Here is a 110,981-nt window from a genome sequence, read left to right on the forward strand (position 1 = left end):
CGGCGCGTGCCCATCAACCTTGGGAAAGTACGGCCCGTCCTGATAGAACACACTGTCCAGCTTGCCATCCCACACCACCCGCACCGCCGCATCCTCAATGCCCGCCACTTCAAACCCTGGCCGCCCGGCTTCGGAGTCCAAGTCCTGGGGTATCAACCCAAAGTTGCTGTTGTCCGCCAGATAAGCGCCCATGCATAACCCCAGGTAGCGCCCACCCTTGGCCACGTATTCACGAATGGCATCCACGCGTGCATCACCGAAGCTGTCGAGCGCGGCGGGAATATCCTGTCCGCCGCCCGGCTGAACATAGAGGTCGTAGCGCGCGAGGTTTTGCGGGGTGATGTCGATGGCTTCGTCCGCGCCGACAAAGTCGATCTGGTAGTTCGGGCTGAGCCGCAGCAGGGCGTTTTTGATGTTCTCGGAACAGTCGTCACACCCCGCCGGGCCACGGTAGATGGCGACATGGGTGATGGGCGTCGCGCCTTGCGCCCATGGCGATTGCAAGGTGGCGAGTGCAAAAAACGCGACAGCGATAGCAGGCAGTTTCACGGCGGCTGGCTCAGCGAACAGTGGGTCGGGGCTGTTCAAAGCCTATATCGAAGGTTTCTTTGAATACGTAAACAGTTGTAAATCGGCTAGTGTCGCCTGAACCCACATCCGCCAGAGGGCATGCAATGGAGCTGACATTCAGCCACGTCGATGTATTGGTCGAGGACCTCGAACAGGCGTGCGCGTACTACGCCAACATTTTCAACGCCAACATCTCCACCACTCAAGTCTGGAATCGCGGCGGCTTTCATGTGCGGTATGCGGTTGTGCTGATGGGCCAGGAGCGTTTTATGCTGGTGCAGCCGCTGGCGGGTAACTTGCGCGAGCTGTTGGACGCACACGGCGAAGGGATGATTTACCGGCACTGCTACACCACGCCGGACATCGAGGTGGCGTATGCCGAGTTGGTCGCCAAGGGCGTGCAACCGGAGGATGAGAACGGCCGGCCATTGGCCCTGGAGGATCTGCAGTCGCCATCCGGCACGCGCATCATTTGGTTGCCCAAGCGCTTTGGGCATTTCTCCATCGAGATTCTGGAAGAAAAAGGCTTGCAAGCCTTTATGCTGGCGGCGTTTGCTTGAGCGGCGTTGCATTACCCCTTTACATGAGGATTACTGTAGGCCGTGCCTGACTCAGAGATCGCCGCCATGTTTGAACTCGCCTCCCTCGTCACCTACGTCGCCGTGGTGATCGGTCTTTTCCTGATCCCCGGCCCTTCGGTGCTGTTGGTGCTCACGCGTACGATTCAAGGCGGGCGCAAGGTGGGCATCGCCACCGGGCTGGGGGTGGCTTGCGGCGACTTGATTCACACACTGTGCGCGGCACTGGGCCTGTCAGCGATTTTGATGACCTCGGCGGCGGCGTTCAACGCGGTGAAGTGGGCCGGTGCGGCGTATCTGATCTACCTGGGCGTGCGGGCTTTCATGGCCAAAACCAGCACGCACGCTCGCCTTGAGTTGCCGGCGGTGACGCCGCGCCAGGCGTTTTTCCAGGCGATCGGGGCCGAGGTGTTGAACCCGAAAACTGCGATCTTTTTTCTGGCCTTTTTGCCGCAATTTGTTCATCCCGAATCCGGCTCGTCGCTGGTGCAATTTGCGGTGCTGGGTTTGATTTTTTCGGTGCTGAGCGCGATTTACACGAGCTTGCTGGCGATCTCGATTCGCCCGTTGAGTCGCGGGATCAAGGGGCTGGCAAAGCTGCGTCGCTGGGAAGGCAAAATCATCGGCACGCTGTTTATGGGGCTGGGGCTGAAGGTGGCCTTTCAGCAGCGATAGGCAAGCGCGATGAAATTTCACGGTTTTGTACTCGGGCATATAGAGGTTGAGGTCGAAGGACGCGCCTGTGACCTGCACAATTTCTATGTCGCCAGCGACATCCATTACGCGCTGTCTGAGCGCACGCTGTCGCTCAGGTTTACACGACGGACCGAGGACTGGGTGCCGCCCGAAGAGCCAAGGGAGATCACCGTCACCTTCCATGGCGTGAGTTATTTTTCGGCCGAAGGGCGCCATGACAGCCCGATTGAGGATGACACGGTGCTTCACGCCATCGGCATTGTGGCAGCCGACGCCCAGACAGAAACGTTCTACCTCTGCGACACCTTCCCCGCCGACCATCACGTGGTTGTGTGCTTCGCATCGGGTCTGACCTTGCGGCTGCACGCCGTTGAGGCGTGGTGTGACATTCAGGTCTAAGGCGTTTCACTTCGAACCGATGGGAACCACTGGCTAACCCGTGAATACGGGCCGGATGATGTGATGACTTTTATTGAATCTCAGGACCTTTGATGCCACCAACCAAACGCGACACCGCCCGCCTCGAACGCCGCCTGGTCGCCACGCTGACCGAAGCCTGCGAAACCGCCAAAGCTGAAATCCCGGGCTTCGAGTGGCTGACTCACACGGTTGATTACGCTGCGTTCCCGCAAAGCCTGCGGGTGATTTGGGTGTTCGATACGCGGGCCAACAAGGATCTGGCCCTGGCAAACGGGGCGGACCAACGTATGCGCGAACTGACGGCTGCTGCGTTGGAAGACGCCGAGGTGGCCTCGGTGAAAATCGAGCGCTGTGTACGCTTTGATTCTGAAGAGGCCTGCAACCTCCAGCATGGCGGTGATTGGCGGGTGCGACTGGCCTGACGCGGCTCTAATGTGGGAGCTGGCTTGCCTGCGATCGCCCTGGATATCTACACAACTTTTGAAGGCAACCAATTTCTCCCAGTGGCGAGCAGGCTTGCCCTGCGTTGGGCTGCGAAGCAGCCCCAGTAAAGGCACTGCCATTTTCCTGAAAGAACCCAGCGTCTGGGTTTGGGGCTGCTTCGCAGCCCAACGCAGGGCAAGCCTGCTCGCCACAACAGCGCACTCTGTGCTGCGATAGCGGTGGATCAGTGGCATAGGCTTACGCTGACACGCCCCTATCGCAGGCAAGCCAGCTCCCACAGTAGATCGTTGTTGCCCGCCAATGCTGCGTGGGCGCTGATCATTCCAGTGGCCGCAATGACGAGGTCACCAGCAAATCTCGTGTATAAGCATGCTGTGGCGCCTCAAACAGCTGCTGCGTACTCCCACCATCAAGTCGTGCGCCAACGCGCGTACCACGGCCAGGTCATGGCTGATCAGCAAACTCGGGGGGTGTCGCCGTGTTCGGGGCATGGCTTCAAGCACTCGGCGGCGCTGGGTGAAGGGTTTGCGCAGTGGTGCATCCTGGGTTCGAGTGACCTGGATTTGTCGTCGTTTTCGTTGAAGCGCTTTGCGAACAGCTGAGAAGCCGCACACAGCTCTCGGTGGTCTGTAGGGGCTAAGGCTTTGTGACGCGCGGGCTTTTTGTGGCGAGCGGGCTTGCCCCGCGTTGGGCTGCGCAGCAGCCCCAATGAGGCAAAATGCAGTGTGCCAGACGTTACTCCGGCGGCTGGTTTGGGGCTGCTTCGCAGCCCAACGCGGGGCAAGCCCGCTCGCCACATCAGGCCCGTTTGCCACACCGAGCCCGCTCAACACGAGGGTTACGCGCGCCTGCTGAGCCTTTTATTTGGCGAAGGCGTACTCGCCGCCCTGCTCCACTGCCTTGTGGTAGGCCGGGCGCGCCTGGAAGCGTTGCACCCACGCGGCCAGGTTCGGGTAGGCCTGCAACTTGCCTTGGGCCTTGGCGATTTCGCCGATGAAGCTCATCTGGATATCCGCGCCGCTCAGCTCGTCACCCACCAGGTATGGCGTGTCCGCCAGCACGTCGTTCAGGTAGCCCAGGTAGTTGGCCAACTCCGATTCGATGCGCGGATGCAACGGTGCGCCCGCTTCACCCAGGCGACCGACGTAGAGGTTGAGCATCAGCGGCAGCATCGCCGAGCCTTCGGCGAAGTGCAGCCATTGCACGTATTTGTCGTAGGTGGCCGTGGCCGGATCGGGCTGCAGGCGGCCCTGACCATGACGGCGGATCAGGTAGTCGATGATCGCGGCGGATTCGATCAGCACAAGGTCGCCGTCTTCGATCACCGGGGATTTGCCCAACGGGTTGATGGCCTTGAGTTCGGGCGGGGCAAGGTTGGTTTTCGGGTCGCGCTGGTAGCGCTTGATCTGGTAAGGCAGGCCGAGTTCTTCGAGCAGCCACAGAATGCGTTGCGAACGCGAGTTGTTGAGGTGGTGGACAGTGATCATAAGGGCTCCGCTGAACGAGAGTGGGTATCCAGGTAAGAGACTACGCTGTCGCGGTGGAGTGCCATGGATTAATTCGCGACCATCGCCCACAACGACGCGCCGACTCCGGTGATGCTCTCCCCGGCGATCAATCCGGCCGCCGCGGTAATCGCAAAACGTTCGGTGAGACTCGGCCAGCGGCAGCTCGCCAACCACGTCAGCACCGCGCCGAGGGCCATCATCAGCGATACCGAAGCCGGCAGCACGAAGGCCAGGCCCAAGGCCGCGGCGCTGGGCAGATACCGGGCGCGTCGGGCCGACAAAGTGCTGTCGAGAATGCCCAGCAACACGCCGACCGCGCCTGCCAGACCAATCGCCCAACGAATGCTCACCGACAATGAATCCAGGCCATGGGTCAGGGTTTGCGCCACGGCTTTCCAGGTGGCGACCGCAGGCGCCGGCCACTCTTCGGTGAGCAGCATGCTTTGCGGGTCGGGGATCAACGCCAGGTAGGCAAACACGCCGACGATGCTGCCCACAAAAATCCCCAGAATCTGCGCGATCACTTGCTTGCGCGGCGTGGCGCCAATCGCCTTGCCAACCTTGAAATCGTTCATCAAGTCCGTACATTGCCCGGCCGAGCCGCCGGCGGTGTTGGCACTCATCAAGTTGATCGGCACTTGCCCCGGCGCAACGATGCCGAAGCTCAACTGGGACAATTGCCCGATGGCGCCGATCGGCGGAATGCCGGTGGCGCCGACCACGCGCGCCGCCACGGCGGCCAGGCAAATCGCCAGAGGAATGGTCAGCAAGGCCATCCACAGGTTGATGCCGAACAACAGCGCCTGCAGGCTCACCACCAGCACAATCGCCAGTGCAAAACCGGCGGCAGGCCCAGCCTTGGGGATCGCCCAGGACGTGCCGCCGCCGGCTTGGGTGGACGTGTGCAAGGCCCACAGGCGGATCGCCAGCGAGGCCAGCGTCGAACACACCATCAGGCTCACGCCGGGCCACAACAACCATTCCACCAGCGCCGCAAATTGCGGGCCGCTGCTGTCTGCCGGCAGGCTGACCAGGCCTTGCGCCAACAGCCACGCCCCCAGCCCGCCCCAGGCGAGCAAGGCGCCAAGCAGCAGGGTCAGGCCTACGCGAATACCGATGATGCCGCCAAAGCCCAGCAACAGCAGCGAAGGGTCGGCGGTAAACGTCAGGCGCTCCAACGCCGCGCTGGGCGACCAGCGCGGCAAGGCCCACATAAACGTGTCCACCCACTTGACCACCCCGGACAGCAACGCGGCGCCGAGCAGCACCTTCAAGCGCGTGGCGGCTTCGCGGCCGTGGTTGTAGATGTGCAGCAGGGTTTCCAGAGTGGCCATGCCTTCGGGGAATTTCAACGCGTTGTCATTGAGCAGCGAGGGCCGCAGGTACCAGGCGATCCAGATCCCGAGAAAGCTCACCGAGAACACCCAGGCGATCATCGGCAAGGCGTCCAGCGTGTGGCCGGTCAACAAGGTGTAGGCCGGGATCGGCGCCACCAGCCCGCCGGAGATAATCGAGGCGGCGGCCGAGGCAACGGTCTGGTTGATGTTGCTTTCGTGCAGTGTCCACGGCAGTTGCCCGGGGCTGCGTCTGGCCAGGCCCTGCCAGATGGCGTAGCCGACCAGCAAGGCGATGATCGACATGTTGAACGACCAGCCGATCTTGAGCCCCGCGTACACATTCGAGGGCGTGAGCAGGATGCCCAGCACGATCCCGGTAATCACCGCGCGCAGGCTGAGTTCGCGTTCCACGGGGGCGGTCAGGTCGAGGGATGGCGGGGTCGAAGGCATGCGGATTCCTTTCGGCAACGAAACAGGGCGACTTGATAAGTGAGCCCTGTTGGCGCTGAAGGTTCATCTAACGCGTGGTGCTTTTACTCAGAGTGCACTGTGTTGGGAGGCGCAGCAGGATCAAATTAGAGCGATGGGGTTTTCTGATAGACCTCGTTGTCTGGTTTTGGGGCCGCTTCGCGGCCCAACGCGGGGCAAGCCCGCTCGCCACAGGGGGGCATCATCGGTCCAGGCGAAAGCGCGTGGTGCTTTTACTCAGGGCGCACTGTGTTGGGGGGCGCAGCAGGATCAATTGGAGCGATGGGGGTTTTCTGATAGGCCTCGTTGTCTGGTTTTGGGGCCGCTTCGCGGCCCAACGCGGGGCAAGCCCGCTCGCCACAGGTCTGGTTTTGGGGCCGCTTCGCGGCCCAACGCGGGGCAAGCCCGCTCGCCACAGGAGGGCATCATCGGTCCAGGCGAAAGCGCGCGGTGTTTTCACTCAGGGCGCGGCTGCCTTTGCTTAAGGTGTCGGCCGCCTGGTTGACCGCGCGCGCGCCGTCGAGCAAGCGTCCTGCGGCCTGATCGACTTGCTGGATATTGCCGCTGACTTCATCCGCCGTCGTCGCCTGTTCTTCCACCGCCGCCGCGATCTGCGCCAGGGTGTCGGTGACGTTTTGCACCGCGCCGGCAATCTCGCCCAGGCGTGTGCCCAAGCCGGTGACGGACTCGGCGTCAGTCAGCGCCTGGTCACACGCGGCGCCCATCAGCGTGACCGCCTGGCTCACCGTCGCGCGCAAGCTGTCCACCGTGCCGGCGATCTGCGCCGTAGAAGCCTGGGTGCGTTGCGACAGGCTGCGCACCTCGTCCGCCACCACGGCAAACCCGCGGCCTTGCTCGCCTGCGCGGGCCGCTTCGATGGCGGCGTTCAGTGCGAGCAGGTTGGTCTGTTCGGCAATGCCGCGAATGGTGTCGACCACTGACTGAATCTGCTGGCCCTGCTGGCTGACTTGTTCCAGTGCATTGGCCGTGTCGGTCAGGCGCTGGTTGAGTTGCTGGATACTCGCCGTGGTGCGCTGGCTGTCGCGGCTGCTGTCTTCGGCGATACGCCGGGTCTGCTGGGCGCTGCCCGAAGCCTGTTCGCAGCTTTTGGCGACGCCCATCGAGGTGGCCGCCAGTTGCGTGGCGGCGGCGGCGATCTGGCTGATCTGGTGTTGCTGGTCTTCGACGTCGGTCAGGGTGCTGCCCGATTGCGCGTTGAGGGTGAGCACCGCCGAGCCCAGTTGCTGGGTCTCGTGGTTGACGCCCAGCAGGCTGGTACGCAGCTGCACCACGGCGACGTTGAGCGCGGTGCTGATCGCCGCCAGTTCATCACGACCTTCCACCGCCACTTCGACGCACAGGTTGCCGTCACGCAGGGACTCGGCGAGCGTGGTGATGCCACTGGCACTGCGACGAATCGAAGCCTGCAGGCAAATGAACAAGTACAACGCGGCCAAGACCAGCAGGCTGAACGTGGCCACCACCGGAATAAACTCCCTGAGCGAGCGGTCACGGTAATAACTCAAACGCTCATCCAGCGAGTGCAGCGACTGGCTGCGCAGTGCGCCCAACGCGCCGAGGATGCTGTCGACACTGCGATCAAAGCCTGCGGTGTCGAGCTTGATGGTGCCGCCAAACACGCCGTCGTCCAGGCCTTTGAGTTCGTTATCAAGCAATTGCAGGCTGGTGTCGTATTGCGCCGTCCACGGTTCCATCCCCGCGTATTGCTTGGCTTTGAGCGACGCGGCGGCCTTGACCAACTGGTCACGTGCATCGCCGATTCGGCCGCGCAGGTCGCGCATCTGCAAGCGGCTTTGCAAGGTGAATTGCCCGGAGGCAATCGAGGACTGCCCGACGCTCGCGGTGCGGCCGATACGCTCGATCAGGTCCGGCGTGTGCTGGGTGGAAATCTGCATCAGCAAGTAGGTTTCCAGCCAGGGGTCGAGGATCAGGCCGGATTCCAGGGTGATCTGCTCGCGCAAGGTTTGCATCGCAGTCAGGGCGGCGGTGAAGCGGTCATAACCGTCCGGCCACCAGCCCACGGTGCGCAGCGATTGGGTGTCCATGCCCTTGACCGTCGCCTGCAAGGCCTCAAAACGGGCCAAGGTGTCGGCGCTGGCGTTGTGGGTCTTGAGCGCATCGCCCAAGGCTTGCAAGCTTTGCACAATGGCGGGGTTGCCGGCATCGACGTTGTCCATCGCGGCCTGCGCGGCGGGGGTTGGGGTGTGCAGAATATCCAGCGCTTTCCAGCGGGCAGCCAGGTTGCGTTGTGCGGTCAACTGGCCATCCAGGGTGTCCAGGGCCAGCAGTTGGCGCACGCCGGACTGCTCGCTGGAAATCACCGCTAATTTGTCGCGATAGTCCTGGCCGATCAGCCACAGGCTACCGGCCAGGGGCAGCATGAACAGGAAAAACAGAATCTGAAACTTGCGCGCAAAACCGAAACGGCCAAGCAGGCGGATACCCGGTGATAAAAGACTGTGCATGGCCGACCCACTCCCCCAAACAACCTGGATATGACTAGAAGCAAAATGCCATGTCATTGATTGGGAAGGTACTAGCAAGATACGGGCCGTTGGTGGCGGGTCGCGAAATAGGCGGCTTGGCGAGGTGACAGCGCGGTGGCATGCGCGAAAATGGGGCAAAAGCACTCAGTGTGCAGAGTGGAACGGTAACCCGGCTTTCCAGAGAGGCTGGCGTGCTCTGGAGTGCCCTCGGCACTGAGCTGCCCGGCCTAGCGTGCAAGGACATCTGAAACCGCCATGGACATCCAACGGCTGCTGAAGAAAAGACAACTCAACGCACAAGAGCAAGTGGAATCGGTGCCGGCGAGCTATTTGACCAACATGTACTGACTGAAATTATTGATGTGATCATCCAGATTGTCCTCAAGCATCATCCGGTACTGGTCACAGAAATACTTCAGCATCGCTTCCCGCGCCTCGGCCATTTCGGCGCCGGATTTGAAGTTGCGTGCACTGGCCCAGGCATTGAAGCGCGTGGTGCCGAACATCATCGAGGCGCTGACCTCGCCGAGGTTTTCACAGGTTTTGAGTTGTTCGTTCGACAGTTCGATGTGTGCGTCTGCACGGTCGTAGAAGGCTTGGTCGGTGGTGTCGGCCATGGCGGTGTTCCCGGGTGAGCAAATGATGGCGGCTATTGGAGCATATCCAGCGGCCGGATAGGAGACGCCTCCGGGTGGAGGCGTCCTTGCACGTCACGCCAACGCAAGCACCAGACGCTCAAGCCCGATGCCGAACCCGGCGCCTTCGCGGTATGCACCGCCGCCCACCACTTGTTGCTGAGCCCCCAACGCGGGGCAACGCACCTCGAAGCCATTGCCTTGCAGGTAGTAACTCAACCCGCGTTTGACGGCCAGGTTAAGCTCATAGTCAAGGCCCAGCGTGTCGAGAAAACCGGTGCACAGCGCTTGGCTGCGCTGCAACGCCAGCGCGGGCTCAGGGCTGAGAATTTCCAGCCCCAACTGAGTGAACTCCCGGTAGCGCCCAGCTTGCGGCCGCTCATACCGGTAACACCGCGCCACGTAGAAAAACATCGCCTCCTCGCGCGTGCCAAGCAATTGCGTGTTGCGTTCCTGGAACAGCGCCGTGGCTTCCGGGATCAGGCAACACTGACGTCCCGCCTTGTCATCGAAGGCCCACATCTGCCCGATGATTTCACTGCCGCCGGCTTTTTCGATAAACGTGTCCTGGCCCCACAGGGCCGGCACGATGGCTTCTTCAGCGCCCGCGTCGATGAAGATAGCTCCGAAAACGCGCCTCGATCTCACGCATCGTCGCGGCTTCTTTGCCAGTCACTATTCGGGTACCACGTAGCATTGTCATCCGTTGAATCTCCCTTCTGCAGGCAATAAAAAAGGCGCCGTGGGCGCCTTGGGTGGTGGTTCATCGAGTGATCAGAGGTTCTGGTCAGTCAGTGAGCGCAAGCAACCGCGGCACCTTGGGCAAGGTCCGTGGAAGTGATGGCGGTTGCTTTGCGAAAATTCAGTCATGGGCGATCCTTGCACAGGTGGGTGAGGCGTGACAAGCCGGCGTTAAACCAGCGGCGTCAGCTGACTCAATTGCGCAGGCGTCGGAAAACCCAGCGTGCGATAGCGCGCCGGGTACAAGCTCGCCGGCGCCAGCAGATCACCCAACTTGGCCTCAAGCTCAGCCCATTCGACCACCTGGGTCTGGGCGGTGCCATCGGGCTGGATCTGCACCAACGCCACGCGGTCGGTCTTGGGCAGCAGGGTGTCGACGGTTTCTGTCCAGCTACAGATCGAGAAGGTCTTGCCGTGACTGTCCTTCAACTCGAACAACGTATAGGTCGCGACAAACACGTCAATCTTCTGCTCATCGTGCAGGGTGTCGAGCTGCTCTTTCTGCGCGTGGTAGTTGCCCTGCAGCAGCATGTGTTCGAGGCTCGCCATGCGCGCCTTGAGCGCTTCATCCTGACTGATGAAAGGCACGATCCGTTGATCGTCATAGGTGTAGACCTGGCTGGACACCGCACGCCCGCTTTCCATGGCCTTGAAGCTGACCTCGACCATGTGCCGAATGCCCTCTTCATCTTTGTCACCGGTCACCATCAGGATGTCGCGGGTCGGGATCATGAACACAGGGCGGCCCTTGATGGCCGCACGCTGCAGGACATCCGGCAGCAGCACGCGGCTGGTGTCATAGCCGTCATTCCAGCGGCCGAGGTAGAGGCCGGGCACAATTTCGTCAAACGCGTCCTGGGTCGCTTCACGCAGATTGCTCACCGCCACCGCCAACGCCTCGTCCAGGCTCACGCCCCACTGTGGATCAGGCCCCTCGGTCAGGGTGGACGTGGTCTCGGGGTAGTCCACCGCCAGCAGGGTCACGCAGTCGGTGCCCAGCGCCCGGTGGACGGCGGTGTAAGGCGCATCCCAGCCCTTGTTGCGTACGTGATAAAGGCGCACTTCTTCGAGCATCGCCAGGTTACGAATCACCGGCCGCAACAGCGGCCTGACGCCTTCAAAGGTGGGCAGGGCTGGCTTTTTGTAGCCGAGCAATGTCGATACATACCCTTTCAATACGTCAGATTTGTGCGCTTTTTCGGCGTTCTGATAGTCATTGAACGCGTTATGCAGGTTGAAGTAGCTACCGTCGCCATGTTTGAGGCGGAACTCTTTGGGCACGTACTCAAGAGGCTCGCTGAAACCCGCTTCGCGAGCCGCCTTGATGACTTTCTCGGCGAATGCGTCTTGGGTCAGCGGGCGATTGAACAGTTTGTCGAGCAGAGAGCCGAACATGCGCAGCGTCCTCCATGGGTGCGAGCCGTCCATCATGGGCGGCGCAAGAGACCGGGTAAAGCGCCGGTCTGGGATGTGTGACCCTGTTCACTGTTGCCAGTTCAAGCCAGCAGTTGGGTGATCCAGCGCGCCTGCTGTTCAATCTCCTGCACCTTGTGCTGGGGCACCGTCTGCCGGGCCTGCTCGAAGCTGGCCAGGGTCTTGTGCTTCTGACGCAACATGCGCTGCCACTTGCCCAGGAACTCCGGGCTGCGCGCTTGCATTTGCAGCGGGCCGAAGTACAGCTGTTGCGCGGTGTAGATCAGCGGCTCAGCGCGTTCGGCGACGATGATTTCGTAGTAAAACCGGTTCTCCTGCAACAGCTCCTCGCGCACGATCTGGTAGCCGTTATCCATCAGCCATTGGCGCAAGGGTTGTTCGCCGCCATTGGGTTGCAGGATCAGGCGCTCCTGGCCGTTCAGGTGCGCCCTGCCGCTGTCGAGGATGTCGCGGATGGTTTCGCCACCCATGCCGCACAGGGTGATCGCGGTGATTGCGTCCGCCGGTTCAATGGCCGCCAAACCATCAGCCAGCCGCACGCTGATGTGCTGCTGCAAAGCGTTGTCGCGTACCGTACGTTCGGCCGCGTGAAAGGGCGTGGCCGCCACTTCCCCCGCCACCGCCGCCGCGATCACGCCGCGACGCATCAAGGCTACCGGCAGGTAGCCATGGTCCGAGCCGATATCGGCCAGGCGCGCACCGGCCGGCACGTTTGCCGCCACGCGCTCCAGGCGCATGGACAATGTGTGTTCGTTCAACGGTTGTTCCTTATCAGCACAACATTACACACCCGAAAACCGATCCCGGCTGTTGGTCAGGTGCAGCACCATGGCCGCGCGCGCGGCGTCCGGGTCCTGGCGCTTGATGGCATTGAAGATCGCTTCGTGCTCCAGGTTCGCCAACTGACCGAGCTTGGCAAAATCGGCGCCGCCGCGCTCGGCGCCCTTGACCTGCGTGCGCGGGATCATCGCATTGCCCAGGTGCAGCATGATTTCAGTGAAGAAGGTATTGCCGGTGGCCTCGGCGATCAGTTGGTGAAAGCGCTTGTCCTCCTCCACGCAACTGTCGTTGTTGGCCAGCGAAGCCTGGTAGTCATCCAGCGCTTCGCGCATGCGCACGAGTTGCTCGTCACTTCTGCGCACAGCGGCCAGCGCCACCGCTTGCACCTCCAGGCCCAGGCGCAGCTCGAGCATATTGCGCACGCTGGCGACGGTGTCCACATGCAGGCGCAAGCCCTGTTGCGCATGCTGCTCCAGTACAAAGGTGCCGATGCCGTGGCGGGTTTCTACCAGGCCTGAGGCCTGCAACTTGGAAATGGCTTCGCGCACCACCGTGCGACTTACCCCATGCTCAAGCACGATGGTGGATTCGGACGGCAGTTTTTCACCGGGCTTGAGCTGGCCGAGCAGGATGCGCTGGGTCAGCGCATCAACCACGCCTTGGGCCAGGTTATTGGAACGTCTACGGACCAGGGTTCCGTTTTCAATGGGCATCGCTAGGGTCCACGGGGTTGGGCTGGACGGAGCTTAACACCCCGCCTGGCGGCGACGCTGAGTTGATTCAAAAAACGCCATACTTGTATGACAACTAAACTTTATAGCGCTTAACCCAAAGGGCGTCAGTGTCGCTTAGCGGGTCACGCTTACACCTTCCCGACACACGCGAAACGGTATAAAAACCCAGTAAAGCTGGGCAAATAACCAAAATACCTATTCCAACGCTGCGCTTATAAGAACAAATACACCCCACGCCGCATTGCGAAAAAAAGAAATGCACTTGTATGATGTCTATCAACAAGACACACAAACCCGCATAAAAATAAATCAGGGGAGTTTTGAATTGTGACCAATTCAAACCATGTATCTGCCGCTTCACCCAGCGACTCAGTACTCACGCGCGCCGTGAGCAAAGTGAAGGGCCATGTGCTCCCACTGTTCGTGATCATGTTCATCCTCAACTACATCGACCGGGTCAATATCGGCTTCGTGCGCACGCACATGGAGCATGACCTGGGCATCGGCGCGGCCGCCTATGGCCTGGGCGCCGGGTTGTTTTTTATTGGCTATGCACTGTTTGAAGTGCCCTCAAACATGCTGCTGCAAAAGGTCGGTGCGCGGATCTGGCTGACGCGCATCATGTTCACCTGGGGCATCGTTGCCACGCTGATGGCGTTCATCCAGAACGAAACACAGTTCTACATCCTGCGCTTTCTGCTGGGCGTGGCCGAAGCCGGGTTTTTCCCTGGGGTGATCTACTACTTCACTCGTTGGTTGCCGGGCGTGGAGCGCGGTAAGGCCATCGCGATCTTCCTCAGCGGTTCGGCGGTCGCCTCGCTGATTTCCGGCCCCTTGTCGGGCGCACTGTTGCAAATCGAAGGCTTCGGCTTTCACGGTTGGCAATGGATGTTCGCCATCGAAGGCCTGGCGTCCGTGGCGCTGGGGTTTTTCGTGTGGTTCTGGCTGGACTCCAAACCCCACGACGCCAAATGGCTGACCCGCGAAGAGCAGGACACACTGGTCGGCGCCATCGACCAGGAACAACGTGAGCGGGAAGCGCTGACCACGGTCAAACCGACCATCGGCAAACTGCTCAAGGACCGCCAGATTCTGCTGTTCTGCGCCCTGTACTTCTGTATCCAACTGACGATCTACGCGGCGACCTTCTGGCTGCCGAGCATCATCAAGAAAATGGGTGACCTGAGCGACATACAGGTCGGGTTCTTCAACTCGATCCCGTGGCTGATCTCGATCATCGCCATGTACGCCTTCGCCTCGCTGTCTGGCAAGTTCAAGTTCCAGCAAGCCTGGGTGGCCGCCGCGCTGTTGATTGCCGCTGCGGGCATGTTCATGTCCACCACCGGCGGGCCAATCTTTGCCTTTGTGGCGATCTGCTTCGCGGCGATCGGGTTCAAGTCCGCCTCGTCGCTGTTCTGGCCGATTCCCCAAGGCTATCTGGATGTGCGCATCGCCGCGGCCGTGATCGCGTTGATCAACTCCATCGGCAACCTGGGCGGTTTCGTGGCCCCGACCACGTTTGGCTTTCTGGAACAAACCACCGGCTCGATCCAGGGCGGCCTCTACGGCCTGGCCGGCACCTCAGTGCTTGCCGCGATCCTGGTGTTTTTCGCCAAGACGTCGCCCTCGCCCTTACTGACCTCTGCCAGCGCTGCGCCAACCGGCGCCGCCATCAGCAAACCTCTTTGAGCTTATTTAGGACATTGCCATGAACACTCCCGTAGTCACCCATTTGCAAGTCATCCCGGTGGCAGGCCACGACAGCATGCTGCTCAATCTGAGCGGCGCCCACGGGCCATTCTTTACCCGCAATATCGTGATTCTCAAGGACAGCGCCGGCAACACGGGCGTCGGCGAGGTGCCCGGTGGCGAGCGCATCCGTGAAACCCTTGAAGATGCGCGCAGCCTGGTGGTCGGCCAGCCAATTGGCCAATACCAACGCATCCTTAACCAGATGCGCAGCACCTTTGCCGCTCGCGACGCCGCCGGCCGCGGCCTGCAGACCTTTGACCTGCGCATCACCATTCACGCCGTCACCGCCATGGAAGCAGCGCTGCTCGACCTGTTGGGCCAGTTCCTGGAAGTGCCGGTGGCGGCGCTGCTGGGTGAAGGGCAGCAACGTGATGCGGTAAAAATGCTCGGCTACCTGTTTTATGTCGGCGACCGCACGACCACCTCTCTGGCCTACCGCAACGAGGCGGACGCCGATGATGAATGGTTCCGCCTGCGTCATGAGCAAGCCATGACCGCCGAGTCGGTGGTGCGCCTGGCCGAAGCCGCCAAGGCCAAATACGGTTTCAACGACTTCAAGCTCAAAGGCGGCGTCCTGAGTGGCGATGAAGAAATCGAAGCCGTCACCGCCCTGGCCGAACGCTTTCCCGATGCGCGCATCACCCTTGACCCCAACGGCGCGTGGTCACTCAAAGAAGCCATCCGCCTGTGCCGCGACCAACACCACGTGCTTGCCTACGCCGAAGACCCCTGCGGCGCAGAAAACGGCTACTCGGGTCGCGAAGTCATGGCTGAATTCCGCCGTGCCACCGGGCTTAAAACCGCGACCAACATGATCGCCACCGACTGGCGCGAAATGGGCCACGCGATCCAGCTGCAATCAGTTGACATCCCGCTGGCCGACCCGCACTTCTGGACGATGCAAGGCTCGGTGCGTGTGGCGCAGATGTGCAATGAATGGGGCCTGACCTGGGGTTCGCATTCCAACAACCACTTCGATATTTCCCTGGCGATGTTTACCCAAGTGGCCGCCGCCGCACCGGGAGACATCACCGCCATCGACACCCACTGGATCTGGCAGGACGGCCAGCACCTGACCAAGGCGCCACTGAAAATCGAAGGCGGCTACGTCAAAGTGCCCACCCAGCCTGGCTTGGGCGTGGAGATCGACATGGATGCAGTGGCCAAGGCCCACGAGCTGTACAAAGGCATGGGCCTTGGGGCGCGAGATGACAGCGTGGCGATGCAGTTCTTGATTCCGGGCTGGCGCTTCAATAACAAGCAGCCGTGCCTGGTGCGCTGAGCCTCAGCGCAAAGTCGGTCAATGTGGGCGCCGTTAAGCCATCATGGTTTACCGGCGACCACTGGCTTAGCGCTTGTCGCCTGATTGAGCGCAATCGGCTGCACAGTCAGCTCAACGCCTAACGCCAGCATCAGCTTGTGGATCGTCTCATAGCGGGTCTTCGAGCCGCCCTTCAGGGTTTTATACAAACTCTCGCGGTTGACCAAGGCCGCCTCAGCCACCTTGTTCACGCCCTGGGCTTTGGCAACCTCGGCAAGCGCCTTCATGAACACCTGCGGGTCTTGCGACTTCATGCTTTGCGCCAGATAAGCACTGATAACTTGCGGGCTGTCGAGAAAGCGCGACGCCTCATAAACCTGTGTGCCGGAGGTATCAAGATCGAGGATCGGCATGTCCTCGGGTTTGAATTTCAATTCACTCATTTCATTGACCTCTCAGGGCATCGAGTATCTCTTTTGCCCGTTTGATTCCCCGCTTCTGATCGGTTTTATCGCTGCCCCATAACATCAGGTAAGCGGTGATCCCCGTCCGTACAAAATAAATCCTGTAACCAGGCCCGACGAAAACACGCATTTCACTCAGGCCTTCGCCGACTGGCTCGCAGTCACCAAAATTGTTGTCTTCGGCGCGGTCCAAGCGCGTCAGAACAGCCGTTTTCCCCCAGATATCCTTCATACCGTCGAGCCATGTATCGAACGCCGGCGTCCTGCCGATCAAGTTAGTCACAGATTCACATGTAGCCTACTGGCTACTCCTTGCCGATGCTAGTTAATTTTTTGTTCCGGCGCGATCCGGAACAAAAAACCTAGCTCAGCCCACGCATAATCAGACTGTCGATACTGTTAGCGCTTATGTCCTTTACGTTTAAAGTGCCCGATCGAACAGCGGCGTCACGTCATAGCGCTGCTTCAGCATCTGCGCATCCACCAGGAAATCCGCCGTGGCCTGCGCCTCGCTGACTATCGTCGGCGAAATCGGCAGCACCTTGATTGCGTCACGCTTGAACCACACCTTGGCGATCTGCGGCGCAGACTGGTTGGCTTTCGACCAGGCCTCGGCGTACTCGTCGACATGGCTGTTGCTCCACACACGAGCGCGGTAAGGCGTGCGACAAAGTCTTTGATGATTGCGCCTTTCTGCGCCAGCGCCGGCTCATACGCAACGATGTAGGTCGGCGCGCTCATCAAGCCCTTGGCGTTGCGAATCAGGCTGCTGCCCTCTTTCTCCTGCAGCGACACGTAGGGTTCCCAGGTGCCGAACGCGTCGATGTCGCCTTGGGTCAACGCCAGACTGGCCTCGGCCGGCAGCAGGTATTTGAAAGTCACGCTGTTGCGCGGCACGCCGGCTTCGTCGAGGGCTTTGTAGGCCAGTTGCTGGCTCCACGAACCGTTCCAGATTGCGATGGTTTTGCCTTTCAGATCGGCCACCGACCGGATGCCTTTGCGCGCCACGATGCCGACGCCGTCAAGGCTGGTCTGGGTGCTGGCGACCACTTTCACCGGCGCGCCATTGGCCGCCAGGCTGATCACCGGCGTGTCACCGACAATCCCCACATCCAGCGCGCCGCTGGCAACCGCCGAGGCCACAGGGGAGCCGGTATTGAAGCGCTTGAAGTCGATCTTGTAGGGCAAGTCCTTCAACTCGCCTGACAGCTCCAGAACAATGCGGTTGGAGAAAAACTGATCGCCCACGGTGAGCGTCAGGGGCGCTGCCGCCTCGACAGAAGGCCCGTGCAGCGTAAGAACGGCCAGGCCGAGCAGGGCAAGCAAGTGTCGACGATTGATCATGAACGCACTCCACACACGTGAGGGCTGACTCAACCATCTGTGGGCGTGCAGTCTGGTGATGAGAAAAGGGATTGGAAGGTCGCCAAGTACGGCGCCAGTAGAAGCTAACGCAATAAAATCACGGGGTTTAATACTGTTGCGCACTATCGATAGAACCGCCGCACAGCTTGATAGCTATTTTTCGTATTAAAAACTTTGCGAACCGTGGGTTAGGGTGACGGCACCAGACCACTGGACCCCAGCACCTGAGCCACTTTCTGCAAGGTCCATTGCATGTCGATTTCTGCGTTGAATATTTGGGGCGCTGCGCCCTCCTCCCGTTATGAACAACTGGCTGCACCGTTTCGCCCACTTTTTGCGTAGATCCTTGCGCAAGCCGCAGAGGCTGATCAGACACGCGCCAGCCTGGCGATTGTTATCCGCCAACTCAACGAACTGGGGCTGCCCCGCTGGCGCTTGCCCGTGAGCCACGGTGGCCAGGGCGCGACCTTTGCCGAACTGCTTGCGTTGCTCACCGAACTGTCCGCCGCCGACTCCAACATCACCCAGGCCCTGCGCGGGCATTTTGGTTTTTGCGAGGACGTCCTCTGTGCCAAAGACCTCGACTGGCGCGCCAAATGGCTGGACCGGCTCGGCCAGGGCGCGCTGCTCTCTCCAGGCAGCACCGAAGTCGGCAACCAGACCCGAGGCGACTTCGAAACCCGTCTGCACCGCGATGCCGACGGCACCCTGCGCATCAGCGGCAGAAAGTTCTACACCACCGGCGCGCTCTACAGCGACCTGATCAACACCGTCGCCACGGGTGAGGACGGCACGGTGTATTCCGTCGTCGTCGACCTCAAGGCCCCCGGCGTGCACATCGTCGATGACTGGAATGGTTTCGGCCAACGCCTCACCGCCAGCGGCACCTGTATCTTCGACAATGCCCCGGTGGAGGACGACCTGCGCCCTACTCACCAACGCTTCGGCTACGGCCAGTCGTTCTACCAGATCTACCACCTCAGCACCCTCGCCGGCATTGCTCGCCGTGCGGCGCTGAGCGGTGCACAAGAACTCAGCCAGCGCGCCAGGACCTTCACCACTGGCAACGCCGACACCGCAGCGCAAGACGTGCAGTTGCTGCAAGTCATCGGCGAAGTCGCCAGCCAGGCCTACGCCGCGCACGCCATCACCCAGCAAGCGGCGCAGCGCCTGGAGCAGACAGCGCAGTCTGTGATCGCCCACAAGCAAGTGCTGCACGACGATGACCCACACGTGGCATTGGCGGAGCTGGAAGTGTGCCTGGCAGTCAACCCGGTAGTGGACGCGACCCTTGCGGCCACCACCGCACTGTTTGACGCGCTGGGCGCCAGTGCCACGGCCAGCAACAAGGCGCTAGACCGGCTGTGGCGCAATGCGCGCACGCTGGCGAACCATAACCCGCGCGTGTACAAGTCGCGGATTGTGGGCAATTACCTGGTGAATGGCTTGCTGCCGCCGGCGCAGTGGCGCGTGGGGGTGGCCAAAGCCTGATCAAACAACACAGAGCAAATGGGGGAGCTGGCTTGCCTGGGATGGCATCACCTCGGTTTAACGGCAAGACCGGGGCGCCTGCATCGCGGGCAAGCCCGCTCCCACATTGGATAGGGGTGGGCTTACTGGCTCACAAACGCAACCACCCGCGCCAACATCCGGTCACACGCCGCCAATTGTTCCAGGCTGATGAACTCGTCGGGCTTGTGGCCCTGCTCCATGCTCCCCGGTCCGCAGACCACGGTGGGAATCCCTGCCTGGTCAAACAGCCCGCCCTCAGTCCCGAAAGCCACAGTGCCGTAGTCGCGCGAGCCGCAGAATTGCGCGACCCACTCAGCCGCCTGGCTCTGCAGCGACGTCGCCAGGCCCGGGTAGCTGGATAACTCGCTGAAGCTGATCGCACACTGCGCGCTCACTGCCTGCATTGCCGGCAGCAGCGTGTGTTCGGCGTAGCCGCGTAACTGGTCCGCAACCTGCCAGGGGTTCTGGGTCGGCAACGAGCGCACTTCAAAGTCAAAACTGCAATCCTGCGGCACGATGTTCAACGCCTTCCCGCCACTTATCACGCCGGTTTGTACGGTGGAAAATGGCGGGTCAAATCGGGCATCAAGGTGCTGCTCAGCCTTGAGCGTTTCACCGAGCCGCACCAGCTCACTGATCAACCGCGCCGCGTATTCGATGGCGTTTACGCCGGACGGCGCATAGGCCGAATGGCACGCCGCGCCATGGATTTGGCAGCGCATGCCCAGCTTGCCCTTGTGGCCCAGCACCGGCTTGAGCTCGGTGGGCTCGCCAATCACGCACAGCAGCGGCTTGACCGGTTGCGCGTGAAACCTTTCGATCAGCGAGCGCACGCCGAGGCAGCCGACCTCTTCGTCATAGGACAGCGCGATATGCACCGGCATGCGCAGCGGCGCCTGCACCAGTGCCGGCACGCAGGCCAACACACAGGCGATGTAGCCCTTCATGTCCGCCGTGCCACGCCCGTACAACTTGCCGTCTTTTTCCGTCAGGTCGAACGGCGCCACCGTCCAGCGCTGACCGTCCACCGGCACCACATCGGTGTGCCCGGACAACACAATCCCCGGCACGCCGGCCGGGCCAAGGGTTGCCAGCAGGTTGGCCTTGCTCTTTTGCGCATTGAACACCAACTCGCAGGCCACGCCGTGGCCTTGTAAATACGTGCGCACAAAGTCGACCAAGGCCAGGTTGGATTCACGGCTGGTGGTGTCGAAACGCACCAGTTGCGCCAGCAGGTCGCGGCTGTTGCTCATCGGTCATCTCCCGGTACCGCATAGCCCGGTGCCTGGTGTGGGTTGATGGCGCGATCAATGTAGTCCTGCAGTTGGCTGCGATAGGCCTGCCACAATTGGTCGAGGGCGCCGATCGGGTCGTCATCGGCCCAGTCCACGCGCAAATTGACGATGGGCCACAGCAGGTCATCGACCACCACGAGGGCGGCTGAATGCACCGGGCCGGCTTCACCGCCTTTGGCCTGGCCCGCCTGCATCGCGGCAAGCAATCGGTCGGCCAGGTGCCCGGAGGCGTTTTCGAACGCCCGCACCATGGCCTCGATCACGCCGGGATGGGCGAGCATATTCCCCGCCGCCACGCATTGCTCACCACTCAACGCCGCATGAATGCCAAGGGTCTGCGTGCCACTGAAATGCGCCGTGCGGCCTTGGTTATCGATCACCGTTACCTGGCGATACTGGCTGTGATCCTGGCCGGCCAGCACCGTTTCCAGCGCCTCACTCGGCGCCAGGCCCTGCCCTAGCCTATCCAGGATATGCGGCCCCAAACTCGGCAAGGTGATGTTTTGCGACGCCACCGCGCCCACGCCGGGTCGCAGCCATGGGCAACGGGCGCCAACGGCAATGCTTGAAGAGCTGATCGCAATGCCCAACTGGCCGGTTTCGGCACAGCGAGCGACAACGGAAAACGTCATAAAAAGCCCTCAGTCGAGCACCGAAGGGTCGGCGTCGATCATCAACTGCTTCATTTCTTCAAAGTGCTGCCGCGAAAAGTCCGCGATACCTTCCCAGCCGCGTGCAGTTTTCTCCGCCACGTCATCCGACAACACCCGCAACGGTTGCCCGGTGGACCACGCCGTCACCAGGATCTGGCAGGCACGCTCCAGGGTCCAGATATCGTCAAAGGCCTCACCAATGGACGCGGCCGTGACCATCACCCCATGGTTGCCCATCAGCAGGCGGCTCTTGCCGTCGAGCAGCGCGGCCAGGCGCGCGCCTTCGGCTTCGGTGTCAGCCATGCCGCCGTACAGCTCGTCCACGGCCACGCGGTTGAAATAGCGCGCGGTGTTCTGGTCAATCGCCGGAATGTGCGGTTTGGCCAGGCACGCCACCGCCGTGGTGTAGACCGGGTGCAAGTGCAGCACGGCGCGGGTTTGCGGCAGCAGTCGGTGGATCTGCCCGTGGATCGACCAGGCGGTGGCGTCCACATGCGGGTGGTCGGCGCAGGCCGGGTCGTCGGCATTCAACAGCAACAGGTCGCTGGCGCGAATGCGCGAAAAATGCTTCCACTTCGGGTTAAGCAAAAACTGTTTGCCGTCGGCCGATACCGCCGCGCTGAAATGGTTGGCCACCGCCTCATGCATGCCCAAGTGGGCAATGATGCGGAAGGTTGCCGCCAGGTCGATGCGCGCCTGTTCTTCAAGGGATAACGCCATGAATCTGTCTCCGCAAGGCGCGACCGCAAGGCTGCGGCCGCGCAATAGGCTTACTTGGGCATCAACGCGGCGATGTCGGCATCGGTCGGCGCTTCAAAGTTGTACTTCTTGAGCAAGGCCGCGTATTCCGGGGTCGCGCGGTACTTTTGCAGCCCGTCGAGCAGGGCTTTTTTCACCTCGTCGTTGCCCTTTTTCACGCCGAAGCCGTTGAGAACCGGGTAGATCAGCGTGTCGGACGAAATCACCACGCGGCTGCCGAGCTTGTCGACCACACCCCGCGCCACGGCGGCATCGGTGATCTGCGCTTCAACGGCGTGGGCCAGCAAGGCCTGGGTGGTTTGCGGGTCGGTGCTGTATTCACTGATCGCAATCGGTTTCAAGCCCTTGGCCACGCAGTACTCATCCGACAGTTTGTGCATCTGCGCCAGCCAGGACGTGGCGCCCATGGAGCCGATCTTGTGGCCGCAGAACTCTTCCGGTTTCTTGGGTTGGAACGCACTGTCCTTGAGGGTCAGGATCGACTCGCCGCTTTTCAGGTAAGGGATCATGTCGATGACTTTGACCCGCTCCGCCGTGATGTACATCGACGAGTTGGTCACATCGAACCGCCCGGCCTGCAGGCCGGTGATCAGGTTGGGAAAGCGCGTGTCGAGGGTTTCGACCTTGCGCCCCATGACCTTGCCCAGGCCGTCCATGAACTCGATATCAAAGCCTGCCGGCGTGTTGTTATCCATGTACTCGTACGGGAAGAAGGTCACGTCGGAACCGGCGATGATCTTGCCTTCCTGCTGGAACGCCGAAGCCGCCAACGAGGTCAGTGCAACCGCGGCGCCCAACAGGCACACGGCAAGAGGGCGAAGACTTTTTTGAGACGCTGTCATGGTCATTACCTGCAAGGGTTTTAGGGGGTTAGGCAGTCGCGGAGTCTTGGCCGGCCTGTTGCACAAAGAACGATGCGCCACGGGGTTTCTGCGGCAGGCGCAGGTGGTTGTCGGTGGAACGCACCAAGCCACTTTCTTCACCGGCCACCAGCAGGCCGGCGTGTGCACTGGGCAGCGGGTTTTCGCCGAATGGCAGCGCGTCTTCAGCGGCGTAGACGCTGATGAACAGGGTGCGCGGCAGTTCGGTCTCGTTAGGGCTGGAAGCATGTAGAAGGCGCGTGTGCATAAAGCACACGGAACCGGCCGGGCCGTAGCAGGCGACCGGTTGCTGGCAATGTTCTTGAACCACGGCATCGTCCACCGAGCCAGTAAAACGCTGGTTCTGCCAGTGCGACCACAACGGGCCTTTGTGGCTGCCGGGGATCACATTCAGTGGGCCGTTTTGCGGGGTCACTTCGCTGACCATCAGCAAGGCAGTGACGATGTCGTCGTTGCTGTGCGGCGTGAACAGAAAGTCCTGGTGCCACTTCACCTGCGTCGCGGTGTGCGGCAGTTTGGAGTTGATCTTGCTGTGGTGAAAACGCGCGCCGCCAGCGCCCACCAACTGCGCGGAAATCGCCGCCATCCGCGAGTGCAATGCCACGCGCTCATACGCCGGGGAAATCTCGGTGGGCGAACTCACGCGGCGCAACGACGGGTGATCGGCGCGATGATCGCCTTCCAGGTCGAAGCGCGCTCGGCCATCCACGGTGGCACCCCAGCCCTGGTCGTGGCTGCGGCTCTCCTCCACCCACTGGTCGAAGTCATGTTGCAACGCGGCCACTTCGTCCAGCGACAACACGCCCTCCACCACCAGGAAGCCGTCGCGCTGGAATTTTTCGATTTGAGCTTGCTCGATCATTTTTAGTGAGTCCTGAACATTAACGAGATCACGCCAGCGAGACGTCCTTGAGGAACGCCTCCACGCGTGGGTTGTGGCCGCTGCGCAGGGCCTGGGGCGTGTCGTCGCAGACCACGCGGCCCTTTTCCATGAACACGATGCGGTCGGAAACCTTGAAGGCGAAGTTCATCTCGTGGGTGACGATCACCATGGTGATGCCCTCCCCGGCCAGGGCTTCGATGACCTGCAGCACTTCGTTGACTTTCTCGGGGTCGAGCGCCGAGGTGGGCTCGTCGAACAGCATGATCTGTGGGCGCATCATCAAGGCGCGGGCGATGGCCACACGTTGCTGCTGGCCGCCGGACAGCTGGTGCGGGTACTTCCAGGCGTGGTCGAGCATGCCGACCTTGTGCAGCAGCGCGTAGGCCTGTTGCTTGAGTTCATCGGTGCGCCCCAGGCGATGGTATTTCGGCGCCATCAGCAGGTTGTCGAGCACGCTCAAGTGCGGGAACAGGTTGAAGCTCTGGAACACCATGCCGATGTTCAGGCGGTGCTCGGCGTGCTCAATAAATTGAGGTTTCTGCGCGCCGACTTTGTGCAAGTGAATGAACGGCAGGCCGTTGATATGAATCTCGCCGTTGTCCAGTTGCTCCAGGCCGTTGAGCAGGCGGATCAGCGTGGTTTTACCCGACCCGGACGGCCCGATCACCGACACCACCTCACCCGGCTGCACCTGCAGGTTGACCGAGCCCAGCACTTCAATGTCGTTGTAAGCCTTATGCAAGCGGGCGGCTTGCAGCGCGGCGACGCCAGTGTTGGCCGGGCGCTCCGGCGCCGTGCGTTGTTGGGTAGCCAATGCCAGCACCGCCGCATCCGGCACGCGGGACACGTTGCGCTGGTTGACGTCGAGAAAGCGCTCCAGGCGTTTGAGCAGGAAGTCGAACACGGTGACGATAAACACGTAGAAAAACGCCACCGCCGCCATGGTTTCGATCACCAGGAAGTTCTGCGAATACAGGCGCTGGCCGACCATCAAAATTTCGGTCAGCGAGATCACCGACACCAGCGAGGTGAGCTTGACGATGGAGATGTACTCGTTGGCCAGCGACGGCAACGCCACGCGCAACGCCTGGGGAATCACCACGCGCCATTGGGTGCCAAAGAACTTCAAGCCCAACGCCCGCGCCGCTTCACCCTGCCCTTTGGGAATCGAAAGCAAACCACCACGGTGGATTTCGGCCACGTACGCCGTCTCGCAGATCACCAACGCCAGCAGGCCGGACCAGAACGGGTCGGCCAGCACGGCCGAGGTGCCGGGCAGCGCCTGGGGCAGGTTGTAGATAAAGATCAGCAGCACCAGCAGCGGCAGGCTGCGGAACAACCAGATATAGCCTCGGGCCGGAACGCTGAGCAGCCCATGTTTGGATTGTTTGGCCAGCGCCAGCAGAAAGCCCAGGGCAATACTCAGGACCCAGGTCAGGGTGCTGAGCTTGATTACCGTCCACGTTGCCCGCCAGAACTCGGGATCGGCGAGCAAACCAAACATGTAGTGCCAGTCGAATGTCATCGTCGCGGTGCCTTGCTGAAAAGAAATTGATCTGCATCGATGGGATGAGAGTCGTGGGGACGGGGGGGCAGGGTCAATTCGTAAAACCCGGCCCACTGGGTAGGCAGAACCTATGCAACCCAAAAACACCAAAACTCCACTGTGGGAGCTGGCTTGCCTGCGATTGCGGTGCATCAGCTGGCGCATCAGGCACAGACAGACCGCTTTCGCAGGCAAGCCAGCTCCCACATTTGATTGATTTTGTCCTTGAGGTCGCAGGGTCAGGCCAAAAGGGTGCAGCGCCGAGCAAGTGGCGCAGCCCGCGCCACCTTTTGGTGCAATCTCAGCTCACACCACTCAAGACCCGCACCGCATGCGGGTCAAAAAAGCTCGGCGGCGCCATACCGGGGATGTACTGATCGGACACAAACATCCGGCAGCGCTCGGCAAACGCCGACACCACACGCGACAACTGGGTGTTGCTCGCCGTGGCGTAGCCCAGCCGCATTGGCCGGTGCGAGCCCGCCAGACGCAGGCGAATCACGCGTTTGCCATCCTGGGACACATTGGATTTGGGCCGCGCATTCGCGAAGGAATAGCCAATGCCATTGCCGACCATCGCGCGCACCGTTTCGAGGTTGGTGGAGCGCATGATGATGTTGGGCGTGGTGCCCGCCTGCATGAACAGGCTGAGGAAATAGTCGCGGCTCCAGGGCGTGTCGAGCAGCACCACCGGATACGCTTCAAGGTCTTGCATGCTCACCGCCGGCAAGCTCGCCAGCGGGTGATACTCGCCGACCATCACATACGGCGGCAGGTGCGCCAGGGCTTGGAAGTCGATGTCGGGGCTGGTCACCAGGTCGTAGGTCAGGGCGATATCCAGCTCGCCGCTGCGCAGTTTTTCCAGCAATTCCTCGTGGTTGCCTTCGGCCTGGGTCAGCCGCACGCCGGGGAAGGCGCGGCCAAAACCAAACACCAGTTCGGGGGTGATCATCGGCGCCAGCGACTCCAGGCAACCCACCCGCAAAGGCCCGCGCACAGTGTTCAACGACTCCGAGGCGATGGTGTAGAGGTTGGTCATCTGCTCCAGAATCAGCTTGGCCTCCTGCATCACCTGGCGCCCCACCGCCGTGAGCGAAATGCCCTGGGCGTGATGGCGGATAAACAGCTGGATGCCCAGCTCGGCTTCCATATGGGTGATGGCGGCCGAGATCGACGGCGACGACACATGAATGCGTTCAGCCGCAGCACTGATGCTGCCCGCCTCTCCTGACGCCACGAAATACTCCAGTTGACGCTGAGTAATACGACTGAGCATTACGCCTGCCCCTCAACAATGACTGTACGCGGGGTGTTGCAGGGTTCGTGCCGGGTCAGGCGCGAACCGATGACCTGCACGGGCTTCGGTTTTTCCTAAGCACTACCGCGCACAAATGCTGGTTTCGCGAGTTCCGGGGCGATGTGAAGCTTGTTGTATCCCGCTTCCGATGAGTTGCCCGCCATGCCCACCCACACCCGCATCCGCATGTTCAACACCAAACAGACCTACCCCAACCAGGCGCTGGACAACGACTTGTGCCAGGCCGTGCGCGCCGGCAACACCATCTATGTGCGCGGCCAGATCGGCACCGATTTCGACGGCAAACTGGTCGGCCTTGGCGACCCGCGCGCGCAAGCCGAGCAGGCGATGAAAAACGTCAAGCAACTGCTTGAAGAGGCCGGCTCCGACCTGTCGCACATCGTCAAGACCACCACGTACTTGATCGACCCGCGTTACCGCGAGCCGGTGTATCAGGAGGTGGGCAAGTGGCTCAAAGGCGTGTTCCCGATCTCCACCGGGCTGGTGATTTCCGGCCTGGGCCAGCCGGAATGGCTGATGGAAATCGACGTGATCGCCGTTGTGCCGGATGACTGGGCCGTATGAAGGCGGTGATTGCCCGTGAGCCGGGCGGGCCTGAGGTGCTGCACTGCGTAGAGCGCCCGATGCCGACACCCGAAGCCGGCGAAGTGTTGATTCGCGTGGCGGCTGCTGGCGTCAATCGCCCGGACCTGATGCAACGCAGCGGCGCACCGATTCCGCCTGGCGTCACCGACGTGCTCGGCCTGGAAGCGGCGGGCATTGTGGTCGCGACAGGCCCTGGCGTAGACGAGTTTGCCCCTGGCGACCGCGTGATGGCGCTGCTCAACGGCGGCGGCTACGCCGAGTACTGCGTGGCACAGGCGGCGCACTGCCTGCCGGTGCCGGCGGGGTTGTCACTTCAGGATGCCGCAGGCGTGCCGGAAGCGGCGTTCACCGTGTGGCACAACCTGTTTGAACTGGGCCGCCTGCGCAGCGGCGACAGCGTGCTGATCCACGGCGCCGCCAGTGGCGTTGGCAGCTTTGCCGTGCAGTGCGCGCATGCCGCCGGGGCGCGGGTGATTGCCACCGCCGGCGGCGCGCAGAAAGTCGCGATGCTGCAAGCGCTTGGCGTGTGGCGCGCGGTGGATCGCCACGTTGAAGATTTCGTCGAGGTAGTGAACGACTGCACCGACGGGCGCGGCGTGGACGTGGTGCTGGATAACGTCGGCGGCGCTTACGTCGCGCGCAACCTCGCCGCCATGGCGATGGGCGGGCGGCATGTGAGCCTGTCATTCCTGCAAGGCGCGAAGATCGAGTTGGATCTACAGGTACTGATGCGCAAAAACCTCAGCCTCACCTCTTCCACTCTGCGCCCTAAAAGCCACGCCGAAAAAGCCCGTTTGGCGGTGTGCATCCGCTCGCGTTTTTTACCCTGGCTCGCCTCCGGCCTGGTGCGCCCGCAGATCCACACGCAGCTGCCACTGCTGCACGCCGCCGAGGCCCATCGCCTGCTGGAGGCCAACGCCAACGTCGGCAAAGTCGTGCTGACCGTCGCGCAATAACCTGGAGCGCAAGCCATGCACCACCGCGTGTTTTTTCTCAATGGCCCTAACGCCAACCTGTACGGGCTGGACAAAAACGGCACCTACGGCAGCGAAAGTTTCGCCAGTATCCAAGCGCGCTGCCAACGCCACGCCGCTGAGCTGGGCCTGACCCTGGACTTTCGCCAGAGCAACCACGAAGGCGTGCTGGTGGACTGGATACAGGAAGCGCGACTGAACGCCGACGCCATCGTGATCAACGCCGCCGGGCTCACCTACAGCTCGGTACCGATCCTCGATGCATTGCTGGCCTTCGACGGCCCGATCATCGAAGCGCACATGAGCAACATCTGGAAGCGCGAGAGCTTTCGGCATCATTCTTACGTATCCAAGGCGGCTACCGGCGTCATCGCAGGGCTTGGGGCGTTGGGTTATGAGCTGGCGCTTACGGCGGTGGCCACGTTGTTGATAACCCAATGAGCCGCCTCACCGCAGATCAACTGTGGGCGCTGTCGAGCTTTAGCGACGCGGCGAAGGGATCACCGCAGTGCACCTGATTACCTGTGCACCTGCATCGCAAACTGGCTGACGCAGCCACCCGTCGAAAAAATCAGGCTGAAAAAGCGTGTATTCAGGGTGCATCAGTGATGCATCGAGAATGACGCTGCTGACGACTGCCCCATGGGGTTTGGATTTTCCTAACCTCTGCCTTCAAAAAGCATAATTTCGCTCCTTCCACTGCGTGATCACACTGAGGCTGTCGATGCTTGCGCGTCGCCCAAACCGACCGAGGTCGTTCACTTTTAGGAAACGCACATGTCAGTGGAAACAATCAACACCCTGGTAGTGGGCGCAGGCCAGGCCGGCGTCGCCATGAGCGAGCACCTTTCCCTGATGGGTGTGCCGCACTTGGTGCTGGAGCGCAGCCGCATCGCCGAACGCTGGCGCTCGGAGCGCTGGGACTCACTGGTCGCCAACGGCCCGGCCTGGCACGACCGCTTTCCCGGGCTGAAATTCGAGGGCATTTCCCCCGAAGCCTTCCCGCCGAAAGAGCGCATGGCCGACTACTTCGAAGCCTACGTCGAGAAGTTACAGGCACCCGTGCGCACCGGCGTGGAAGTCCAGCGCGTGGAACGCCATGTGGGCCGCCCCGGCTTCAAGGTCACCACCTCCGCGGGCATCATCGAAGCCGCCAATGTGGTGGCGGCCACCGGCCCGTTCCAACGCCCATCGATCCCCACCATCGTCCCGGCCACCGCGCCCGTGCACCAACTGCACTCCTCCACCTACAAAAACCCTGCGCAATTGCCCGAAGGCGCCGTGTTGGTGGTCGGCGCCGGCGCCTCCGGCTCACAAATCGCCGAAGAGCTGCAAAAGGCCGGCAAAACCGTGTACCTCTCGGTGGGCGAACACTACCGCCCGCCCCGCGCGTACCGCGGCCGCGACTACTGCTGGTGGCTCGGCGCGCTGGGCCTGTGGGACGAAGTCAAAATTCAGCCGAAGAAAAAGCACGTGGCCTTTGCCGTCAGCGGCTATGAAGGCGGTAAGACCGTGGACTTCCGTCGCCTGGCGCACCAGGGCATCCACCTGGTCGGCGTCACGCGCGCGTGGAACGAGGGCGTCATGACTTTCGAACCGGGCCTGGCCGACAACGTGGCCGAAGGTGACCGCGCCTACTTTGATGTACTGCGCGACGCCGACGCCTACATCGAAGCCAACGGCTTGCCGTTCCCGTTGGAGCCCGACGCCTGGAAATTGCTGCCCGACCCGGAATGCCTGGTTAACCCGACCCTCAGCCTGGACCTGGCCGAGGCCGGCGTAACCACTATCCTTTGGGCAACCGGTTTTAAATTCGATTTCAGCTGGTTGAAGGTCGATGCGTTTGACGAAAAAGGCGAGCCGTTTCACAAGCGCGGGATCTCGGCGCAGAGCGGGATTTACTTCCTCGGCCTGCCCAATCTGGTGAACCGCGCGTCGTCGTTTATCTACGGGGTTTGGCACGACGCGAAGTACGTGGCCGACCATATTGTTTTGCAGAATGAGTACATGTCCTACACCAAGCCCTGAAACAGCAAAGTCCGAGGCGACAGCGCCTTGCTCCGTTGCCTACGCTTGCGTCAGAATCCGCCGGCTTGTGCGCTTGGGTGGGCGTCTCTAAGGTTGCTCGGTCGCTGAACACTCAGTGATCGGGTTTAGTAGCCCGAGCGATAACATAAAGTGCATGAGCCTCATCTGTCAGATGTTCTTGTCTGTGCTTGATGGTGGCTGTGTGCAGGGCGCCCTCGGGCGCGCCGGCTTTGTGTGTTTCCCCGGTCTACTAACCTGCGCACAGCTGCCACCCCATCGTTTAGTAGCGAAGAGGTGTTGGCCCTAATCAGGTACAACACACATGTTCAAAGTCACACCCAACCCTCCGAACGAGCCGGACCTGAAGCTGAACCAGGCGGCGCATCGCGCGATTAATCGCTATCTCAATCCAGAAACTGACCCACCTTTACCACCGACAGGCCTGTTCAGCGTTGCCGCCGACGCCAGCAACGAAACCCTGATCACCAACAGCTATGAAACCTTCTCCTCGGTAACCGCCTTGCTGCTTGACCTGTCGGAGGACCTGACCGGGAAACAGCGCGATGTGGCGCTGGCGATTCACCAGTTGAGTGAGCTGGGGGTTTTGTTGATGGACAGGCTGATGGAGCGGGAGGCTGCTGTAGCGGGTAGCTGAGCTTTCAACTGCATGACCCGAATAAACAACCGGGCTTACTCGCGAACATGTCGGGCCGGCAAATATTGATGTCGACTGACCCGCCGCTTTCGCGGGCAAGCCCGCTCCCACAGGGGGTTCTGCGCTTGACTGATTGGTGTGGGGAACAGGCCACCTTTAAAGCAGTGGCCTGCCGCCTGTTCTGTCTAATTCAACCGAATACACGGCAACCGATACCTCACCTCGACCAGCTGCACACCGCCCCTTTCAAGCGTGCGCTCACTGCCCGCCTCCTCAACACAGCCTACCCGGCGATAAAACCGGACAGCCCTTTCATTACGGGCCAACACCCACAGCGTTACCTGTTCAAACCCTTGCTCAGCCAAATACTGTAAGCCCGCGTTCCACAACGCCAGCCCGACGCCCGTGTGCCAGTGCTCCGCGACCACGTAGATGGCCATCACTTCACCTACGTTCTGCGCAGCAGCATCCTCATCACGGCTGGCGCCGACGGACACCCAGCCGACTACCTGCTTGTTAACCTGCGCCACCCAGACTTTTGATTCGCCCGACTCAATCGAGGCCATCCAAAATGACTCGCGCCTGGCCAACGTCGAGCTCAACGCACCCAAGTAGTCGGCGGGCATCAGCTCGCGATAGGCGTCCTGCCAACTGCTGATGTGCACCTGGGCAATCGCCCTGGCGTCTGCGGGTGAGGCGTGACGAATCATCGAAGCGCTCCTTGTTCGGATATCAAGGGGTTAGCGTAAGCCGGCCTCGATGACGATTTTGCGATGCACAGCCCCTCGTGCCCTCCATTCACACGCGTCCTGAGCCCACAATGGCGACTTTGCTGGCATCACAGCTATCTGAAGCAATGATAAAACGCCGATTTCCGCTGGCTTTGAGCCTTCTATGGCGCACGTCGTGTTTTTCATCTACTCCATCGTAATCAGCCTGGCACTCGGACTGGCGTTCAGTTTGGAGACGCTAGTCAGCAGCGCCATCAGTTTGTACCTGCCAGCCGGCGCACTCTTGGTATTCGCGCGGCGGCTCGCGAGCCTGGAGGTGGGATGCCACATCAATAGGCTGCGGACAGTGTTCATCAGCCGGCTAAAGCGCTCGCCGCCGCGTCCTCAAACATTGGCCCACCGAAGGTGAAGAATTTAAACGCTATCTTCTCGTGCCTGACATCTCTTAGCTCATACCGAATTCTGTCGAGCCCATCATTTACACGGGTAACGTTAAGGCGCATGAATTGGGTGATCCCACCGCCAAATTCACTCAGGTTGAGCGCGCTCACATCCTGAAAATGTAGGGTCACCGCATCCCAATCTGTTGTATCGACGGACAACGTCAACGCCAGGTCGTATTTGAAGTCTTCGAACTGTATGTCGATGGCGATGACACAGTCATGCTCTCGCAGCAGCTCGTTCAAACGATCAAGTCTATCCATGTGCGGGCCCACTTTGGCTCCAATTCCATGCCATGCGCATATCGTTCCCTGCATCAAAAAAACGAAGTTAGACCGGGTCTAAAAGGTGCCTACAGCCTTCAGCCAACCTGCTCAAACCGCCGCCGCTTCACGAACAACCCCACTCCCAGCGCAACGGCAAAAATCGACAGCAACCCCAGATCAACCCCGAACACGTGGGTTTGGCTCGAAGCAACGCAACCCACCGCGCCACCCACCACCAATATCACCCCCAGCCACTTGCGCAGCGGGTATGACCTAAGAAACCGATCCAACAGAAAGAACAGCACCAGGACGATGGCCAGCTGGGTAATTTCGAACATGGGCGTCTCCCGTCAGGTCTTGATGATCAGCGTGGAAGCCGTGCGTTGCGGGCCAATACCGCCGCTGACTTGCGCTTCGATGCTGACCAGTATGTCGCCCGCATGATAGGTGGGCAGGATTGAATTGGCATACATGCGCACACCGGCGCCGACGGGAGCGCCCACGTAAGGGGATGCTACATAGGAGGTCGCAGAAGCGAAGGCCGTGGCGGCCAGGTTGGCGACCTGGGTGCGCTGGGCATTGAGGACATCGCCCTGCTGCCGAGTCAGAGGTTTGGAGATGCCGATCATCCTCATGCACGGCCGGCCCTTGGCCAACATCTTGTCGTACACCTCGACGACCTTGCTGTTGACCTCATAGTGGGCGCTTTTCGCCTCGCCAAAATGCAGCTCGCGCAGGCGGCCGCGTTCGTTGTCGGTAAGGGTGATCTGCGATACGTTGAAAACGATCCCGTGATTGCCTATGTATTGGAAAGTCCCTTCGAACTTCATCGCACGCATCCCTTCGAGCCAAAGACGGCGATTCTCTAGAAGGAATGCATAGGATTCAAATCATTTCACCCTACGGGCCAGTTACGCCGCGCGCCGTAAGGTGCTGACGGACGTAATAATTGTCGAATTCACTGCTTTCGACGAATTGGAAACCATGGCGGGTATAAAACCGGTTCGAGGCGCTTTCTTTGAGAGCACCCACTTTGATCGGCAGTGCAGCCGCATCCGCTTCTTTGAAAATCTGAGCAAGCACCGCAGCACCTACCCCTGCCCCTTGCGCACTCGGCCTCACGTACAGGTGGTCGAGCACGAGTTGATCGGGATAGTGCTTGACCACGACAAAGCCGACCCGGTCTCCAGCGACCTCAATGTAACGGGTGTTGTGGGCTTCGAATCCGCTGACAAAGCGCTCACGCGCCCGCACCGGATCAAACCGCCCGACACGCTCCAGGCTGTCGCGCATCGCCTCGATTCGAATGGCAACCAAATCGTCCACGTCGCCGGGTTGAGTGAGGACTAACCTGACGGGGGCGTTTTGATCGCGTGTGATGGGCATGACGTTGCACTCTATATAGGCGCAGGAGTAAGACCACGTTTATACGGTTTCCCGAAGCGTGGTCTACCTTGTTTTTTTTAAGCGCACCTCAAGCTCAGGCGCGCTTGGGCAACTTCCAGTTCGGCCGGATGAAGTGGCAGGTATAGCCATTGGGTATGCGCTCCAGATAATCCTGATGCTCCGGCTCCGCTTCCCAAAACGGCCCTGCGGGTTCTATCTCAGTCACCACACGGCCTGGCCACAACTTGGAGGCATCCACGTCGGCAGCGGTGTCTTCGGCGATGTCGCGTTGCTGTTCGCTCAGGTAATAAATCGCTGAACGATAGCTTGGCCCAAGGTCATTGCCCTGGCGGTTAGGCGTGCTGGGGTCGTGGATTTGGAAAAAGAACTCGAGAATCTGCCGGTACGTGATCACCGCAGGATCAAACACGATCTCAATCGCTTCAGCATGATTGCCGTGGTTGCGATAAGTGGCATTCGGCACATCGCCGCCGGTGTAGCCGACTCGCGTGCTGAGGACGCCGGGGTAGCGCCGCAACAGGTCCTGCATGCCCCAGAAGCAGCCGCCGGCAAGGATTGCGGTTTCGGTTTGGTTGGTCATGGTCTGCCCTTGTGCTGAATGAGTACCGGGATAGTTATGGGGCTGCGCTGGGCAATAGCAAGGGTGAACGTCGGGTCGCGCTCGCCTCACTCATAAAATTCCCGGCCAGCAAAATGGCCGCACAGCGCTGCGCAGCCGTGAGGCAATGGTTCATACGCCACTGCGCGCTGACATCCGCATGACTTCAAAATGCCGCCATTGCGTCATATTTCTGCAATGAAACCATGCGATTTTTGTCGGCGGAAATAGGACATAACAGCCAGCTCTAGCACGCTAAGCCGCTGTTTTAATTATGGAAAATGGACTTTAAGGAAAGCCGATGTCGATGTTTTGTCAGATTATGGATAAATCTGAGAGTGGTGGGTGCGGGTGCAAGATCCCATCCAGCGTGTTAACGAAGATTCTGTCGCAAACTGCAGCAGCCAATACGGTGTCGGATGACAAAGTGGTATTGGGCTTTGAGTCTTCTGACGATTGCGCCGTCTATGACGCAGGTGAAAAATACCTTTTATTCACCACCGATTTTTTCTCCCCGATAGTCAACGATCCTTATGTCTTCGGCCAATTGGCAGCCAGCAATGCTGTCAGCGATATCTTTGCTTCAGGCGGGAGCCCACTGATTGCCAACTCGATCATGGCGTTCGACCCGGAACTGATTTCGGCCGAGCAGGTAACGCAGATGATCCTGGGCGCCCAGTCGGTGATGAACAAGTTCAATGTGAGCATCGTCGGTGGCCATACGATCAAGAACAGCCAGCCCTTGTACGGTTTCTCGATCATTGGTGAGGTGGAAAAACACCGGCTGAAGAAAAACAACACCGCCAGGGCCGGAGATTTGCTGGTCATGACGCGTCCGATCGGTGTCGGCATCCTCGCCAATGCCCTGAAGACCGGCGTGATTGAGCAAGAGGATATTGCCGCGTCGACGCTTGCCCAGATCACCGGCGACAACGCGTTTGGCCGCACGCTGAGCGAAAGTCCTGAAGTCAGCAGTTTGACTGATATCACCGGGTTCGGCCTGATCGGCCATATCAGTGAGATGGTCGGGCTGGGGCAACTGGATGTTGACCTGGACACGAGCGGCCTGGTTTTTTATGACGGTACAGAGTCATTGGCGGTGGCGGTGACGTCGGCTGACAGCGGTATTTTTTCTAACCTAAAAAAGTACGCGCAGAACGTGGAGTACCTGGCTGATCTTCCCTTGGCTAGAAAGTTTCTGTTGCATGACCCGCAAACGAATGGCGGTTTGCTGTTCACGGTGAGTGCCGAAGGGTTTGAAACGAACCGTCGAGCGTGGCAGGCGCTTTGCCCTGATCTGATTGTTATTGGTCGGATGAAGGAAGGGACCGGCAAGATCAAGGTCTGCTGAGATGGTAGTCGTGACAATCTACCCGGTGATGGTCGGTGTGGGCGTGATGGCGGGTTTTATGTCAGGTCTGTTCGGTATCGGTGGGGGCATCATCGTGACGCCCCTGTTGGTGCTGATTTACCCGATATTGTCCGGTCAGAAACTGCCGATTGAAGTCGTGACGGGGCTGTCTTCCGCACAGGGCTTCTTTTCGTCCCTCGTGTCGTTCGCGCTGCACCGCATCAAGTTTCAGCCCGATTGGCGAGTGATCAGAAGCTTTGCCGTACCGATGGCTGTCGCCAACTTTTTTGCCTCGCTGAATGCTGATGCTTTCAGCGAAAACTTCATCCTGTTCGTCTTCGGCCTGCTGGGGTTGATGTCGTTGTTGGTCACGTACCTGTTCCGTAAACCGGTGGCCCTGTTGTGCAACCATCAATCGCTGTCGTTGCCACTGATAGGGCTGGTGCTGGGCGTATTGTGCGGCCTGGTTGGACAGGGCGGCGGGTTTATCTACTTGCCTGTGCTGATCAGCTTGTTTGGTCTGCAGATAAAGCAGGCCATTTCGACCTCGGCGCTGATCGGCATCATCGGCGCAAGTGGGGCGTTGTTCGGCAGAGTGGGTTCAACCATGGACTTTCTCGGCTACACCGGTGAGTTGGTACTGGGGATATTGGTGGGGGGTTTGCTCGGAGCCATGCTTTCTCATCGGCTGGACTCGCGGCACCTGAAACAGGCGCTGAATGCTTTCGTTTTGCTGTGCTCGCTCCAACTCATGCTGCGCGTGCTTATTTGACCTGTGAGTCTCTGTTCGCACCTGCGAGCAGCATCCTGAATGACATAAAAAAGAAAACCTGGAAGTGTTTGATATGGATATTGCTGTGGATGCAGTTTATGCCGACGTCTGTGGGTCGGCACCGGTTTCAATGGGTGTGAGCAACATGCTTCAGGCGTTGTTTTCGACCCGCCAATGCGCCAACCCCAATGCCAATCACGCCTTGGGCGTTGCGTTGCTCGAACGCGTCGAACGGGCGCGTGGCAGCATCGCCAGCCTTTTGAACGTGGACGCCGACTGCCTGATTTTCAATAGCGGCTCCAGTGAGGGCTGTGCCCAGGTGTTTCATGGTTTTTTCGAACGCTACAAGCATGAGCAACCCTTGGTGTTGTACTCAGCGATCGAACACGCCTGCACCCTGCAGAACATAAACCGCTACGGCCTGGAAGGCCTGCAAGCCATAGCGATCGGGCATCAAATGAACGGACTGCTCGACACCGACCAATTGGAGCAGCTGCTGCGTGCCCATGCAGGTCGTCCGACCCTGGTTTGCGTTATGGCCGTGCATAACGAAACCGGCGTGATTCAACCGATCGAAGACATCGCCCGACAAGTGAAGGCTGGAGGTGGTTGGCTGTTTTCGGACATGACCCAGGCCATCGGCAAAATCCCTGTGGACCTGCACGCATCCGGCGTTGATTTCGCCATTGCGTCAGGACACAAGTTCGGGGCGTTGCCCGGTGCCGGTTTTCTGTACGCCAGAAGCCGCTACGGGTTGTCGCCATTGATTGTTGGCGGCGGCCAGGAAGGCGGGTTGCGCGGGGGTACTCAGAACTATCCGGGCATTCTTTCGATTGAAACCGCGTTGCAGGAAAAACAGCACACCTACGGCACCGGCAGAGTCGCGGTACAACAGAGCCGGGAAACGTTTGAACGTACGCTGCAAGCGATGCTGGGCGAAGTGGTCGTGATCGGTCAGCAAGCACCGCGTGTACCTTGTGTGAGTTTTGTTGCATTGCCAGGGGTCAATACAAAAAAACTGCAGTGGGCCTTGAACACGCAGTCGATCTACATCACCGGTGGGTCGGCATGCTCGGACAAGAAACTGAGCCTGTCCAACACGGTTACACAACTGGGATATCCCGACCGGATCGCCGGGGCCACGGTGCGCATTTCCATCGACGAAGCACAGTGTCAATTCGCCTATGAGCGGATTCTGGCGGGCATCGCCCAAGCGCTGAAGCTGTCTTCGACTGTCCCGGCAGCTCACACTGCGAACCACGTGTTATGAGAGTGGTGACCTCAGGCTCGGCGTACCTGGACATCGACGCGTATGCCTGCTGCATTGCGTACGCCGAGCTGTTGAATCTCCAGGGCGTTGATGCTCGGGCCGTCAGTAGCGCCCCGCTCAATGTCAGCATCTCCAGGACCGTGCTCGAATGGCAATCATCTCTGGACGATTACCGGCCGGGAGCGGGTGATGAGTTCGTGTTGGTGGATGTCTCCGACTACCACCATTTCGACCCGCTGGTGGTGCTTGAACAGGTGGTGGAGGTCATTGACCATCACCCAGGCTTTGAAAACTATTGGGCGCAGAAGCTCGGACCGGCGGCAGACATCCTGCCGATCGGCGCAGCGGCAACGCTGATTTTTCAGCGCTGGGAAGCGGCAGAGCTGTTGCCGCTGATCAGCGAAAAAAGTGCTGCGCTGCTGGCCACGGCCATTTTGGACAATACCCTGAATTTCACCGGGCAGTTGACCACCCAAGCGGATATCCGGGCGTATGAAGTCCTCGCAGAGCGGGCGAAGCTGGAGGCCGACTGGCCCGAGCGGTATTTCTCCGAGTGCCAAGCCACTGTCGAGTCAGACCTGATTGGCGCGTTGGCGGTTGATGTGAAGCGACTGAAAGCCGAGAGCAACTTGCCGCAGGTTTTCGCGCAGCTGGCGGTATGGGATGCCAGTGCGCTCATCCGAACGCATCGTGCAGCGATCGGTGACTGGCTGGCGGCGCAGGGTGAAGACTGGCTGTTGAACGTCATCAGCATCCGCGAGTGCAAAAGCTACTTTCTGGCTGAGCCCTTGGTCAGCCAACAAAAGTTGAGCCATTTGCTGTCGATCGAATGGCAGGCCGCAATGGCGGTGCTTGAGCCCGCGCTGCTACGCAAGGAACTGTTGAAGCTGGGGTTGGCCGCGTCTGCGGTTTGAGTAAACCGTAGCTGGTTTTGTAGTCGCGTCTAAAGGCTGTTTTTGGGCGACAGTAGCCGCTATGACACGCCACTTCCGGCCAAGCCAGTGAGCCACTTCAACCCTATCTGTGAGCAAAACCAAATACCCCGCACTTCAACCAAAGGCGGGGCGTTCTCTCCAGCATCGGCGTGGCCGCGGTCGACACTTAGGCTTCGACGGCGTGGGTCAGTGCGTCCATGCCGGTGGCGGCGCACAGGGCAATGCCCATTATGTTCACGGAGGGACTGGGAGCAGCGCTTCACCATTTCATGGGGGCGGCAGCAAAACCTGATTTGCGCAGACCCAGACCCGCACGGATGGTTATGATGCTTCGCTGATCGACAGCCCTCACCCACCCTACTGTGCAGGAAATGCAAAATGAGCATTGATTGGATCAACTTCACGCCTTGGACTTCATTAGGCGCAGGCGCCTTGATCGGACTTTCCGTCAGCGTGTTTGTTCTCGCCAATGGCCGAGTCGCAGGTATCAGCGGCTTGCTGGGAAGCGTGATGCGGTTTGGCAGTGAGGGCTGGGGCGAGAAAGCGTTGTTTCTTCTTGGCCTGGTGATTGCGCCATTGCTGTGGGGGCTGTTTAGCGTGTTGCCACAGATCGAGATCGCGGCACAGTGGCCGGCCTTGGTGATGGCGGGCCTGCTCGTCGGCTTGGGAACCCGGTACGGCTCCGGCTGTACCAGTGGTCACGGCGTGTGTGGAATCTCTCGATTGTCACCCCGCTCCCTGGTGGCGACTGTGTGCTTTATGGCCGCCGGCTTTGCAACGGTGTACCTCATCCGCCATGTGCTGGGAGTTTGAAGCTGATGCTCAAGTTGACCGCATTTCTCGCCGGGCTGATCTTTGGCCTGGGCCTGCTCTTGGGCGGCATGGCCAACCCCGCCAAGGTGTTGGCGTTTCTCGATGTGGCCGGGGCCTGGGACCCGTCACTCACCTTGGTGATGGTCGGGGCCATCGCCGTGGCGGTTATCCCTATGAGTTGGGCGCGCAAGAACAAGCAGTCCTTACTCGCGGCGCCCATGCAGTTACCTGTTAACCGGGAGTTGGACATGCGCTTGATAGGGGGCAGCGTGGTGTTCGGTATTGGCTGGGGAATGGCGGGTATCTGCCCTGGGCCAGCGGTCGCCATTCTGTTTACCGGGCACTGGCAAATTCTCATCTTCGTAGTGGCGATGCTGGTGGGTATGTATGTGTTTTCCAGCCTGGAAGGCCGGCGCACGTCTTGATGGGGTTGACCCCGATTTTTATAGACTGGTAGATATCAGCCCTGACCCTATTCGCCGTTATCGAACCGCTGGGGTAAGCTTCGCGCCACAGGCTTCCCCCAGCAAGGAGAATAGACGGCGATGGGCTTGTTCAGTCGATTGTTCGGCGATCGCTTCACACAACCCCCACCCGATGAACCACGGTTGAGCGATGCCGCGATTATGCGTGAGCTTTATCCATTCGGTGCGCAACTGAAAACGTTCACCCAGGCCCTGTTGGCGCGGCTGCCTGACAAGGAACGTGCGCGTCTCGTGAGAAGGGTGTCGCGCTATTACAACCTGGGTGAAGACCCGGCCACCGCGTTGGTCAGTGGTCTTTTGGACGCTGAGAAAGGCCAGTTACTCAATAATCTGGTTCTCATGGCCGTGGACGTGCACGGCTTCGATGATTTCAAGTACCTGGCACCGAAACTGGTTGAAGCCAGCGGTATTGACCAGGTTTATGCCTACAAGCTGGAAGAGACGCCATCACTGATGCAAGTGCTGATCGATTTCGATCAATGGCTGACCGGGTTCGGGAAGCGCTTTCTGCATGTGGATACAGGCGGCGCCGATTATGTGGGTTGCATCATTGAGCAAGACTGCGTCGAAAACCTGATCGCGCTGGCCAAGCAGGCTGGCATCGACGCACGGCTCGATCCCTTTTGAGACACGTTGGCTGACCGCTAATGAACCAGGCTGTGTGAAAACACCCGCCGAGCAGCTCAAAACCTGCGGTTTAAAACAGAGTAAAAACGGGGTCAGACCACGTTTTATAATAGTGGTCTGACCCTATTGTTCTCTTCATCGGATAGAGCATGTGCCTTCCATCTGAATCGACCAAAACAACAGAGTATTTCTTGTAAAAACGGGGTCAGACCACCTTTTATAATAGTGGTCTGACCCTATTCTTCTCCTATTCTTCTCTGAGTCGTTTTCAGCCGTTCGCGATAGACAGCAATCGGCCAGAAGCCGTCACTCAATCTACAAAATCAGGGGCGGTTCACTGCGCCTCCTCCAACAGCCAATGCGCAAATGCCTGGATGGGCGGGCGACTCAGCTCAAGGGGTTCAGGTAACACGAGGCAAAACGTCTTGGCGACATTCTCCTTCTGCGGCCATGGGGCAACCAGCCGGCCCTGCGCCAACTCCGCCTCCACGTACATCCGCGGTACGAGTGCCACACCCAGGCCAGCCAGTGCTGCCTCAATCAACATCGCATGCAAGTCGTAGCGTGCGCCCATCGCTGGGTTACTTAGGACAATTCCGGTTTCCTGGGCATAGCGCTGCCACGCATCCGGGTTCTGTCGTCGGTGTAATCGCGGCAGTGAATCCAGCGCCGTTGCCTGCTTTCCCTGCTTCAGTAGGACAGGATGACAAACCGGAATTAACACTTCGTTCAACAAGCGATGCGTGTGCATGCCTGTCCAGGCCGGGTGCTCAAAATGGATGGCTGCATCAACACCACTACCAGCAAGTACGAACGGCTCCATGCGTTCCGAGAGGTGTACGCAGATATTCGGGTGTTGCTGGCTAAAGCCAGATAAACGAGGGATGAGCCAGCGCAAGGCAAAGGTCGGGCTGACGGCGATATCCAGACTTGCACCGTTCTCGGGCTGGCCCATCAAATACTGGCTGTCCCTGTCTAGACGATCGAGCAGTTCGCGAACTTGCACCGCGTATCGCTCACCGTTAGGCAAGAGTCGCACGCGGTTGCCCACGCGCTCGAAAAGGGTGACTCCCAGAAAGACTTCCAAGCGACCTATTTGCCGACTGATTGCGCCCTCGGTTAACGCCAACTCATTGGCGGCGCGGGCAAAGCTGCCATGACGGGCTGCTGTCTCAAAGGCAATCAGCGCAGCGTTACTGGGTAGCTTTCGACGCATGGTCCTTTCCTTGAGTCAAGATAACCAACTTGATGTTAAGTCACTGATGGGTGCCGAAAATTCGTTTTATCAGGTATTACCACACCACTAGCATGATGAAACATCAATCTATGTGGTGACTTTATGATTTACACAGTCGAATGCAACTACGCTGAACCTGACAGCGAAGCCGAGTGGAATGAGTTTTACACCCTGGAAAAACTGCCCGCGCTGATTTCGGTGAGCGGTTTCAGCTCTTCACAGCGTTTCAAAGCCTTGAGCGGCAATTGCCCGGCCTACTTGGCCTTGCATTCCGTTGAGACGCTCGCTGTATTGCAGAGCGACGAATACCGCGTAAAGGGAGGTGGCAATTTTTCTCGCTGGCATTCTCACATCACTGATTGGAAACGCAACCTCTATGCCGCAGAAGGCCGTGCAGTTGCCGTGGGCGCGGACGAGTTCCTGTTGATCAGTGAACAAGGCCCTCACGTACTGATTGAACTAGGCCTTACACCTGTAGCACTGCACGCCTTTGCGTTGGACAAGTCTCCTGCACACCGTTGGCTGGCCAAACTGGATTGCACTCAGGCCAAAGCCAACGATCTGCAGGGGCTTAATGTCTATCGCGCCATGACGGAGCAGCTACAGTCATGAATAAGGCAGAAATACCTAACTGGAGGCTCCCCAGCCAGCAAGTCGGTGAGTTTTCGATCACAGCCATCAGCGACGGCTACTTGGGAGCGAACCTGGATTTTCTCGCCAACATCGCTCCCTCGGAGGCGGCCCGACTGCAGTTAGCCGCCGGAATCAGGGAGCCTGCGTCGATCCATATCAATTGCTATCTGGTACGTGGGCGTGGCCGAACGATTCTGATCGACGCCGGCGCCGGTGGATTCAATCACTGGGGCGGCGAGTTGCTGACGCATCTTGCACTGGCCGGAGTGCAGACTGCCGACATAGATACGGTTCTGTTGACTCACGCGCACCCCGACCACGTAGGTGGCTTGTTAAACGCAGAGGGAGACATGGCCTTTGGTAATGCTGAGTTGGTTGTGCATCAGCGAGAGCTAGCGTTCTGGGAGGACGATGGTCACCTTGGCAAGGCCAGTGAACGTGCGCGTGGAAACTTTCTGTTTGCACGAAGGGTGTTCGAACGGTACCGGAAAAATCTGCGCCCGTTCGCCACCGATGATGTCTTGCCGGGCATCAGCGCGATGCCATTGCCTGGGCATACCGTCGGGCATTGCGGCTACCGATTTGAGTCCGGTGCACGCAGCTTGCTGATATGGGGCGATATTGTTCATTTTCCTCAGATTCAGATTGCGCGCCCCGATGTCACGATTGCCTTCGACCAAGATCCCCTGCTATCGGCGGCCACGCGAACGAGACTGCTGGATTTGGCCAGTTCAGATAACTTGATGGTCGCTGGCATGCACTTAGGAGCGCTCGGCTTTGCTCATATCAAGCGCTCAGGGAGCACCTACGCCATTGCTTACGAAACGTAAGTCAAGTACGGGCAGCAAACTGTCTTTCGATAGTTTTTCTTCGCGGCTGAAAACTTGCCAGGAACGATAAAGGGAGCACATTTGTTTGCACGACTCTGACGTCCGCTTTTGGCCGATTGCGGCCAGACATAGGATTCAGCCCCATGATTTTACCGGCCAACAAGCCTGCGTGCTCTCTGACGGTGAGACTGAGACAGCGTTTTGTCCTCGGCGCAGTGAGCCAGGAGCGCGGTCATCGCAATGTCTACAGGAAAGCCATCCTCCAGCCATTTAAGCGCCAGTCCCGACCAATATTCGGAATGTGACGTCAAGGCTGTGATCACCAGCGGCTGCAACGCAATGTCAGTAGGTAGCGTATATTTTTTGCTAAGAGCGCTTACCGCATCTGGCAAATCGAGTACCGCCATTTCGAAAGGTTTCTCAAGCAGCGGTAATAGCCAGACATAGCTAAATTCTTCGTTCATCTTTTCCCCCGATTGCTAATGGTCGCTTTTTGCCGTAGCACAAGAGGAGGAATCAACCCAGCGCAGAACAGTGGCCGCCAATGGCGGCAATATCCGGGTGCGCCGAAAACAGACTTTATAGAAGGCTCAAGGTTGATTACCTTCGTGTTGTGAGTTCAGGCGTCCAAGACCGTAGTAGTTCATGAATTCGCGCATAGTCGGTGAAAGCGTCTCTTGTGAAGCAATCTGCCAGAATTTTCTTTCCCCAAGAACCGGCTCAAACCGCTTGATGAGTTCCTGCGCTGTATTGTGATGGCCAACACGCAGCCAGTGCCTGAACATGTATTCGTTTTCCTGCCGCGATAGCTGTGCTGCTTGGATTAGTCTGAGTGAGTACCGAAAGTTCAGTGGCCATAATTGCTTTAGAAAATCGAGTCTCTGAGCGTTTGGAAGGCCCACTAACCACTGCTTCACATCCTTATCCACCTGAGCATTACTAGAACGCGACGCCACCTGCCCCGGTGTGAAACGAGAGTCGTCCATGGTGTGCAAGGCCTAAGCGTATAAGGGAAGGTCACATTCTCTCCTATGCATAGGAATGACGGGCAGCTTATTTTTACGCTATTGACCGATTGCTGCCCCTCCGTAAAGGGCAGCTTTGGGTCGAGAGCAGCCTATCTCGCAGCGCATACCACCATAAGCCAACAGCCCCCGTGAAGCCAAAACACCTCGACCAGATAGCAAACGCTTCACACCTATAACTCTGGTAAAAGCACTCCAACCAAACCCCATCTTTTTCGGAACCTCGCCATGCCGCGCCTTCTCCCCCTTCTGCTCTCGCTTTTACCCAGCCTGGCCTACGCCCTCCCCGCCCTGAAATACACCACGCTCTACACCACCACCGTCCACGACTGCGAGGACGTTAACCTGGCCACCTGGCAGCATCCCACCCGCGCGTTGCTGGAGAAGAACAACTTCCAGCTCGAACGCATCCAGCTGTGCAACGGCGGCCATTACCCGATTTTCCAGGTGCAAGCGCCCTACGACCCGCGCGGTCAGACCAAGGATTTTTTCCTGCCGTTGTATGAGCACATGCGCAAGGCCAACGGTAAATGGCCTTACGCATTGGTCGACAGCAGCGACGCGGTGGTGGTGTACGTCAGCTACCCGAAAGACGATGAGATCTCCCTGGATTACGAGGGTTTCGAAGCGCCGTAGAAGCGCGTTTCAATCATTGCAGGCGGCCCGGTAAGGGATGCATTGCGAGGGCATTTCAGGTAATGATGCGCCACCCAAATCAAGGACGATAAAAACAATGAAAACCGCGCTGCGCGCCCTGTTCCTGCTGTGCCTATCCACGCCCGCCTTCGCGGCCGAAAGCCCGGTGGGTTTCAAGACCGCCACGCTGCCCGATGCCACACACCAGCGCCCGCTGGAACTGGTGGTCTGGTACCCCGCCGCCACCACAGCCCAACCCGAGCTGATCGCCGACAACGCGGTGTTCATCGGCGCCCTCGCCGTGCCCGACGCGCCACCGGCTGCCGGCGAGCATCCGTTGGTGGTGCTGTCCCACGGCTACGGCGGCAATTGGGGTAAACAGGTGTGGCTGGCCAGTGCCTTGGCGCACCAGGGTTATATCGTGGCTGCGGTCAATCACCCCGGCACCACCACCAAAGACCGCAGCCCGCAAGCCGCCGCGCAACTGTGGCAGCGCCCGGCCGACCTGAGCCGCGCTATCGACGCGGTCTTGGCTCAGCCGCAGCAATTTGGCGCGGTCGCGCCTACCCGGATTGCTGCGGTGGGCCACTCCCTCGGCGGCTGGACCGTGATGGAAATCGCCGGGGCACGCTTCGACCCCGACCTGTTCAGCCGCGACTGCGCCGAACACTCGAAGTTGGGCGGCTGCATCGGCTACCAGCAAATTAACCCCGCCGCCACGCCCGCCGGCAAGGCCCAGTTGGCCGCTGACTTGAGCGACAAACGCATCACCGCAGTTGTGTCACTGGACCTGGGCTTGTCGCGAGGCTTCACCCGCGCCAGCCTGGCCGCACTGCCGGTGCCAGCGCTGGTGATCGCCGGGGGCGTGCCAACCGAGGACATGTCGCCCGAATTGGAATCCGCCGACATGGTCAAGCGCATGCCAACACCCTCCACGCAGTACGTGGAGATCAGCGACGCCACGCACTTCAGCTTTATGCCGATCTGCAAGCCGGGTGGCATGGCATTGATAGAAGAAAGCTCGCCGGGCGATGGCATGATTTGCCGGGATGGCGAAGGCGCGCGGCCACGGGCGGTGATTCAGCAGCAGGTGGTGGCGCTGATTACTGGGTTTCTGGCACGGCCCATTCACCCTTAACCAAGACGTGTGGACAGGCAATGAATAGCCCAATCAATCTGCTCTTCGTGTGCAGCCGCAACCAGTGGCGTAGCCCTACCGCAGAGGCCATCTGGCGCCGTCGCCCCGGCTTCAATGCGCGCTCGGCGGGCACCAGCCCGAATGCGCGCAAAACCATCGGCGCCGCGGATATTCGATGGGCAGATGTGATCTTCGTCATGGAGCGTAAACACCTGCATCGCCTGCAGGCAGACTACGCGCGGTTGCTTGAACACAAGCCGCTTTACTGCCTGGATATTCCGGATGACTTTCGCTACATGGACCCTGAACTGATGGAGCTGCTTGAAGACACCGTCGCGCCTTATCTCAACACCTAGGCGTGGTGCACTGGCCCAACCTATGCAACAGCCGTGGCCCGGTCACCTCGCAGCGCCGGGCCGTGTGATGCTTGATCAGAACGGTTTGGTCGGCAGGTATTTGCCATCCAGGGTAATCACCGCACGCGAGCCGCCGTCCGGGTCTTCGACTTTTTTGACGTCCAGCTTGAAGTTGATCGCGCTGATGATGCCGTCGCCAAACTTCTCGTGAACCAGTGCCTTGAGCGTGGTGCCGTAGACCTGAATCATTTCGTAGAAGCGGTAGATGGTCGGGTCGGTCGGGACGCCGTTGCCGATGCTGCCGCGCACGGGGATGGTTTGCAGCAGCAGCACGGCGTCCGCGTCGAGGCCCAGGGTGTTGGCAACGGTTTGGGCGGCGTCGGCCGGCAGTGGGTGTTGGCCGAGCAAGGCGGCGGTGACGAAGGCTTCGTGCAGGCCGGTGCCTTCGGCGATCTGGGCGAACGACAGGTCTTTGCGGGCCTTGGCCAGCAGGATGACGTCGGTCAGGGCAAGGCGAGTGTTCTGGCTGATTTGTGACTGGATCATGGGGTTATCTCCGTGGTTAAAACTGTGGGTAAAACGGCTGATGGGGCAAGCGCCAACGCTCAACTGTGCGAGCTGGCATGTCGGATCGCCGCACCGCTGCGATGCAGACACCTCGGTGTATCAGGCAGGGTAATCGGCCAGCGGCACAAAGGTGCCGGTGCGGCTATCGAAGGCCTGGATACAGCCGCTTTCGATATCGTAGACCCAGCCATGCAGGGTCACGCGCTTCTCTTCAAGTGCCAGGCGTACCGAGGGGTGCGTTTGGATATTGGCCAATTGCGCGATCACATTTTCGCGGACCATGGAGGCGACTTTGGCGGGCTGGTCGACATGCTGGCGAGCCTCGTTGACCACCCGGCCGGAGTCGGCGTAGCGCAGCCAGCTGGCCACGGCGGGCATGTGGTCCAGGCATTTGCAGGTGGCGATGGCGGTCATGGCGCCGCAATCGGAATGCCCGCAAATCACGATGTCGCGGACCTGCAAGGCCGCCACGGCGTACTCCACTGACGCCGACACACCGCCCGGCTCCGGGCCGTAAGACGGCACGATATTGCCGGCGTTGCGGATGACAAACAGCTCGCCCGGTTCACGCTGCGTGACCAGCTCGGGTACCAGGCGGCTGTCGGAGCAGGAGATGAACAGCGCCCGTGGGCTCTGCTGATTGGCCAGGTCTTTGAACAAGCCGGCGCGCTCGGGGAAGGCACTGCGCTGGAATTTCAGAAAACCGTCGATGATGTCTTGCATGGGTAACTCCTTTGAATCGCGATGCGATGGAGCAAAGGTTAAGGAGCCCGTGCAATAAGGTAAAAGTCTCATATATGATCCAGCACATTAGATAATCTTATGAGTACAAACATGCTGGCACGCCATATCCAGTACTTCTTGGCCGTTGCAGAACACCAAGGCTTTACCAAAGCGGCGGCGGCCCTGCATGTCTCGCAACCGGCGCTGTCCCAGCAAGTGCGGCAGTTGGAGGAGAGCCTCGGTGCCCAGTTGTTTGATCGATCCGGCCGCCAGACGCGCCTGACCGATGCCGGTGAGGTGTACCTGCGCTATGCGCTGCGGGCGGCTCAGGAACTGCAGCAAGGCAAGCGCGCGATCCATGACGTGGCCGATCTGAGCCGCGGGACGTTGCGAATTGCCGTCACGCCGACGTTCACCACCTACCTGGTGGGGCCGTTGGTGGAGGCCTTTCACGGCCGCTATCCGAACATCACGCTGAACGTGCGTGAGGTCGCCCAGGAACACATGGAAAACCTCCTGCTGGCGGACGAACTGGATGTGGGGATTGCGTTTGATGAGGTGCACGCGCCCGACATCGACGCCACGCCCCTGCTGGTCGAAACCCTTGCGCTGGTCGTCGGCAAGCAGCACCCGCGGGCTGAGGAGCGGGTTATTGGGCTGGAGGCGTTGAATGGCGAATCACTGATTTTGCTGGGCAAGGAATTCGCCACCCGCGAGCAGATTGACCGCTATTGCAGCACGCACGGCATTCGCCCACGCGTGGTGATGGAAGCCAATGTGATTGGCGCGCTGATTGAGGTGGTACGCCGGACCACGCTGTCGACACTGTTGCCGGCGGCGATTGCACGGGCGCACCCGCAGTTGGTGGCGATTGAGCTGGGGCCGCAGCGGTTGCAGCGCACCGCCGTGTTGATGCAGCGCAAAGGGGGTTATCAGCCGGCGGCGGCGCGAGCTTTTTTGGCGTTGGCCAAGGACGTCGCCGAGGGGCTGACCTGACAAGGCAAACGTGCCTACTTACCAGGCCCCCAAACAATGGCCTGAGCCACCACGACGTACTCGCCGTTGAAGGTGGCCGCTGGCGAGCCATATAACTGATAACCCAGCGCAAGGGCTTCAGAGACGCGGTGACAAAACGCGGCGTCATCCTTGCCCGTCAGTAGCCGGTAAACAGGTAATCCATTGGGCGGCGTGGTTTGCATGGTGTGGTTTTCCTGGTCGACATGAAAGTATCAGGCCCGAACGCATCGTACAGCCCGTGAACGAACCGACAGCAGCATCCATGATTTCCTGCTTCGGCTCAATTCTGCCAATCCGATAAGCACAGCGCTCGTCAGGAATGTTAAGGGTGCACGGCTTGATCATCGGGGGCTGCCGTTGAGTTCCGTATCACATCGCCTTGAGTAATACTGGACCGGCACCAGCCCCGATGTATTCCCCGTATAACCTGGTCGAGTAGCGCGAGTGGTCATGGATAGAACTAAACACAGCGCTTTCGCCTATCAGGCGGTGTACCGCTACCTGGTCGAGTTGATCGACGCCGGCCCGCCAGACGGCGAACGCAAACTGCCGTCTCTGCGCCAACTGGCCGAGCGCCTGGGTGTGTCGGTGTCGACCACCAAGTACGCCTACGCGCTGCTTGAAGATCAAGGGCGGATCTACGCCAAAGCCAAATTCGGCTACTTCACCCGATCGCTACCTGCGCCGTTATTGACTCAAGGCACATCAAGCCTGCTCGACCAGGTGTTTGCCACGGCCCGCCAGCCCGGGATGCTGGCGCTGAGCAGCGATGCCCCGGCGATGCTGCTGTCGCTGGAAAACCCGCTGCTGATGCTCGAGCGTGAACTCACCCGCCAACACCCGCGCTCGCTGGCGCCGCTGTACCTGCCGTTCGGCGAGCCCGAGTTGCGTGCCGCACTGGCCGAGCGCTACACCCAGTCCACCGACCGTTACTGGCAGGCCGACCATGTGTTTATCGGCGCGGACTTGCACAGCGTGCTGGACGCAGCGCTCAACGCGCTGGACCTCGCCGGCACGGTGGCGTTGGTGGAGTCGCCGTGTTCGTGGGCGATCCTGCGTCAGCTGCAGGCAGCGAATATCCGGGTGATCGAGTTGCACCTGGATGCGCGCGGGCGGTTCGACCTGGCCGCGCTGGAAGGATTATTGCAGCGCGCGCCGATTCGATTGGCGGTGCTGTCGTCGACGGTGAATATTCCCCAGGGGGGCGTGGTGCCTGCGCGGGACAAACAGCAAATTTGCCGCTGGTTGGCAGAGCGAGATATCTGGCTGTTCGAAAACGACACCTACGGCGAGTTGTATTTCGAGCCGCAACCGGCGCGCTATCGCGACTTTGCCGACCCGCAGAAGCTGTTGGTGTTTTCGACCTTCGACAAAGTCATCGGCTCGGAAGCGCCCTATGGGTACGTACTGAGTCGCGGGCAAGGCTCGCAGTTGCAGCGAGAGTTTCTCAAGCGCGGGTTCCGCCTGTCGCCTATCCGTCAGAAGGCGATCGCCAAACTGTTCACGTCCAAGCGCATCGACCCACATTTGAAAGCGCTGCGGGCACTGCTGCTCAAGCGCATGACCCAACTTGGCGCGCTGCTGAGCGAACACGATCAGTGGCAGGTTCACCGCCCCCACGGCGGCGCGAGTTTCTGGCTTGAGGCCTCGCCCGCCGTCGACATGCGCAAGGTATTCGAACGTCTGCAGGCCGAGCGCATCGTCATTGCGCCCGGCGAGCTGTTCAGTCAGCAAGGCGCCTGGCGCCATCACCTACGCCTGAGCTACACCCTCGACTGGGGCAAGGATATCGCCCAGGCCGTAAACCTGCTGGCCCAGGCGATGCGTCAAAGCCCGTAGCAATGCCACGCCTCGGGGAATCGCCCGTGGCGTACGTCATCGGCAAAGCGCTCGCAGGCATCGCGAATCACCGCGCCGACATCCGCGTACTGTTTGACGAAACGTGGCAGGTGCTCACCGCCCAGGCCCAACACGTCTTCGGTGACCAACACCTGGCCGTCGCAGGCGGGCGAGGCGCCGATGCCGATCGTCGGCATTTTCGCGTCTTGGGTGATCTGCCGGGCCACACCTTCGGCCACGCCTTCCAGCAGCAGGCTGAAAGCGCCCGCCTCCAGGTTGGCACGCGCATCTTCAGCGATCACCGCAGCGGTTTGAATCGTGAGGCCCTGCGCCTTGAAGCCGCCCATCACATTCACAAACTGCGGCATCAGCCCTACATGGGCCATCACCGGAATGCCGCGCGCCACCAGAAACTCAACCGTGCTGGCCAGGGCCTGGTTGGCTTCCAGCTTGACCGCATCGCAGCCGGTGCGCGCCAACACCTGAGCGCAGTTGCGAAACGCCTGCGCGTGGGATTCCTGGTAGCTGCCAAACGGCATGTCGGCGATGACACAGGCCAGGCGCGTGCTATCGACCACTGCGCGAGTGTGGCCGATGATTTCTTCGAGCTGCATGCTCAAGGTTGAAGGCCGGCCATAGCCGACCATGGCCGTGGAATCACCGACCAGAATGAAGTCGACCAACGGGTCGATCAGCTTGGCAATGGTGCTGGAATACGCCGTCAGGGAGACGATTTTCTGCTGGCCTTTCATCGCGACCAGTTGCGGGACGGTGGTGCGTTGGGTGCGGGTATGCGTGCTCATCAAATGGCTTCCGCTTGCGCTGAATACCCGGCCTGATTATTGGCAAAACACCCGGTGATTCAATGCACAGATCGGCGCTGAAAAGCGACCCAGATGCCAAGACGTTCCGTTGTGGCGAGGGCCGTTGCGCGTTCGCCAACAGCACCGGGTTCACGCAGAGGGGTTTATTTGCCCTCGATCAACCGCAGCGCCAACGGCGCGCTGAACGTGCCGGCCGCCGGGCCACCATGGCAGTCGGCGATGGGCGAAGAGGCGCCGTCCGAGTTGCCCGGCAGCTTGATCCACAGCGCCAGCAGGTTGGGCGTGACGACGCGCGGCAGCATGCCCAGCTTGCGCGCGGGCGGGTTGCACCAGTCGCCACGGACGGCACCGTTGCCGTTGCGGCTGGTGTCGACGACCACGGCCTTTGTGTAGGCGTGATTGGCAAAGAGCCTGGCGTTGATCCGGTCGGCGTAGTCACGGGATTGATCGAGCGTGTAGAAATTGGAGACGTTCAGCGCAAAACCGCGCGCGTTTTTTATTCCGGCCGCATGCAGGGTATCGGCCATCTGCGAGGCGGGCTTCCAGTGCGCGTTACCAGCGTCCAGGTACACATCCGCCTGGGGCGCGCGTTGCTTGAAACCTGAGACTGCGTAGTTGAACAGCGCCAGGCGCTCGTCTCGCTGAGATTGGCTGAGGCACTGCATGTCCGGCAAGGCGTCGGGCTCCAGGATGATGATCGCCGGTTTGCGGCCAACGCCGTTGATCAGGTGGTCGATCCAGGCGCGATACGCTGCCGCATCGGCCGCGCCGCCTGCAGAGGCGCCGCCGCTGCAGTCACGGTGCGGCAGGTTGTAGGCGACCAGAATCGGTGTGGCGCGGGCCGTGGCGGCGGCGGATACGTAGCGGTGCACACGCGGCTCAAGTTGATCGCTGCCCTGGCTGCTGCCGGTCAGCCACAGGGCACTCGGCACCTGGGCAATGGCAACACGGATGGTTGCCGCGTCGGGCGCCTGCGGGTTGTGTTTTACCCACTGGGCAGCGTTCGATTCGGGATTGATGTAGAAGGCGTCGCCTGCGTGGGCGGCCGGTAGCACCGATAACAACACCAGACTGGCAACGCCAACGATGAACCTGAGCATATGTTGACTCCACAAGGCCGGGGCCTGACGCACTGCCTCAAGCTGATATCATGCGATCAATTACCCGCTGAGTAGCACACCATGAACCGCCAGAAAAAACTGCAGCAGCTCTTCAAGGCCAAAGCGAAAAAGGCCAGCGCCAAATTGGCCCCCAAGAGCAAAGATAAATACATCAGCAAAGCCGACCGCGCCAAACTCGAAGCGCAGGCCGATCAAGCGTCAACCACCGCCACCGACACGCCCAGCTGAAGGCGTCCCCGCTTCATATTTGCCCCAGATACGTCGCAGGTGCCGCGCCGAACCAAAGCCCGCGCGCTCGGCGACGGTTTCGATGTCCAGGGTCGACTCAACCAGTAATTCACGCGCCACGGTTAAACGCAGGGTGTGCAGATAATCCAGCGGACTGATGCCGACGTGTTCGTGAAACAGTCGCGCCAGGTGCCGGCTGCTGGTGCAGGCCAGGCTGGCCATACGCGTGACGGTCCACGGCTCACACGGGGCTGCGGCGACGGCGTCCTGCACCCGATGCACGGCGGGATGCAGGTGATTGCGCCCGGCGATCCAGGCCGACAGCTGTGGATCGGCACCGCTGCGGCGCATGTACACCACCATGTCCCGCGCAACCGCGCAGGCCAGTCGCGGCCCGGCCAGCTCGGCAACCCAATGCAGCATCAGGTCGATGCCGGCGGTGACGCCGGCGCTGCAACTGATGTTGCCATCGGTGACGTACAAGCGGTTTTCCAGTACTCGAGCCTTGGGCGCCATGGATTGCAAAGAGGCGCACAGCGCGTGGTGCGTGGTGCATTGGCGTCCGTCCAGCAGCCCGGCGCGGGCGGCGCTCAAGGCGCCCGCACAGACGCAGACCAGTTTCTCGCCGGACGGCGCGAACACCGCTTGCAGCCACTGGGTCAGCACGCTGCTGGCCGAGTCAAATGCCTGCTGGCACGCCTTGGTGACCTTCGACGTGGAGCCCACCAATACCACCAGCGTGCCCGGCGCCAGGGTTGGCGGAAGCGGCGCCAACCCGGTCAGGGGCAAGCCGATGGACGTTTGCAGCGTTTCAACCGGGCTGACGTACTGCAAGTCGAACTCAACGGCCGTCGAGTCCTCGACCTGAGCGGCCAGGCGCAGCACTTCGGCGGGACCGGCCAGGTCCAGCATCAGCACGTTGGGCAACAGCACAAACAGCACCGGCACGCTCACGGGGTCAATCCTCCAATGCCTGGGCGACCGTGACGATGCGCGCAAAGCGGCCATCCAGCACCAGCTCCGTACGCTCGCGTATTTCGGCTGCGGTATAGACCCGGCCGCTGCGCGCGTGGGTCATCGGGAAGGTCAACGTAGCTTCGCTGACAAAATCCACACTCAGGCCACTGTCCGACGCCTGCCGCGTGGTGGTTTCACAGCACTGTTCGGTGCGAATGCCGCTGATGATCACTGTGGTCACTCCCATTTCCGTGAGCCACGCCGCCAAGGGCGTGCCGGCGAAGGCGCTGTGAAAGCGCTTGTGAATGACCCGGTCAGGGTTGATCGACAATTCGCCCAATGCCCGAACATTGCCCGAGGCCAGCGAAAAATGCCCCTGGTCTTCCACATGGAAGACTTGTATCACCGGGATGCCCTGTTGAACACACCCATCAATGAGGGCCTGCTGCTTTTCCAGGTAACCCGGCAGGTCATTTTCGGACCAGTAGCTTGAATGGCGGAACGAATGCTGGGCATCAATAACAATAAGGGCTTTGCGGCTCATGAGGTGTCCTGTTGGCGTGCAGTTCAGTGAATAATGCAAGCCATACTAGGCAGTGCGGCAGGTGAGCAACAGGCACGTGCCGGACCACTTGAGGACGTATTCGGACATCCATCGTCAGCGACGCAAAGCACCTTGCGAGGTTTCACGCAGGGTGGTCAAGGCAATCAACGCACAGACCGCCGCGCCGGCCATGAAAAACCCCGGGATCAGCAAATTGCCGGTCGAGCCGATCAGTGATGTGACGATATAAGGCGTGATCCCGCCGCCCAGGATGGCGCCCAGATTGATGCTGATGGCCATGCCGGTGTAACGAACCCGAGTGGGAAACTGCTCGGCATAGGTCGGGTAGCCCACCGACTGGATCACCGGCATCGGCAGCGTCGCCACAAAAAACGCCAGGACCGCGATGAACAGGCTGCTGTTGTTCATCAACACCATCATCGGAATCACCAGCACCGCATAACCGACAAAGCCGATGGCCAGGGCTTTCTTGCGCCCGATGCGATCCGACAGCCCGCCCCAGAACGGCATCAGCGCGGCCATGCACAGACTGACGCCGGCGATGACCCAATAGATCTTGGACTTCTCGAAATGCAGGTAGGTGGTCAGGTAGATGTTCATGAACACCAGGCCGATGTAGTAGCCGGCGTTCTGTGCAAAGGCGAACACCACCACGCGCAGCACTGCCGGCAGGTTCTGCGTGAGCACCTCCTTGACCGGCGCGGTGGGCGGCTTTTCCACGGCGAGAAAGGCTTTGAACTCAGGCGTCTCCTCGACGTTGTGGCGCATGATGCACGAGAAGATCACCAAAGGAATCGCCAGGAAAAACGGGATACGCCAGGCCCAGGCTTGCAGCTGCTGTGCATCGACCAGGCCGGTGGTGATGCCGCAGATGATCGCTGCCATCGACCCGCCAATCGCAACACCCACCGGCGTGAAGGCACCGTAGAAACCACGGCGGCCCTTGGGTGAAGACTCGGCCAGAAAGGCCGCAGCGCCGATCACCTCACCGCCGGCGAAAAAGCCCTGCGCCAGCCGGATCAGCACCAGCAGGATCGGCGCAGCAATCCCCACGTGGGCCGCCGTCGGCAGCAGCCCGATCATCGCGGTCGCGGTGCCCATTCCGATGACGGTGCTCAGCAATACTTTGCGCCGACCGATGCGGTCCGCCAGCCGCCCGAGCAGAATGCCGCCCAACGGCCGGATCAAGAACGCACTGCCAAACACCGCCAACGTGGCCAGCAGCGCGGCGGCGGCGTTATCACTGGGAAAAAACAACGGCGCGATAATCGTCGCCATAAAGCCGTACACACCGAACTCGTAATACTCCACCGCAGTGCCCGTCGCGGCAGCGATGGCTGCCCGCTTGGCGATCCTGGTGGCGCTGCTGTCAGCGGTCTTGTCGAATTCGCCCAAACGCGGCGATGGGATGGGAGTAGCGATCACGCGAGACATAAACACCTTCCACTCTGACCGTTGGTCATTTGAGTTATTGAGGTGGACAGTTCCACCCAGAAGTAAACCCGTCAGGTTGCGAGGGGTTTTAATGCTCGACAGTAAGAAGTGTGAACGTGGGCTTAATCATCTAGCGCTCCTGTTTTTATTATCGGTAGCGACGGTTTTTGCTCAGTGGGTGGCCTCCAGTCGTTCCAGCGCGTGTGCACGCGCCACGAACAACGCTTGAGCCGTGGGTAAATCAATCAGCGAGAATCGAATGTCATCGCCGGGCATCAGTTGCGCCAGTTTGGGTAAATCCACACTGGCCACCTGGGCGATACGCGGGTAGCCACCGGTGGTTTGCCGGTCGGCCATCAGCACAATCGGCTGACCGCCGGCGGGAACTTGCACGGTGCCAAATGCCACGCTTTCGGACAGCAGCTGGCGGGGCTGCGTCAGGTCCAGCGCGGCGCCGTCCAATCGATAACCCATGCGATCCGAGGCAGCGGTCAGCTGATAGGGCTCATGCAAGAAGTCATGGCGAGCCGTTTCGGTGAAGTCAGCCCATTCGCGCCCCGGCAGCGCCCGAATGCAAGCTGGACGTGTCGGCGCGCCAAGCCGCCAGCCCGCAGGAATATTCAACCGCACAGGGTTTGCGAACGATGAGCAAATGGGGATCACATCGCCGGCTTGCAGTGCGCGCCCCGACAGCCCGCCAAACCCTCCCCGGCTATACGTGCTGGCGCTGTTCATCACCGGCGTGAGCAGATAACCGCCGGCCACGGCCAGATAGGCCCGCGCGCCGTACTCACGCTTCTCGAAGCCAAGCATCGCGCCCGGTTTGACGCGCACGGCGTGCCCCGGTTGCAGCGCAACACCGTCCAGGCGCGCGCCCAGGTCAGCCCCGGCCAGGGCGATCAGCGCCTGTGCCTGAAAGCACAAGACCGGGCCTTGAAGGGTGATTTCCAGGGTTGCAGCAGTGGTCGGGTTGCCCACCAACAGGTTGGCCAGCGCATGCGCGTCCTGGTCCATGGCGCCGTTGACCGGCACGCCCCAATGCTGGAAGCCCACGCGGCCGGTGTCTTGAAAGGTGGAAAACAGACCGGGCCTGAGCACTTTGATGGTCATCGCTGCGCTCCGGCCAGTTGTTCAAATTCACGGGCGGTGATGGGCACGAAGCGCACCTGATCGCCACCGCTCAACAGGCAAGGCGGCTGATTGGCCGGCGAAAACATCGGCAACGGTGTGCGGCCCACAACGTTCCAGCCACCCGGCAAATCAGCGGGGTAAATCACGCTCTGACAATTGGCCAGGCCCACGCTGCCGCGCGTAACCTGCGTGCGCGGTACGGCGCGGCGCGCCAGTTTCAGCGCAGGCTCGTGCATGCCGATATAGGGATGGCCCGGTGCGAAACCGACCATCAATACATCGACCCACTGCCCGCTGTGTGCGGCGATGACTTCGCTGGGTGTGATGGCGCAGGCGTTGGCGATGTCCAGCAGATCCGGCGCGTAGTCGCCCTCGTAGCACACCGGGATTTCCAGGCGTTTTGGCGTGATGCGCGTCAGGTTGTGCTGTTGTGTCAGCGCGTTTTCCAACACCTGGGCAATTGCGTCGTAGGGCAACAATTCGGGGTACAGCCTGGCGATGATAGGCGGGGCATAATGCACGCCCACGGACACCATCGCCGGGATCACATCGGTCACGCCGCCAAGCAACCCGCGCGCCAACAGGTCATGCAGCGTGGCGCTGAATGCCACCGCACGGCGGTTGGCCTGCGCGCTGAACAGCGTTGCAAACACCACCACGATGCAGCTGTCGCCACACGGCTCGAACTGCCAGCGCTGTTCGGCACGCACAGGCCGAAAATCACAGTCAACGTCAGACATCACGTCACTTCTCTCATGCGGCAGGCATGCAGCTTCACATCTTATTGACGCCGTCGCTCGGGTGGCGACGGTCGCGCGGATGACAACTACTTGGCGAACAACTGGCTCATGTCCTTGAACGCCTTGAACTCCAGCGCGTTGCCGCACGGGTCAAACAGGAACATGGTGGCTTGCTCGCCGACCTGGCCCTGAAAGCGGATGTAGGGTTCGATCACAAACTGGGTCTCACGCGCTCTGAGCCGATCGGCCAGGGCTTCCCATTGATCCCAGTGCAGGATGATGCCGAAATGCGGGACCGGTACGTCGTGACCATCGACAGGGTTGGAGTGCACCGACTCCTGGGATTCAGTCTTGGGGTGTTCGTGGATGACCAACTGGTGACCGTAAAAGTCGAAATCGACCCATTGCGCGCTGGAGCGACCTTCGCGAAGGCCAAACACGTCGCCGTAGAAGTGGCGGGCGGCGGCGAGATCGTAGACGGGAATAGCTAAATGAAAGGGCGAAAGGCTCACGGTGGCTACCTGCGGGTTCTGTTATTCAGAACCCGATTCTTCACCAGAAAGACCGTGCGATAAAGCGCATATCTTTCGTCCTGAGCCTCAATTTTTTCGATGCTCGCGCCCTACTTCGGCGCACCGAGCACTTCCATGATGCACGCCCTGAATAACGCGAAGAGCGGCAGTTGGCGCTGGGTGTACTTGGTGAGCAAGACGATTTCGCGATGGAAAGTCAGCTCGTCCAATCGCAAAACCCGCACGTCGCTGCCGTGTTCCAGCCACAAGCCGGCCAGTGGCACCAGGGACACGCCGAGGCCGCTGCGGACCATCTTGACGATGGCGTCCAACTCATCAAGCTCCAGCGCCTGCTGCGTCTGGATCTTTTGTTCCTTGAGAAACTGCGTGACCTGGCGGCCACCGAACGAGCCCCGGTCGTATCGCACAAACGGCTGCTCGCGCAGGATCTGCAACGGGTCATCGCCCGGCACGTCCTTGGCGGTGATCAGCACAAAAGGCTCGCGGGCGATGACCTCGACATTCAGCTCCTTTGGCAGGTTGAACGGCGGGCGAATCATGATCGCCAGGTCCAGTTCACCGGCATCGACCTGGCTGAGCAGGTTCAGCGAAACTCCCGGCACCAGGTTGACTTCAATGAACGGCGCACGCTGTTTGAGGGCCACCAGCGCCTTGGGCAGGATGCCGGTCTGCACACTGCCGATGGCGCCGATGCGCAACGAACCGTGGAAGTTGTTGGCCCTGTCGGGGGTGCCCATGCGCGAGAAAATATCGAGGATTTGCTCCGCCAGCGGCACCGCACGCTGCCCTGCCGAGTTGAGGGTGGCGGAGCGGCCGGTGCGGTCGAACAGCTTCACCCCCAGCGCGTCTTCAAGGTGCTTGATCTGCGCGCTCACGGCCGATTGCGTCAGCCCCACCTGCTGACCGGCAGCGGCAAAAGTGCCGCGCCGCGCCGCGCTGACGAAGGTCCTCAGTTCTCGAATCATGCCGCATACCTCACTGGTTCGCTCAGCAGCCGCTCAACGCCACCTGCGGCCGCTCGCCCGCAAAGAAGAAGGGACGCAACCGCACGCCCACGCCGTTACCGATAAACGCCGCCACCAACCATACCCAGCCATGCAGGCTGCCCGAGGCGATGCCGCTGAAGTACGCGCCGATATTGCAACCGTACGCCAGGCGCGAACCGTAACCCAGCAGCAAGCCACCGATCACCGCCGCCACCAGCGAGCGCGCGGGGATTTTCAGGCTCGGTGCGAAACGCCCGGCCAGGCCGGCCGCCAGCAGCGCACCAAGGACGATGCCAATGTCCATCACGCTGGTGATGTCTTCCCAGACCGGTGCGGCCAGGGCCTTGGCATTGCCCGGCACCTGCCAGAACACCCAGCTGGCCACGTCCACACCCAAACCGCTGGCGACCTTGGCGCCCCACAGCGCGAACGCCGAGGTAATGCCCCACGGCCGCCCGGCCAGCGCCAGGGTGGCGTAGTTGAGCAGCGCCAAACCAATCGCGCCCCATACCAAGGGCCACGGCCCGCGCAGGAAACGGCGCAGGCCGGTGTGCTCGCTGGTCACGCCCTCTTCCAGTTGGCCATGACGGCCCTTCTCCAAGCGCACGGTGACGGCTGCAATGATCGCGAACACCGCCAGGCTCAAGAGCAGCGCTGGTACAACGCCGAAGCTTTTGACGATGGACACCGCCGGAAACGCCGGCAGTGCAAACCACCAATCAACATGGTGGGTGGCGATCAACGACCCGCAAATGAAGAAGAACAACGTCACCAACATGCGCGCATTGCCGCCGCCCACCGTGAACAACGTGCCCGAGGCGCAGCCGCCGCCCAGCTGCATGCCGATGCCGAAGATAAACGCGCCAAACACCACCGACACGCCAGCCGGCGCCACCAACCCGACCACCGGCTGACCCAACAGCGTGCCTGCCCCCAGCGCCGGGAAAAACAGCACGACCGCCACCGCCAGCATCACCATCTGCGCTCGCAAGCCGGCGCCACGCCGATCATTGATGAACACGCGCCAGGCCGAGGTAAAGCCAAAGGCGGCGTGATACAGGGTCAAACCCAGTGCCGCGCCGACCACCAGCAACAGCACCTGGCGTGAGCCGACACTGCTTTGCAGGAACACGGCGCCCGCCACCAGGATGATAAAAGCCACCAGCGGCGCGATGGGTTTGCGCGCGGGGGCAAGGGAGAGAGAGGTACTCATCGGGGATCTCGGGTTGTTTGAGTTTGAAGGTTTGCAATGGGGGGCGAGTATAAACCGAGGGCCGTGGTGTGGTGCGCTCGCTTATTTTGGCCAGCGGGCTTCCTGTGGCGAGCGGGCTTGCCCCGCGCTGGGGCGCGAAGCGGCCCTAAAACCTGCCAGCGAGGTCTTACTGGAAAATCGCGTTAACCGAACTGGGGCTGCTTCGCAGCCCAACGCGGGGCAAGCCCGCTCGCCACAACAAGCCCGCTCGCCACAACAAGTAGCCTTTATGAAGAAAAATTTATACAGCTAAACTGTAGAGTTTTCCTGCACGGGTGCTACGGTTAAGGCATGACCGACTCTTCTCCTGGCACCGCCACCCTGGCCGCCGAACTGCGCATCTCACTGGGCAAGCTGATCCGCCGCCTGCGCGAACAGACTCACCCCGATGATTTCACCACCGCGCAAAAGTCGGTGTTGCTGCGCCTGGACCGCGATGGCCCGACGACCGTGTCCGCCCTCGCCCGCGCTGAAAGTGTGCGGCCGCAGTCGATGCGCATCACCGTGGCCGGGCTTGAGGCAATGCAAGCCGTCAGCGGCAAGCCGGACCCATCCGATGGCCGGCAGACGCTGATCGAACTGACGCCCACCTTGCGCAAACACCTGACCCAAAGCCGCGCCGCCAAAGACGATTGGCTGCTGCACGCGCTGCAAGAACAGCTGTCACCCCAGGAACAACATGAACTCGCCGCTGCGGTGAAACTGCTGGAGCGCCTCGCCGACTTTTGAATCACCCGATTGAGGAAATAGCATGGCTGTCACCTCGCTGGATGCAACAACCGCCCTGATCATCGTGGACCTGCAACACGGCATCGTGGGTTACCCTTTTATTCATCCCATTGGCGAGGTGATAGAGCGGTCGCGTGCACTGCTCGACGCCTTTCGCGAACGCGGGCTGCCGGTGGTGCTGGTGAATGTCAGCGGCTTTGCGCCGGGACGCACCGAGCGGCCGCGTCGCAGCACTGAGCTGCCAGCCGATTGGGCCGATTTGATTGAGCAACTCGGCCAGCAGCCCAGCGACATTCTGGTGACCAAACGCAGCTGGGGCGCCTTCGCCAACACGGACCTTGAAGCGCAGTTGAAGGCGCTCAATGTCACGCAAGTGGTGATCACGGGCGTTGTCACTGGCACCGGCGTCGAGGCCACCGCGCGGCAGGCGTATGAATTTGGCTTCAACGTGACCCTGGCCATCGATGCCATGACCGACGTCAGCCCCGAAGCCCACGCCTACAGCCTGCAGCACGTGTTCCCCAAGCTGGGCGAATCGGGCACGGCGCAAGCCATCATCGAGTTGCTCGACAACCGCGGGAATTGAAGCCGTCATGAGTTTCCTCGGCACGTTCCGTTCCCTGCGCAGCCCCAACTACCGCATCTGGGCCGCCGGCGCGCTGGTGTCCAACGTCGGCACCTGGATGCAACGCACCGCCCAGGATTGGCTGGTGCTGACTCAACTCACGCCGCATAACGCCGCCGCGGTGGGGATCGTGATGGCGCTGCAGTTTGGGCCGCAACTGTTGTTGCTGCCGTGGACCGGGTTTGCTGCCGATCACTACGACCAGCGCAAACTGTTGATCTTCACTCAGGCGGTGATGGGCCTGCTGGCGCTGACGCTGGGCGTGTTCACCATCACCGGCTTCGTGCAGCTGTGGCATGTGTACGTGTTTGCGTTTTTATCCGGCTGCGCCTCGGCATTCGATGCGCCGGTGCGGCAGATTTTCGTCGCGGAACTGGTGGGCGAGAAGGACTTGTCCAACGCCATCGCACTCAACTCCACCTCGTTCAACATGGCGCGCATGATCGGCCCGGCCGTGGCCGGCGTGACCATCGCGTCTGTGGGCACCGGCTGGGCGTTCCTGCTCAATGGCTCGAGCTTTTTTGCGGTGCTGGCGTCGCTGTTTTTCCTGCGCGTCTCAACTCAACACACCAAGGTGCGCGCGCTGCGTACCAAAGGCAGCCTTACCGAAGGCATGCGTTACGTGTGGGCACGGCCGGACCTGAAGGCGATCCTGCTGATGCTGTTTCTGATCGGCACCTTCGGCATGAACTTCCCGATTTTCATCTCGACCATGGCCGTCACCGTGTTCCATGCCGACGCGCGCGGCTACGGGCTGCTGACCTCGACCCTGGCCATCGGCACCATCGCCGGTGCGCTGATTGCCGCGGGCAGCGAACGACCCCGGTTCAAGTCTCTGCTGACCGGTGCGGCAGTGTTTGGATTTGGCTGCATGCTGGCAGCCCTGGCGCCCAATTACTGGACGTTCGCGATTGCGCTGGTGGTCATCGGCGTGGGCGCCATGACCTTCAGCAACACCACCAACAGCCTGATGCAACTGACCACCGAGCCCGCGATGCGTGGCCGGGTAATCGCCCTGCGCGTCGCCGTCGCCTTGGGCGGCACGCCAATTGGCGCGCCCATCGTCGGTTGGGTCGCCGACCACTTGGGCCCGCGCTGGGCGCTGGTGGTCGGCGCGGTGTCAGGCATCCTGGCGGTGGGCGTGGCGCTCTACACAATCAAGCGCCAGCTGGATCGGCCGCAGGTGATCAAGTCCGACCCACCGACCCTGTGACCGGCAGATTGCCCAGCAGCTTGAGGCCAGTGCTCTTCACAAACGTCTCGTAGTCCATCGGCTTCTGGATGCGCGTTTCAGCGTTGGGCAGCACATAGGCCCAGGCACGTTTCGACGAGGCGTCGTACACCAGCTTGAACAGGCGCGTCGGCACCCAGACCTTGTTGTCGCCGATGGTGCTGTAGCCCGCGTCGAACAACGGGCCGGTGAACACAAACACATCGCCGCCGGCACGCACGGCAAACTTGCGCACATCCGCCTCGACCTTGCTCCAGATCTTGCGGTTGTTGGTAGGGTCTTGCGGCACCATGTTCGACAGCGCGAAGGATTGCGCCATGGCATTCGCGCTCGGCGCGTCGGCTGCCGGGGACTGATGACCACGGTCCACGGCCGGGTGCTGGCTGCGGTAGTCGCTCAACTCGGCGCGAGCGCCTTTGGGGATGCGCGGGTCTGCGTAGAACTGGTTGGTGCGTTCCTCGCCTTTGGCGTTCTTGAGCTGCGCGGCGTTCAAGCGCTCGACCACCACCAGCGGCGTCTTGCTCGTTTGCGAGTAGAGCACCGCAAAATTATCGGAACACAACGCCATGGGTTTCATGGTGCTGGGCACGGTGGCGGTGTTGATCGGTGTGGCACCGGGGAACAGATCGGCGCAGCTGGCGAACGTGGGTTGCTGTTGCTTGCTGGAATAAAGGTCGAGGGCCGCGCGCTGGCTGGTCGAGCCTGCGCGTGAAGTGTGTGTCTGGGCGGGTGGCTTGATAAGGTCGAACAAACCACGGGCATCTGCCCCGGTGGAAAGCAAAACAAGGGCTGACAGCCCGACTGCAATTTTGCGCAGGTGCATGCATGACTTCTTTGAAAGGGAGTAAGCGGCAGGCTCCGCTGGCGGAGCCAAGTGGATGATCTTGCGAGGTTTATTGACCCTCGCAAAGCATTTTAGTGCGGCCTCTTCACGCGTTTTTCAGCACCCCTGTCAATGCCCCGCCACGGCGGGCTTGCCCGCCCCGCGCGCGCCTGGCTTGAACGCATGGGTCCGCGCGCGCCAGGCAATCGCAAACGACAGCGCGACCAACAACGCCATCGCCCAGGGAAATGAGGCAACGCCCCAGGTATCGAGCAGTACGCCGCCCACCACGCCACTGCCGGCAATCGCGCTGTTCCATGCCACCACGTTCAGCGACAGCGCCACGTCTGCGCCGTCACCCGCCGCGTCCGCGAGAGCTGTTTGCAGCAAGGTCGCCGCGCCGCCAAAACTCAAACCCCACACTGCCACGCCGAGGTAAATCACCTGCGGCCTATTGCCTACAAAACCGAACACCACGCTCACGGCCGCAAACGTCGCCAGACTGACCAGCACGGTACGGCGCAACAGCGGCTCGACCAACTTGGCCGTCAGCCAGATTCCCGCCAATGCAGCAATCCCGAACACCAGCAGCACCACATCCACGCTGTCGCCCAAGCCGGCCGGCGCCACGAACGGGGCGATATAGGTGTACAGAATGTTGTGCGCCAGCATCCAACTGATCACCACCGCCAGCACGGGCCGTACACCGGGCGTGGTCAGCACCTTGGCCAGCGACACACGCTGGTGCGCGGCCTGGGGCGGATAGTCCGGGACTTTTACCAGCACCCACACAATCAACAGCAGCGTCAGCGCCGACATGAGGCCGAACGTGGTGCGCCAGCCCACCAGCCCGCCTAGCCAGGTGCCCAGTGGCACCCCCAACGACAGCGCAATCGGCGTGCCGACCATCGCCAAGGCCAGCGCCCTGCCCTGTTGATGCGGCGCGACCATGCGGCGGGCGTAACCGGCCAGCAGGCTCCAGGCCAACCCCGCCGCCACGCCGGCGAAGAAGCGCGCCACCAGGGTCACGCCATAGTGCGACGACAGCGCTGTGATGGAATTGAACAGCAGAAACCCGACGATGGTCAGCAACAGCACATTGCGCCGGCGCCAGCCGCGGGTGGCAATGGTCATGGGGATCACCGCCAGCACCGAACCCAGCGCGTAGGCGGTGACCATCTGCCCGGCCAGCGACGGCGAAATCGCCAGGCCCTCGCTGATCAACGGCAACAGGCCGGCGGGCAGGGTTTCGGTGACGATACAAATGAAGCCGGTCATGGCCAGCGCGAGCAATGCGCCGATGGGCAGGCGGTCGGACGCGGCGGATACGCTGAGTGAGGGTGTCACAGGCAACTCCTTAAGCCGAGGCGATTTAAATATCAATCTGGCGCTGCCGATCTCCATGGTCTGCAACAACCTCGAAGCCCGGATTTGCTTTGCCGTGCAGGGCATCGGTATCGCCTATCTGCCCGACTTGGCCATCCGCCACGCACTTGCCGCCAACACGCGGGTGCAAATCCTCAAAGACTGTTCACGCGCATCTGTTTCCCGAGCAAGCATTAACGCCTGGCACTACGGCTGAGACGCACGCGCTCGCTGACCACTTCCACTAATTCAGTTTGCTTGCGAACCAATTCATTCGGATCGTGCGGTTGATGTGGGGAATGATGAAGAGATAGCCTTGCGCCACTATTCGAGTGCGATCGTAGGACTGCCGAACCGAGAGCATCAACGCGTGATGGCGCACCAAATCCAAGGCAAAAAAAAGCCTGCATCTCTGCAGGCTTTTCTCTATCTGGCTCCACGACCTGGACTCGAACCAGGGACCCAATGATTAACAGTCATTTGCTCTACCAACTGAGCTATCGCGGAATGCGCCGTATGTTACTGATTAAAAAGAAGAAGTCAAGCACTGAGGCATATTTTCCAGAATTCCCTCGGATAACCACTGCAAACGTCTATACCGGGCTGGCCATTTCTTTGGCCAGGTCCAGCCAAGCGCGGGCGGCTGGCGGCAGGTGTGCACTGGCGCGCCACGCCAAGGCGATGTGCCAATCGGTGTGCGCCTCGTCCAGCGCAATCAGCGCGATGCCGGGTTGCTGATGCTTGTGCGCAAGCATGCGCGGCAGGAAAGCGACGCCTAGCCCCGCCGCCACCAAGTCGACGATAAAGTCGATCTGGCCGCTGCGTGCAGTTACCCTCGGCGTCACGCCCTTGCGTTCACAGGCCGCAAGGATCTTGGCATTCAGGGCGAAACCCGCTTCGAACAGGATAAACGGCGAATCCGCCAGGTCGTTGAAATCAATGCGCGTACATTGGGCGAGTGGATGGCTCATGGGCAGCACGGCCATCAGGGGTTCGTTGCGCACCGACTGGTAGTCGAAATCTTCATCCATGGGCAACAGCAGCGCCGCCAGATCGACCTCGCCGGCTTCCAGGCATTCACGCAATTTCTTGCTGCCATACTCGGTCAGCTCGATATCGATGTCCGGATACCGCCTGCGGTAAGCGGCGAACATCGCGGCAAACAGCACGCCGCAGCCCACGGGCGGCAAGCCAATGCGCAATACACCACGCTTGAGCCCGCGCAGGTCGTTGATCTCGGCCACCAAGTCGTTGCGTTCAGCGAGCAACACCAGCGCGCGGCGGTAGGCAATTTCGCCAGCGGCGGTCAGTTCGTTCCTGTGGCCGAGGCGATTGAGCAGCGGCGTACCCAACTCATCTTCCAGCGTCTTGACCGCCTTGCTCACGGTGGACTGAGTCAGGGACACCACCTGGGCCGCCTGGGAGAAACCGCCCTGGCGCACCACTTCGACAAAGGCGCGCAATGTTCTGAGGTTCATCGGTATTCCTTTGGCGACTGGCTGCTAGCGATAAAAGTTGTTTTTATCATGCCAGATATTTCCTTATGCTGAACCCACCTTGCCTTGTGGAGACCCTGTTGATGATCATCTCGTCCGCTTCCGATTACCGCGCAGCCGCAAAGCGCAAACTGCCGCGGTTTCTGTTCGACTACATCGACGGCGGCGCCTATGCCGAACACACGATGCGCGCCAACAGTTCGGATTTGGCCGAGATCAGCCTGCGCCAGCGCGTCCTGCGCAATGTCGACAACCTGAGCCTCAAGACCCACCTGTTCGGCCAGGAACTGGCCATGCCCGTGATCCTGAGCCCGGTGGGGCTTACCGGCATGTACGCGCGGCGCGGTGAGGTGCAAGCGGCAAAGGCAGCGGCGAACCAGGGCATTCCGTTTTGTTTGTCGACGGTGTCGGTGTGTTCGATTGAAGAAGTGGCGTCGCAGAGCCCGCAGTCGATCTGGTTCCAGCTCTACGTGCTCAAGGACCGTGGGTTCATGCGCAATGCGCTGGAGCGTGCGCAGGCTGCCGGGGTCACCACACTGGTATTCACCGTGGACATGCCGACGCCTGGCGCGCGTTACCGCGATGCGCACTCCGGCATGTCCGGGCCGTTCGCGGCATCGCGACGCATGCTGCAAGCGGTCACCAAACCGCAATGGGCCTTCGACGTAGGCCTGATGGGCCGCCCGCACGACCTGGGCAATATCTCAAAATACCTAGGCAAACCTACTCATCTGGAAGATTACATCGGCTGGCTGGCCAACAACTTCGACCCGTCGATCAGTTGGAAAGACCTGGAGTGGATCCGTGAATTCTGGACAGGCCCGATGATCATCAAAGGCATTCTCGACCCGCAGGATGCCAAGGATGCGCTGAGTTTCGGCGCCGACGGTATCGTGGTCTCCAACCACGGCGGCCGTCAGCTCGATGGCGTGCTCTCTACCGCCAGAGCCTTGCCGCCGATTGCTGATGTGGTTGGCGATGACCTGACGGTACTGGTCGACTCGGGCATCCGTTCCGGGCTGGATGTGGTGCGCATGCTCGCACTGGGTGCCAAGGCCTGCCTGCTGGGACGCGCAACGGCCTACGCGCTGGCCGCCGATGGCCAGCACGGCGTTGAAAACCTGCTGGACATCTTCGCCAAGGAGATGCGCGTGGCCATGACGCTGACCGGCGTGACGTCGATTGACCAGATTGACAGCACTACGCTGGTTCAATCAGCCAAATAACTGACGTCAGTACCCAACGACTGTTTTTACTCTGTAAAACGGTCGTTGATTTATAAGAAGTTTTAATAAGTTAAACGAAATGGCATGAATCTCGCTCTAATCCCTTTCAAGCAGGTTAGGCGATGACAAGACGTGCGGCGGTATCCAGGGGTTATAACCCATGGTAAAGCGGTTTAAACTGTTACCAATGTTTTACGGAACTGAAGGAACAGTAAGACGCTTGGCACTCGCCACTCTCACGCAGCCTGTAAGACAGTTAAGTGCTTAGAGGCAGATAGCTTATGAAAACACCGACCCAGACTCACGCAATTGACTTCGACAGTGCCAAATTGCAACGCCTGGGTTTTGGTCAGCCATCTCTCCTGCCACCCCGTCGACCGACGTCGTTTGCCCAGCTTCGTCAGCAATTGAGCCAACAATTGCAAGTCAGTCTGGAGCCCCAGCGCATCCTTGGCCTGTTCTTTCGCGAGATTCAGCGCTTGGTGCCCCTGGACGCATTGCAGTATCGCCACGAAGCCAGCGACCTGCGCCTGGAATTTGGTCATCGCGGCCACCACTCGGTGAGCTATGCCTTGAGCCATGAAGGTGAGCACTTGGGCGAGCTGGTATTTCGACGCAATCAACGCTTGCTGGAAGACGAACTGGTCCAGCTTGAAGCGCTGCTGGCAACCTTGCTTTACCCGATGCGCAATGCCCTGCTCTACCGCGCCGCCACTCGCAGTGCTCTGCGCGACCCGTTGACCGAAACCGGTAATCGCGTGGCCATGGACCAGACCCTGCAACGCGAAATCGACATGGCCCGGCGGCACATGAACCCGTTGTCCCTGCTGATGCTGGACATCGATCACTTCAAGAAGATCAACGACACTCACGGCCATGCAACCGGCGACACCGTCCTGCGCGCGGTGGCCGGGGCGATCAAGAGCCAGCTGCGCAATGTCGACATGGTGTTTCGATTTGGCGGGGAAGAGTTTCTGATCCTGCTCTCCAACACCGGCCGGGACGCGGCAGGTATGGTCGGCGAGCGCCTGCGCAAGGCGGCACAAGCTCAGGACTATTGGGCGGAGACCACACGGGTCGAACTGACGGTGAGCCTGGGGTGTTCGACGCTGTTGGCCGCCGAGTCTGCCGAAAGCCTGTTGCGCCGTGCCGACAACGCCTTGTACGTGGCCAAGCGTGAAGGTCGCAACCGCTTGGCAATGGCGGGGTAAACACCCCGCCATCACGCTTACATCACGCCTCGCTGGCGACGCGAACCTGACGTTCGCGAGTGGCCGCAGGCGCCTTTGCTTTTTCGTTCTCCAACCGCATGCAGCTTTCCAAGAACAGGTACATGTAGTCGTAGCTCTTGCACACCGCCTGACGCAGCTCTACCTGCAGGGCTTTGCTGGGGTTCGTCCCGGCCAGGGTGCAGATGATTTCCAGCGCTTCCCATGGGTGGGCGTCGTCATACTGCGCGTGCATCTTCAACCACTTCATGGCGCGTTTGCGGTCTTCCTCAGGGAAGGCTGCTGCGTAAACACCGGTCGAGCACACCACCGCCGACCACTCACCGGTTGCACCTTCGATCGCGTAGTTGGTCGCGGCAATCGCGACAATCAACGAATCGGCCGAGCTGGTATGCCAGCACCAATGGCTCAGTGCGTGCAGTTCAGGCGGTACGTTCTGCGCTTGCAGTTCTTCCAGGCTGACGCCGTGGGCACGGGCCCAATGCACCCAATAGTCGGCGTGGTTGAGCTCCACGCGAATATTGCGCATCAACCACCGGCGCGCCATATCCTCCCCAGGATGACGGGCAAACTTGGTCTTGGTGAGGTTTTGTGCCATGTACAAGGCAAACTGTTCAACCACTGGCCAGCCACCGATCAGGTAGTGACGCAGGGTCTTGGCGCTGAGCGTGTTGTCACGCATGCGCTGATACAGTTCGTGCTCGACAACTCGGCGCTTGCTCTCGCTACAGTCCTGGATCAATTGCTGCGCCCAGGCGGGGTAACTCGAGGCTTCCATAAGCGGGCCGGTTCTGTTGAATGTGTCGATCACTGTAAGGCTCCTTTTTAAGTGTGATTGTACAGACCAGCAAAGTTTCAGCGGAATGTGCCGGGCGCCTTGAATAACAGAGGCTGCGGCCGCACAGGTCGACACTGCAAGCTGTCAAAGGTAAACAATTGCGGGCGTTCAATCAGGTAGCCCTGAGCGTAATCCACACCTATCTCCAGTAACGCCTGTTCGATTTGCGGTGTTTCAACAAACTCGGCAATTGTGCGCTTACCCATGACATGGCCGATGTGGTTGATCACTTCGACCATAGCGCGGTTAATCGGGTCGTCCAGCATATCCTTTACGAAACTTCCATCGATCTTCAGGAAGTCTACAGGTAAATGTTTCAGATAGGCGAATGAGGACATTCCGGCGCAAAAATCGTCGAGCGAAAAATGGCAACCTAAGGCTTTGAGTTCATTAATAAAGCGAATTGCACTGCCCAAATTCGCTATAGCGCTGGTTTCGGTTATTTCAAAACAAATCATTTCAGGCGGAATGCTGTAAGTCTCGAATTTCTCACGTAAAAACCCAAGAAAATCGTCATCTCCAATAGTTATCCCTGACAGATTTATCGCACACATGGCCATAGGTCGGCCCGCACGCTCGTGCATGCAACGAGCGATGATCTTGAATACGTTCTCCACCACCCAGCGGTCCAGCGAAGTCATTAAACCGTAACGTTCGGCGGCCGGGATAAAACTGTCGGGAAGGATGATCCGGCCCGCCTCGTCGTGCAGGCGCAGCAGGATTTCAATATGGCCATTGCCGCCATCTGTTTGGCCCAGCGGGGAGATTTCCTGCGCGTAGAGGCAAAAGCGATTCTCCTCCAACGCCATGTGCAGGCGCTGCACCCAAGCCATCTCGCCAAAACGCACGGACAACTCCGAGTCATCCGCGTGGTAGACCTGCACACGGTTGCGCCCCTTTTCCTTGGCCATGTAGCACGCCATGTCGGCGGCTCGTAACGAGGCTTCCAGCGTGGTCGGGGTTTGCGAAATGTGCACCAGGCCAATACTGACGGTGGTCATGAAGGGCCGCCCCTTCCACACAAAATGCAGGCTTTGCACGGTATGGCGCAGGCTCTCGGCGATCTTTTCCGCCACAGGTACCGGGCAGTTCTCCAGCAGAATGCCAAACTCGTCCCCGCCCAGCCGCGCCAGCGTGTCGCCCTCACGCAGGTCCGATTGCAGCAGTGCGCAGATGTGGCGCAGCAACTCATCGCCCGCCGCATGACCGCAGGTGTCGTTGACCAATTTGAACTGGTCAAGGTCGAGGAACATCAGCGCATGCCGCCCGCTTTGCTGGCGCCCCGCAGGGTGCAGCACTTGCTCAAGGCGATACTCGAATTCGCGGCGGTTGGCCAGGCCGGTCAACGCATCGTGGGTCGCTTGCCAGGAGAGGTTGGCAATGTATTGACGCTCCTGAGTCATGTCGTGCAGCACCAGCACCGCGCCGCTGACCTTGCCTGCACTGCGAATCGGCGCGCCCACCAACGTCACTGACACGGTACTGCCGTCCAGGCGCTGGATCAGCTTCGAATGTTCGCTGCCGCCACTGAGCTGGCCCTTGATAATGTGCTCCAGCAGCGTAAAACCGTCCGGCTCGGCGTTTTCGTCCAGCAGCTTGAACAGCGCCGCCAGGGGCAACCCTTGGGCCTGCGCCGAGCGCCAGTGAGTCAGTGCCTCCGCCGCAGGGTTCATGTAGGCAATGGCGCCGTCGACGTCGGTGGTGATCACGCCGTCGCCGATCGACTCAAGGGTGATCTGCGCCCGCTCCTTCTCCACCTGCAGCGCGTCGGCGAAGGCATGGCGCTGGGTCAGCAACTTGTGGGTGCGCAGCAGGGCCAGCACGATCAGGCCCAGCGCGGTGGCCAGGTTAGTGATCAACAGCAGGCGCAGGATGACCCGCGAGCCCTCGCCCAGGGCATCACTGAAGGCCTTGGCAGCCGGCGTAACGCCGTCGTTGATGGCGGTGATGCGCGTTTTCCAGGCGTGCACGTCGGTGCTGCTGGCCTGGTCAGCGCTGATCGCCCGATGCATGGCGCGCGCCAGGTCATCCAATTGCACCAGGTAACCGTCGCCCACGGTCCACAGCTCGATGGCCTTTTCCAGATAACTGAAATGGCGGAAGTTGAGGTACAGCCAGATCAGGCTGGAAACGTCATCAGGGTGGTTGCCGCCCTTGAGGATACCCAAGCGCGCGGCCGTCAGGTCGGGGGTGGGCCGGTCGAGGGCAATGCGCAATTCATGCCCGCCCTGGGGCACTGAGATGGCTTGCTGGTATTTGAGGTAAGTGGCCGGATCGCGGTTGTCGGCGTAAAGGGTCAGGTAGTAGATCGCATCTTTCTGGCCCTTGGACCACAGGCTTTCACCGGCCACATACCCGCGTACCGCCGAGAGCATGTAAAGGCTGACGCAACCCAGCAATGCCTGGAACAGTACCACCGCGATAAACGGCCAGACGATGCCCAACAACCGAGGCGTACTTAACGTCGTTCCGAGAGTGCGCTTTTGCTTCATGAGGTCCCTTGCACAAGCACTACCAAAAACAGGCGAGTGATTAACGCTCCTGACAGCACAATCTTGGCTAAATTCGCTCGATCCGCTCAAGGGCGCCGGCTCGATTCAGCGCCTGAACCTTGAACGGCGCAGGAAAGCCGCTATTTCCTGGGGAGACTCTTGTGCCTGCCAGAGTCAATCATTGCAAACCCAACATCACCTAACTTGCTGCAAATGTCCGTAGAGCTTGGCGTACAGGCCACCGTCAGCGATCAACTGCTGATGATCGCCATCCTCGGCGATGTGCCCACCATCAAACACCAGTACCCGGTCAGCCTGTTTCACCGCTGAAAGCCGGTGCGCGATGATCAGTGTAGTACGCCCACTGAGAAATCGCGCCAGCGCCTGGTGCAGGTTGTATTCGGTGGCGGCGTCCAGGGCGGACGTGGCCTCATCCAGAATCACTACTTTGGGCTCGGCCAACACCATTCGCGCAATGGCCAGGCGTTGACGCTGACCGCCGGAAAACCGTACGCCGGAGCGCCCCACTACGCTGTCCAGCCCCAACGGCAGTGCCTTGACGGTAGCATCCAACTGGGCGATTTCCAGTGCCTGCCAACAGGCCTGGTCGCTGCGGGTGCGCCCCATGGTCAGGTTGGCGCGCACGGTGTCGTTGAACAACGCCGGGTGTTGCAGCACCACGGCGACGTTTTCGCGGATGGTCGCAAGCCCGATTTCCTGCTGGGTGGCCCCGCCGAAGCGAATGCTACCGGCTTGCGGCGTATACAGCCCCAGCAGCAGTTGCACCAGAGTACTTTTGCCGCCGCCACTGGCGCCGACAATCGCGACCTTCTCACCCGGCGCAATGGCCAGGTTCAACTGGTCGAGCACCAGCTCGTCGCCGTAGCCGAAATCCAGGCCGCGCACCTCGATGCCGACGGTCTCACGCCCGGTGAACGGGTCTGCGCCGCCGGCATACTGAGGCTCGTCGGCGCGCGCCAGCAGCTCGTTGATCCGCGTCAGCGCCCCGCCCGCCGCGTAGTAAGCGTATTGCAGGTTCAACAGCTGCTCCACCGGCCCGATCATGAACCACAGGTAGCTGAACACCGCGAGCATCTGGCCGATGGACAGGTCGGAAAACAGCACGGTAAGCATCGCCGCAGCGCGGAAGATGTCGATGCCAAACTGAAACAACAAGCCACTGGCACGGCTGGAGGCGTCGGTTTTCCATTGGGAGTGGATCGCGTAGTCGCGCACTTCCTGGGCGCGCTGGCCGAGGCGCCCGAGGAAAAAGCCCTGGCGGTTGCCCGCACGCACTTCCTGGATCGCGTCGAGGGTTTCGGTCAACGCCTGGGTGAAGCGCGACGTGCTGTCGTTTTCAAGCTTCTTCAAGTGTTTGACGCGTTTGCCCAGCTGTACCGTGGCGTAGATCACCAGCGGGTTGAACAGCAGGATCAGCAGCGCCAGCTGCCAGTGCATCCACACCAGAATCGCAGACGTGCCGACCAGCGTGAGCATGGCCACCAGGAAGCGGCTGAGGGTCTCGCCGACAAATTTGTCCAGCGTATCCAGGTCGGTGACCAGGTGCGTGGTGACCGTGCCGCTGCCCAGGCTTTCGTATTCGCCAAGGGAAATGCGCTTGAGTCGCTCGATCAGGCGCACGCGAATACGATAGACAATGTCCTTCGCCAGCCGCGCAAACAGCCGCGCCTGCACCACGTTGAACACCAGTGCGCCGCAACGCAGGCACAGCGTCACCAACAGCATCAGGCCGATATAACCGGCAGCCTTCTGCCAGCCCAGGGGCAACGCGTTGTTCATCACCTTGAGCGCGGCATCGCCACGGCCCAGCAACACTTCGTCGACCAGCAGAGGCAACAGCAAGGGAATCGGCACGCTGCACAACGTCGCCAGCACAGCGACGCCATTGGCAATCCACAGCGATTTTTTGTGGCGCAGGGCCAGACGGCGAATTTCCGCCCAGGTCAGTCGGTCGGTACGGTCGGGCTGGTCATGCACAGGTGGCTCGCTCCAACCAGCGGGCGAGCAATGGCGACAGCTCGGACAGCGGCTGGTAGCCGTTGGTCAACAAGGCCAACTGACCGTTACGCTCCGCCAGCAAGGTCGGAAAACCAGCAATGCCCAAATCCTGCACCCAGGTGAAATCAGCGGCCGTCGCGGCGTGCTGCTCGGCGCGGTCGAACGCGCCGGCAAACTCGATACGCGGGATGCCCGCCTCCTCGGCCAGTTCGACCAGCACGCTGGCCAGGGTCACATCGCGGCCCTCGACGTAAAACGCGCGCTGGATCAGCCCCAGCAGCTTCCACGCGCAATCCGGCGCCAGGCTGCGCGCCGTGACGATGGCGCGGCACGCGGGCTCGGTGTCATAGACAAAACCATCGGGCAACGCGCCTTCACGCGTGAACGGCTGACCGGTGGCTTCGGTGACCGCCTGCCAGTGCTCAAGGATGTAGCGCCGGGTGGTCGGCTCCAATGCCGCGCCACTGCCGGTGCGCAAACCACCCACCACCAGGTGCAGCTCAACGCCCGCAGCCTGGGCCTGCTCGACCAACGCTTCGGCCACCGGGGCAAAGCCCCAGCACCAGGAACACATCGGGTCCATCACATAGAGCAGGCGCGCGGGCATGGGTCAGGCCTCGGAAGGGGTTTGCTTATAGTTGAAGCCAATCGGGTGCGGCATATTGCGGGCCTTGGCCAGCTCGATCTGCTTTTGCCGGTCAATCGCGCTGCGACGGGTCTTCTCCGGCAGCTTATCCCAGCAATGCGGGCAGCTGATGCCAGCCACATAGTGCTCGGACGCGCGGTCTTCGACGCTCACCGGTGTACGGCAGGCATGACATTGATCGTAGTCGCCTTCGCTCAAGTCGTGGCGCACGGTCACGCGGTTGTCGAACACAAAGCAGTCGCCCTGCCATTTGGTCTCCGCCTGCGGCACCTCTTCGAGGTACTTCAGAATGCCGCCCTTGAGGTGGTAGACCTCATCAAAGCCTTCGCTGAGCATGTAGCTCGAAGCCTTTTCACAGCGAATACCGCCCGTGCAGAACATGGCGACTTTCTTGTGCTTGGCCGGGTCGAAGTTGGCTTTGATGTAGTCGGGAAATTCGCGAAAACTGGTGGTTTTCGGGTCAATCGCGCCTTCAAAGGTGCCAATGGACACTTCGTAATCGTTACGGGTGTCGATCAACAGCACTTCCGGGTCGCTGATCAGCGCGTTCCAGTCCTGCGGGTCGACATAGGTGCCGACTTTTTTGTTCGGGTCGACGCCTTCGACGCCCAGGGTCACGATCTCTTTCTTGAGCTTGACCTTGGTGCGGTAGAACGGCTGCTCATCGCAGTACGACTCTTTGTGGTCGATGTCGTCCATCCGTGGGTCGTTCTTCAGCCAGGCCATCAGGCCATCGATGCCTTCGCGGCTGCCAGAAACGGTGCCGTTGATGCCTTCTTCGGCGATCAGCAACGTGCCTTTGATGCCGTTGTCGACCATCGCCTGCAGCAGTGGCTCGCGCAGGGCGACGTAATCTTCGAGGGTGACGAACTTATACAGTGCCGCCACGACAATCGGTTGAGTCATGGGTGTTCTCTCCAGGTGGCTACCCTCGTAAGGGGTGAACCGGATAACGGCAGCTGGGTTTTTTAGCCGCAAGCTGCAAGTAAAAGCAAAAAAAACGCGCCGACTAGGCGGCGCGTTGGGGATTGTAGCAAGAAGGCAGCTGCGAGGGCTCTAATCTTGTCGCGTGCAGCTGACAACTTGTGGCTGCTTCAATGCCCTCCGGCGCAGGTCGGCGAGGCCGGGGCTGCGTCGATTTTCGCCCATTCTTCAGGCGTGTAGGTATGCAGCGCCAACGCATGAAACTCGCTCATCAGGTCACCCAGCGTGGCGTAGACCGTCTGATGGCGCTTGACGCGGTTAAGCCCTTCGAACTGCTGGCTGACCACCACGGCCTTGAAGTGAGTCTGCAACCCACGGCTGTGCATATGGCTTTCATCCAGCACGCTCACGTGTTGCGGGCTCAGGGCGGCGAGCGCCGTTTCGATACGCTGTTGCATGGTCATTCCTGCTTACTTCTTCTTGGCCGGTGCGGCGGCTTTTGGCGCCAGCTCGTTGGTCATGTCTTCCAACAGCTTGTTGACTACCGGCACAGCGCTTTCCAGCTTGGCCTGGGTCATCTGGGCCGATTGCTGGGTCAGTTGCGGCATTTTTTCCAGGACTTTTTTACCCAGTGGCGACTGGTAGAAGGCAACCAGGTCCTTGAGTTCGGATTCGCTGAAGTTGGTGGTGTAGAGCTTGACCATGTCCGGTTTCAGCTTCGGCCAGCCGATGGCTTGGTCCAGCGCGGCGTTGGCCTTGGCCTGGTAGCTGTCCAGTACGGACTGCTTGGCGGCAGGCGCCTTGGTCTGTTCGAAACGCTGGGCGAACATTTGCTGCACTTGCATGTACACCGGGGTACCCAGCTTGTCAGCGTGGGCCAGGGTAAGGAAGGCTTCGGCACTGGCGTTATGGCTGGCGGTATCGGCAAAAACTTGGCCGCTGGCGCAAACCAGAGCAACCGCGGTACAGATGGCACGAAGACGAGTCATCGAGTTTCCTTTTCTAGCAGGCGAGGTAAGACCCCAAGGGCGACCATTCTGCGCCTAAAAAACCTCGCGGCTCAACCCCAGGCCTTGTTCGGCCTGGATTTGCAGGACTTGCCTGCGATGAAAAGTCTTTATGGAACCCCCAAGGCCCATCACGGCCTAAACTGCGCAAACGAACCTGAAGGAGTGTGCCCGATGAGCCGTATCGAAACCGACAGCCTGGGAGAAGTGCATGTCCCGGATGACGCTTACTGGGGCGCGCAGACCCAACGCTCGCTGGTGAATTTCGCCATCGGTGAGCAACGCATGCCTTTGGCCGTGCTGCATGCCCTGGCCCTGATCAAGAAGGCAGCGGCGCGGGTCAACGACCGCAACGGCGACTTGCCTGCCGATATCGCCCGCCTGATCGAACAGGCCGCCGATGAAGTGCTCGACGGTCAACATGACGATCAGTTCCCACTGGTGGTCTGGCAGACCGGCAGCGGCACCCAGAGCAACATGAACGCCAACGAAGTCATCGCCGGCCGCGCCAACGAACTGTCGGGCCAGACCCGCGGCGGTAAAAGCCCGGTGCACCCGAACGATCATGTCAACCGCTCCCAAAGCTCCAACGACTGCTTCCCCACCGCCATGAGTATCGCGACGGTGCAGGCGATCAACACGCAACTGCTGCCGGCGATCACCAACCTCTCGGGTGGGCTGGCGGAACTGTCGGCGCGGCACATGAAGCTGGTCAAGACCGGCCGCACCCACATGATGGACGCCACCCCGATCACTTTTGGCCAGGAAGTCTCGGCGTTTATCGCCCAGCTCGACTACGCCGAACGCGCGATCCGCAGCGCCCTGCCCCCGGTGTGCGAATTGGCCCAGGGCGGCACCGCCGTCGGCACCGGGCTCAACTCGCCCCACGGCTTTGGCGAGGCGATTGCCGCCGAGTTGGCCGCCTTGTCGGGGCTGCCCTTTGTGACCGCCCCGAACAAATTCGCCACCCTCTCCGGCCACGAGCCGCTGGTAACCCTGCACGGCGCGCTGAAAACCCTGGCCGTGGCGCTGATGAAAATCGCCAACGACCTGCGCCTGCTCGGCTCCGGCCCGCGCGCCGGGTTGGCCGAGGTCAAGTTGCCAGCCAACGAGCCCGGCAGTTCGATCATGCCGGGCAAGGTCAACCCGACCCAATGCGAAGCGCTGTCGATGCTGGCCTGCCAGGTGCTGGGCAATGACGTGACCATCGGCATTGCCGCCAGCCAGGGGCACTTGCAGTTGAACGTGTACAAGCCGGTGATCATCCACAACCTGCTGGAATCGATCCGCCTGCTGGCCGACGGTTGCAACAACTTCCAGGAACACTGCATTGCCGGCCTTGAGCCGGATGCAGAACAAATGGCCGAACACCTGGAACGCGGCCTGATGCTGGTGACCGCCCTCAACCCGCACATTGGCTACGACAAGTCGGCGCAGATCGCCAAGAAGGCGTATGCCGAGGGCCTGACACTGCGTGAAGCCGCGCTGGCGCTGGGCTTCTTGACTGATGAAGAGTTCGACCAGTGGGTACGCCCGGAAAACATGCTCGAAGCCGGCCACTAACCTCAGGTTTTTGATCCGCTTTTGATCTGCTTTTGATCTAAGGCGCCCCGTTAACCACGCTGGCCGCACGCTGAGCCTAGGCGAGGTGCCGAGTGGCGGGGCGAGGACCTTTTGCTTACTTTTTGGCTGGGCCGGCATTCCGGTCCTTCCAAAAGTGAGCCGCTGTAAGAGCGGAACCCTAGGTAGCCGTTACTGCAGCAAAGGGTATATACGCCGACTAATATCCCAGCCAACTGACATGCCGCCTTCGCGAGCAAGCCCGCTCCCACAGTTAACAGTGTTGCGGCAGCGAGATACGGGGCGCGCCAGAGGCCGCCATCGCAGGCAAGCCAGCTCCCACATTTACACCGGTTTACCACCCTAAAGCCGCGGCGACGACCCGGCCGCCACGCCAGGCATCAAGACGCCAGCCGTACCCGCCGAGCCCTGAGCCCCGCCAGCAACGACGGCGCCAGCGCCACCGTCGCCGACCCCAGCACCACCACCAGCGCCCCGACATAGCCCAAGGCGTTGATCTCTTCGGCCTGCACGAACGCCGGCCATAACCACGCTGCCAACGCTACTGCCACAAACGTCACCAACGGCGTCAGCGCCAACGTCGCACTGACCCGCGAGGCCTCCCAATGCGCCAACGCCTCGGCAAACGCGCCGTAAGCCACCAGCGTATTCATGCAGCACGCCAGCAACAGCCAGCCTTGCAGCGGGCTCAACTGCAGCGCCTCCAGCGGATGCGCCCACGGCGTGAGCAGCGCGGCGCACGACAGGTAGATCACCATCATCACCTGCAGCGAATTCCATACCGTCAGCAACTGCTTCTGGCCCAAGGCGTAAAACACCCAGGTGGTAGTGGCGAGCAGAATTGTCAGCACCCCGGCGGTGTAGGTGCCCAGGGACGTGAGCATTTCCACCAGGCGTTGGTTGAAGAACAGCCCGAAGCCAATGATCAACACCACCAGGCCCACACCCTGCCCCAGGCTGAAACGCTCCTTGAACACAAACACGCTGGCGACCATCAGAAAGATCGGCCCCATCTGCACCACCAACTGGGCCGTGCCGGGGCTGAGCATTTTCAGGCCTACCAGGTACAACACGTAATTGCCCACCAGCCCGCACACCGCCATGGCTACCAGCCAACCGCCCTTGGGGCCGAGCACTTTGCGGCTGGGCAGGCGCTGGGTGAAGGCCAAGTAGATAAATAAGCAGCTACCGGCGACGACCAGGCGAAACCAGGTGACGGTGACCGGGTCCATCACCCGCAGCACTTGTTTGAGTTTGATCGGCAGGATGCCCCACAGGAACGCGGTCAGCAGGGTCAAGCCAAAGCCATAGACCCAGCGGCCGGAAGATATGTGCATGAGTGCCCCGAATGCCTGAGGAAGTGGAGGCAGCATTCTAGGGGCAAGCGCACGAATTGGGATACGGCACAATTCAAATGTGGGAGCGGGCTTGCTCGCGAACACGGTGGGTCAGCCTTGCATGTGTTGACTGATACACCGCTTTCGCGGGCAAGCCCGCTCCCACATTTTTAAGCCGGGTTTCTTCAGTGCGATCTAGCGTACGGCTTCGAAGAGCCCGGTGGCGCCCATGCCGCCGCCCACGCACATGGTGACGATGCCGTAACGCAGGTTGCGCCGTTGCAGCTCGCGTACCAAATGCCCGACTTGTCGCGAACCGGTCATGCCGAACGGGTGCCCGATGGAAATCGAGCCGCCATTGACGTTGTATTTGGCGTTGTCGATCTCCAGGCGGTCACGCGCATACAGGCACTGCGAGGCAAACGCCTCGTTGAGTTCCCACAGGTCGATATCCGCGACCTGCAAGCCCTTGGCCTTGAGCAACTTGGGCACCGAGAACACCGGGCCAATGCCCATCTCGTCCGGCTCGCAACCGGCCACGGTAAACCCGCGGAAAAACGCCTTGGGCTTGAGCCCCAGTGCCAGGGCTTTTTCCAGGCTCATCACCAGTGTCATCGACGCGCCATCGGAAAGCTGCGAGGAGTTGCCAGCCGTCACCGAACCGTCTTCGGCAAACACGGGTTTGAGCCCTTGCAGGCTGGCCAGCGTGGTGTCCGGGCGGTTGCAGTCATCGCGATCCACCACACCTTCAAGGATCTGCACCGCGCCGGTGTGCTTGTCCTCAACCTTGTAGGTGACCGGCATTGGCACGATTTCATCGTCGAACAAACCGTCAGCCTGGGCCTGTGCGGTGCGCTGCTGGCTCTGCAGGGCGTAACGGTCCTGAGCTTCGCGGCTGACGTTATAGCGACGCGCGACGATTTCGGCGGTCTGGCCCATCGGAAAGTAAATGCCCGGCACCTGCTCTTTCAGCAGCGGGTTGATCAGGTTGTCGGTGTTGATGCTTTTGAGGGTCAGGCTGATCGATTCGACGCCACCGGCAACGATGATGTCGCTGCAACCCGAGGCGATCTGGTTGGCCGCGATCGCGATCGCCTGCAAGCCCGAGGAGCAGAACCGGTTGAGGGTCATGCCGGCCGTGCCGGTGCCCAATTGCGAGAGCACTGCCACATTGCGCCCGATGTTGTAGCCCTGCGCGCCTTCATTGGAACCGGCACCGACGATGCAATCCTCGACCGTCGCCGGGTCGATGCCATTGCGGCTCAGCAGTGCATTCACGCAATGGGCCGCCATGTCGTCGGGACGGGTCTGGTTGAACTTGCCACGAAAGGATTTGGCCAGGCCGGTTCGCACACTGTCGACGATCACTACTTCACGCATGGGCTACCTCGATCTTGTCGTTGTTGGGAGATCAACCGAGGATAAATCCAGGCCCTCCCCACCGCGATGATCATTCACCCCGCCTATACAAAAGCATGGCGATTAGCAGGCTGGTTCTGCCAAGTGCGCTTGTCGTCATGGACAGTGGAAATGTTGTGCCGGACACGCTCCCTGTGGCGAGCAGGCTTGCCCTGCGTTGGGGCGCGAAGCGGCCCCATAACCAGCCAACGCGTTCTAACTCATAGAACGCGGCGTCTGGGTCAGGGCCGCTTCGCAGCCCAACGCAGGGCAAGCCTGCTCACCACAAAGAGCCTGCTCACCACAAAGAGCCTGCCTGCCACAGGTCAGCGCCCGCCAACGCTATTTTTTCTTTTTCTTCTTGTCGTGCTTGTCGGTTTTGTCGAACGCCTCTTCCAGCGCGCGGTTGATGGTGCGCAATACCTTGACCCGCGCCCAGCGCTTGTCGTTGGCTTCCACCAGCGTCCAGGGCGAGACTTCAGTGCTGGTGCGGTCGACCATATCGCCCACGGCGGCACGGTAGGCGTCCCACTTGTCGCGGTTGCGCCAGTCGTCTTCGGTGATCTTGAAGCGCTTGAACGGGATATTCTCGCGGGCCTGGAAGCGCTCCAGCTGAGTGTCCTTGTCAATCGCCAGCCAGAACTTGACCACGATCACACCGGCGTCGCGCAGCTGCTCTTCAAAGTCATTGATCTCGCCATAGGCACGCATCCAGTCCGCCGGGGTGCAGAAACCTTCGATGCGCTCCACCAGCACCCGCCCGTACCACGAGCGGTCGAACACCGTGAACATGCCGCGCGCCGGAATCTTCTGCCAGAACCGCCACAGGTACGGTTGGGCACGCTCGTCTTCACTCGGCGCGGCAATCGGCACGATGTGGTACTGACGCGGGTCCAGCGCCGCCGCCACACGCCGGATCGCCCCGCCCTTGCCCGCCGCATCGTTGCCTTCGAACACGGTAACCAGCGCGTGCTTGCGCATGCGCTTGTCACGCATCAGGCCGGAGAAACGCGCCTGCTCGGTGATCAGCTGTTCTTCGTAATCGTCCTTGTCCAGGCTCAAAGTCATGTCGAGGCTGTCGAGCAGGCTCTTCTGATCCACCGAGGCCAACAACGGCGCCGGGTTCATGCCGCTGGCCTTGCCCTTGGGCAACTTCAGCGCATTTTGCAGGCTTTCGAGCAGGATCTTGCCCACTGTGAGGCTGCGGTAGTGCGCGTCGACGCCTTCGATCACATGCCACGGCGCGTAGTCGCGGCTGGTGCGGCGCAGGATGCGCTCACCAAAATGCACAAATTTGTCGTAGGTCTGGGACTGCTGCCAGTCCAGCGGGCTGATGCGCCAGCTGTGCAGCGGGTCATCGGCCAACGCCTTGAGCCGCGCTTTCATCTGTTTCTTGGACAGGTGGAACCAGAACTTAAAGATCAACGCGCCTTCGTCGCAGAGCATCTTTTCCAGGCGCTCGGCACCGGCGATGGCCTGGTCCAGGCGTGCGTCCTTGATCTCTCCGTGCACACGGCTTTGCAGCATCTGGCTGTACCAATTGCCGAAAAAAATGCCCATGCGGCCTTTGGCCGGCAATTGCCGCCAGTAGCGCCAGGCCGGCGGGCGCGCCAGCTCTTCGTCGGTCTGCTGGTCAAAGGTGCGCACTTCGATCAGGCGCGGGTCCATCCATTCGTTGAGCAGCTTGACGGTCTCGCCCTTGCCGGCGCCCTCAATGCCGTTGATCAAGATAATCACTGGGAAGCGCTTCTGCTGCTGCAGCTCGTACTGCACTTCCAGCAACGCTTCGCGCAGGGCCGGCACTTCGGCTTCATAGGTGTCTTTGTCGATGGCGTGACCGATTTCGGCGGATTCGAACATGGGCAGCTCCGTTTCAAGATGGATCAAGACTAGCGGATTGGGCAACAACGCGCGGGAGGAAATTCCACGCCAACGTGCCCTGGGTCAATTCAAAGCCCATTGATCAGCTAGAATGGCCGCCTTGCTGTTGCCCGCTGTTATTTTATGAGCCGCCCATGACCCCCATCACCCACGCCCAGCTCGACTGGGACGACCAAGGTCGCCCGCACTCGCGGGTGTTCGACGATGTGTATTTTTCCGACCAGTCGGGCCTTGAAGAAACCCGCTACGTGTTCCTCGAACAGAACCGTTTGCAGGCGCGCTTTGCCGCCCTGCCGGTGAACGGGCGGCTGGTGATCGGCGAAACGGGGTTTGGCACCGGCTTGAACTTTCTGTGCGCCTGGCAGCTGTTCGAACAGCACGCGGTGGCGGGCGCGCGCCTGCATTTTGTCAGCGTGGAAAAGTACCCGCTGAGCCACGCCGACCTGCAACGCGCCCTCGCCCTCTGGCCAGAGCTTGCGCCCTTCGCCGAGCAGCTGCTGGCGCACTACATTGCCATCCACCCAGGCTTCCAGCGGCTGGTGCTGGATAACGGCCGCGTGACGCTGACCCTGTTGATCGGCGATGCCCTGGAGCAGTTGCCGCAACTGGATGCCCAGGTCGATGCGTGGTTTCTCGACGGCTTCGCCCCGGCAAAAAATCCCGACATGTGGACCGCCGAACTGTTTGCCGAACTGGCCCGCCTGGCGGCACCCGGCTCGACCATCAGCACCTTTACCAGCACCGGCTGGGTACGCCGGCTGATCAATGCCGCCGGGTTCAAGATGAAACGCACGCCAGGCATCGGGCATAAGTGGGAGATCCTGCGCGGTGAATTCCTCGGTTGGCCGGCCGAAACGCCGCCACCGGCCCACAGCAAACCGTGGTTCGCCCGCCCGGCGCCGGTGCCTGGTGAGCGCAGCGCCCTGGTGATCGGCGGCGGCCTGGCCGGGTGCGCCACCGCGGCCAGCCTGGCGGCACGTGGCTGGCGCGTGAGCCTGCTGGAGCGCCACGGCGCCCTGGCACAGGAAGCGTCGGGCAACCCGCAAGGCGTGCTTTACCTCAAGCTCTCGGCTCATGGCACGGCGCTTTCGCAGCTGATACTCAGCGGTTTCGGCCACACCCGGCGCTTGCTTGAGCACCTGCACCGCGGCGTCGATTGGGACGGTTGCGGCGTGCTGCAACTGGCCTTCAACGCCAAGGAAGCCGAGCGCCAGGCCCAGCTGGCCGCCGCGTTTGCGCCGGGCCTGCTGCACCTGCTTGACCAGGCTCAAGCGCAGGCGCGCGCCGGCGTGGCGCTCGAACACGGCGGGCTGTTTTACCCCGAGGGCGGCTGGGTACACCCGCCGGCATTATGCCAATGGCAAGCGCAGCACCCGTTGATCGACGTGCGGCCTCATCACGAAGCCCTCGAGCTGCAGCGCGTTGACGGTCAATGGCAAGCCCTGGCCGGCGACACCCTGCTGGCGAGCGCGAGCGTGGTGGTGCTGGCAGGTGCCGCCGAGATCAAGCGGTTTGCGTTCAGTGCCGACCTGCCGCTCAAACGCATTCGCGGGCAGATCACACGGCTGGCAGAAACGACGGCGAGCCAGGCGCTGGCCACCGTGGTGTGCGCCGAGGGCTATGTCGCCCCTGCGCGCCTGGGTGAACACACCCTGGGCGCCAGCTTCGACTTCAAGAGCGACGACCTGACGCCCACAGCCGCCGAGCACGCCGGTAATCTGGAGATGCTGCGGGAAATCTCCCTCGACCTGGCCGACCGTCTGGGCGCCGATGCCTGCTCTGCCGAGCACCTGGAAGGCCGCGCCGCCTTCCGCTGCACCAGCCCCGACTACCTGCCGATTGTCGGGCCGCTGGCCGAACGCGAGGCGTTCGAGCAGGCCTACGCGGTCCTGCGCAAGGACGCTCGCCATGTGCCGCCCACACCCTGCCCATGGCTGGACGGCGTTTACATCAACAGCGGCCATGGCTCACGTGGCCTGGTCACCGCGCCGCTGTGCGCCGAACTGCTGGCAGCCTGGCTGGACGCCGAACCCTTGCCCTTGCCCAGCAGCGTGGCCGAAGCTTGCCACCCCAACCGTTTTGCCTTGCGCGCGCTGATTCGCAGCAACGCCGGCAAGCCTTAGACCTGGCCGAATCACGGGATCACACAGGGCGACAGGTCACCGAGTTTCAGCGCCTCCTTGGTCAGGCGCTCAGCTTCGCCCTTATGCGCCGCCTGCTGTTCGCGCAGGATCTGGTTCATCTGGTCAAGGTAGTCGGCGTCGTTGAGCGCGGTGCTTTTTTCAAAGACCGCCTGCAGGCGTTGGTCAAAGGGCTCGTTCAACGCCTCGAACGATCGGCTGAAGGCGACTTTCAAGTGACTGTCCCATAACGGCAGCTCCACCAGGTAGTTCAAGAGCCTGGGTGAGCGCTCCGCCGCCCGGAGTTGTTCTTCGGCAGTGTTCAGCGCTTCGACCGTGACGCCGCCCAGGCGGGCAAAGCGCATGTGCAGCGGCTGACCCGGCAAATGAAACTTGCTGGCCAGCCCTGTTCGGTAGGCCAGGCTGACTTCCAGCGGGTCGGCCTCCGGGTGCGCCTGACTGTGCGATCGTGCGTAGCTGTCCAACTGATCCAGACGAAACAGGCCCTTGGCCAACTTCAGCAGCGGCTTGGCGGTCAGCTTGCCACCTTCGACCCCTTTGGCAGCTTCGTGGATCTCCACCAGCACCTCAAGGTTGCTGAAGTTCAGCGCCGCACTGTCATCGCAATTGAGTGGCGTGGCGGCCCGGTCAAAAATTTCATCGCGCAGCTGCGTGTCAGTTCCGGCCGCCTCCAGCACCCGCCAGACGCGTCGTTCCAGGTCCTCACGCACCAGTTGAGCATCGCCGGTGCCGCCCAGTTCGGCCAATAACCGGAACAGGCTCTCAGACTCTGGCTCTTGCTGAAGTCCCGTCCAAACCGCCTCTTTTTGTGTGTACCGCGCAACCGCGCTGTCGGCCAGCCATAATTCCCGGGCTTTCTGCTCGTTGAGGCGAGCGATGTCATCTTCCAGGAAGCCCATGCCGACGCCGGTTCGGCTCCGATAATCGGCCAGGGTCTTTCGGCTGGCTTCATCCAGCGGGTTGTGGCGCAGGTTGATGGCTTCAGCCACAGGGCGTGGCGCGGTGAACAACCAGCCAGGCACGGCCGGGATCTCGTTGTCGCGCAGGTCGAGGTAATGCAGGTAAGGCAGGCGCGGTACCCCACCGGGAAACGCGCGCAGACGACAATGACGCAGCATCAGCTCACGCAACTCGAACATGTGGCCGATGGCAGGCGGGTCGATCAACGGGTTGTTGCTCAGGTTCAAGACCTGCAGGCCGCGCAGGTCAGCCAGCTTGGCGCGGGTGTGTTCGGTGAGTTGCAGGTGGTTGTCGTTGAGGTACAGGTGTTTGAGCGCGGGCATCTGTGACAGTACTTCCGGCAGGCGTGTCACCTCGTTGCTGCGCAGCTCCAACGCCTCGAGCTGCTTGAAGTGCTTGAGAAAATACGCCACGTCATCGTCGAGCCCCATTCTGTTCAACGACAACTGCCGGACGTGGGCAAAGCTGACCTGCGCCGGCAAGGTGGGCAGTCGGCCCACGACCAGGCCATCGAGGACCAGGCTTGGGACCTTTACCCCGCTGGCATCGGGCAACAGGAGCCTCTGTCGCCAGCCCTCCTCGATGGCCTGCATCGCCTGATGACGGCCCAAGCGGTAATCCGCCTGGGGATGGGGTAAACCGGCGAGGGACGTCTCGTCATTGCGCCACGCCTTGAGTGCCCGATGCAGGGCCTCGAACTGTCGCTCCAGCGCCTCCACGGACTGGGCGCGCGCCAGGTGATCGGTGCCTTGCCCGTCCAGGAACGTCGCCACCTGCCGCTCGTCAAAACCGGGATACAGCCTGTTGACCTTGCGCACCAGCGCCGCCGGGTGCCGCGTCGAGCGCACCATGGCCTGAACGCACGGTACCGGCGTCGGTTCAGGGAGTGCACGTTCTGGCCATAGATGGCGTGAAAGCACGTGGCGTTCGTCCTCGGCGCACGCCTGGATCGCATCGCGCAATCGACTGGCACGCTCTGCCCCCGACAGGTTCAGCGCTGCCAATTGCGCAGGCGACAAGGTGGCGAGCAGAGCCTGGTAAAACCCGTCCGGGCCTGAGGCCTTTTCGCCCAGTGGCGCACCTTTGTCGTCAAACGCCTGGACCCCATCGCCAGTCTCGACCAGTGTCCGCTGCCACCGTGCATGCTGGCTGCCAGAGGTGCCTAGCAGGTCGCCGATCAAACTGTCCCGGCGTACCTGCACGTGCAAATCCTGCGGCCACCCCGCGACCTTCGCCAGCAGGTGAACGGCCAGCTGTCGCGAGGGGGCGGTCGCCAGCTCCGGCAGATACAGGCCGATCAGCGCCTGGTCTTCTTCCTGCACCGCCAACGCTTCGCGTACCCGTTGCGCGAGCGACAGCGGTACGCGCCGGGTGCTGCGCAGTTGCCAGCGATGCACGGTTGGCGTTTTGGACAACAACTCCCAGGCGATGCGATTGGGCAAGAGCGGGAAATGCGCCTTGAGCAACCCGTGATCTGAATGGGTAATGCCATCCGCTTCCTGATACAGCTGCTGGAAAACCTCTCGGTGGGTGCGCTTGAGCGAGGCCAGTAACTGACGCGCAAGCACCGCGCCCTGCTCGTCTGGCGGTACCGAGCCGCCCAGCAAGGTGTCGATCTCGTCCGGCGGCAGCACGTCGAGCAGAGTCGCCATCACTGCGCCGTCTTTGAGCGCCTGTTCAGTGATGTGGATGCTCAAGTGTCCATGCTCGAAGGTTGCGCTGCCGGGAAAACGTTCGAGCCGCGCCCCTTGGCGGTCCAGCACCTCGAAAAACCGTCCCTGCGGCCAACCTGGCATCAGCGGCAACGCCAGCAACTGAACGCGCGCGGTGCCTGCATCCGGGCGTGGCTGATGTTCCAGCTGCCAGATCAGATCGCGGACTTGCTGGTTCAAGGCGAAACGCGCCACGCAGTCGTTGAAGCGCTCCGGCAGCGGCCTATTTTGCAGGGCCAGGGCGTGCAGGCGGGAGGGGCCCATGTCGACAATGCTCGCCACGTATTTCAATTGCTCGGGGGGCAGCGCGGCCAGGCGCGGGTTGAGCCGAGTGAGGATGTAGGACGGGGGCACCCACTCCTGAGTGTATTCGAACGCAAACCGCCAACCGCCCTGGCGGTTGTGCAGCAGGCGCGGACGATAGGCCGTAGTCCGCGTCGGGTGAAGCGCATGCCAGTAACCCGACCGCGCATCGTAGGCCACCGAATACACCACCCCCTTGATCCTGACATATGAATGACCGCCGGCCTGGTAGATCCCGCGGCTATTGGCCACCGTCAGGGCGTCGACATCCAGCGTCCGGCCGTAAGGCTTGAGCCGCCGACGCCACAAGCGAGGACCGGCATCAGGCAGTTGCACGGCTTCGACCGCTTCAAAGAACTCCGCGGGATTGGACTTGAACGCCCTGAACACCTTGCCCGCCACCTTCACACCGTTCGCAAACAGGGCCATGGCCGCGAGGTTTTCGGCCACATTGACCAAGTGTTCCAAGCCTTCAGCCTGGTCGCTATGCGTCCAATCATCCACGCCCTCGAAGACCTCGGCGAGCATCTCGCCGACAGCCACGCCCAACATCAATTGCCCGAGCACCGGCACCATCAGGCCGGCGATGTTCAGCATATTCAGGCCCGCCTCCTGATAGCCTTGAAGGCGTTTCTGGCGTGCCTGCTCATCCACTTGCGCCGTCGGCACGGCCAATGCAACGGCGTCCAGCTGGATCTTGCGGGTCAAGGCGCCGAAAAAGAACGGCTCCAGGCCGGTGTCCACCTCCACGGGCTCCACGCGTTCCAGTGTCCTGCGTTTGTCAAAGCGCTGGAAAAAACCGAACCGCTCGGCCTCATCCAGGTAGCGAATGAAGAAGCTGCGATAGGCCGGCACCTGAAGCTTGAGCGTCAGGTAGACGGTCAGATCACCCAGCGTGGGGTATTCGTACCACGGGCGCACGGGCTCGCCTGGCATGTACACCAGCAAGGGCCCCTCGGCAAAGCCGTGCGTGGAAGCATGGCCGAACACCAGCACGCTCCACAGGCATGCCCCATGCACATTGATCCCTTGCCACACCAGTGGCCTTTCATGGAACAGCACATGCTGCAGGTTCCGCGCGGGCAAGCGTGTATTGAGCAGGGCTTGCAACGCGGTATAGCCGGACTCACTGATATCGCCCTTGGCATGGGCAATCTGCAAGTCGATTTGCATGTCCTTGATCTTGCACTGGCCGACCTCGCCGACCACCGGGTTGTAGACCCGTTCAGCGCCGTCCTCGTCGTCGCTCCCCGCGAGGTTGAACACCTCACGCAGGTGCCGCTGGTAGGCCGCGCCCAGGTCCAGTTCGCGGCAGTACCGCGCAAAGGCTCCAACGCTCAGCGTTGACACGTGTTGGCCCGCCGCTCCCGTTCGAATCACCGCGCCTACGGGCAGCCCCTTCGCCTCGGCCTGGTCCTGGGTAAAATTCTGCATGGCCGCCTGCAGCAGGTTGTGCTTGTCCAGGGACATCGTCTGCAGCCGTACGCCACGGCCGAAGGTCAACGCGGCGAAGTGCCGATTGGGCAACTCCAGCCAGTCACGTTCGACATTCAGCCCTGCATGCCCTTTTGTTACCAGGAGCGCTTTGAGTCGCTCGGCACAAAATGACCTGAGCGGCATTACACGGCGCAACAGACTCGCGGCCCGCTCGCGGGGTTGCTGACTGCTGGCATGCGCCGCTTCGAGCACCTGGCGCGTTGGGGCGGCGGCACTTACCAGCCACGGAGGCAGCGTACGCTGCAGCACGTTGGCCTTGTCCAGGTCGCCAGTGATTTCCAGCAGCGCAGCGGTGATTTTCTCCTGAGAGACAGGCGCAGCGGCCTGGCTTACAGCCGGTTGGTGGGTCATCGGCAACAGTCCTTATTGCGTTGGATAATGACCCGGACAATAGCCCTCGCACCGGCGCTGAAGGGTTCAAATAGTCGCTCGATAACGCGGCGCATTCCCCCACTTTTTGCATCCGTGATTGACCTATCTACCGACCATTGACGGGCGCCCCGGTGGCGCGCGACGTGGCTTGCGGCCACTCAAGGCTCTTTGCCTTATAACGTATTGTTCTAAAACTCCGTGAATCTGCTCGGGTCAGTCTCTGGGTACCCACCCTTTTGGTGCGGTGCCTTTTTTGTCTGTCCCCAACGGAAAAACCGGTAAGGAATATATGTGCGGATTAGCTGGCGAGTTACGTTTTGATCACCAACCTGCCGACCTGGCAGCGGTGGAGCGGATCACCCATCATTTAGCACCACGCGGTCCTGACGCGTGGGGCTTCCATGCCCAAGGGCCGATTGCCCTGGGCCATCGACGCCTGAAAATCATGGACCTGTCGGACGGCTCGGCCCAACCGATGGTCGACGCCCAACTGGGCCTGTCCCTGGCCTTCAATGGCGCGATCTACAACTTCCCGGAATTGCGTCAAGAGCTGGAAGCCCTGGGCTACGCCTTCTATTCCGGTGGTGACACCGAAGTGCTGCTCAAGGGCTACCACGCCTGGGGCGAAGCACTGCTGCCCAAGCTCAATGGCATGTTTGCGTTTGCCATCTGGGAGCGCGACGCGCAGCGCCTGTTCATCGCCCGCGACCGCCTGGGTGTAAAACCTTTGTACCTGTCGCGCACCGGCCAGCGCCTGCGCTTTGCCTCGGCACTGCCGGCGTTGCTCAAGGGCGGTGATATCAACCCGATGCTCGATCCGGTCGCGCTTAATCACTACCTGAACTTCCACGCAGTGGTACCGGCACCGCGCACGTTGCTGGCAGGCGTTGAAAAACTGCCGCCAGCCAGCTGGATGCGCATCGACGCCAACGGCAAGACCGAACAGAAAACCTGGTGGACCTTGCCCTATGGCCCCCATGACGATGAAAAAAACCTGACCTTGGAAGACTGGACCGACCGCGTGCTCGACAGCACCCGCGAAGCCGTGGCCATTCGCCAACGCGCCGCCGTGGATGTCGGTGTGCTGCTCTCCGGCGGTGTCGATTCGAGCATGCTCGTGGGCCTGCTGCGTGAAGTTGGCGTGCAGGACCTGTCGACCTTCTCCATCGGCTTTGAAGACGCCGGCGGCGAGCGCGGCGACGAATTCCAGTATTCGGATCTGATCGCCAAGCACTACGGCACCCGCCACCATCAACTGCGCATCGCCGAAAGTGAGATCATCGAGCAACTGCCCGCCGCGTTCCGTGCCATGAGCGAGCCGATGGTCAGCCACGACTGCATCGCGTTCTACCTGCTGTCGCGGGAAGTGGCCAAGCATTGCAAAGTGGTGCAAAGCGGCCAGGGCGCGGATGAACTCTTCGCCGGTTACCACTGGTACCCGCAAGTGGATGGCGCCAGCGATCCCTATGCCGCCTACCGCGATGCCTTTTTCGACCGCAGCTACGACGACTACGCGGCCACCGTCGCCCCCAAGTGGCTGACCGCCAACGATGCTGCCGGTGACTTTGTGCGTGAGCACTTCGCCATGCCCGGCGCCGACGCCGCCGTGGACAAGGCGCTGCGCCTGGACAGTACGGTGATGCTGGTGGACGACCCGGTCAAACGCGTCGACAACATGACCATGGCCTGGGGCCTGGAAGCACGCACGCCGTTTCTGGACTACCGCCTCGTCGAATTGTCAGCCCGTGTGCCCGGCAAATTCAAATTGCCCGACGGTGGCAAGCAAGTCTTGAAAGAAGCCGCGCGCCGCGTGATCCCGAGTGAGGTCATCGACCGCAAAAAAGGCTACTTCCCGGTGCCGGGCCTCAAGCACTTGCAGGGCGACACCCTGAACTGGGTGCGTGAACTGCTGCTGGACCCGAGCCAGGACCGCGGCCTGTTCAACCCGGCCATGCTCGATCGCCTGCTGACAGACCCGCAAGGCCAACTGACGCCGCTGCGCGGTTCAAAGCTGTGGCAACTGGCGGCGCTGAACCTGTGGCTCAGCGAACAAGGAATCTGATTGATGAAACCTCTTGCAGCGGCTTACAGCCAACGCTTGCTGAAGGGCCAGGCGCCGACCTACGAGCGCCTGCAAGCCCGCCTGGCTGAAGATGGCAGCCCCATGGGCGCCGAACCGATTGCCGTGCATTGTGGTTGGGGCCGATTGTTGATCGGCCATACTTTCCCGGACCCGGCGAGCCTGGCCCAGGAACTGCTCAAGGAACAGCCTGGCGAGCGCGACATCGCCCTGTATGTGGCAGCGCCCCAGCAGATTCTGGGGATTGATCCGCAGCAGTTGTTCCTTGACCCGTCCGACACCCTGCGCCTGTGGTTCAGCGACTATCGCCCCGCTACCCGCGTGTTTCGCGGTTTTCGTATTCGCCGGGTACAGACCGAAGCCGATTGGGCGGCGGTCAACGTGCTCTACCAGGGGCGCGGCATGTTGCCGGTCGACGCTGAACGCCTGACCCCACGCCATCAAGGCGGCCCGGTATATTGGCTGGCCGAAGACGAAGACAGCGGCGCGGTGATCGGCAGCGTGATGGGCCTGAACCATCAGAAAGCCTTTCACGACCCGGAAAACGGCTGCAGCCTGTGGTGCCTGGCGGTTGACCCGCAGTGCACGCGCCCCGGCGTGGGTGAAGTGCTGGTGCGCCACTTGGTGGAGCACTTCATGAGCCGCGGCTTGAGCTACCTCGACCTGTCGGTGCTGCACGATAACCGTCAGGCCAAAAGCCTCTACGCCAAGCTGGGTTTTCGCGCGCTGACCACTTTTGCGATCAAACGCAAAAACGGCATCAACCAGCCGCTGTTTCTCGGCCCGGGCCCGCAGGCCGGGTTCAATCCCTATGCGCGCATCATTGTCGAAGAGGCCCACCGACGTGGCATCGATGTGCACGTGGATGATGCCGATGCCGGCCTGTTCACTCTCAGCCATGGCGGGCGCCGCGTGCGTTGCCGTGAATCATTGAGCGACCTGACCAGCGCCATCAGCATGACCTTGTGCCAGGACAAAAGCCTGACCCACAAAGTGCTCAAAGCCGCCGGCTTGAACCTGCCGTCGCAGCAATTGGCGGGCAGTGCCGACGACAACCTGGAGTTCCTCGACGAACACCAGCGCATCGTGGTCAAGCCGCTGGATGGCGAGCAAGGCCAGGGCGTGGCGGTGGATTTGCAGACCATCGAGGATGTGCAGAAAGCCATCGAAACAGCGCGCCAGTTCGACAGCCGCGTGCTGCTCGAGAGCTTCCATGAAGGCCTCGACCTGCGCATTCTGGTGATCGGTTTTGAAGTGGTTGCCGCCGCGATTCGGCGCCCGGCCGAGGTGACCGGCGACGGCCAGCATTCCATCGGCGCCCTGATCGAAGCCCAAAGCCGTCGTCGCCAAGCGGCCACTGACGGTGAAAGCAAGATCCCGCTGGACGACGAAACCCAACGCACCCTGCACGCCGCCGGTTTTGACTACAGCAGCATCCTGCCGCGTGGCCAGACCCTGGCCGTGCGCCGCACCGCCAACCTGCACACCGGCGGCTGCCTGGAGGACGTCACGGCGATTTTGCACCCCACATTGGTGGACGCTGCCGTGCGCGCGGCGCGTGCGCTGGACATTCCCATGGTCGGCCTGGACCTGCTGGTGCCTGCCGCCGATCAACCTGAGTATGTGTTTATCGAAGCCAACGAACGGGCCGGGCTGGCCAACCATGAACCGCAACCGACGGCGGAGAAGTTTGTGGATTTGCTGTTTCCGCACAGTCAGCCGACCGCCCAATAACCTGTGGCGAGGGCCCGTCGTGGCTAGCGGGCTTGTTGTGGCGAGCGGGCTTGCCCCGCGTTGGGGCGCGAAGCGGCCCTGACCCTGGCACCGCAGTCTTTCAGCCAGAATGCGTTGGCAGGTTTTGGGGCTGCTTCGCAGCCCAACGCGGGGCAAGCCCGCTCGCCACAACAAGCCCACTCACCACAACAGGCCCGTTCGCCACACAAAATCCGCTCGCCCCCATTCATCAGGAGTCTTTATGAGCCGAACCATCCCCGAACCGGATCTCAACTACCTGCAGAAGGTGCTGCTGGAAATGCTCGCCATTCCCAGCCCTACCGGCTTTACCGACACCATCGTGCGTTACGTCGCCGAGCGCCTGGAAGAGCTGGGGATTCCCTTTGAGATGACCCGGCGCGGCACGATTCGCGCCACCCTCAAGGGCCAGAAAAACAGCCCCGACCGCGCCGTCTCGGCCCACTTGGACACCATCGGCGCCGCGGTGCGGGCGATCAAGGACAACGGCCGCCTGACCCTGGCGCCTGTCGGTTGCTGGTCCAGCCGTTTTGCCGAAGGCAGCCGCGTCAGCCTGTTCACCGACAACGGCGTGATCCGTGGCAGCGTGCTGCCGCTGATGGCCTCCGGGCATGCCTTCAACACCGCCGTGGATGAAATGCCGGTAAGTTGGGACCATGTCGAACTGCGCCTGGACGCCTACTGCGCTACCCGCGCCGACTGCGATTCGCTGGGCATCAGCATTGGTGACTACGTGGCGTTTGACCCACTGCCCGAGTTCACCGAAAGCGGCCACATCAGCGCGCGCCATCTGGACGATAAAGCCGGCGTGGCTGCACTGCTCGCCGCGCTCAAGGCGATCATCGACAGCGGCGAACCGTTGCTGATCGACTGTCACCCGCTGTTTACCATCACCGAGGAAACCGGCAGCGGCGCCGCCGCGGCATTGCCTTGGGATGTGAGTGAATTTGTCGGCATCGACATCGCCCCGGTCGCGCCCGGCCAGCATTCGAGTGAACACGCCGTGAGTGTGGCGATGCAGGATTCCGGCGGGCCATACGACTATCACCTGTCCCGGCATTTGTTGCGCCTGGCCTCGGAAAACGACCTGCCCGTGCGTCGCGACCTGTTCCGCTACTACTTCAGCGATGCGCATTCGGCGGTCACCGCCGGGCACGACATTCGCACTGCGCTGCTGGCGTTCGGTTGCGATGCAACCCACGGCTACGAGCGCACGCACATCGACAGCCTGGCCGCATTGAGTCGCCTGCTGAGCGCGTACATCCTCAGCCCGCCGGTATTTGCCAGCGATGCGCAACCGGCCCAGGGTTCGCTCGACCGCTTCAGTCATCAGATCGAACACGAGACGCAGATGGAGAGCGATACGCGAGTGCCATCGGTGGACAGTCTGGTAGGACAGAAGTCCTGAGGCTGGCAACCTGATACTGGCAAGACGGGTCCCGGCGCAGTAGCATCGCCGGGATTCTACCTCTGAGGCTTTTATGCTGATTCCCTACGACGCACTTGAAGTCGACACCCTGACCCGGCTCATCGAAGACTTCGTCACCCGCGACGGCACTGACAATGGCGATGAAACGCCCTTGGAGACCCGCGTGCTGCGCGTGCGCCAGGCGCTGACCAAAGGGCAGGCGCTGATTGTGTTCGACCCTGAAAGCGAGCAATGCCAGTTGATGCTCAAGCACGACGTGCCCAAGCATCTGTTCGATTGAGGAGGTACTAGGGGTTGGTTTCAGGTTGCGCGGCTTGGCGTTCGAGGATTTTCTGATACACCTCGGCGCGGTGCACGTTGACCCCTACCGGTGCCTGGATGCCGAATTTCACCTGGGTTCCGTTCAGCTCGAGGATATGCAAGGCGATGTCATCGCCGATGGAAATGATTTCGCCTACGGCGCGGCTTAAGACCAGCATGGCGGTTGTCCTTTTGGAGTGACAGGACCTTGACCATGCGCGCTCGGAGGGGGTGCGACAATGGCTTGCCACTAAATCAGGCGAGGCCTACGCGGGTTGGTAATTTGCCTGACAGACATCGGCTTCATTGGGCCGGTCGGGTACCTATCCGTTACCGGGTCGCCGCCGGGTAAGGCGCAATCCAGCTGCGCCGCTACCGGAATAACGCATAGGTACACGCCCAACACCTCAGGCCTTGACCGCCTGAGCCTTGGCCCGCATCTTGTCTGCCATGCTGGTCATCTCGTCATACAGCAGCTGCGGATTTTTCTGCTTCAACGCCCAGGCCATGCGCCCTTGCTCGTGCGGCAAAATCATGAATTCGCCCTGTGCCACGCGCTGGTAGATATAGTCGGCAATGTCAGCCGCCGAAATGGGCGAACTCTCCAGCAACTTGCCCACCTGCGCCTTCATCGCCGGCGTCGGCCCACGAAACGAATCCAGCAAGTTGGTCTGGAAAAACGACGGGCACACCACGTGCACGCCAATTTCCTGATGCTTGAGCTCGACCAGCAAACTCTCCGACAACGCCACCACCCCCGCCTTGGCCACGTTGTAATTACTCATGGCCGGGCCCTGCATCAATGCCGCCATCGACGCAATATTGATGATCCGGCCCCTGCTCTTCTCCAACAACGGCAGGAACGCCTTGCAGCCCTTGACCACGCCCATCAGGTTAATCGCGATCTGCCAGTCCCAATCCTCCAGCGACAACTCGGCAAAGAAGCCCCCCGACGCCACACCGGCATTGTTGACGATCACATCGATACCGCCCAATTTCACCTCGCACGCCTGTGCAAAGGCGGTGAGCTGGCTGTAATCACGCACATCGCAGCGCTGCACAAACCCATCACCACCCGCCTCGCGTACCAGTTTGAGCGTTTCCTGCAGGCCCGACTCGCTGACATCCGACAAGGCCAGCTGCCAACCCTCACGGGCCCAGCGCAGCGCGATTTCGCGGCCCAGGCCGGACCCGGCGCCGGTGATCATCATGCGATTTTGCATAGGAAATAAGCCTTGTGGTTCACGTAGGAAGTGACCGGCAGTGTAGCGAAGGTTTTTGCGACACCCACGCACCATCCAATTGATGAATGCCTCGGGCAAACCTGAGGCCCGGTGCGAGGATGGTTTATAGCGTAAGTTCAATAAATTTCAACTAAGCGCACCTGATTGCGAACGCATTAAAAGAAATAAGCAACTTTGCAAAATGCTTTAAAAAAGCAGGGAATTTTCTTTGAAGTGACAGAGTCGGAGTTATTAAGGCGTCCGTAAATAAACCCACGGGCCTGTCGTTAATAACCGGTCTTTTCAGAAGGCCCTATAAGGAAAAAAACCATGAGCCTCATTCTGATCATTATCTTGATCCTGCTGTTGGTCGGCGGCCTGCCGGTGTTCCCGCACTCGCGTAACTGGGGTTATGGCCCGTCGGGTATTCTGGGCGTTGTCCTGGTAGTGCTGGTGGTACTGTTGCTGCTCGGTCGGATATAAATTCCGCACAAAAAAAAGAGGCCTCAATGAGGCCTCTTTTTTTATGCCCGGTTAATTAATCCGGCTTGCCGTCAATCACGCCGGCAGTGTTATCCAACAGGCTCTTGGTGGCCGTTTGCAGGAACGACTCGAGTTTCTGCTTCAGCGCCGCTTCGTCCGGTGACTCGGGAATCACTTTACCGGTCGGGTTCGCGCCCAACTCATATTCCCACAGCTTGGGCGGCATCTCCTTGGGCAGTACCAGAATGCGGTCTGCGGTAACCAGCGCCACCGTCTGATCGCTGCCCGACGGCTTGATCACGCCGAAGCCCTTATCGCCTTCCGGCAGGTTCAGCAGGTCACGGCCCCAGCACTGGTGCAGGGTGTCGCCACCGAGGCGGCCCATGATGGTCGGCACGATGTCGATCTGAGTGCCCACGGTGTGGTCACGCTCGCCGAACTTCTCCTGCATGCCCGGTGCAATCATCAGCATCGGCACGTTGAAGCGGCCCAGGTCCATTTCGGTGATCTGCTGTTCGTTGCCAAAGCCATGGTCGCCCACGATCACGAACAGGGTTTCCTTGAAGTACGGCTCTTTGCGGGCCTTTTCAAAGAACTGGCCCAGGGCCCAGTCGGAGTAACGCATGGCCGTCAAATGCTCGTTGAGGCTGCCACGGTCGGTGACTTTCTCGACCGGCAATGGCGTCGGCAACGCGTACGGCGTGTGGTTGGACAGGGTTTGCAGCAGTGCGTAGAACGGCTTGCCGCCTTCGCGGGCTTTCAACTCTTCCAGGCCACGGTTGAACATGTCCTGGTCGGACACGCCCCACGTCGGGTCGGAGAACACCGGGTTGACGAAGTCATTACGCCCGATGAAGTTGGTCATGCCCTGGTTGCTGAAAAAGCCCGACTGGTTGTCCCAGGCAAAATCGCCGTTGTAAACATACACGTCGTCAAATTTGCGCGCGCTGAGCAACTGCGGCAGGCCCGACAGCTTGTGGCTGCCTTCCGGGGTCTGCATCAGGTATTCGAAACCGGGCAGGTTCGGGAAGCACGCCATGGTGGCAAACATACCCTGGTGGGTGTGCGTGCCATTGGAGAAGAAGCGATCGAACAGCAGGCCTTCCTTGGACAACTTGTCGAAGTACGGCGTGATGTTGCCCGGGCGACCCAGGGCGCCCACCGAGTGACCGGCGAAGCTTTCCATCAGGATGACCACGACGTTCTTGATCGGCAGGGTCTTCTCGGCCGGTGGCGTGTAGTCACGGCGCACGGCGGCGGTGTCGGTATCCACCAGTTTCTCTTGCGGCAGCACCAGCATGTCGCGCACGGTCTGGGTGGCCAGCGGCTGGTCCAGGGTGGCCTTCCAGATGTTGGAGCGTTCCTCGGAAAAGCGCGCCTTGGCCGCAGCGATCAGCGACAGCGTGCCGTTGAGGCCCAACTGGTTGGCGAAGTTCGATTCGGTGGTGTAGACATCCCCCCAACGCAGCGGCGGGCCTTGGCGCAAGGTGCCGCGGATGGCGACTACGGCGATCAACAGGCAGACCACAAACACGGCGATGCGGCTGTACCACGGCGCCACTTGGCGGGTACCGATGCTGCCGCCGCTGAACGGGCCGCGAGGGCGCGTTGCACGGTCGGCACCTTTGAAGGCCATGCTCAGGATCAGCGTGCCCACGGCCCAGGCCAGCAGGTAACGCACCACCGGGAAACCGTACCAGAGCATGCTCATCACGGTTTTCGGGTCTTCCTTTACATACTGGAAGACCAGGCCGTTGAGGCGCTGGTGGAATTCGCGGTAGAAGTCCATTTCCATCAGCCCCAGGAACAGGGCAATGCTGGACGCGACGGTCAGCCACAAACGGAAGAACCCGCGTGCCGCCATCGCGCGTACGCTGAACAAGGCCAGCAGCAGCGGGACCAGCACGTACATCACCAGGCGTATGTCAAAACGCAGCCCGTTGGCGAACGCTTCCAGGAAGGTCGAGGCCGGCGTGTCGAGGATCATCTCGCGGTTGTAGACCAGCAGCGCCAGGCGCAGCAGGGAGAACATCACCATCATGACCAATGCGCAGAGCAGCGTGTACGCCAGATGGGATTTGACGGTCGGTTGCAGCAGGCGATTTGAAGCTCGCTGCTGACTCAGGGCGTCCGGGTTTGCCATGTCGTTTCAGGACCCATTGGAAGTTTAAGTTGCGAAAAAATGCAGTGGCGTCCGTCCCTCGCCCAGGCTGGCTGGGGTAGGCGGTTAACGCGGTGGCGCAAATGGTGCCCGATCAATGGCATCAACGCTATTAATTACTGAACGTGCGCCGCGCTTGTGCCTTTAAGGGCACTCGAGATAGAGCCTTGGCAGCGTGATAAAGCCGGCGAATTGTCTTGGAAAAGATGTGAAAATTTCGTACAGCGAATACTTTCGACACACAAAACTCTAAATACGCTGGAAACGAATGTGGGAGCGGGCTTGCCCGCGATAGCGATGTGTCAGCCCGCACAACTGTGGCTGATAAACCGTTATCGCGGGCAAGCCCGCTCCCACATTGACAGGGCCCACTCAGGATCAGAGCGGGCCCAGGTGTCGTCAGATCCGCACGTTACCGCGTGGCCCGGCGATTGCCCAGATGATCAGGCCCAACACAGGCAGCAACAGGATCAGCAAAATCCACAGCACCTTGGCACCGGTGCTGGCGCCGCTTTTGAACACGTTGATGATCGCCCAGATATCCAGCGCCAGGATGATCAGGCCAATCAAGCCATTAAAAGTGGAACCCATGGTGTCGCTCCTAAGTGAGGGCATGCACTTGTAGGATAGTCAGCCCTGGCAGGGGTTCCGTTTTATTTCAGACGTGAACGGCAACGCGCAGGGCTTCCAGGGACGGCTCAGCCTTGATGCCGACTTCAGCGCACAGTTCCAGCACGCGCGGCAGGTCGTTGCCGTAGACCAGCACCGCCTGAATCTCGTCATCCAGCAACTGACTGAAGTTGAGCAGCACATAGCCACCGTCCTCCGGGCTCAGGGCGCTCATCTGGATCTGGATGCGGTTCAGCGCCGTCAGGTCTTCGGTCTTGGCTAACTGCTTGGGCTTGAGATTAAACGCCACGCCCGGGCCGAACGACGCGACGATCTGTGCAAACAGGTCGCCATAGGTGTCGGCTTGAAACAGCACCGTGTCCGGCAAGCTACCGACCACGACCCACTCACCCAGAGGAATCGGGAAAGTGTCGTCGTAGTTGATATCCGGGTTGGCCGTCAGGAAAGCGGCAGGGTCCGCGTAGGCCTGGGCCGCTTCCTCGGCAATGCGTGCCACTTCGTCCTCGCCCATGACGCCGGCGCTGATTTTGCTGATGAGTTCGACGAGGGCGGTTTGCATGGGAAGGTCCTGTGGCGAGCTGGTTTTTGAGGGCGCGTAGCCTACACCAGTTTTTGCAACTGCGCCGCCGTATCCGCCGCGCCCATGGTGTGCGCCGCCGCCAGTGCCGTCGCACCCTGAGCATCGGTGGCCTTGGGGTTGGCACCCTGGCCGAGCAGGTAGTCGAGCATTTCGACACGGTTGAACATCGCGGCCATCATCAACGCCGTGCGGCCGTCCGAGGAGGCGCCGTCCACCGGCGCGCCGCCGTCGATCAGCGCCTTGACCACGGGCAGGTTGCCCTTGAACGCCGCACCGGCCATCGGCAGTTGGTTCTTGTCGTTGGCGATCAGCGGGTCGGCCTTGAACTCCAGCAGCACTTTCACCGCGTCGGCGTGACCGTGATAGGCCGCGAGCATGAGCAAGGTGTCGCCATTGTGATTGCGCAGGTTAGGCGGCAAGCCTTTGGCCAGCAGTGCGGCGAGCATGGCGGCATCGCCTTTGCGGGCCACGTCGAAGACCTGCTCGGCAAATTCAGCGGCTTCGTCTTCGGTCATTTGTTTAGGCTGGTCTGACATGTGGGGCTCCTTGTCTGGTTGCTTTATAGGCGCCCAGTGTCGCGATGGAGTTCCCCACTGTCATGGCTTTTTTGCCAAAAGCGGTCATAGGCAGAATCAATAGCGCTGCTTTCAATAACGGAAATGCCCGCCCTGAATCTGCGCCAACAAGTCGCCGGTGACCGGCACATAGCAATCCGAGCCCGGCAGCCACGCATACACAGGGTCATTGCCGGCCTTGCCCGGGTCGAAGGCCTCCTCTTTGAGACGCACTTTCTGATACTTGAAGGTGCCGGTGGTTTCCATCTTCACCTTGATCCGCAGGAACAACGGCACCGCGTAATGCGGCAACTGGCCGTGGGCGAATTGCAGCAATTCACGCATGTCCAGCGAGGCCAGGGATTCACTTGGCGTGATGGCGACCATGCCGGCGCGGCCATTGGTGTTTTCGATCTCGACGCCGTAGGCGACCACTTCGGCGATCTGCGGATGTTGCAGCAGCACGTTCTCCACTTCGGTGGTCGAGACGTTTTCGCCCTTCCAGCGATAGGTATCGCCCAGGCGATCGACAAATTGCGCATGACCGAAGCCGATGCTGCGCAACAAGTCGCCGGTATTGAAATAGCGGTCGCCCTTCTCGAACACGTCGGTCAACACCACCTTGCGGTTCTTTTCCGGGTCGGTGTAGCCGTCGAACGGTGACTTTTCATCGATCCTGGCGAGTAACAACCCCTGCCCGCCCGTTTGCACCTTGCGCATGAAGCCGTCGCTGCCACGCACCGGTTCACCGCTGTCGTTGCTGTAGTCCACCAGCGCCCAGTGCTGCAGGCAAAAGCCGATGGTGTTGTCGAAATTCAGCACGTTGGTGAATCCGATGTTGCCGTCACTGGCGGCATACAGTTCGCAAACATGCTCAACGCCATAACGTTGCTTGAACTGCGCCCACACGCCGGGACGCAGGCCATTGCCGACCATCTTGGTCACGCGGTTATCGAGATCCTGGGCGCTGGCGGGCTGATCGAGCAGGTAGCGGCACAACTCACCGACATAGCCCAGGGTGGTTGCGTTGAATTTGCGCGCATCGTCCCAGAACTGGCTGGCACTGAATTTACGCCGGATGGCAAAGCCCGAGGCCCCGACAATCGCCGAGCCCCAGCACACGCACAGGCCGGTGGCGTGGTACAGCGGCAAGGTGCAATAGAGGACGTCATCCGGGCCCATGTCCAGCGCGATGCTGCCGAAGCTGACGGCGGTTTTGGTCCAGCGCCCGTGCTTCATGATGCCGGCCTTGGGCAAGCCCGTGGTGCCGGAGGTGTAGATATAGAAGCAGGGGTCGTTGAAGAACACTTGTCCGGTACTGGCGGGGTTTTCCACCGAGCCGTCGGCACTGGCGGCCATCAGGTCGGTATAGCCTTCAGGAGGCGTGCTTGAATGCTGATCGGCGACAAACCAGGTCCTGTGCGCGGCGATTGCCACGTGCTCACGCACAGTCGTGTAGGCCGCCACCAACTCTGCGCCCACCACGATTGCCACCGGGCTCACCAGATTCAGGCTGTGCACCAGCGTTGCCTGGGTTTGCGACGTATTGAGCATTGCGCAAATGCCACCCAGCTTGGCTACGGCCAACACGCTCAACAGCAGTTCAGGGCGGTTTTCGATGAACAACGCGACCACATCCCCCTTGCCGATGCCCTGCTCGTGCAGGTGATGGGCAATGCGGTTGGCACGCTGGTTGGCTTGGGCGTAGCTGAGCACACTGTCGCCATATAACAGCGCCGCGCCATCAGGGTTACGAGAGGTGGCCTGTTCGAATTGCCATCCCAGGCCGCAGGGCTGGCTGGGATCGGTGACGTTCGCGGCGCGCATGCCGCGTACCACGCGTGGCAGGGCCCGAACTATCGCCGGCACCTTACGCAGTAGCTTGCCCCAGGTGATCATGTCGTCGTGCGGGTGGCTCATGGCGGAACGTCCTTTTTCTTATTCTTCGTATGATCCAGACACAGCCTCGGCCCTGTAGGAAGAGGTCGAATGCCTTGCAGGAAAATACGCCTGCCATTCTTCGGCTGTACATGTGGGATTTGAAAAGTTTTGTATCCCGTACCGCCCAGCATGAAATAGGGAATTGCGCGGCGCCGATGCGGTCATTAACTGTAACGGGGAGCGAAATGCCCGGCCCCGATAACGCAAAATGCAGGATGCACGATGGCCTTTCATGCAAATTGCACGAAAGTGAAAAACCTATAAAATTTTAACCTACTGATTTATAACGATTTTTTAGACAGTCCAATACTGGCACAATCACTGCACCTATCACTCCATGCTTGCCAACTTGAGCCAACGGAGCTGATAGACATGAGCCTGATCCAAGATAAATTCGCTTCTGTATTCTCCCAATACGACGTCACCACTCAGCCACGCCCAGACGGCGGGATCCTGTTGACCCTGCGCAACAGCGAAGGCAAACAGGTCAAGCGTTCGATTTCGTATCAACAACTGCACACCGCTGACCAACTGACCTGGGTCATCAGCGCCATTCGCCGCGACCTGGCCGAACAAGCCAGCGAGCTGCCACAGATCTCGATGCTGCAAAGCCAGAATCGCTTTGCCCTGCCGACCTACCATTCGGCCTGAGTAATCCGGGCAAAAAAGGCCGCGACGCCGTTGAGCGTCGCGGCCTTTTTTTGTGCCTTCAGCAAAGCCCCTGGCGGGCCGCTGCGTTCATCGCCTGCACGCGGTTGGTGACTTGCAGCTTGAGGTAGATGTTACGCAGATGGAATTTAACCGTGGCTTGGGAGGTGGCGCGAATCTGGCTGATTTCCCAGACGGTCTTGCCTTCCGAGGCCCAGCGCAGGATCTCCAGCTCTGTCGGCGTCAGGGGTTTGCCGCCCAGGCTCAGGCGTTTTCCAACGGCGCTCGGCACGGCAAGCGCACGACACGGCTGCTCTGGGCCACTCATCACTCTCTCTCCTGTATCAGTGGATGCCATACCACCTTTCGGACTCCTGCGATTGACAGGCGGTATAAACATTGAGTCCGGAGAGTTACATAACGAATAGATTGAAAGCATAAGGCGCCGCATAAACAGCTACGTCTTACATTTATATAAGTTCTTTCCCACAACAACTTCCAACCTGCCGGGGTTGAACATTCAACTATTCGCGCTTAATCGTCCAAGCCTGGAAAACCAGCGGCACTGTGCTCGTCGGTGAACTGAGGCACACACCCTTCGGCTGTATGGAATAAACGTAGCGCCACACAGTGCGGATTTTCACCCACGTCGAGCCAATGCGGCATTCCTGCCGGAACCACCAGCACATCATTCTTCTCACAACGCACGGCGTAGACGTACTCGCCCACGAGCAGGCAGAACAAGCCTTGGCCCGCGATGAAAAAATGCACGTTGTCTGCACTGTAGCGACGCGCCTTGAGGCCCTCAGCGCGCAATTCGGCGCGCTGCGGATGGTCGCCCGTCACGCTCAATACCTGAGCAGAGCCGTAGCCGAGGGCATCGATCTGCGACTGGTACGCCGCGATCATTTCAGCGTCACTGGCGCCCTTTTCGAGGGGGCTGGGCTGCCAGCGGTCAAAACCCACGCCGTGCTCAACCAGGGTCGAGACGATATCGTCGAAGTGGGTCAACACCTTGTTCGGGGTATCGGGTGTGGCGAGCGGATAAACAGCGACATAACTCATTGCACGGTTCCTTTATTCGGCTCTTGCAATCGAAAGCCAATGATTAGGGCGGCGGCCAGGGCCGCGACACTGGCGATGCTGAAGGTCAGGGTCGGCCCCAACAGGTTCCAGCTATAACCGGCATACAGCGCGCCCAATGCGCCGCCAGTGCCGGCCAGTGCGGCATACAGCGCCTGGCCCTGGCCTTGCTGGCGAGCGCCGAAGCTGCGTTGCACAAAGGCAATCGCCGCCGCGTGAAAACTGCCAAAGGTGGCCGCGTGCATCACTTGCGCCAGCAGCAGCACCCAGAAAAATTCGGCGAATGAGCCCAGCAACAACCAGCGCACGGCGGCCAACAGGAAACTTGCCAGCAGCACCCGTCGCACCGAAAAGCGCGTGAGGATGCGGCTCATGGCCAGAAACATCAGCACTTCTGCGACCACGCCCAAGGCCCAGAGCATGCCGATCACGCCACGGCTGTAGCCCAGATGTTCGAGGTGCAGGGTGAGAAAGGTGTAATACGGGCCGTGGCTCATTTGCATCAGCGCCACGCAAGCATAAAACGCCAGCACCCCAGGGTTGCGCAATCGCTTGAGAAAACCGTCACCGGCCAGGCGATTGTCGTGGGTCGCGGGTTGCGCATTCGGTACCCACAGGCTGGCACCGATGATGCCGGCCATGATCACCACGACCACCACCGGGTAAATGTCCAGGCTTAGCCAGTCGAACAGGCGGCCCATGATCACCACGGTGAGGATGAAACCAATCGAGCCCCACAGGCGGATCTGGCTGTAGCGCGAGGTCTGCTTTTGCAGGTGGGCCAGGGTGATCACTTCAAACTGCGGCAACACGGCGTGCCAGAAGAACGCATGCAGGGCCATCACCAGCGCGAGCCAGGCGTAGGTCTTGCTGAAGAAAATCAATGAAAAGCTGGCCAGCGTACACACCGCGCCAAACCGGACGATGGCCAGGCGCCGCCCGGTGTAATCGCCGAGCCAGCCCCACAGGTTGGGCGCCACGCAGCGCATCAGCATGGGGATAGCCACCAACTCACCAATGCGTGCGCTGGAGAACCCAAGATGATCGAAGTACAGGGCCAGGAACGGCGCCGTTGCCCCGAGCAGGGCGAAGTAGAACAGGTAAAAGCTGGACAGGCGCCAGTACGGGAGGGTCGGGCTCACCATGCACGGTGCCGCTTCGCGGACCTGCCTGAGCAAGCCCGCCCGCCACCGGCTGTCACAGCTGGCCCAGCACCGGCGTATTCACGTGCACATCGGCATTTTGCCCGCGGTTGCGCAGCAGGTGGTCCATCAACACGATGGCCATCATGGCTTCGGCAATCGGCGTGGCACGGATGCCGACGCACGGGTCATGGCGGCCCTTGGTGATCACATCCACCGGGTTGCCGTGCACATCAATCGAGCGGCCTGGCGTGGTGATGCTCGACGTGGCCTTGAGGGCCAGGTGCGCAACGATCGGTTGGCCCGAGGAAATACCGCCGAGGATGCCGCCCGCGTTGTTGCTGAGGAAACCCTGCGGGGTCAGTTCATCGCGGTGCTCGGTGCCGCGCTGGGACACACAGGCGAAACCGGCGCCGATTTCCACGCCCTTCACCGCGTTGATGCTCATCAGCGCATGGGCCAGCTCGGCGTCGAGGCGGTCGAAGATCGGCTCGCCCAAGCCAGGTTTGACGCCTTCGGCAACCACGGTGATCTTCGCGCCGACGGAGTCCTGGTCGCGGCGCAACTGGTCCATGTAGGCTTCCAGTTCCGGCACTTTGTCCGGGTCGGGGCTGAAGAAAGCGTTGTCGTCGACACTGTCCCAGGTCTTGAACGGGATCTCGATCGGACCCAGCTGGCTCATGTAGCCGCGGATCACGATGCCCTGAGTGGCCAGGTATTTCTTGGCGATGGCACCGGCAGCCACGCGCATCGCGGTTTCGCGCGCCGAGCTGCGGCCACCGCCACGGTAGTCGCGTTCGCCGTATTTGTGATGGTAGGTGTAGTCGGCGTGGGCCGGGCGGAACAGGTCCTTGATTGCCGAATAGTCCTTGGACTTCTGGTCGGTGTTGCGAATCAGCAGGCCGATGGCGCAACCGGTGGTGCGGCCTTCGAACACGCCGGAGAGGATTTCGACTTCGTCGGGCTCCTGGCGCTGGGTGGTGTGGCGGCTGGTGCCGGGCTTGCGGCGGTCGAGCTCGCGCTGCAGGTCGTCCAGAGACAGCTCGAGGCCTGGCGGGCAGCCGTCGACAATGGCGACCAATGCCGGGCCATGGCTTTCGCCCGCGGTGGTGACAGTGAACAGCTTGCCGAAGGTATTGCCGGACATGCAGGGCGCTCCGTGAAATCAGTTGAATCAAGTCAACCGTAATAACTTAAGGCGGCCAGTATACGCAGGCTAACCGACTAGTTCATCCTCGAAACCTTACCGGTAGACGTTGGTCCAACCGGCACCTTCCTGATGATGGCGCGATGATGCTGCGAGTTCTGCTTTTAACCCTCACCCTGTTTTCCAGCCTGGGCTTCGCCGCCTCCCCTGTCGTGCTGCAACGGCCGATCAGCCTGGACACCGGCAACGGCGAGCTGTTTGGCTCGCTTTTACTGCCCCAATCCGACAAACCGGTGCCCGTGGTGTTGATCATTGCCGGCTCCGGGCCTACCGACCGTAACGGCAACAGTGCCGACGGCGCACGCAACGACAGCCTCAAGCGCCTGGCCTGGGTGCTTGCCCGACACAACATTGCCAGCGTGCGCTACGACAAGCGCGGCGTGGCCGCCAGCCTGGCGGCCACGCCGGATGAACGCAACCTGACCCTGGATGCCTACGTATCCGATGCCGTGGCCTGGGGCAAGCTGCTCAAGGCCGACAGCCGCATGGGCCCGCTGATCGTCCTGGGCCACAGTGAAGGCGCGCTGGTTGCCGCGCTCGCCGCACCGCAACTGAATCCGGCCGGCGTTATTTCTCTGTCTGGCAGTGCGCGGCCGGTGGATCAGGTGATCCGTCAGCAGCTGGCCGATCACCTGCCCCCTGCCCTGTTGCTGCGCAGTAACGAGATCCTCGACCACCTCAAGGCCGGCCAAGTGGATGCCGACGTGCCCGGCCCGCTGGAAGGTATTTTCCGACCCAGCGTGCAGCCTTATCTGATCAGCCTGTTTCGCGCCGACCCGTCAGCGGCGTTCGCCAAGCTGAACATGCCGGCGTTGATCATCCAGGGCACCAACGATATTCAGGTGGGCGTCGCAGATGCACGGCAACTGAAAAACGCCAAGCCCGACGCGCACTTGACCGTGATCGAAGGCATGAACCACGTCATGCGCATCGTGCCCAAGGACGTGAAAGAGCAACTGGCCTCCTACAACGACCCGAAACTGCCGCTTGCCGCCGAGCTGGGTGAGCGCATCGTGCGCTTTATCGACGGACTTCAACCCCGTTAAGCGACTATTTACCTCCAGTCCTGAGAAAAACGGCCGATAAGCCCAGGGTCAACAGTAAAAAGACTGTCGACTCGCAGGGCTTGGACAGGATCGCGCCGCATGACAACCACAGAAGCTACACCAGAACCTATTGCCGACACCGCGGCTGCCAAAACCGAAGCCGTCGAGGCAGCGGCCCTGCCGTGGGCGGACGTGCAGGCCGAACATTTCAAGATGCTGCGCCTGGCGCCCCTGGCCACCGACCGTGCCACCGGTGCGCGGCCGTTGCGGTTCGTGCAGTTTGGCTATACCGAACGCAATGACAAACACCACAGCCTGTTGCGCATGGTCATCCAGTTGCCAGGCCAGCGAGTGCGCCGCGAGCAGAACCACTTGGATATCTGGGTCGATCACGATAAGCACCGCGTGCACTTCGGCCCGGGCAACAGCCTGGAAATCGAACCGGCCAACCGGGGGATCGGTCGCTTCCTCGTCGCGCAAGGCGCGGCGTGGGCAAAAAAGAAGTGGTCACACTACCGCGTCGACGGCGTGGACCTGGCCAATAAAGACGCACTGAACGAGGCCACGCGCCTGCGCCGCGATCACTTCCTGCGCATCCAGGGCTTTGATGTGGCTTATGCCGATGTGCAACACCTCAAAGGCAACGTGCAGCCGGGCAAAGTCAGCGAAGTGCTGGACAGCTGGAACACCGAGAAGGTGCAGTTCGTGGAAATCCTCGAAGCCGCGCAGATGCTGCAACAGGCCGAGCAGAACCTGGCCGAGCAAGAAGTGAAACTGCGCAAGGAAGAGGAAAAGGTCACCAAGTTCAAGCGTGAGGACAGCGGGCTGCGCTTTACCATCACCTGTTTAGTGGCGTTTACGGTATTTCAGGCGGGGTTGCTGATCTGGATTGCCACGCACCGCTAGCACGTTGGAACGCAATTGAAATGTGGGAGCGGGCTTGCTCGCGAAAGCGGTATGACAGTCAACTTATCAGTGACTGATACACCGCTTTCGCGGGCAAGCCCGCTCCCACATTTAGGGTCGGTTTCTACAGTTGGGTCGGTTTAAACCCGAGCAGCAAATACCGCTTGATGCGCGCGGCACTGCTCGGCCGTCAGCATGAATACACCATGCCCGCCGCGCTGGAACTCCAGCCAGGCAAAGTCGACTTCCGGGTACAACGCCTCTACGTGCACCTGGCTGTTGCCAACCTCGACAATCAACAAGCCTTTCTCGGTGAGGTGGTCCGCGGCCTCGGCCAACATCCGTCGCACCAGGTTCAAGCCATCATCGCCGCAGGCCAGGCCCAACTCCGGCTCGTGCTGGTATTCATCGGGCATGTCGGCGAAGTCTTCGGCATCAACGTACGGCGGGTTGGACACGATCAGATCAAACCGCTGACCCGGCAAACCGTCGAAGCCGTCACCCTGCACGGTGTAGACGCGCTCGTCGACGCCATGGCGCTCGATGTTCTGGTTGGCCACCTCCAGCGCTTCGAAGGACAGGTCGCCCAGCACCACTTCGGCGTCCTGGAACTCGTAGGCGCACGCGATACCAATGCAACCGGAGCCGGTGCACAGGTCGAGGATGCGCGCCGGTGGCTGGGCCAGCCAGGGTTCGAAGCGGTTTTCGATCAGTTCGCCAATCGGTGAACGCGGGATCAGCACACGCTCGTCGACGATAAACGACATGCCGCAGAACCAGGCTTCCTTCAACAGGTAAGCGGTGGGTACACGCTCATGGATACGGCGGTGCAGCAAGCGCTGAACGTGGGAAATTTCCTCTTCTTCCAGGTTGCAGTCCAGGTAGCTGTCGGCAATTTCCCAAGGCAGGTGCAAGGCACCGAGCACCAATTGCCGGGCTTCGTCCCAGGCATTGTCGGTACCATGGCCGAAAAACAGGTCTTCCCCATGGAAACGGCTGACAGCCCAACGGATATGGTCGCGCAGTGTGCGCAGGCGGGATGTGATCACGGGGACAAGCTCCTGGAAAAAACGACTGGCGATTCTAACAGCCTTCGCCTGTACCGACGATGTACGAAACCCCTTCGCCATCCGTCGGATTTCATCCAATTTGCCATCGCAGGCTTAAACAAGCTGCCCACTTGACATGGCTGCACGTCAACAACGGCGTACCTTACGATGGTAGCGATTCACAGAACCGCTCAGCCAGTGGACAATGTCGCAAAAGCCCCCCTCACAGGAGCCCCAGAATGTCCGTTCCAAAGACGATGTTTCAACTCAGCGGTCGCGGTTACGCAGCAGCCAACCTGAACCATGCGACCCTCGTGATCATCGACGCCCAAAAGGAATACCTCAGCGGTCCACTCGCCCTCTCGGGCATGGACGCGGCGGTCGAAAACATCAAGCAGTTGGTTGCCGCCGCGCGCAATGCCGGGCGTCCGATCGTGCATGTACGTCACCTTGGCACCGTCGGTGGCCTGTTCGACCCGCAGGGCGAGCGCGGCGAATTCATTCCCGGCCTGGAACCACTCGGCGACGAAACCATCATCGGTAAACTGCTGCCGAGCGCGTTTCACGGCACCGGGCTGGAAAAACACCTGCAAGACCTCGGCTCCCTGGACCTTATCGTCTGCGGCTTCATGAGCCATTCCAGCGTCAGCACGACCGTGCGCGCCGCCAAGAACCTGGGCTTTC

111 protein-coding genes, 1 tRNA gene and 1 pseudogene (1 of these 113 running past the window's edge) are annotated in these 110,981 nt (G+C 60.9%); 45 read left to right on the forward strand and 68 right to left on the reverse strand.

Features of this window, described 5'->3' with window-relative positions; translation table 11 throughout:
* A partial coding sequence (locus FPT15_RS03620) for a BPL-N domain-containing protein (protein ID WP_145158585.1) occupies positions 1-549 on the reverse strand: 549 nt, incomplete at its 3' end.
* 125 nt (positions 550-674) lie between these two features.
* On the opposite strand from FPT15_RS03620, the gene FPT15_RS03625 reads away from it, so the two are divergent.
* The 5 genes from FPT15_RS03625 (at position 675) to FPT15_RS03645 (ending at position 3,310) form a co-directional block, all read left to right on the forward strand.
* The gene (locus tag FPT15_RS03625) at positions 675-1,130 is read left to right on the forward strand and encodes a VOC family protein (RefSeq protein ID WP_145158587.1); all 456 of its coding nucleotides are present in this window, start codon (positions 675-677) and stop codon (positions 1,128-1,130) included.
* A gap of 66 nt (positions 1,131-1,196) precedes the next feature.
* A complete protein-coding gene (locus FPT15_RS03630) occupies positions 1,197-1,823 on the forward strand; it encodes a LysE family translocator (RefSeq protein ID WP_145159565.1) in 627 nt (208 codons plus the stop codon).
* Positions 1,824-1,832: 9 nt separating this feature from the next.
* On the forward strand, positions 1,833-2,243 hold the full coding sequence (locus tag FPT15_RS03635; protein WP_145158589.1) for a hypothetical protein: 411 nt from the start codon (positions 1,833-1,835) through the stop codon (positions 2,241-2,243).
* A 92-nt stretch (positions 2,244-2,335) separates the two neighbouring features.
* Positions 2,336-2,686 carry a hypothetical protein gene (locus FPT15_RS03640; RefSeq protein WP_145158591.1) on the forward strand — a complete coding sequence of 117 codons (351 nt, stop codon included), beginning with the start codon at positions 2,336-2,338 and terminating at the stop codon, positions 2,684-2,686.
* A 468-nt stretch (positions 2,687-3,154) separates the two neighbouring features.
* Complete coding sequence (locus FPT15_RS03645) at positions 3,155-3,310, forward strand: hypothetical protein (RefSeq protein ID WP_372241442.1); 156 nt, start codon at positions 3,155-3,157, stop codon at positions 3,308-3,310.
* Between the two features lie 258 nt (positions 3,311-3,568).
* On the opposite strand, the gene FPT15_RS03650 is transcribed toward FPT15_RS03645, so the two are convergent.
* The 8 genes from FPT15_RS03650 to FPT15_RS03685 form a co-directional block, all read right to left on the reverse strand.
* Positions 3,569-4,195, reverse strand: coding sequence for a glutathione S-transferase family protein (locus FPT15_RS03650; RefSeq protein WP_145158593.1), 627 nt, complete (start codon positions 4,193-4,195; stop codon positions 3,569-3,571).
* Between the two features lie 68 nt (positions 4,196-4,263).
* Entirely contained in the window at positions 4,264-6,003 is a 1,740-nt protein-coding gene (locus FPT15_RS03655; protein WP_145158595.1) for an OPT family oligopeptide transporter, read from the reverse strand.
* A 443-nt stretch (positions 6,004-6,446) separates the two neighbouring features.
* The gene (locus FPT15_RS03660; RefSeq protein WP_372241433.1) at positions 6,447-8,564 is read right to left on the reverse strand and encodes a methyl-accepting chemotaxis protein; all 2,118 of its coding nucleotides are present in this window, start codon (positions 8,562-8,564) and stop codon (positions 6,447-6,449) included.
* Positions 8,565-8,854: 290 nt separating this feature from the next.
* A complete protein-coding gene (locus FPT15_RS03665) occupies positions 8,855-9,145 on the reverse strand; it encodes a DUF3144 domain-containing protein (RefSeq protein WP_119742530.1) in 291 nt (96 codons plus the stop codon).
* Positions 9,146-9,238: 93 nt separating this feature from the next.
* The gene (locus FPT15_RS03670) at positions 9,239-9,811 is read right to left on the reverse strand and encodes an ATP phosphoribosyltransferase regulatory subunit (protein WP_145158599.1); all 573 of its coding nucleotides are present in this window, start codon (positions 9,809-9,811) and stop codon (positions 9,239-9,241) included.
* A 264-nt stretch (positions 9,812-10,075) separates the two neighbouring features.
* Complete coding sequence (locus tag FPT15_RS03675; protein WP_145158601.1) at positions 10,076-11,299, reverse strand: DUF1444 family protein; 1,224 nt, start codon at positions 11,297-11,299, stop codon at positions 10,076-10,078.
* Between the two features lie 101 nt (positions 11,300-11,400).
* A complete protein-coding gene (locus FPT15_RS03680) occupies positions 11,401-12,096 on the reverse strand; it encodes a tRNA (adenine(22)-N(1))-methyltransferase TrmK (RefSeq protein WP_145158603.1) in 696 nt (231 codons plus the stop codon).
* Positions 12,097-12,120: 24 nt separating this feature from the next.
* On the reverse strand, positions 12,121-12,831 hold the full coding sequence (locus FPT15_RS03685) for a FadR/GntR family transcriptional regulator (protein ID WP_145158605.1): 711 nt from the start codon (positions 12,829-12,831) through the stop codon (positions 12,121-12,123).
* 348 nt (positions 12,832-13,179) lie between these two features.
* Here FPT15_RS03685 and FPT15_RS03690 point away from each other — a divergent pair, with 348 nt between their 5' ends.
* Together FPT15_RS03690 and gudD are read left to right on the forward strand one after the other, a co-directional pair.
* Complete coding sequence (locus tag FPT15_RS03690; protein WP_145158607.1) at positions 13,180-14,541, forward strand: MFS transporter; 1,362 nt, start codon at positions 13,180-13,182, stop codon at positions 14,539-14,541.
* Between the two features lie 19 nt (positions 14,542-14,560).
* Entirely contained in the window at positions 14,561-15,886 is a 1,326-nt protein-coding gene (gudD, locus tag FPT15_RS03695; protein ID WP_145158609.1) for a glucarate dehydratase, read from the forward strand.
* A 41-nt stretch (positions 15,887-15,927) separates the two neighbouring features.
* Here gudD and FPT15_RS03700 read toward each other — a convergent pair whose 3' ends face one another.
* The 3 genes from FPT15_RS03700 to FPT15_RS03710 all read right to left on the reverse strand — a co-directional run bounded on the left by FPT15_RS03700 (position 15,928) and on the right by FPT15_RS03710 (position 17,673).
* Positions 15,928-16,308, reverse strand: a complete 381-nt coding sequence (locus FPT15_RS03700) for an addiction module antidote protein (protein WP_145158611.1) — start codon at positions 16,306-16,308, stop codon at positions 15,928-15,930.
* A 1-nt stretch (position 16,309) separates the two neighbouring features.
* On the reverse strand, positions 16,310-16,612 hold the full coding sequence (locus FPT15_RS03705) for a type II toxin-antitoxin system RelE/ParE family toxin (RefSeq protein ID WP_145158613.1): 303 nt from the start codon (positions 16,610-16,612) through the stop codon (positions 16,310-16,312).
* Between the two features lie 233 nt (positions 16,613-16,845).
* Positions 16,846-17,673 carry an ABC transporter substrate-binding protein gene (locus tag FPT15_RS03710; RefSeq protein ID WP_256676337.1) on the reverse strand — a complete coding sequence of 276 codons (828 nt, stop codon included), beginning with the start codon at positions 17,671-17,673 and terminating at the stop codon, positions 16,846-16,848.
* Positions 17,674-17,946: 273 nt separating this feature from the next.
* Here FPT15_RS03710 and FPT15_RS03715 point away from each other — a divergent pair.
* Positions 17,947-19,185, forward strand: a pseudogene (locus FPT15_RS03715) (acyl-CoA dehydrogenase family protein).
* 122 nt (positions 19,186-19,307) lie between these two features.
* Here the strand turns inward: FPT15_RS03715 and argE are convergent.
* The 7 genes from argE to FPT15_RS03750 form a co-directional block, all read right to left on the reverse strand.
* A complete protein-coding gene (gene argE / locus FPT15_RS03720; protein WP_145158615.1) occupies positions 19,308-20,459 on the reverse strand; it encodes an acetylornithine deacetylase in 1,152 nt (383 codons plus the stop codon).
* Positions 20,456-21,133, reverse strand: a complete 678-nt coding sequence (locus tag FPT15_RS03725; protein WP_145158617.1) for a DUF1028 domain-containing protein — start codon at positions 21,131-21,133, stop codon at positions 20,456-20,458. Before FPT15_RS03725 ends, argE begins: the two co-directional genes overlap by 4 nt.
* Before the next feature lie 9 nt (positions 21,134-21,142).
* Entirely contained in the window at positions 21,143-21,874 is a 732-nt protein-coding gene (locus FPT15_RS03730) for a class II aldolase and adducin N-terminal domain-containing protein (RefSeq protein ID WP_145158619.1), read from the reverse strand.
* A 50-nt stretch (positions 21,875-21,924) separates the two neighbouring features.
* Positions 21,925-22,755, reverse strand: a complete 831-nt coding sequence (locus tag FPT15_RS03735; protein WP_145158621.1) for an ABC transporter substrate-binding protein — start codon at positions 22,753-22,755, stop codon at positions 21,925-21,927.
* Between the two features lie 28 nt (positions 22,756-22,783).
* On the reverse strand, positions 22,784-23,656 hold the full coding sequence (locus FPT15_RS03740) for a phytanoyl-CoA dioxygenase family protein (RefSeq protein WP_145158623.1): 873 nt from the start codon (positions 23,654-23,656) through the stop codon (positions 22,784-22,786).
* Positions 23,657-23,684: 28 nt separating this feature from the next.
* Complete coding sequence (locus FPT15_RS03745; protein ID WP_145158625.1) at positions 23,685-25,202, reverse strand: amino acid ABC transporter permease/ATP-binding protein; 1,518 nt, start codon at positions 25,200-25,202, stop codon at positions 23,685-23,687.
* Positions 25,203-25,524: 322 nt separating this feature from the next.
* Positions 25,525-26,499 (reverse strand): LysR family transcriptional regulator, encoded by a 975-nt coding sequence (locus FPT15_RS03750; RefSeq protein WP_145158627.1) that lies wholly within the window; start codon positions 26,497-26,499, stop codon positions 25,525-25,527.
* 183 nt (positions 26,500-26,682) lie between these two features.
* Here FPT15_RS03750 and FPT15_RS03755 point away from each other — a divergent pair, with 183 nt between their 5' ends.
* From FPT15_RS03755 to FPT15_RS03775, 5 genes are all read left to right on the forward strand, one after another.
* Positions 26,683-27,105 carry a RidA family protein gene (locus FPT15_RS03755; protein WP_145158629.1) on the forward strand — a complete coding sequence of 141 codons (423 nt, stop codon included), beginning with the start codon at positions 26,683-26,685 and terminating at the stop codon, positions 27,103-27,105.
* Complete coding sequence (locus FPT15_RS03760; protein ID WP_145158631.1) at positions 27,102-28,082, forward strand: NAD(P)H-quinone oxidoreductase; 981 nt, start codon at positions 27,102-27,104, stop codon at positions 28,080-28,082. Before FPT15_RS03755 ends, FPT15_RS03760 begins: the two co-directional genes overlap by 4 nt.
* 15 nt (positions 28,083-28,097) lie before the next feature.
* Positions 28,098-28,541 carry a type II 3-dehydroquinate dehydratase gene (locus FPT15_RS03765; protein WP_145158633.1) on the forward strand — a complete coding sequence of 148 codons (444 nt, stop codon included), beginning with the start codon at positions 28,098-28,100 and terminating at the stop codon, positions 28,539-28,541.
* Positions 28,542-28,877: 336 nt separating this feature from the next.
* Positions 28,878-30,128: an NAD(P)/FAD-dependent oxidoreductase gene (locus FPT15_RS03770; protein WP_145158635.1), complete on the forward strand. Its 1,251-nt coding sequence runs from the start codon at positions 28,878-28,880 to the stop codon at positions 30,126-30,128.
* 322 nt (positions 30,129-30,450) lie between these two features.
* Positions 30,451-30,783 carry a DUF6124 family protein gene (locus tag FPT15_RS03775; protein ID WP_145158637.1) on the forward strand — a complete coding sequence of 111 codons (333 nt, stop codon included), beginning with the start codon at positions 30,451-30,453 and terminating at the stop codon, positions 30,781-30,783.
* A 185-nt stretch (positions 30,784-30,968) separates the two neighbouring features.
* Here FPT15_RS03775 and FPT15_RS03780 read toward each other — a convergent pair whose 3' ends face one another.
* The 6 genes from FPT15_RS03780 to msrA all read right to left on the reverse strand — a co-directional run bounded on the left by FPT15_RS03780 (position 30,969) and on the right by msrA (position 34,208).
* Positions 30,969-31,493 (reverse strand): GNAT family N-acetyltransferase, encoded by a 525-nt coding sequence (locus FPT15_RS03780; RefSeq protein ID WP_145158639.1) that lies wholly within the window; start codon positions 31,491-31,493, stop codon positions 30,969-30,971.
* 374 nt (positions 31,494-31,867) lie between these two features.
* Positions 31,868-32,218 (reverse strand): hypothetical protein, encoded by a 351-nt coding sequence (locus tag FPT15_RS03785; RefSeq protein WP_145158641.1) that lies wholly within the window; start codon positions 32,216-32,218, stop codon positions 31,868-31,870.
* A gap of 98 nt (positions 32,219-32,316) precedes the next feature.
* Positions 32,317-32,559, reverse strand: a complete 243-nt coding sequence (locus tag FPT15_RS03790) for a hypothetical protein (protein WP_145158643.1) — start codon at positions 32,557-32,559, stop codon at positions 32,317-32,319.
* A 12-nt stretch (positions 32,560-32,571) separates the two neighbouring features.
* A complete protein-coding gene (locus FPT15_RS03795; RefSeq protein WP_145158645.1) occupies positions 32,572-33,051 on the reverse strand; it encodes a hypothetical protein in 480 nt (159 codons plus the stop codon).
* A 70-nt stretch (positions 33,052-33,121) separates the two neighbouring features.
* Complete coding sequence (locus FPT15_RS03800) at positions 33,122-33,607, reverse strand: GNAT family N-acetyltransferase (RefSeq protein ID WP_145158647.1); 486 nt, start codon at positions 33,605-33,607, stop codon at positions 33,122-33,124.
* Between the two features lie 94 nt (positions 33,608-33,701).
* On the reverse strand, positions 33,702-34,208 hold the full coding sequence (gene msrA, locus FPT15_RS03805) for a peptide-methionine (S)-S-oxide reductase MsrA (protein ID WP_145158649.1): 507 nt from the start codon (positions 34,206-34,208) through the stop codon (positions 33,702-33,704).
* A gap of 319 nt (positions 34,209-34,527) precedes the next feature.
* On the opposite strand from msrA, the gene selD reads away from it, so the two are divergent.
* From selD to FPT15_RS03840, 7 genes are all read left to right on the forward strand, one after another.
* A complete protein-coding gene (gene selD, locus FPT15_RS03810; RefSeq protein WP_145158651.1) occupies positions 34,528-35,577 on the forward strand; it encodes a selenide, water dikinase SelD in 1,050 nt (349 codons plus the stop codon).
* Between the two features lies 1 nt (position 35,578).
* Entirely contained in the window at positions 35,579-36,349 is a 771-nt protein-coding gene (locus FPT15_RS03815) for a sulfite exporter TauE/SafE family protein (protein WP_145158653.1), read from the forward strand.
* 73 nt (positions 36,350-36,422) lie between these two features.
* Positions 36,423-37,619 (forward strand): cysteine desulfurase family protein, encoded by a 1,197-nt coding sequence (locus FPT15_RS03820; protein ID WP_145158655.1) that lies wholly within the window; start codon positions 36,423-36,425, stop codon positions 37,617-37,619.
* A complete protein-coding gene (locus FPT15_RS03825; RefSeq protein ID WP_145158657.1) occupies positions 37,616-38,533 on the forward strand; it encodes a bifunctional oligoribonuclease/PAP phosphatase NrnA in 918 nt (305 codons plus the stop codon). Before FPT15_RS03820 ends, FPT15_RS03825 begins: the two co-directional genes overlap by 4 nt.
* A 399-nt stretch (positions 38,534-38,932) precedes the next feature.
* Entirely contained in the window at positions 38,933-39,367 is a 435-nt protein-coding gene (locus tag FPT15_RS03830; protein ID WP_145158659.1) for a YeeE/YedE family protein, read from the forward strand.
* 5 nt (positions 39,368-39,372) lie between these two features.
* Positions 39,373-39,792 carry a DUF6691 family protein gene (locus FPT15_RS03835; RefSeq protein ID WP_145158661.1) on the forward strand — a complete coding sequence of 140 codons (420 nt, stop codon included), beginning with the start codon at positions 39,373-39,375 and terminating at the stop codon, positions 39,790-39,792.
* A gap of 120 nt (positions 39,793-39,912) precedes the next feature.
* Entirely contained in the window at positions 39,913-40,479 is a 567-nt protein-coding gene (locus tag FPT15_RS03840) for a hypothetical protein (protein WP_145158663.1), read from the forward strand.
* Between the two features lie 334 nt (positions 40,480-40,813).
* Here the strand turns inward: FPT15_RS03840 and FPT15_RS03845 are convergent, their stop codons facing one another.
* Positions 40,814-41,695 (reverse strand): LysR substrate-binding domain-containing protein, encoded by an 882-nt coding sequence (locus FPT15_RS03845; RefSeq protein WP_145158665.1) that lies wholly within the window; start codon positions 41,693-41,695, stop codon positions 40,814-40,816.
* A gap of 123 nt (positions 41,696-41,818) precedes the next feature.
* On the opposite strand from FPT15_RS03845, the gene FPT15_RS03850 reads away from it, so the two are divergent.
* Together FPT15_RS03850 and FPT15_RS03855 are read left to right on the forward strand one after the other, a co-directional pair.
* Positions 41,819-42,328, forward strand: a complete 510-nt coding sequence (locus tag FPT15_RS03850; protein ID WP_145158667.1) for a sugar ABC transporter — start codon at positions 41,819-41,821, stop codon at positions 42,326-42,328.
* Positions 42,325-43,179, forward strand: coding sequence for an MBL fold metallo-hydrolase (locus FPT15_RS03855; protein WP_145158669.1), 855 nt, complete (start codon positions 42,325-42,327; stop codon positions 43,177-43,179). The genes FPT15_RS03850 and FPT15_RS03855 overlap by 4 nt, the downstream gene beginning before the upstream one ends.
* 149 nt (positions 43,180-43,328) lie before the next feature.
* Here FPT15_RS03855 and FPT15_RS03860 read toward each other — a convergent pair whose 3' ends face one another.
* The gene (locus tag FPT15_RS03860) at positions 43,329-43,643 is read right to left on the reverse strand and encodes a hypothetical protein (RefSeq protein ID WP_145158671.1); all 315 of its coding nucleotides are present in this window, start codon (positions 43,641-43,643) and stop codon (positions 43,329-43,331) included.
* Positions 43,644-43,769: 126 nt separating this feature from the next.
* On the reverse strand, positions 43,770-44,165 hold the full coding sequence (locus FPT15_RS03865; protein ID WP_145158673.1) for a hypothetical protein: 396 nt from the start codon (positions 44,163-44,165) through the stop codon (positions 43,770-43,772).
* 267 nt (positions 44,166-44,432) lie between these two features.
* Here FPT15_RS03865 and FPT15_RS03870 point away from each other — a divergent pair, with 267 nt between their 5' ends.
* From FPT15_RS03870 to FPT15_RS03880, 3 genes are all read left to right on the forward strand, one after another.
* Positions 44,433-44,840, forward strand: coding sequence for a hypothetical protein (locus tag FPT15_RS03870; RefSeq protein ID WP_145158675.1), 408 nt, complete (start codon positions 44,433-44,435; stop codon positions 44,838-44,840).
* A gap of 97 nt (positions 44,841-44,937) precedes the next feature.
* Complete coding sequence (locus tag FPT15_RS03875; protein ID WP_145158677.1) at positions 44,938-45,978, forward strand: alpha/beta fold hydrolase; 1,041 nt, start codon at positions 44,938-44,940, stop codon at positions 45,976-45,978.
* A gap of 20 nt (positions 45,979-45,998) precedes the next feature.
* Positions 45,999-46,334 (forward strand): low molecular weight protein tyrosine phosphatase family protein, encoded by a 336-nt coding sequence (locus FPT15_RS03880; RefSeq protein WP_145158679.1) that lies wholly within the window; start codon positions 45,999-46,001, stop codon positions 46,332-46,334.
* A 75-nt stretch (positions 46,335-46,409) separates the two neighbouring features.
* Here the strand turns inward: FPT15_RS03880 and cynS are convergent, their stop codons facing one another.
* The gene (gene cynS / locus FPT15_RS03885) at positions 46,410-46,880 is read right to left on the reverse strand and encodes a cyanase (protein WP_145158681.1); all 471 of its coding nucleotides are present in this window, start codon (positions 46,878-46,880) and stop codon (positions 46,410-46,412) included.
* A 120-nt stretch (positions 46,881-47,000) separates the two neighbouring features.
* Positions 47,001-47,624 (reverse strand): carbonic anhydrase, encoded by a 624-nt coding sequence (locus FPT15_RS03890; RefSeq protein ID WP_145158683.1) that lies wholly within the window; start codon positions 47,622-47,624, stop codon positions 47,001-47,003.
* A 111-nt stretch (positions 47,625-47,735) separates the two neighbouring features.
* Here FPT15_RS03890 and cynR point away from each other — a divergent pair, with 111 nt between their 5' ends.
* Entirely contained in the window at positions 47,736-48,620 is an 885-nt protein-coding gene (gene cynR, locus FPT15_RS03895) for a transcriptional regulator CynR (RefSeq protein WP_145158685.1), read from the forward strand.
* Positions 48,621-48,634: 14 nt separating this feature from the next.
* Here the strand turns inward: cynR and FPT15_RS03900 are convergent, their stop codons facing one another.
* Positions 48,635-48,823, reverse strand: a complete 189-nt coding sequence (locus FPT15_RS03900; protein ID WP_145158687.1) for a DUF1737 domain-containing protein — start codon at positions 48,821-48,823, stop codon at positions 48,635-48,637.
* Positions 48,824-49,091: 268 nt separating this feature from the next.
* On the opposite strand from FPT15_RS03900, the gene FPT15_RS03905 reads away from it, so the two are divergent.
* On the forward strand, positions 49,092-50,480 hold the full coding sequence (locus FPT15_RS03905) for a PLP-dependent aminotransferase family protein (RefSeq protein WP_145158689.1): 1,389 nt from the start codon (positions 49,092-49,094) through the stop codon (positions 50,478-50,480).
* Here the strand turns inward: FPT15_RS03905 and panB are convergent.
* Both panB and FPT15_RS03915 read right to left on the reverse strand, forming a co-directional pair.
* Positions 50,468-51,283: a 3-methyl-2-oxobutanoate hydroxymethyltransferase gene (gene panB / locus FPT15_RS03910; RefSeq protein ID WP_145158691.1), complete on the reverse strand. Its 816-nt coding sequence runs from the start codon at positions 51,281-51,283 to the stop codon at positions 50,468-50,470. The genes FPT15_RS03905 and panB overlap by 13 nt on opposite strands.
* Positions 51,284-51,447: 164 nt before the next feature.
* The gene (locus FPT15_RS03915) at positions 51,448-52,404 is read right to left on the reverse strand and encodes a glycoside hydrolase family 6 protein (RefSeq protein ID WP_145158693.1); all 957 of its coding nucleotides are present in this window, start codon (positions 52,402-52,404) and stop codon (positions 51,448-51,450) included.
* Positions 52,405-52,485: 81 nt separating this feature from the next.
* Here FPT15_RS03915 and FPT15_RS03920 point away from each other — a divergent pair, with 81 nt between their 5' ends.
* Entirely contained in the window at positions 52,486-52,653 is a 168-nt protein-coding gene (locus FPT15_RS03920; protein WP_145158695.1) for a DUF2986 domain-containing protein, read from the forward strand.
* Here FPT15_RS03920 and FPT15_RS03925 read toward each other — a convergent pair.
* The 8 genes from FPT15_RS03925 to FPT15_RS03960 all read right to left on the reverse strand — a co-directional run bounded on the left by FPT15_RS03925 (position 52,624) and on the right by FPT15_RS03960 (position 60,212).
* The gene (locus FPT15_RS03925; protein WP_145158697.1) at positions 52,624-53,607 is read right to left on the reverse strand and encodes a GlxA family transcriptional regulator; all 984 of its coding nucleotides are present in this window, start codon (positions 53,605-53,607) and stop codon (positions 52,624-52,626) included. The two genes, FPT15_RS03920 and FPT15_RS03925, sit on opposite strands and share 30 nt — an antisense overlap.
* 4 nt (positions 53,608-53,611) lie before the next feature.
* A complete protein-coding gene (locus FPT15_RS03930; protein WP_145158699.1) occupies positions 53,612-54,154 on the reverse strand; it encodes a cysteine hydrolase family protein in 543 nt (180 codons plus the stop codon).
* A gap of 114 nt (positions 54,155-54,268) precedes the next feature.
* Complete coding sequence (locus FPT15_RS03935) at positions 54,269-55,609, reverse strand: MFS transporter (RefSeq protein WP_106576583.1); 1,341 nt, start codon at positions 55,607-55,609, stop codon at positions 54,269-54,271.
* A 171-nt stretch (positions 55,610-55,780) separates the two neighbouring features.
* Positions 55,781-56,719: a biotin-dependent carboxyltransferase family protein gene (locus FPT15_RS03940; RefSeq protein WP_145158701.1), complete on the reverse strand. Its 939-nt coding sequence runs from the start codon at positions 56,717-56,719 to the stop codon at positions 55,781-55,783.
* Positions 56,716-57,480: an allophanate hydrolase subunit 1 gene (locus FPT15_RS03945; RefSeq protein ID WP_145158703.1), complete on the reverse strand. Its 765-nt coding sequence runs from the start codon at positions 57,478-57,480 to the stop codon at positions 56,716-56,718. The genes FPT15_RS03940 and FPT15_RS03945 overlap by 4 nt, the downstream gene beginning before the upstream one ends.
* A gap of 86 nt (positions 57,481-57,566) precedes the next feature.
* Positions 57,567-57,992, reverse strand: coding sequence for a VOC family protein (locus FPT15_RS03950; protein ID WP_145158705.1), 426 nt, complete (start codon positions 57,990-57,992; stop codon positions 57,567-57,569).
* A 110-nt stretch (positions 57,993-58,102) separates the two neighbouring features.
* Positions 58,103-58,978 (reverse strand): LysR family transcriptional regulator, encoded by an 876-nt coding sequence (locus FPT15_RS03955; protein WP_145158707.1) that lies wholly within the window; start codon positions 58,976-58,978, stop codon positions 58,103-58,105.
* A 22-nt stretch (positions 58,979-59,000) separates the two neighbouring features.
* Complete coding sequence (locus tag FPT15_RS03960) at positions 59,001-60,212, reverse strand: YeeE/YedE family protein (protein WP_145158709.1); 1,212 nt, start codon at positions 60,210-60,212, stop codon at positions 59,001-59,003.
* A gap of 330 nt (positions 60,213-60,542) precedes the next feature.
* Here FPT15_RS03960 and FPT15_RS03965 point away from each other — a divergent pair, with 330 nt between their 5' ends.
* From FPT15_RS03965 to FPT15_RS03975, 3 genes are read left to right on the forward strand one after another with little or no spacing between them, the layout of a single operon-like run.
* A complete protein-coding gene (locus FPT15_RS03965) occupies positions 60,543-60,980 on the forward strand; it encodes a MarR family winged helix-turn-helix transcriptional regulator (protein ID WP_145158711.1) in 438 nt (145 codons plus the stop codon).
* A 22-nt stretch (positions 60,981-61,002) separates the two neighbouring features.
* Positions 61,003-61,566 carry an isochorismatase family protein gene (locus tag FPT15_RS03970; RefSeq protein WP_145158713.1) on the forward strand — a complete coding sequence of 188 codons (564 nt, stop codon included), beginning with the start codon at positions 61,003-61,005 and terminating at the stop codon, positions 61,564-61,566.
* Between the two features lie 7 nt (positions 61,567-61,573).
* On the forward strand, positions 61,574-62,818 hold the full coding sequence (locus tag FPT15_RS03975) for an MFS transporter (RefSeq protein WP_145158715.1): 1,245 nt from the start codon (positions 61,574-61,576) through the stop codon (positions 62,816-62,818).
* Here the strand turns inward: FPT15_RS03975 and FPT15_RS03980 are convergent.
* Positions 62,793-63,659: a DNA/RNA non-specific endonuclease gene (locus FPT15_RS03980; protein ID WP_145158717.1), complete on the reverse strand. Its 867-nt coding sequence runs from the start codon at positions 63,657-63,659 to the stop codon at positions 62,793-62,795. The genes FPT15_RS03975 and FPT15_RS03980 overlap by 26 nt on opposite strands.
* Positions 63,660-63,788: 129 nt before the next feature.
* Entirely contained in the window at positions 63,789-65,006 is a 1,218-nt protein-coding gene (locus tag FPT15_RS03985; protein ID WP_145158719.1) for an MFS transporter, read from the reverse strand.
* On the opposite strand from FPT15_RS03985, the gene FPT15_RS30295 reads away from it, so the two are divergent.
* On the forward strand, positions 64,924-65,241 hold the full coding sequence (locus tag FPT15_RS30295) for a hypothetical protein (protein ID WP_372241443.1): 318 nt from the start codon (positions 64,924-64,926) through the stop codon (positions 65,239-65,241). The two genes, FPT15_RS03985 and FPT15_RS30295, sit on opposite strands and share 83 nt — an antisense overlap.
* 214 nt (positions 65,242-65,455) lie before the next feature.
* On the opposite strand, the gene FPT15_RS03995 is transcribed toward FPT15_RS30295, so the two are convergent.
* A tRNA-Asn gene (locus FPT15_RS03995) sits at positions 65,456-65,531 on the reverse strand.
* 86 nt (positions 65,532-65,617) lie between these two features.
* A complete protein-coding gene (locus FPT15_RS04000; protein ID WP_145158721.1) occupies positions 65,618-66,502 on the reverse strand; it encodes a LysR family transcriptional regulator in 885 nt (294 codons plus the stop codon).
* 101 nt (positions 66,503-66,603) lie between these two features.
* Between FPT15_RS04000 and lldD the strand changes: the two genes are divergently transcribed.
* Together lldD and FPT15_RS04010 are read left to right on the forward strand one after the other, a co-directional pair.
* Positions 66,604-67,746 (forward strand): FMN-dependent L-lactate dehydrogenase LldD, encoded by a 1,143-nt coding sequence (gene lldD, locus FPT15_RS04005; protein ID WP_145158723.1) that lies wholly within the window; start codon positions 66,604-66,606, stop codon positions 67,744-67,746.
* Between the two features lie 281 nt (positions 67,747-68,027).
* Positions 68,028-68,957 (forward strand): GGDEF domain-containing protein, encoded by a 930-nt coding sequence (locus FPT15_RS04010; RefSeq protein ID WP_145158725.1) that lies wholly within the window; start codon positions 68,028-68,030, stop codon positions 68,955-68,957.
* Between the two features lie 22 nt (positions 68,958-68,979).
* On the opposite strand, the gene FPT15_RS04015 is transcribed toward FPT15_RS04010, so the two are convergent.
* From FPT15_RS04015 to FPT15_RS04045, 7 genes are all read right to left on the reverse strand, one after another.
* On the reverse strand, positions 68,980-69,753 hold the full coding sequence (locus FPT15_RS04015) for a TenA family transcriptional regulator (protein WP_372241439.1): 774 nt from the start codon (positions 69,751-69,753) through the stop codon (positions 68,980-68,982).
* Positions 69,754-69,830: 77 nt separating this feature from the next.
* Positions 69,831-72,305: an EAL domain-containing protein gene (locus tag FPT15_RS04020; RefSeq protein ID WP_145158729.1), complete on the reverse strand. Its 2,475-nt coding sequence runs from the start codon at positions 72,303-72,305 to the stop codon at positions 69,831-69,833.
* Positions 72,306-72,500: 195 nt separating this feature from the next.
* The gene (locus FPT15_RS04025; RefSeq protein WP_145158731.1) at positions 72,501-74,303 is read right to left on the reverse strand and encodes an ABC transporter ATP-binding protein; all 1,803 of its coding nucleotides are present in this window, start codon (positions 74,301-74,303) and stop codon (positions 72,501-72,503) included.
* A complete protein-coding gene (locus tag FPT15_RS04030) occupies positions 74,296-74,898 on the reverse strand; it encodes a DsbA family protein (RefSeq protein WP_177410076.1) in 603 nt (200 codons plus the stop codon). Before FPT15_RS04030 ends, FPT15_RS04025 begins: the two co-directional genes overlap by 8 nt.
* A gap of 36 nt (positions 74,899-74,934) precedes the next feature.
* Positions 74,935-75,876, reverse strand: coding sequence for a rhodanese-related sulfurtransferase (locus tag FPT15_RS04035; RefSeq protein ID WP_131700399.1), 942 nt, complete (start codon positions 75,874-75,876; stop codon positions 74,935-74,937).
* 188 nt (positions 75,877-76,064) lie between these two features.
* On the reverse strand, positions 76,065-76,358 hold the full coding sequence (locus FPT15_RS04040) for a BolA family transcriptional regulator (protein WP_145158733.1): 294 nt from the start codon (positions 76,356-76,358) through the stop codon (positions 76,065-76,067).
* Between the two features lie 6 nt (positions 76,359-76,364).
* Complete coding sequence (locus FPT15_RS04045; protein ID WP_003175221.1) at positions 76,365-76,883, reverse strand: DUF2059 domain-containing protein; 519 nt, start codon at positions 76,881-76,883, stop codon at positions 76,365-76,367.
* 192 nt (positions 76,884-77,075) lie between these two features.
* Here FPT15_RS04045 and FPT15_RS04050 point away from each other — a divergent pair, with 192 nt between their 5' ends.
* Positions 77,076-78,464 (forward strand): class II fumarate hydratase, encoded by a 1,389-nt coding sequence (locus tag FPT15_RS04050; protein ID WP_145158735.1) that lies wholly within the window; start codon positions 77,076-77,078, stop codon positions 78,462-78,464.
* Between the two features lie 398 nt (positions 78,465-78,862).
* Here FPT15_RS04050 and FPT15_RS04055 read toward each other — a convergent pair whose 3' ends face one another.
* From FPT15_RS04055 to pap, 3 genes are all read right to left on the reverse strand, one after another.
* Positions 78,863-79,819 carry a DMT family transporter gene (locus tag FPT15_RS04055; RefSeq protein WP_145158737.1) on the reverse strand — a complete coding sequence of 319 codons (957 nt, stop codon included), beginning with the start codon at positions 79,817-79,819 and terminating at the stop codon, positions 78,863-78,865.
* 195 nt (positions 79,820-80,014) lie between these two features.
* On the reverse strand, positions 80,015-81,199 hold the full coding sequence (locus tag FPT15_RS04060; protein ID WP_145158739.1) for a thiolase family protein: 1,185 nt from the start codon (positions 81,197-81,199) through the stop codon (positions 80,015-80,017).
* Positions 81,200-81,559: 360 nt separating this feature from the next.
* Complete coding sequence (pap, locus tag FPT15_RS04065; protein ID WP_145158741.1) at positions 81,560-83,077, reverse strand: polyphosphate:AMP phosphotransferase; 1,518 nt, start codon at positions 83,075-83,077, stop codon at positions 81,560-81,562.
* A 155-nt stretch (positions 83,078-83,232) separates the two neighbouring features.
* On the opposite strand from pap, the gene mnmC reads away from it, so the two are divergent.
* Positions 83,233-85,221: a bifunctional tRNA (5-methylaminomethyl-2-thiouridine)(34)-methyltransferase MnmD/FAD-dependent 5-carboxymethylaminomethyl-2-thiouridine(34) oxidoreductase MnmC gene (gene mnmC / locus FPT15_RS04070; protein WP_145158743.1), complete on the forward strand. Its 1,989-nt coding sequence runs from the start codon at positions 83,233-83,235 to the stop codon at positions 85,219-85,221.
* An 11-nt stretch (positions 85,222-85,232) separates the two neighbouring features.
* Here mnmC and FPT15_RS04075 read toward each other — a convergent pair whose 3' ends face one another.
* A complete protein-coding gene (locus tag FPT15_RS04075; protein WP_145158745.1) occupies positions 85,233-90,062 on the reverse strand; it encodes an NEL-type E3 ubiquitin ligase domain-containing protein in 4,830 nt (1,609 codons plus the stop codon).
* A 310-nt stretch (positions 90,063-90,372) separates the two neighbouring features.
* Between FPT15_RS04075 and FPT15_RS04080 the strand changes: the two genes are divergently transcribed.
* From FPT15_RS04080 to FPT15_RS04100, 4 genes are all read left to right on the forward strand, one after another.
* The gene (locus FPT15_RS04080) at positions 90,373-92,145 is read left to right on the forward strand and encodes an N-acetylglutaminylglutamine amidotransferase (protein WP_145158746.1); all 1,773 of its coding nucleotides are present in this window, start codon (positions 90,373-90,375) and stop codon (positions 92,143-92,145) included.
* 3 nt (positions 92,146-92,148) lie between these two features.
* Entirely contained in the window at positions 92,149-93,897 is a 1,749-nt protein-coding gene (ngg, locus tag FPT15_RS04085) for an N-acetylglutaminylglutamine synthetase (RefSeq protein ID WP_145158748.1), read from the forward strand.
* Positions 93,898-94,138: 241 nt separating this feature from the next.
* On the forward strand, positions 94,139-95,323 hold the full coding sequence (locus FPT15_RS04095; RefSeq protein WP_145158752.1) for an osmoprotectant NAGGN system M42 family peptidase: 1,185 nt from the start codon (positions 94,139-94,141) through the stop codon (positions 95,321-95,323).
* Between the two features lie 73 nt (positions 95,324-95,396).
* Entirely contained in the window at positions 95,397-95,624 is a 228-nt protein-coding gene (locus FPT15_RS04100) for a YheU family protein (protein WP_064453367.1), read from the forward strand.
* A 7-nt stretch (positions 95,625-95,631) separates the two neighbouring features.
* Here the strand turns inward: FPT15_RS04100 and csrA are convergent, their stop codons facing one another.
* Both csrA and FPT15_RS04110 read right to left on the reverse strand, forming a co-directional pair.
* Entirely contained in the window at positions 95,632-95,823 is a 192-nt protein-coding gene (gene csrA / locus FPT15_RS04105) for a carbon storage regulator CsrA (RefSeq protein ID WP_145158754.1), read from the reverse strand.
* Positions 95,824-96,051: 228 nt separating this feature from the next.
* Positions 96,052-96,867 carry an SDR family oxidoreductase gene (locus FPT15_RS04110; RefSeq protein WP_145158756.1) on the reverse strand — a complete coding sequence of 272 codons (816 nt, stop codon included), beginning with the start codon at positions 96,865-96,867 and terminating at the stop codon, positions 96,052-96,054.
* A gap of 330 nt (positions 96,868-97,197) precedes the next feature.
* On the opposite strand from FPT15_RS04110, the gene FPT15_RS04115 reads away from it, so the two are divergent.
* Entirely contained in the window at positions 97,198-97,350 is a 153-nt protein-coding gene (locus FPT15_RS04115) for a DUF3309 family protein (protein ID WP_003236711.1), read from the forward strand.
* A gap of 55 nt (positions 97,351-97,405) precedes the next feature.
* Here FPT15_RS04115 and FPT15_RS04120 read toward each other — a convergent pair whose 3' ends face one another.
* The 5 genes from FPT15_RS04120 to FPT15_RS04140 all read right to left on the reverse strand — a co-directional run bounded on the left by FPT15_RS04120 (position 97,406) and on the right by FPT15_RS04140 (position 103,195).
* Entirely contained in the window at positions 97,406-99,493 is a 2,088-nt protein-coding gene (locus FPT15_RS04120; protein ID WP_106576543.1) for an LTA synthase family protein, read from the reverse strand.
* A 417-nt stretch (positions 99,494-99,910) separates the two neighbouring features.
* The gene (locus FPT15_RS04125) at positions 99,911-100,102 is read right to left on the reverse strand and encodes a PLDc N-terminal domain-containing protein (protein WP_003172956.1); all 192 of its coding nucleotides are present in this window, start codon (positions 100,100-100,102) and stop codon (positions 99,911-99,913) included.
* Between the two features lie 67 nt (positions 100,103-100,169).
* The gene (locus FPT15_RS04130; RefSeq protein ID WP_145158758.1) at positions 100,170-100,700 is read right to left on the reverse strand and encodes a hypothetical protein; all 531 of its coding nucleotides are present in this window, start codon (positions 100,698-100,700) and stop codon (positions 100,170-100,172) included.
* A 41-nt stretch (positions 100,701-100,741) separates the two neighbouring features.
* Positions 100,742-101,257, reverse strand: coding sequence for an ankyrin repeat domain-containing protein (locus FPT15_RS04135; RefSeq protein ID WP_124418126.1), 516 nt, complete (start codon positions 101,255-101,257; stop codon positions 100,742-100,744).
* Between the two features lie 111 nt (positions 101,258-101,368).
* On the reverse strand, positions 101,369-103,195 hold the full coding sequence (locus FPT15_RS04140) for a long-chain-acyl-CoA synthetase (protein ID WP_145158760.1): 1,827 nt from the start codon (positions 103,193-103,195) through the stop codon (positions 101,369-101,371).
* A gap of 393 nt (positions 103,196-103,588) precedes the next feature.
* On the opposite strand from FPT15_RS04140, the gene FPT15_RS04145 reads away from it, so the two are divergent.
* Positions 103,589-103,867 carry a DUF3509 domain-containing protein gene (locus FPT15_RS04145; protein ID WP_016970113.1) on the forward strand — a complete coding sequence of 93 codons (279 nt, stop codon included), beginning with the start codon at positions 103,589-103,591 and terminating at the stop codon, positions 103,865-103,867.
* A 58-nt stretch (positions 103,868-103,925) separates the two neighbouring features.
* Here the strand turns inward: FPT15_RS04145 and FPT15_RS04150 are convergent, their stop codons facing one another.
* The 4 genes from FPT15_RS04150 to aroC form a co-directional block, all read right to left on the reverse strand.
* A complete protein-coding gene (locus tag FPT15_RS04150) occupies positions 103,926-104,192 on the reverse strand; it encodes a response regulator transcription factor (RefSeq protein WP_145158761.1) in 267 nt (88 codons plus the stop codon).
* Between the two features lie 206 nt (positions 104,193-104,398).
* The gene (locus tag FPT15_RS04155) at positions 104,399-104,929 is read right to left on the reverse strand and encodes an acireductone dioxygenase (protein ID WP_145158763.1); all 531 of its coding nucleotides are present in this window, start codon (positions 104,927-104,929) and stop codon (positions 104,399-104,401) included.
* Positions 104,926-106,092 (reverse strand): MFS transporter, encoded by a 1,167-nt coding sequence (locus tag FPT15_RS04160; RefSeq protein ID WP_145159567.1) that lies wholly within the window; start codon positions 106,090-106,092, stop codon positions 104,926-104,928. Before FPT15_RS04160 ends, FPT15_RS04155 begins: the two co-directional genes overlap by 4 nt.
* A 52-nt stretch (positions 106,093-106,144) precedes the next feature.
* Positions 106,145-107,236, reverse strand: a complete 1,092-nt coding sequence (gene aroC, locus FPT15_RS04165) for a chorismate synthase (RefSeq protein WP_145158765.1) — start codon at positions 107,234-107,236, stop codon at positions 106,145-106,147.
* A gap of 143 nt (positions 107,237-107,379) precedes the next feature.
* Here aroC and FPT15_RS04170 point away from each other — a divergent pair, with 143 nt between their 5' ends.
* Together FPT15_RS04170 and FPT15_RS04175 are read left to right on the forward strand one after the other, a co-directional pair.
* Entirely contained in the window at positions 107,380-108,342 is a 963-nt protein-coding gene (locus FPT15_RS04170) for an alpha/beta hydrolase (RefSeq protein ID WP_106576535.1), read from the forward strand.
* Between the two features lie 99 nt (positions 108,343-108,441).
* Positions 108,442-109,248, forward strand: coding sequence for a hypothetical protein (locus tag FPT15_RS04175; protein WP_145158767.1), 807 nt, complete (start codon positions 108,442-108,444; stop codon positions 109,246-109,248).
* 140 nt (positions 109,249-109,388) lie between these two features.
* On the opposite strand, the gene prmB is transcribed toward FPT15_RS04175, so the two are convergent.
* Positions 109,389-110,297 carry a 50S ribosomal protein L3 N(5)-glutamine methyltransferase gene (gene prmB, locus FPT15_RS04180; RefSeq protein ID WP_106576533.1) on the reverse strand — a complete coding sequence of 303 codons (909 nt, stop codon included), beginning with the start codon at positions 110,295-110,297 and terminating at the stop codon, positions 109,389-109,391.
* Between the two features lie 239 nt (positions 110,298-110,536).
* On the opposite strand from prmB, the gene FPT15_RS04185 reads away from it, so the two are divergent.
* On the forward strand, positions 110,537-110,981 hold the 5' portion of the coding sequence (locus FPT15_RS04185; RefSeq protein ID WP_106576532.1) for a cysteine hydrolase family protein. The gene runs 146 nt beyond the window's last position; only the first 445 of its 591 coding nucleotides appear in the window; the start codon lies at positions 110,537-110,539; its stop codon lies beyond the right edge, outside the window.

It is taken from the genome of Pseudomonas sp. RGB, assembly GCF_007713445.1.
Lineage (GTDB): Bacteria > Pseudomonadota > Gammaproteobacteria > Pseudomonadales > Pseudomonadaceae > Aquipseudomonas.

Excerpts from the sequence above, each read along its gene's own strand:
- FPT15_RS03965 (WP_145158711.1), top strand. The coding sequence starts at position 60,543 with ATGACCGACTCTTCTCCTGGCACCGCCACCCTGGCCGCCGAACTGCGC.
- FPT15_RS04075 (WP_145158745.1), bottom strand. The coding sequence starts at position 90,062 with ATGACCCACCAACCGGCTGTAAGCCAGGCCGCTGCGCCTGTCTCTCAG.
- FPT15_RS03955 (WP_145158707.1), bottom strand. The coding sequence starts at position 58,978 with ATGATTCGAGAACTGAGGACCTTCGTCAGCGCGGCGCGGCGCGGCACT.
- FPT15_RS03625 (WP_145158587.1), top strand. The coding sequence starts at position 675 with ATGGAGCTGACATTCAGCCACGTCGATGTATTGGTCGAGGACCTCGAA.
- FPT15_RS03780 (WP_145158639.1), bottom strand. The coding sequence starts at position 31,493 with ATGATTCGTCACGCCTCACCCGCAGACGCCAGGGCGATTGCCCAGGTG.
- FPT15_RS04130 (WP_145158758.1), bottom strand. The coding sequence starts at position 100,700 with ATGCAAACCGCCCTCGTCGAACTCATCAGCAAAATCAGCGCCGGCGTC.
- mnmC (WP_145158743.1), top strand. The coding sequence starts at position 83,233 with ATGACCCCCATCACCCACGCCCAGCTCGACTGGGACGACCAAGGTCGC.
- FPT15_RS04135 (WP_124418126.1), bottom strand. The coding sequence starts at position 101,257 with ATGTCAGACCAGCCTAAACAAATGACCGAAGACGAAGCCGCTGAATTT.
- FPT15_RS03875 (WP_145158677.1), top strand. The coding sequence starts at position 44,938 with ATGAAAACCGCGCTGCGCGCCCTGTTCCTGCTGTGCCTATCCACGCCC.
- FPT15_RS03645 (WP_372241442.1), top strand. The coding sequence starts at position 3,155 with ATGGCTGATCAGCAAACTCGGGGGGTGTCGCCGTGTTCGGGGCATGGC.
- FPT15_RS04120 (WP_106576543.1), bottom strand. The coding sequence starts at position 99,493 with ATGGCAAACCCGGACGCCCTGAGTCAGCAGCGAGCTTCAAATCGCCTG.
- FPT15_RS03835 (WP_145158661.1), top strand. The coding sequence starts at position 39,373 with ATGCTCAAGTTGACCGCATTTCTCGCCGGGCTGATCTTTGGCCTGGGC.
- FPT15_RS04080 (WP_145158746.1), top strand. The coding sequence starts at position 90,373 with ATGTGCGGATTAGCTGGCGAGTTACGTTTTGATCACCAACCTGCCGAC.
- FPT15_RS04155 (WP_145158763.1), bottom strand. The coding sequence starts at position 104,929 with ATGAGTTATGTCGCTGTTTATCCGCTCGCCACACCCGATACCCCGAAC.
- FPT15_RS03655 (WP_145158595.1), bottom strand. The coding sequence starts at position 6,003 with ATGCCTTCGACCCCGCCATCCCTCGACCTGACCGCCCCCGTGGAACGC.
- FPT15_RS04015 (WP_372241439.1), bottom strand. The coding sequence starts at position 69,753 with ATGGAAGCCTCGAGTTACCCCGCCTGGGCGCAGCAATTGATCCAGGAC.
- FPT15_RS03725 (WP_145158617.1), bottom strand. The coding sequence starts at position 21,133 with ATGACGTTTTCCGTTGTCGCTCGCTGTGCCGAAACCGGCCAGTTGGGC.
- FPT15_RS30295 (WP_372241443.1), top strand. The coding sequence starts at position 64,924 with ATGAAGCCGGTCATGGCCAGCGCGAGCAATGCGCCGATGGGCAGGCGG.
- FPT15_RS04115 (WP_003236711.1), top strand. The coding sequence starts at position 97,198 with ATGAGCCTCATTCTGATCATTATCTTGATCCTGCTGTTGGTCGGCGGC.
- FPT15_RS03785 (WP_145158641.1), bottom strand. The coding sequence starts at position 32,218 with ATGGATAGACTTGATCGTTTGAACGAGCTGCTGCGAGAGCATGACTGT.
- FPT15_RS03800 (WP_145158647.1), bottom strand. The coding sequence starts at position 33,607 with ATGCCCATCACACGCGATCAAAACGCCCCCGTCAGGTTAGTCCTCACT.
- FPT15_RS04035 (WP_131700399.1), bottom strand. The coding sequence starts at position 75,876 with ATGACTCAACCGATTGTCGTGGCGGCACTGTATAAGTTCGTCACCCTC.
- csrA (WP_145158754.1), bottom strand. The coding sequence starts at position 95,823 with ATGCTGGTCTTAAGCCGCGCCGTAGGCGAAATCATTTCCATCGGCGAT.
- FPT15_RS04060 (WP_145158739.1), bottom strand. The coding sequence starts at position 81,199 with ATGCGTGAAGTAGTGATCGTCGACAGTGTGCGAACCGGCCTGGCCAAA.
- FPT15_RS04050 (WP_145158735.1), top strand. The coding sequence starts at position 77,076 with ATGAGCCGTATCGAAACCGACAGCCTGGGAGAAGTGCATGTCCCGGAT.
- FPT15_RS03900 (WP_145158687.1), bottom strand. The coding sequence starts at position 48,823 with ATGCAAACCACGCCGCCCAATGGATTACCTGTTTACCGGCTACTGACG.
- FPT15_RS03905 (WP_145158689.1), top strand. The coding sequence starts at position 49,092 with ATGGATAGAACTAAACACAGCGCTTTCGCCTATCAGGCGGTGTACCGC.
- FPT15_RS03665 (WP_119742530.1), bottom strand. The coding sequence starts at position 9,145 with ATGGCCGACACCACCGACCAAGCCTTCTACGACCGTGCAGACGCACAC.
- FPT15_RS03935 (WP_106576583.1), bottom strand. The coding sequence starts at position 55,609 with ATGTCTCGCGTGATCGCTACTCCCATCCCATCGCCGCGTTTGGGCGAA.
- FPT15_RS03660 (WP_372241433.1), bottom strand. The coding sequence starts at position 8,564 with ATGACATGGCATTTTGCTTCTAGTCATATCCAGGTTGTTTGGGGGAGT.
- FPT15_RS04100 (WP_064453367.1), top strand. The coding sequence starts at position 95,397 with ATGCTGATTCCCTACGACGCACTTGAAGTCGACACCCTGACCCGGCTC.
- pap (WP_145158741.1), bottom strand. The coding sequence starts at position 83,077 with ATGTTCGAATCCGCCGAAATCGGTCACGCCATCGACAAAGACACCTAT.
- FPT15_RS03745 (WP_145158625.1), bottom strand. The coding sequence starts at position 25,202 with ATGACATTCGACTGGCACTACATGTTTGGTTTGCTCGCCGATCCCGAG.
- FPT15_RS03755 (WP_145158629.1), top strand. The coding sequence starts at position 26,683 with ATGCCCACCCACACCCGCATCCGCATGTTCAACACCAAACAGACCTAC.
- FPT15_RS03750 (WP_145158627.1), bottom strand. The coding sequence starts at position 26,499 with ATGCTCAGTCGTATTACTCAGCGTCAACTGGAGTATTTCGTGGCGTCA.
- cynR (WP_145158685.1), top strand. The coding sequence starts at position 47,736 with ATGCTGGCACGCCATATCCAGTACTTCTTGGCCGTTGCAGAACACCAA.
- FPT15_RS04145 (WP_016970113.1), top strand. The coding sequence starts at position 103,589 with ATGAGCCTGATCCAAGATAAATTCGCTTCTGTATTCTCCCAATACGAC.
- FPT15_RS03920 (WP_145158695.1), top strand. The coding sequence starts at position 52,486 with ATGAACCGCCAGAAAAAACTGCAGCAGCTCTTCAAGGCCAAAGCGAAA.
- FPT15_RS03770 (WP_145158635.1), top strand. The coding sequence starts at position 28,878 with ATGTCAGTGGAAACAATCAACACCCTGGTAGTGGGCGCAGGCCAGGCC.
- FPT15_RS03970 (WP_145158713.1), top strand. The coding sequence starts at position 61,003 with ATGGCTGTCACCTCGCTGGATGCAACAACCGCCCTGATCATCGTGGAC.
- FPT15_RS03960 (WP_145158709.1), bottom strand. The coding sequence starts at position 60,212 with ATGAGTACCTCTCTCTCCCTTGCCCCCGCGCGCAAACCCATCGCGCCG.
- FPT15_RS03730 (WP_145158619.1), bottom strand. The coding sequence starts at position 21,874 with ATGGCGTTATCCCTTGAAGAACAGGCGCGCATCGACCTGGCGGCAACC.
- FPT15_RS03650 (WP_145158593.1), bottom strand. The coding sequence starts at position 4,195 with ATGATCACTGTCCACCACCTCAACAACTCGCGTTCGCAACGCATTCTG.
- FPT15_RS03825 (WP_145158657.1), top strand. The coding sequence starts at position 37,616 with ATGAGAGTGGTGACCTCAGGCTCGGCGTACCTGGACATCGACGCGTAT.
- FPT15_RS04010 (WP_145158725.1), top strand. The coding sequence starts at position 68,028 with ATGAAAACACCGACCCAGACTCACGCAATTGACTTCGACAGTGCCAAA.
- ngg (WP_145158748.1), top strand. The coding sequence starts at position 92,149 with ATGAAACCTCTTGCAGCGGCTTACAGCCAACGCTTGCTGAAGGGCCAG.
- FPT15_RS03980 (WP_145158717.1), bottom strand. The coding sequence starts at position 63,659 with ATGCACCTGCGCAAAATTGCAGTCGGGCTGTCAGCCCTTGTTTTGCTT.
- FPT15_RS03820 (WP_145158655.1), top strand. The coding sequence starts at position 36,423 with ATGGATATTGCTGTGGATGCAGTTTATGCCGACGTCTGTGGGTCGGCA.
- FPT15_RS03640 (WP_145158591.1), top strand. The coding sequence starts at position 2,336 with ATGCCACCAACCAAACGCGACACCGCCCGCCTCGAACGCCGCCTGGTC.
- FPT15_RS04170 (WP_106576535.1), top strand. The coding sequence starts at position 107,380 with ATGATGCTGCGAGTTCTGCTTTTAACCCTCACCCTGTTTTCCAGCCTG.
- FPT15_RS04000 (WP_145158721.1), bottom strand. The coding sequence starts at position 66,502 with ATGAACCTCAGAACATTGCGCGCCTTTGTCGAAGTGGTGCGCCAGGGC.
- FPT15_RS03760 (WP_145158631.1), top strand. The coding sequence starts at position 27,102 with ATGAAGGCGGTGATTGCCCGTGAGCCGGGCGGGCCTGAGGTGCTGCAC.
- FPT15_RS03740 (WP_145158623.1), bottom strand. The coding sequence starts at position 23,656 with ATGATCGAGCAAGCTCAAATCGAAAAATTCCAGCGCGACGGCTTCCTG.
- FPT15_RS04110 (WP_145158756.1), bottom strand. The coding sequence starts at position 96,867 with ATGCAAAATCGCATGATGATCACCGGCGCCGGGTCCGGCCTGGGCCGC.
- FPT15_RS03635 (WP_145158589.1), top strand. The coding sequence starts at position 1,833 with ATGAAATTTCACGGTTTTGTACTCGGGCATATAGAGGTTGAGGTCGAA.
- aroC (WP_145158765.1), bottom strand. The coding sequence starts at position 107,236 with ATGTCCGGCAATACCTTCGGCAAGCTGTTCACTGTCACCACCGCGGGC.
- FPT15_RS03795 (WP_145158645.1), bottom strand. The coding sequence starts at position 33,051 with ATGAAGTTCGAAGGGACTTTCCAATACATAGGCAATCACGGGATCGTT.
- FPT15_RS03850 (WP_145158667.1), top strand. The coding sequence starts at position 41,819 with ATGATTTACACAGTCGAATGCAACTACGCTGAACCTGACAGCGAAGCC.
- cynS (WP_145158681.1), bottom strand. The coding sequence starts at position 46,880 with ATGATCCAGTCACAAATCAGCCAGAACACTCGCCTTGCCCTGACCGAC.
- FPT15_RS03710 (WP_256676337.1), bottom strand. The coding sequence starts at position 17,673 with ATGATCAATCGTCGACACTTGCTTGCCCTGCTCGGCCTGGCCGTTCTT.
- FPT15_RS03685 (WP_145158605.1), bottom strand. The coding sequence starts at position 12,831 with ATGCCCATTGAAAACGGAACCCTGGTCCGTAGACGTTCCAATAACCTG.
- FPT15_RS03915 (WP_145158693.1), bottom strand. The coding sequence starts at position 52,404 with ATGCTCAGGTTCATCGTTGGCGTTGCCAGTCTGGTGTTGTTATCGGTG.
- FPT15_RS04020 (WP_145158729.1), bottom strand. The coding sequence starts at position 72,305 with ATGAAGCAAAAGCGCACTCTCGGAACGACGTTAAGTACGCCTCGGTTG.
- FPT15_RS04150 (WP_145158761.1), bottom strand. The coding sequence starts at position 104,192 with ATGAGTGGCCCAGAGCAGCCGTGTCGTGCGCTTGCCGTGCCGAGCGCC.
- gudD (WP_145158609.1), top strand. The coding sequence starts at position 14,561 with ATGAACACTCCCGTAGTCACCCATTTGCAAGTCATCCCGGTGGCAGGC.
- FPT15_RS04030 (WP_177410076.1), bottom strand. The coding sequence starts at position 74,898 with ATGTGTTCCTGGTGCTGGGGCTTTGCCCCGGTGGCCGAAGCGTTGGTC.
- FPT15_RS03865 (WP_145158673.1), bottom strand. The coding sequence starts at position 44,165 with ATGGACGACTCTCGTTTCACACCGGGGCAGGTGGCGTCGCGTTCTAGT.
- FPT15_RS03890 (WP_145158683.1), bottom strand. The coding sequence starts at position 47,624 with ATGCAAGACATCATCGACGGTTTTCTGAAATTCCAGCGCAGTGCCTTC.
- FPT15_RS03815 (WP_145158653.1), top strand. The coding sequence starts at position 35,579 with ATGGTAGTCGTGACAATCTACCCGGTGATGGTCGGTGTGGGCGTGATG.
- FPT15_RS03880 (WP_145158679.1), top strand. The coding sequence starts at position 45,999 with ATGAATAGCCCAATCAATCTGCTCTTCGTGTGCAGCCGCAACCAGTGG.
- FPT15_RS03775 (WP_145158637.1), top strand. The coding sequence starts at position 30,451 with ATGTTCAAAGTCACACCCAACCCTCCGAACGAGCCGGACCTGAAGCTG.
- FPT15_RS04055 (WP_145158737.1), bottom strand. The coding sequence starts at position 79,819 with ATGCACATATCTTCCGGCCGCTGGGTCTATGGCTTTGGCTTGACCCTG.
- argE (WP_145158615.1), bottom strand. The coding sequence starts at position 20,459 with ATGAGCAACAGCCGCGACCTGCTGGCGCAACTGGTGCGTTTCGACACC.
- FPT15_RS04140 (WP_145158760.1), bottom strand. The coding sequence starts at position 103,195 with ATGAGCCACCCGCACGACGACATGATCACCTGGGGCAAGCTACTGCGT.
- FPT15_RS03930 (WP_145158699.1), bottom strand. The coding sequence starts at position 54,154 with ATGAGCCGCAAAGCCCTTATTGTTATTGATGCCCAGCATTCGTTCCGC.
- FPT15_RS03845 (WP_145158665.1), bottom strand. The coding sequence starts at position 41,695 with ATGCGTCGAAAGCTACCCAGTAACGCTGCGCTGATTGCCTTTGAGACA.
- FPT15_RS04040 (WP_145158733.1), bottom strand. The coding sequence starts at position 76,358 with ATGACCATGCAACAGCGTATCGAAACGGCGCTCGCCGCCCTGAGCCCG.
- FPT15_RS04175 (WP_145158767.1), top strand. The coding sequence starts at position 108,442 with ATGACAACCACAGAAGCTACACCAGAACCTATTGCCGACACCGCGGCT.
- FPT15_RS03975 (WP_145158715.1), top strand. The coding sequence starts at position 61,574 with ATGAGTTTCCTCGGCACGTTCCGTTCCCTGCGCAGCCCCAACTACCGC.
- FPT15_RS03940 (WP_145158701.1), bottom strand. The coding sequence starts at position 56,719 with ATGACCATCAAAGTGCTCAGGCCCGGTCTGTTTTCCACCTTTCAAGAC.
- FPT15_RS03630 (WP_145159565.1), top strand. The coding sequence starts at position 1,197 with ATGTTTGAACTCGCCTCCCTCGTCACCTACGTCGCCGTGGTGATCGGT.
- FPT15_RS04045 (WP_003175221.1), bottom strand. The coding sequence starts at position 76,883 with ATGACTCGTCTTCGTGCCATCTGTACCGCGGTTGCTCTGGTTTGCGCC.
- FPT15_RS04125 (WP_003172956.1), bottom strand. The coding sequence starts at position 100,102 with ATGGGTTCCACTTTTAATGGCTTGATTGGCCTGATCATCCTGGCGCTG.
- FPT15_RS03735 (WP_145158621.1), bottom strand. The coding sequence starts at position 22,755 with ATGACAGCGTCTCAAAAAAGTCTTCGCCCTCTTGCCGTGTGCCTGTTG.
- FPT15_RS03840 (WP_145158663.1), top strand. The coding sequence starts at position 39,913 with ATGGGCTTGTTCAGTCGATTGTTCGGCGATCGCTTCACACAACCCCCA.
- lldD (WP_145158723.1), top strand. The coding sequence starts at position 66,604 with ATGATCATCTCGTCCGCTTCCGATTACCGCGCAGCCGCAAAGCGCAAA.
- FPT15_RS03700 (WP_145158611.1), bottom strand. The coding sequence starts at position 16,308 with ATGAGTGAATTGAAATTCAAACCCGAGGACATGCCGATCCTCGATCTT.
- FPT15_RS03855 (WP_145158669.1), top strand. The coding sequence starts at position 42,325 with ATGAATAAGGCAGAAATACCTAACTGGAGGCTCCCCAGCCAGCAAGTC.
- FPT15_RS03945 (WP_145158703.1), bottom strand. The coding sequence starts at position 57,480 with ATGTCTGACGTTGACTGTGATTTTCGGCCTGTGCGTGCCGAACAGCGC.
- selD (WP_145158651.1), top strand. The coding sequence starts at position 34,528 with ATGTCGATGTTTTGTCAGATTATGGATAAATCTGAGAGTGGTGGGTGC.
- FPT15_RS03675 (WP_145158601.1), bottom strand. The coding sequence starts at position 11,299 with ATGTTCGGCTCTCTGCTCGACAAACTGTTCAATCGCCCGCTGACCCAA.
- panB (WP_145158691.1), bottom strand. The coding sequence starts at position 51,283 with ATGAGCACGCATACCCGCACCCAACGCACCACCGTCCCGCAACTGGTC.
- FPT15_RS03765 (WP_145158633.1), top strand. The coding sequence starts at position 28,098 with ATGCACCACCGCGTGTTTTTTCTCAATGGCCCTAACGCCAACCTGTAC.
- FPT15_RS03790 (WP_145158643.1), bottom strand. The coding sequence starts at position 32,559 with ATGTTCGAAATTACCCAGCTGGCCATCGTCCTGGTGCTGTTCTTTCTG.
- FPT15_RS04095 (WP_145158752.1), top strand. The coding sequence starts at position 94,139 with ATGAGCCGAACCATCCCCGAACCGGATCTCAACTACCTGCAGAAGGTG.
- FPT15_RS03830 (WP_145158659.1), top strand. The coding sequence starts at position 38,933 with ATGAGCATTGATTGGATCAACTTCACGCCTTGGACTTCATTAGGCGCA.
- FPT15_RS04160 (WP_145159567.1), bottom strand. The coding sequence starts at position 106,092 with ATGGTGAGCCCGACCCTCCCGTACTGGCGCCTGTCCAGCTTTTACCTG.
- FPT15_RS03870 (WP_145158675.1), top strand. The coding sequence starts at position 44,433 with ATGCCGCGCCTTCTCCCCCTTCTGCTCTCGCTTTTACCCAGCCTGGCC.
- FPT15_RS03860 (WP_145158671.1), bottom strand. The coding sequence starts at position 43,643 with ATGAACGAAGAATTTAGCTATGTCTGGCTATTACCGCTGCTTGAGAAA.
- msrA (WP_145158649.1), bottom strand. The coding sequence starts at position 34,208 with ATGACCAACCAAACCGAAACCGCAATCCTTGCCGGCGGCTGCTTCTGG.